Genomic DNA, 115,343 nt, shown 5'->3' on the forward strand with positions numbered 1-115,343 from the left:
GGTAAGAATGTCCATGAACGGGATTTCGCTCGGCGTGCGCCCGTCACTGGTGAAGCTCATGGCCATGAAGTAGGGGTAATCCCAGACGCCTTCCTTCTCCAACACCACGCCAACGACGTGCACGCAGCACCAGTAAGGCGGCTCGTCTTCGTCCATGTACAGCTCCATCAGCACGGACTCGCCGATGTAGGCCATGGCGGCTTGAGTATCCAGGGTGATGCCGGGCTTACGCATGGCTGTAGTCTCCTTCCTTGAACACCTTTTTGCCTTTCTTCAGGTCAGCCCGCAGGCGGGCCAGGTTGACCATGCGAAAGTCCGCGAGGCGCATCGTCGGGATGGTGCCGGTAGCAGCCCAATCGGCGGCCTCTTCGACGGAGACCCCGCTCATTTCGGCGAAGGTCTTGAGGCTGCACAGGTCGAGGCTGTCGTCTGCCTTGCTCATAGCGTCCACTCCTGTTCGAGGAGCTGCTGCTGTAGCAGGGCCACGTTCACCATAGTGCGTTTGCCTACCTTCTTCGAAGGCAGGTAGCCCCTGTCCAACCAGGTGCGCACCACGATGGGTTCGTCGCCCATGCCGATCCACTCGGCGAACTTCGGCCACGGCATCAGGGGCGGGGCGCCGTGCAGCTTCTGGGAGTCGATCCCTTCCGGTGGTAGCATTCCGTATCTCCGCTTTGTTCTGCTTTATCCAGCATTAGATGCATTACAAATAGTGCAAGGCACGAACAAGAATATAGGCTAGCCTTCACATAGAAACCACCACTATGTGCAAGCTTTTTAGACGTTTTCGGAATGATAAGAGAGAGATTGATATCCGTTTGGGACTGCCAAGGGCTCTCGGCGCCTAAGCTCGAAAAGCTGACGGGTATCGACCGAAGCAGCTGGTATCACCTGCGAAACGGCAAGAGGCGTGCAAACGAAGAAGACATAGAGGCCATCGTAAAGATGTTTCCTCAATACGCTTTTTGGATTGCAAGCGGGCAGATTGCCCCGGAGATCGGCCAGACCAGCCCCGACTACGACGAAGCCAACCGAAACTTGAGCCAACCCAACGCGGGATAGCAATCACACGGAAAGTAGCTAGGCGATGGTATGCCCAAGCGTAACAGGCAGGTTTATGGAGATAGAGAAAGTAGAGGGAGAAGACCTGCTTTCGTTGTACAGGTCTTATCAGCGGGAGCTAGCCAGATAATTTGACTTCGTCACGCGACGTGGTGGGTTCTGAGCATCCATCCAGAATTTCAGGAAACTGGACTATACCCACAGAACTCAGCAAAGCATTTCTACATCTTTTTGCGAAGCGGCTATCACGTTTATCCGACAGGTATTTGGCAGCTTTGAACAACTCAGGCGTGGGTACTAAAGCAGTGGAGCTAGTAACCGCAGCTGAAATACACTTCGTAGTAAAAGGTACTTCCCTTTCAGATAGTGGCTGCAGTCTATAGGAGTTCCCAAACAATACACCTTTGGCTGGCGCATCAATCTCATCACGCGCCAGGTCCTCATGTATATTGAGAGCCAACTGTCTAAGTTTTTCCACATTCACAGCCTTATTATCTTTACCTTCAACCTCACCAATCAACCTGCCTTCTTTGCAAGTAAATACAGCATCGAATTCTGAGTTCCCATCATTAAATTGCTCTACTTTAAAGCCAAGAATTTCTAGAGCATCCAATATGGCATATTCTAAAGGTTTACCCTTTTCGAAAAGGAGCTTTCGAAGTCTCCCATGCTTTTTTAACCGTTCTAATGCCGCGTCCTTCTCAGTTTGAATCGCTTCCATTTTTTTCTCAATCAGAAGCAACTCCTGAGTGGCTGCTAATTCAGAAGTCAATTTGAAGCAGTCATCTTTCACCCAATCAGGCTCGGGAGTCAATTCGCCCTCATTTCTAAGCGCCTTATCCATTGCAACAACAGCACTAACCAGCTTAGCGGCTATAGCCCTTCCCGCAGCGTTCCATTCGCCATCTTCGCCAAAGTACTCATCTGCATAGAAATCCACATCCGGGAGCAATACTAGAGCCCCATTAGAGTCTTTGGATTTTGCTACGGCACCAACAGGCTTATCACCATGCTTGGTTACTACGCATGCTGTTAACTGATCACCCAAAACCACTTTGTAGCTTGAAATATCACCAAATTCTCGCCAGTAAGACGCAATTATCTCGCCACCTTTAGGCGAAAGTTTAACCTCCTTTCCTTTGGTCTTTATTGCATTTAACTGAGCTGGAATCGCCTGATAGTTACTGTAATTCTCAACGATCCTAGTGACTTTTTGATTCTTGCCCGTGCCAGAAAACTCTTTCTTGCCTGTTGCAACAGAAACTTCACATAATTCCGTCAAATAAACTAAGACAAGCTTGCCATGCTCAACCGCAGCCTTGATTTCGCGCCGCCAGTGCTCTACCTGCTCTTTTAGGCGAAATGAATGGTCGTCGGTTAAACAAGGTCTTCCCTGAAAAAGAGAAGACCCTCTTAAAAAATCGTTGATTTCCGGCTTGAATATAATTATGTCCCAGTCAAGAAGTGACTGCTCAGAATCAAAATCACTAAATTCAACATCATCATCACAAATTGAAAATCCGACGGTCAGTATATTCTTTTTGCTCATTTTTCTACCGATAGGCTTGTTCAACATGACAGCAATGTGCCATGAATCGTATGAAAGTGGAAAGATAGCAGCTGTCGAAAAACTGTCGAAATCACAGCTGATAAATGCAGTACAAAGCGGGCTGTAGGGGACGGCGAGGCCGATAATGCGGTGCTTTGCAGGCAAAAGCCGAGCAAAAAGTGGGGTTCAAATCCCCCGGCGCATAGAGCCCGTACCCAGGGCTTTGTGCTGTCCGAGCCTGCCGTATCTAAGAGAAATGTCCGCCTGCGCGCAGCAACTCACTCATACCAAGCGCTCCAGAAGCCATCGGAGGCCTTCTATGCTTTCCGGCTATTGGATCCAACAAAAGACAACCATTGCCGTAAAGCTGGATGAAGATCAGAGCCGCCATTCGCATCGATCATTGCGTTAGCGAGAACCTCGAAGACCAACGGCTTCTGCTTGGCCTGCAGCATTACACCATGTCGCCAGCGTCACTCCCTCTATCAGAATCCTCAGCGACGCCGAGCAAGGCTCGCGCAATCATCCTCAGGAGAATGATCCGTTCGTTTACCGAACAAATGTCGTCTTCGGTTATTGCTCAATGGATCCATTAGTGGAAAGTTAGCCTCGCACTACAAAAATAATTACGAGGACTGACCGTGATGCCGCGTCTTGCGCTTTGTTTCGCCTACCCGCCTTTCCAGATGGTTTCCCCGCATCGCCTTTTCGGCTCGGCCCTTTGACGGAGAAACCCCCTATGAACAACCAACTGCGTCAAGCCGTGGATGCCGGTGCGATGAACCGCTTCCAGTGGACTGCCATTGGCATCTGCATCGTGCTGAACATGATTGATGGCTTCGATGTGCTGGTGATGGCCTTTACGGCGGCATCGGTATCCGCCGAGTGGGGCCTGAGCGGCTCTGAGATTGGCATGCTGCTCAGTGCCGGACTGTTCGGCATGGCAGGTGGCTCGCTGTTCATCGCTCCCTGGGCCGACCGCTTCGGACGCCGCCCGTTGATCCTGCTGTGTCTGGCCATCTCCGGCGTCAGCATGATCCTGGCCGCGTACAGCCAGAGCCCAACCCAGCTGGGCCTGCTGCGGATGATCACCGGCCTGGGAATCGGCGGGATCCTGGCCAGCAGCAACGTCATCGCCAGCGAATACTCGAACAAGCGTTGGCGCGGTCTGGCAGTGAGCCTGCAGTCGACCGGTTACGCATTGGGCGCAACCTGTGGCGGCATGATCGCGATCTATCTGCTCGGCCAGTTCGGCTGGCGGTCGGTGTTCATGTTCGGAGGCGCAGCGACGCTGGTGGCCATTCCGCTGACGATCCTCTGCCTGCCGGAGTCCATCGATTACCTGATCTCCCGTCGCCCCGCCGGCGCACTGGAGCGCCTGAATAAGCTGGCCGTGCGCCTCGGGCAGGCGCCACTCGGCTCGATGCCGGTAGCCAGCGAACCCCCCACCACCGCCGGCGGCACCTTCAAGCGGTTGTTCGCACCAGATCTGCTGAGCAGCACGTTGCTGCTGTGGGTCGCTTTTTTTCTGGTGATGTTCGGTTTCTACTTCGTCATGAGCTGGACGCCGAAACTGCTTGTCTCGGCAGGTCTCTCCGCAGAGCAGGGTGTGACCGGCGGTGTGCTGTTGAGCGTAGGCGGCATATTCGGGTCAACCCTGCTCGGCCTCGCCTCGGCTCGCTTCAGGCTGCACCACATTCTTGCGCTGTTCATGATCGTGACCGCGATTCTGCTGGCCGTCTTCGTGGGCACGACATCTCATCTGACCGCCGCTTTCGTCATTGGCGCATTGATTGGCCTGTTCGCCAACGGTTGTGTTGCCGGGTTGTATGCCACCTCGCCGCTGGTTTATGACGCGCCAGTGAGGGCTACCGGTGTGGGCTGGGGCATCGGTATCGGTCGTATCGGTGCAATCCTTTCGCCGCTAGTCGCTGGCCATTTGATCGACGCCAACTGGACCCCGAACCAGCTATATATGGCTTACGCCGTGGTATTCGTTGCGGCTGCCTGCGTCGTTCTGATGTTCCGGCTGCCTAGCGCCCGCCCCGCCGTAGCGCTCGGTTGATCACAGGTCCTCCCCCCTTCTGCGATTCATTTACCGGAACGTCCGCTGCCAATCGGCAGCGGAAGCCCCGCCGCAACGAATCGGCCCCGCTGGCGTGTCGACGTCTTTTCCATTCACCCAGACCGGGCCCCGACTCCGCCACAATCGCGAGAAGTCGACCTCGAACTGTGGCAAAACATCGAGGAGCTACTGGCGTCGACGAGATCACAACCTGCATAGGTGTCTGGCGACGGCAGCTGAAACGTCGGCTCTTCCGTTTCATCTGTGCACCCCCGACGCGCTACTATCTTGAGCAAAGGCTGACACGAGCCCGTCAGCTGGTACTACAAAAGCAACAGGTCGCTGACTGAGGTTGCCCCTGGCTACTGGATTCAAAAGCTATCCGCATTCGATCGTCGATTCCGCAAGTTCTTCGGCACTGCGCCCCTGCACCATCGGATCACTTTCGAGCGAAGCCGCCCAATCCGTATGCAGCCTGGCTCGGGCCATGCCAGCGGTCAGCCCCTGGGTTCTTAGGGTAAAGGTTCACCATGACGTCCACGCGCACGTTCAGTGACAGTTTGCAGGGCCGAAACATTAAGCCTGCACGACACGACGAAGGTCTCGAAGGCACCACGTCGAGAGTCGGTTTCCTGCTGCTCAGCAACTTCTCGCTACCCTCCTTCACCCAATCGCTCGACACGCTGGTCACCGCCAACCTTATCCAAGCCCACGCTTTCGAGTTCGTCATCTTCGGCCTGACGGAGGAGGATGTTCTGAGTGATCTGGGGATACCGATTGGTGTCAACCAAGTCATAGATGCTGCCAACACGGCGCAGCTCGATGCGCTGATCGTCTGCGGCGGCCTGCGAACCCCATGCAACATGACGCGGCAGCTGGGCGAAATCCTGAAGAAGACTGCGGCCCAGGGCGTGGCGCTGGGAGGACTATGGAACGGCGCCTGGTTCCTCGCCGAAGCCGGCTTACTTGACGGATACCGCTGCGCGATCCATCCGGAACAGCGTCTGGCGCTGACTGAAATAGCGCCCACTACCCAGGTCACCAATGTCACCCACATGGTTGATCGAGACCGGTTGACGGCCGCCAGCCCCAACGGCGCCTTCTACATGCTTTTGGAGTGGATCAGGGGGCTGTACGGCTGCGGGCTGGTGAACGGAGTCGTCGATATCCTGGCGTTCGACATGACCCGTGTGCGTGCGGTCACCGGTGCGCGCTACCGAAACCTTTCGCCCTCCCTCCAGGAAGTGATCAGCCTGATGGAAGCCAATCTGGAAGACCCGTTGCAGGTTGATCAGCTTGCCCACTACGCAGGTAAGTCTCGTCGGCAGATCGAGCGGCTCTTCAGCGAGCAGCTCGGCACCACGCCTCAGCGCCACTATCTCGAGCTTCGTATAACGGAGGCTCGACGGTTGCTGCAGCACTCTTCGCTTTCAGTCATTGAGGTAGGCCTGGCATGCGGCTTCGTGACATCGAGCCACTTCAGCAAATGCTACACCGAGTACTTCGGGCACCGACCTTCGAAGGAAATCAGGCTGGATCGACGGATGGACCCTCTCTATCGGAAAACCCCGTGACCGACGTCGCTCAGTCGGCGTTAGCAGCGACTTGAAGCAGCCATAACCCCGTCGCACGCTACGGGATCACCTGCGATGCGGTGGCGGCTGTTCCGCATTATTTGCCGCGCATGGACCTCGAAACAGGGGCCTTAACGCCCGGCACGCAACCGCTGGATGGCCTGCCGCGTGGCCAGTCACGCGGCAGCTGGGTTTGCTTGGCAGCGCGCCAAGCATTCCGCACATCGTCGGGCTTAGGTCCGGAAACGTCCAACCAGCCCTTGCAGCTCACCGGAAAGATGGGCGAGGCGTTGCGAGTCGCTCATGGAAGACCCGGCCAGTTGCTCCACCAGCAGAGCGTCTTCGTGAATCTGGACGATATGGCGGTTAATTTCCTCGGCGACATGATGCTGTTCTTCCGCTGCGGTCGCGATCTGGGTGTTCTGGTCCCGGATATGGTCGACCGATCCACGAATGCGCTCAAAGCTTTCCCGTGCCTTATGGATTCGCTCGACGCTGGACTTGGATATTTCAACGCTGCTTTGCATTTCGCTGCTCACGCCTTGCGTCCGGCGAGCAAGTCCGCCGAGCAGCGAGTCGATTTCGCCGGTGGAATCCGCCGTGCGTTTAGCCAGCGCACGCACCTCGTCCGCCACGACGGCAAATCCTCGACCCTGCTCGCCTGCGCGCGCGGCTTCGATAGCCGCATTGAGTGCCAGCAGGTTGGTCTGATCAGCAATCGACCGAATGGTATCCAGGATGGCGTTGATGTTCTGGCTGTCTTGCTCCAGCTCTTTCATCGCATGCATCGACCGCAGAAGGCTTTCGCTCAGTTGGGTAACGCTTCCGCTCGCATCGTCGATCTGCAGCTGACCTTCGTAGACCTGATGTTGCCCCTCATCCGCAGACGTTGCCGCCTGGCTGCAAGAGCGCGCCACTTCGTTCGACGTAGCGACCATTTCGTTGAATGCCGTCGAAACAAGCTCCACGGCTTCGCGTTGCCGACCTGCTGCGTCGTTCATATCGTCGGCGACACGCGTGGCAGTCTCGGAAGCGGTTTGCAGCGACGCCGAGGCACTGCCGATGCGCTGTACCAGCTCTCGGATCGCGCCGAGGAATTGGTTGAACCAGCGGGCAAGCAGGGCTGTTTCATCCTTCCCTCGCACCTCCAGGGTACGCGTGAGGTCACCCTCACCCTGGGCGATACCTTCGAGCCCACCGGCGACGCTGCGGATCGGCCGCGCGATTAGGCCGGCAAACGCCGCGCCGAGCAATGCGAACACGACGGCCAGTACAATCGCCACGCCAGCGGTCAGCCAGGTCAGCCGGTTCGCGGTGGACATGACTTCATCGCGTTGAATGAGGCCGATGAACTGCCAACCCAGCGTCTCGGACGACCACACGTTAGCCATGTAGACGCTACCGTTGAGTTCTACCTCGGCGGTGCCGTTTGCCTTGGCGAGCTCAGCGTAGCCGGCACCGAGCTCGGAGAGTTGCTTGAAGTTGTGCTCCGCGTTGCTCGGGTCGACGAGCACGTTGCCGCCTTTCTCCACGAGCATGAGATAACCGCTTTTGCCAAGCTTGATTTGCTTGATCAAGTCAGTCAGCTGCTTAAGGGAAACGTCAAGCCCCACCACACCGACCGGCTGGCCGCTACGTTGAACGGTCCGCACCGTGCCGATGAGCACGGCGTCGTCCGGAGCCCAGTAATACGCACTCGAACGAACCGTCTTGCCTGGCTCGGCCATCGCCGCCTTGTACCAAGGGCGAACGCGCGGGTCGTAGCTGTGCAGCTTCGAATCGTCCGGCCAGATCGCATAGCCCCCGTCAACGAGCCCAAGCGAAAGGTAAGCCGTTGTGGGATGAGTCTCGGCGAAGTGCGTGAATATATCCAGCACGCGCTGGTTGATCTCTGGCAACGGAAGACTGGCCGCGTCTGCCGCGATATAACTCTTCAGGCCTTGAGCCTGGACGATCTCAGGGTGCTTCGCCAAGTAGTCGACGTTTTGTGAAATTCCTTCAAAGAACAGCTTCATCGCCGTTTCGATCTGCCGAATCTCGCGCGTGCTGTTATCGGCGAATCCCTCCATCGCCTGGCTGCGAAGATGCGTGATCACCACCGCCGCAACCAGAACCATGGGCACGCAGGCAATTGCTGCGAAGGCCCATGTCAATTTTTGTTTTATGTTCATTCAACGCACCTGCAAGGAGGTCTGTCAGATCGGGCTTTCCGGACGTAGAACCGCACCAACTGCGGGTTGAGCCCGTAACACAGCTATCGGCTGTATCCAGGGCGCCTTGAGGTGCGCTTGACGAACGGATCGGATCAGCTGACCGCGGCATGACCTGAAGGCGGCACGCCGGCTTCGCAAGCCAAAGCCGACAACGAAATCGCCATATCACCCGGCTGCTACGCTGAGACCCGAGCCCGGAACCCGACCCCTCGTTTCTGTCAGCGACGCTTGTCCAAACCGCTCATCCAGGTTGGTGGCTTTTGCCATTGTTGCGTGCGGGACGCGGAGCCAATATCCGAGGCACCCCAATAACAAGAAGCCAGGAGCCAGCCATGCGCGACTACGCCACCGCGGCCAGCGAGTTCGATTATCACCAGACCGTCTCGGCGATCCTGTCCGGCGATCTATCGGCCATGAATGCCTGCGTCGAGTGCTGCGACCGCCACGCCGATTCGGACAAAATCGCGCTCATCTGGGAGGGGCGCGATGGCCAGCGAGCCATTTGGACCTTCGCGCAGCTCAAGGAAGCGGCCGCACGCTTCGCCAATCTCCTGAACAGCCATGGCATCGGGCCGGGCGATACGGTTGCCGGTCTGCTGCCACGTACACCTGAGCTGCTGATCACCATCCTCGGCACCTGGCGTGTAGGCGCCATTTATCAGCCGCTGTTTACCGCCTTCGGCCCTAAAGCGGTCGAGCATCGAATCACGGAATCCGGCGCGAAGATGGTCGTCACCGATGCCGGTAACAACGAGAAGCTGGACGCCATCGCGGCGGCACCGCGCCGGCTGGTGGTCGGCCACGGTGCCGAAGACTTCTGGACCCAGGTGAATCGCCAGTCGCCCGAATTCGAGCCGGTACTGCTGAGTGGCGAGGCGCCCTTTCTGGCGATGTTCACCTCCGGCACCACCGGGCCGGCGAAGCAACTGTATGTGCCGCTCAAGGCCATCGTCGCCTTCGTCACCTACATGCGCGATGCGGTCGACCTGCGTCCCGATGACAACTTCTGGAACATCGCTGATCCAGGCTGGGCCTATGGCCTGTACTACGCCGTCACCGGACCGCTCGCCATGGGGCACGCCACACTGTTCTACGAAGGCGGCTTCACGGTCGATAGCACCTGCCGTGTGGTAAGCGAATACGGCATCACCAACATGGCGGGCTCACCTACCGCATTCCGCTTGTTGCTGGCGGCCCGCGACGAAGTGGAAGGCAGGATCAAGGGCCGCCTGCGTGCCGTAAGCAGCGCCGGTGAACCGCTCACGCCCGAGGTGATCCGCTGGTTCAGCAGCGGTCTCGGCTGCACCATCCACGATCACTACGGCCAGACCGAGCTGGGCATGGTGCTGTGCAATCACCACGCCCTGAGCCACGCGGTCAGCATCGGCACCGCCGGATATGCCATGCCCGGGCATCGCGTCGTGGTGTTGGACGACCAACAGCGTGAGTTGGAACCTGGCACGCCGGGAATACTGGCGCTGGACCGCCGCCGTTCGCCGCTGCTCTGGTTCTCAGGCTATGCGGGCACTCCGACCAAAGCATTCGTCGGCGACTACTACCTGAGCGGCGACACCGTCGAGTTGAATGCCAATGGCAGCATCAGCTTCGTCGGCCGCGCCGACGATGTGATCACCACCTCTGGATACCGCGTCGGTCCATTCGATGTCGAGAGCGCACTGGTCGAGCACCCAGCCGTGATCGAAGCGGCGGTCATCGGCAAGCCCGACCCGGAACGCACCGAACTGGTAAAGGCCTTCGTCGTGCTGCATGCCAGCCACCAGGGCGACGCCGTGCTGGCTGAACAGCTGCAGCAACATGTGCGGCAGCGGCTGTCCGCCCACGCTTACCCGCGCGAGATCGAGTTCGTCCCCGAGCTTCCGAAAACCCCGAGCGGCAAGATCCAGCGCTTCCTGCTGCGCGATCGGGAAAAGGCTGCACAGCAGTCTTCCGCAGCCGTGCAGGCCTAAAGCGCCCGCCGTACGAAGCCCTTTTACTGGAATCAGGCGACACCCATCGAATTTGCTGCACGGCCTGCAACCCACCAAGTGAGTTACAGGCCGTGCAACAGAAAGCATCGACCTTGTTCCTTTGGCCAGCTAGGTTCGGGATCGTTATCAGTCAGCACTAAATAGCTAGATGAGCACGCAGCCCCAGCGGCTCTACAGTGCCGTACGGCAAAGGCGAGGAACTTCCTTTCTTAGCTTTTTACGGATGAGCTAAAAACAGCCACCTGCAGCGCCGCCCGGCGAACGGCAAATTACGACCCGAAAACTCCAAGCGCCATATGCCGCATTACGGAAATCGGAAACTGGCCAGAACCGGCCTGTCGGTGCGAAACTGATTAGGTTTATTAATCAGTACCCTATATTCCATTTCTAGCGAGTACCCGGTCCCAGCCAATGGCCAAGAAAGCCCCTCCCGCTCAGGAACAGAGCAGTACGACTCCGGTGCAAAATGCGCCGCTGCTGGATCAACTGATCGGCTATGCCCTGCGGCGCGCCCAGCTGAAAGTCGCGCAGGAGCTGGTCGAGCAACTGGCCCCCTTCGACCTGCGTCCCGCGCAGTTTTCCGCCCTGCTGATCATTGAGACCAACCCAGGACTGATGCAGACCGACCTTGCGGGGATTCTTGCCATCGAGCCGCCGCAGGTAGTCACCCTGCTGAACAAACTGGAAAAGCTTGGCCTGGCGTTACGAGTGCGTTGCAAACCGGATAAACGCTCTTATGGCATTTTCCTGAGCAAGGCCGGAGAAACCCTGCTCAAGCAACTCAAGGAGGTAGCCGCACAAAGCGACCGCGAGGCAACCGCCGCCCTCGACGACGCCGAACGCCAGCAACTGTTGCAGCTACTGCACAAGATCTATCGGTAAGACGAGCCAGCCGCCGCCTGAGCGCGTGGGGCGCGAGCACGACCTACCACCGATCGCGGCCAAGCCACGCTTACAATGGGAGCGCGCTTGTAGCGCGAAGGCAATCCGGGGGTGTGCGTCTACGGTCGCTACTCATGTCGGCGAACCCGACAACCCCACCCGCTGGCTCGCCCAGCACTTAGGCACCCCGCTCCGCCGTGACCCGCTGTGGATCGTCGCCACGGTACAACGCCTCGATATGCGCAGCGCGGCAGTCGAGGATCACCCGCTGATTGAGCGATCCCTTGTCGGTGACTTCACCCTTGTCCAGCGACGGCGGCTCGCTCATCAGACAGGCCCAGGCCAAGTGCGAGGCGCTGCCGGTGGCATGCTGATTGAGGCGCGCGAGCAGTTCGGCCATCCAGTCCCGGACCCGCGGCGCGGCCAATACCTGCTCAACCGTGGCCTCGGACGACAAACCGGCCAGCTCGCGACAGGCCGGCAGGTGTGGGAATACCAGCAAACCGATGCACTCGCGGTCCGGTGCGGTCACCACCACATCCTGGATATAGGGCGCGCCGGCCATGATCACCCGCGTACGCAACGGGCCGACACTGACGAACACCCCGGTGTTGAGCTTGAAGTCTTCAGCGATGCGGCCGTCGAACATCAAGCCCAACTCCGGGCGCCTGGGATCAGCCAGCTTCAAGGCATCGCCAGAGCAGTAGAAGCCCTCCTCATCGAAGACCGCTGCACTCTGCTCAGGCGAACGCCAGTAGCCGGGCATCACGTGCGGACCGCGGAAACGCCCTTCGAGCTTGCCGTCGACCGGCACCAGTTTGACCTCGCAGCCCGGCGCCGGCAGGCCAACATAGCCGGCCATGGACAGCGGCCCGGTGGTAAAAGTGCAGGATGGCGAGGTCTCGGTCATGCCGATCCCGGCCATCATGCGGATCCGTTCGCCGCAATGCGCCTCGGCCACTTCGTCGAGGCGATCCCAGACTGCCTGCGACAGCCCGGCGCCGGCGAAGAAGAACAGTTTCATCTGCGAAAAAAACATCTCGCGCAGCTCGGCATCCATCTCCAGGGCGGCAACCAGCTCTTCCCAGCCCTTGGGCACGGTGAGGTAGGCGGTCGGGGATATCTCGCGCAAGTTGCGCAAGGTCTCGGCGAAATGCTGCGGAGTCGGCTTGCCATCATCGATATACAGGGTGCCGCCGTTGTACAGGACGATGCCGACGTTGTGGCTGCCACCAAAGGTGTGATTCCACGGCAACCAGTCGACCAGTACCGGTGGCGCCTCGCCGAACACCGGGAAGGTCTGCAGGAGCATCTGCTGGTTGGCGCAGAGCATGCGTTGGGTGGTGATCACCGCCTTGGGCAGCTTGGTCGAACCGCTGGTAAAGAGGAGCTTGGCGATGCTATCGGGGCCGGTTGCCGCAAAGGCCGCATCAGCCTCATTGCAGTCCGGTGCGTTCAGCAGACTGGCGAACGACCGACAGTCGCGCCCCGCCAGTTCGCCCGCGGTCAGCACCAGCGGCGTGTCGGCCGGCACCACCGCCTCAATGGCGCGAGCGAAGGCTCGCCCGTCAGCGGCAAACACCAGCCCCGGCTGCAGCAGCGAGCAGATGTGCTGCAGCTTGGCGTAATCCTGGGCCACCAGCGAATAGGCCGGCGACACCGGGCAATAGGGCACGCCGGCGTACAAGGCGGCGCAGGCCAGTTGCAGATGCTCCAGATCGTTACCTGAGAGAATCATCAGCGGCCGCTCGACCGACAGCTCGAAGCCCAACAGCCGCTGGGCGATGCTGCGTACTCGCCCGAGCATTTCGGCATAACCGATACGCTGCCATTCGCCATCTGCACCGCGGCGGGCGGCAAACGTCTGCTCGGGACGCTCATTGGCCCACCGCAACAGACGGTCGAGCAGGCGCGGCGGATGGTCCTGCAACGGTTCGGAAGACTGCATATAAAGCGTCTGCCCGGCCTGACGCAGCTGCACGGCCGGCATGCCGATCGATACCTGACGGTAGGCCGCACCACCTGAGGTGCTGGATTGACTGTTCACCAGTGAAACTCCTCCGCAAAGCGCCCCCGGGTTGCCGGGTCGATTGTTCTTATGGTGCTGCTTCTGGATCGCGCTGCTGATCCCGCATGGAAGCTCGCATCGAATGCTCCTGAGATCAGATGCTTCAGATCGAACGCCCTTAAATCGGGTAGTGGCGCGGCCCGTTCTGAACGGTGACCCAACGCAACTGGGTAAAGAAATCGATCGACGCCTTGCTGCCGAAGCTGCCGTAGCCGCTGGCCTTGACCCCGCCGAACGGCATTTGCGCCTCGTCGTGCACCGTCGGTCCGTTGATATGGCAGATACCTGACTCGACCCGCTGCGCCAAGGTCAGCGCCCGAGACACGTCGCGACTGAAGATCGCCGCCGACAGGCCGAACTCGGAATCGTTTGCCAGGCGCAACAACTCCTCGTCGCCGTCGCCGCGCAGCACCACCGCCACCGGACCGAAGGATTCTTCATGGTATAGGCGCATTTCAGTCGTGACGCCGTCGAGCAGCGTCGCCTGCATGATGCTGCCCTCCAGCTGACCACCCGCTACCAGGCGCGCGCCCTTGGACAGGGCATCGTCGACCAAGGCCTTGATCCGCTGCCCGGCCGAAGCGTCGATCAACGAGCCGAGCACAGAAGTCGCATCCTGCGGATCGCCGGCATGCAGGCTAGCGATCTTGTTCGCCAGTTTCTCGACGAAAGCATCGGCGACCTTGGCGTCGACGACCAACCGTTCGGTGGACATGCAGATCTGTCCCTGGTTGAAGTAGGCACCGAAAGCCGCGGCCTCCACCGCCGCATCCAGATCGGCATCGTCCAGCACCAGCAAGGGCGCCTTGCCGCCCAGCTCCAGCAGCGCCGGCTTCAGATGCCGCGCGGCCTGCTCACCAACAATGCGCCCGACATGGGTGGAGCCGGTGAAATTCACGCGGCGTACCAGCGGGTTGGCGATCAGCCGGGCGACGATCGCCGGCGCATCTTCTGGTGCGTTGCTGATCACATTGACCACGCCATCGCCGAGCCCGGCATCCTGCAGCACCTGCCCGATCAGCCGATGAACCGCCGGGCTCAGCTCGGAAGCCTTGAGCACCACGGTATTGCCGCAGGCTAAGGGCATCGCCAATGCGCGCGTACCGAGAATTACCGGCGCGTTCCACGGCGCGATGCCGAGCACCACACCGCAAGGCTGGCGCAGGGCCATGGCGAAACTGCCGGGCACGTCGGAGGGGATCACCTCGCCGTTAATTTGCGTGGTCATTGCCGCCGCCTCCCGCAGCATGCCCGCGGCCAAATGCACGTTGAAGCCGTACCAGTTGGCCATGGCCCCGGTCTCACCTGCCACCGCGAGGAATTCCGCCGCACGCTCCTCGAGCAGCTCGGCAGCTCTGGACAGGCGTGCGCGCCGTTCATTGGGTGCCAGCGCGGCCCAGGCTGGAAACGCCGCCTGCGCCGCGGCCACCGCCGCATCGGCATCTTCCAGAGTGGCGGCGGCGACCCGAGAGACCACTTCACCGGTCACAGGATTGCAGCGCTCGAACATACGACCATCGGCAGCCGGTCGCGACTGACCACCAATCAGCAGGGGCACCTCGAACATGGGGAAATTCCTCTTATTGTGGTTGTTCAAATCGATCGCCGTAGCGAGAGCGTTTCCAAGCGTTCCCGGCAAGGCGCGCCAAGGCAAAAATGGAGTCGAGAGAGCTAATGACCCCGTCTTTTGCGTAGCGCCACGTCAGCAGCAGCGGCCTGAAAGCGGTCGCAACAGGCGCATTAGCGCTTGTAGGCCTGCAACCCCGGCTTGATGCTCTTCTCGTCGAGGAACTGCTTCATGCCCTGCTCGCGACCACCTTCTTTGTCGAGCAGGCGTGACTGGTCGAGCTTGGCATAGAGGTAATCCTCGTTCTGCTCCCAGGTCAGCTCGCGACAGCGCTTGAAGCCGATCTTCGCCGCGCGCATCACTACCGGGTTCTTCTCCAGCAGGTTGCGCGCCAGCTCGATGGTGGTTTCGCGCAGCTGCGCCAATGGCACGCTCTCGTTGACCAGCCCCATCTCGGCGGCTTTCGGTCCACCGAAGGTCTTGCCGGTCATGATGTAGTACAGCGACTGGCGATGGCCCACGGTATCGGCCATGGCCTTGCTCACCAGGTTGCCTGGCGGGATACCCCAGTTGATTTCCGACAGGCCGAAAGTCGCCTCATCCGCGCAGATCGCCAGGTCGCAAGCCACCAGCGGGCTGAAGCCACCACCGAAGCACCAGCCGTTGACCATGGCGATGGTCGGCTTGCTGTACATGCGCAGCAGCCGCCACTGCCATTGCGAGGCTTCGCGACGAATCTTCTCTTGAAGAATCTCCGGGCCGGCGTCAACTTCGCGAAAGTATTCCTTCAGGTCCATGCCGGCAGTCCAGGACTCGCCGGCACCGGTCAGCACCAGCACGCCGACGTCTGCATCCTGCTCCAAGGTCTCCAGCACTTCGACCATCTCACGGTTCAGCGTCGGGCTCATGGCATTGCGCTTTTCCGGCCGGTTGAGGACCACCCAGCCGATGCCCTCCTCGACCTCGACTTTCACGGTCTGCCAGCGATTCTCGTAGTTGCTCATCACGCACCTCTTGTTGGGGTTGTCAGCTCGTGAGGCAAAGCTAGCGTGCAAATATAGTTATGTCAATTAACTATATTTTCAAAAAACAGCTTTCGTGAAACGTAGCCAACCCAACAGATGCTGCTATAACAGCGCTAAAAGCTCCCATCGCTGACTGCAGAAGTCTAATTATTCCAGCGGGTTACGTTAACAACCATAACTTTAATCAAGAGTGACGGCCCACTATTCGCCGAAGCGCGATCGCAGTGAACTAACGCCCCAGCGGCACGATCCTCTCTTATGCACATTCCGAGCGAACATGGCGGGCCAGCGCATCTACGACAGCCCGCCAAGTCGCCCAGCGATGAGGACGCCTTCGTGACCGTTGTTACCCATAGCACTCACCACACGACACACAGCATCTCCCGCCACCTACCCAATCCGTTGCACGCAACGCTGCTAGCCGGGACCATTCCCCTGTTTCTTGGCGGCATGCTGAGTGATATCGCCTACTACCGCACGTACGAGATTCAGTGGAGCAACTTCTCTTCGTGGCTGATCGTCGGAGGCTTGGTTTTCTGTGGGCTGGCGATCCTGTTCGCGCTGGTCAATCTAGTTCGAGCGCAGCACAAAAAAGGCCGGCCGCTGGTTTATTTCGCTCTCCTGCTAGTGACCTGGGTGCTGGGCTTCATCAATGCACTCGAGCATGCCAAGGACGCCTGGGCAACGATGCCCGCAGGCCTGGTCCTATCGGTCATCGTGACCCTGCTGGCCTGCGTTGCGACATGGATCGGTTTCACCAACCTGCGTGATGGAGGTGAAGCATGAAACATGTAAGCCCATTAAGCGCCCTGACTGTCGCACTGTTGCTGAGTGCTTGCGGTGGCCAGGATGATGACATCGCCCAGGTTACCGGTCCCGATCCCAAGCTCGGGGAGCCCCAGCGCGGCTTGCTGCCCAGCATGACGATTGCCGACCCGGTCAACTGGGGCGAAGAGAAGCCGACTGTGCCGCAGGGTTACACCATCACCGCCATCGCGACCGACTTGAAAGTGCCACGTCAGACCCTGGTGCTGCCCAATGGGGACATTCTTGTTGCAGAAGGCAAAGGCGGCAATGCACCGAAGCTCAAACCGAAAGATGTGATTGCCGGCTATATCAAGTCGAAAGGTACGACGTCGGTCAAAGGCGGCGATCGCCTGACGTTACTGCGCGATGGCGATGGTGACGGTACGTACGAAACGCAGAACGTGTTCGCGGACAACCTCAACGCCCCCTACGGGCTGGCCTTTTACGACGGCAATCTATACGTGGCGAACCAGGATGCGCTTGTGCGATTCGATTACAAGGAAGGCCAGACCCAAGCCAGTGGCGAACCGGTCAAGGTCACCGACCTGCCTTCAGAGATCAATCACCACTGGACCAAGGCACTGACGGTCAGCCCCGACGGTCGTTTTCTGTACGTAGGCATCGGGTCGAACAGCAACATTACCGAGCGCGGCATGGAGGCCGAGGTCGACCGAGCCATGATCTGGCAGATAAACGCCGAGACGGGAGCCCACAAACCTTACGCAACCGGTCTACGTAACCCGACGGCGCTGACGATACAGCCTGGCTCCGACCAGCTTTGGGCGGTGGTTAACGAGCGTGACGAGCTCGGACCGAACCTGGTTCCGGACTATCTCACATCGGTACGCGAAGGTGGCTTCTACGGCTGGCCGTATAGCTACTGGGGCCAGAATGTCGACGATCGTGTTCGGCCGCAGAAGCCCGATCTGGTCGCTTCTGCCATCAAGCCGGACTATGCGCTAGGCCCTCATGTCGCCGCCCTCGGCGTGGACTTCTCCTCTGCGGTTATGGGCGAAAAGTTCGCTGAGGGTGCGTTCGTAGGCATGCACGGCAGTTGGAACCGAGAGGTCCCGTCCGGCTACAAGGTCGTTTTCGTGCCGTTCAGCAACGGCCGTCCAGCGGGTGAGGCAGTGGATTTTGTCACCGGTTTTCAGACCGCCGATGGGAAAACGCGCGGCCGGCCAGTCGGCGTGACGGTTGACCCGAGCGGAGCACTGATCGTCGCTGACGATCTGGCTAATACCCTGTGGCGCGTGACCCGAGCGCAGTAATACGACAAAACCAACCGCGCCAGCTGATATGCCCGACCGAGGTTCGGCCTTGATCGCTTTTGCAATCATTACGCCCGCAAGCGGCTCGCCGAGCCGCTTGCGGCGTAACGTGAGGATAGTCGGCGGTATCTGTTGGCATTGGAGCTATAGGTTGGAGGATTGAGCGTCGAGCTCGATGTCGCCGCCGCGGATGCCGTACCCAACCGATGCGGTCAAATCCCGGCCTGTTCCTGGTGCTGTCCTCGCCATTCTGTAGTTCGCGCAGCAGGGGCTAAGCATTCAAACGATCACCGAGATCATCTTTGTTAGATGACCTTGCTCTGCTGCAGGACTCGCTCATTCCGACAGTCTCGCTTCTCACCAGAACCACCAGAAACCGTTCACTTCATTTTGTTTTTCGGACGATGAGGATCACCCAGCCGGTGCCATCTGAGCAAAGCTCACCGGCCTCGATCCTTATTGATAATAATTATCAACATCTATAGCATTTGCCGCTTTTCCGCCCGAAGCCTCTTCTTGTAGGGAAGTCAGCAATGCGTCGCTTTATCGTACCGGTCTTGTCGCTCCAGGCCCTTGTTTGCACGGCCCACGCGGCTGAACAGCCAGCTCCCTCCAGCGACCCCATCGCGCTCGGCCAAATGGATATCACCGCCTCGAAAGTCGAGCGCGCCGACGGGCCGGTAGAGGGCTATCGCGCCACCCGCTCGGTCAGTGCCACGCGGACCGACACGCCCATCCATGAAATTCCGCAGTCGATTAGTGTTGTGCCTGCACAGGTGGCGCAGGATATCGGCGCGACGCGGCTCGAGGATGCGCTGGACTATGCGGGTGGTGTCGAGCGGGGCAATAACTTCGGCGGTCAGGGGCTGACCGAGTTTCTAGTGCGAGGCTTCAGCTCCCAAGAGTTCTACCGCAATGGCTTTGCCATCAATCGCGGCTATCCCAACATGCCGGACGCCGCCACGCTGGAGCGCATCGAGGTGCTGCGCGGACCGGCTTCGATGCTTTACGGCCGTGGCGACCCAGGCGGCACCTTCAACATCGTCAGCAAACAGCCTCAGGTCGAGCGACGCACCGTGCTGGGCACCCAGTTCAACAGCGAGGGGCTGCGCCGCGGCACGCTGGATACAACCGGCGCGGTCGACGAGCAGGCCGAGTTCACCTATCGCCTGAATCTGGTGGCCGAGGGCAACGACAGTTTCCGCGACCATGTCGAAAGTGAGCGCTACAACGTCGCTCCGGTGCTGCGCTGGGACCTGAGCGACGCCACCGCCATCATCCTCGAAGGTGATTATCTGCATAACCGCCACCCGCTCGACCGGGGCGTGACGCGCTACGCCAACCAGCAAGGCCAGCTGCCACGGGACCGTTTCCTCGGCGAAGAAAGCGCCGGCAAGTTCGCGAACGAGAACGCCACGACCCAGCTGCGCATCGAGCATCTGCTGGATGACCAGTGGACCCTGCGCGGTGGTGTGCAATACCTCGACGGTTCTCTGGAAGGTGGCGCCGTGGAGAACAACGGCCTGGCCGCTGACGGCCGTACTGTCGGCCGCAACTACAGCGAGCGATGGCTGGAGTGGAACGACGTCGCCACCCAGTTCAACCTCGAGGGCCGATTCCAGGCGCTGGGCTTCGCCCACACCCTGCTGACCGGCGTCGAGTACGACGACTTCAACTACCAGTCGCGCATCGACCGCTCCGCCGGAGGCGTCAACGATTTTCCGATCGACATCTACGAGCCGGTCTACGGCCAGCCTCTGCCCGCCCTGACCCGCACCACCACCTTTGACGACGAAGACCTGAAGTCCTATGCGCTGTACGTACAGGATCAAGTCGAACTCACCGAGCGTCTCACGCTTCAGCTGGGCGCCCGACTGGAGCGCTTCGAGCAGAGCTACACCAACAAGCTGACAGAGGCAGGCAGCTGGGACCAGGCGCATAACGCGGTATCGCCCCGACTCGGCGTCATCTACGACCTCACCGAATCGCTGGCGGTGTACGCCAATGCGGCCCGCTCGTTCAAGCCCAACCGCGGAGCGGACCGCAGCAGCCAAGCGTTCGACCCGGAGGAAGGTGTCGCTTACGAAACCGGCATCAAATACGACTTGCCCGAACACAACCTGAGCGTGACCGCTGCCGTTTTCCATATCACCAAGGAAAACGTGCTGACTGCTGATCCGGTGGACAGCAACTTCCAAGTCGCTGCCGGTGAAGTCCGCAGCCGTGGCTTCGACCTCAGCGTTGCCGGCAACATCACGCCGCAATGGCGCGTAATCGGCGGTTATGCCTACGTTGACGCTGAAGTGACCGAAAGCAACAGCGCCACCATGCCGGTGGGCAGCCGCCTGGCCAACGTGCCAGAGCACAGCTTCAACCTGCTCGACACCTATGAGTTCGACAACGGCGCTCTGGATGGACTGGGGCTCGGGGTTGGCGTGAAGTACGTCAGTTCGCGCAAGGGCAGCACTTCGGACACCGCTTTCGATATGGGCGCCTACACCGTGGTCGACCTGTTGGCATACTACCCGCTCACCGACCGCGTTCGCCTCAACCTCAACCTCGACAACGTCTTCGACGAGGAGTACGACGAGCGCGCCTGGGGCAACATCTGGGCCTATCCGGGTGCGCCGCGCACCCTGCAGGCGGGTATTTCCATCGAGCTGTAACGGCGATTGTGGCGAACGTGCCGCCAAACCGGCGCGTTCGCCCTCTCCATGCGTCCCCATTCCAGCCCGCGCACTTCGACAGGCCCGTCAGCGACGGGCAGCTGAACGCCAGCGCTTGCAATACGTCGAAGCAGATAGCCCAGCCGCTGCCCGCACGCCCGACCTGGGACCATCCTGGGTGACCTGAACGATAGGCGATGCAGTCAACGGACCTGGTCATGTGCCAAGTGCAGCGCCTGAGGCCGCATAGACAGGCTCGATTCTGCTGGAGTAGTGTTCAAGCGGTTTAGTCAGGCGTTGACCTTGGTGGCCAAAGGGGAGCACCGATCATGTTGAGACAGATCGAGGCAGGCGTTTTGCGGGTTGCCTATTTCGATAGCGGCCCGTCGGACGGCACGCCCGTACTGCTCCTCCACGGCTTCCCCTACGATGTGCACGCTTATGACCAGGTGGCGCCTATCCTGGTCTCGCAAGGCTGCCGAGTACTCGTTCCCTACCTGCGTGGATATGGGCCTACGCAGTTTCTCTATCCAGACACGCCACGCTCCGGCCAGCAGGCAGTGCTTGCGCATGATCTGCTTGCCTTCCTGGACTCGCTGAAGATTTCCACAGCTGTGCTTGCCGGATATGACTGGGGAGGCCGTGCGGCTTGCATCGTGGCTGCCCTCTGGCCTGAGCGTGTACGTGCCCTCGTGTCGGCAGGTGGCTATAACATTCAGGACATTCCGGGCTCGGTGAAACCGCAGATTCCAGAGAACGAGTGCCGGTACTGGTATCAGTACTATTTCCACTCCGAACGGGGCCGGGCAGGGCTCATCGACAATCGCCGCGAGCTTTGCAGGTTGCTTTGGCGGCAGTGGTCGCCGACCTGGACTTTTACCGACGAGGATTTCAACCAGACGGCTGATTCCTTTGAAAACCCCGACTTTGCAGACGTGGTCATTCATTCGTACCGACATCGCTATGGTCTGGTACCTGGCGATCCTACAGTCGAAGAAACCGAGCGACGCCTTACGACACTACCCAGAATCTCGGTGCCATCCATCACTTTGGATGGACTCGACGATGGCGTTGCCCCTTTAGGTGGCTCGGCCAGCCACCTTCATTTCTTCACCGGTCACTACGAACATCGGGCGATTCCCGGCGTTGGCCACAATCTCCCACAAGAAGCTCCACATGAGTTCGCGCAAGCCGTGCTGTCGTTGATAAACGAGCACGATGGAAAGGGTTCAAAACCGTAAACGTCCTGCGCAAAAGCACTTATGTCGTCCCGGCATAAAACGCATATCACCGAGACCGGGCTAAAACCCTCCCCTCAACCGAACGCAAGGCTCCGAGGAATAGATGCCGAGACTCATCGTCCACAGCGTCGCGATAGCATCGCTTGGCTTGCTCCTTAGCTGGCTTGTCCTTGGCGAAAATTCACCAGCGGCCGATTGGGTGCTCAGCCACCCGCTGCCTACGAATCTCGCATCGGCTGCGAACTTGCCAACCATGCTTTTTGCACTCGGTGCGTTTGGCGGGCAGGCCCCAACGGCAGCGCTGGTAGTGGCGGCAATGGTGCTGCAGTGGCTTCTGTACGGGCTTGCGTTTGCCTGGTTGTGGAGCAAGTTACCGCCCGGACCGTTCATTCATATCGACGTCGCTTCGTGTCGCAGCTAGATTCAAGCGCTAGGCGCTGAGGATCAACCCGAGCGTCAGTCCGTTCACGTTGGGCCCAAAGGAACCAGAGCCCCATGGTCGCATTGAAGGCAGCGTTAATTGCAGGACTGCGAAATATAGACGGCGTCGAAGACAGGCCATCCCCGGTATCAGGCGGCTCAGCGATTTTTTTTCACGGGAGGGAGTTTGCGCACTTCCATGACGAGAATGAGCTGGACCTGAGGCTTACCAAGAAAGTCATCCAGGCGCTTGGCTTGTCACACCCGCCCGGCTCTGTTCATCACCCCAACAGGTCGCCTAGCTCACCATGGATTGAATTGCGGTACAGCAATGCTGATGACATAGAGAACATTTTGAAGCTTGTAAGGCTTGCGGTCGCTCGGCTATGAGGCTCGTTCACTGGCTGGCTTGGTCGGACAGCCCAGCACCGGCGTTTTTCCACTCCATGCGATCGGTCAAAGCGAGGCGTTAGGTCATTGCGGGAGCTAACAACATATGGATTGAGATCAAAAGGATGAGCATGGCTTAACACATATCGAAAGTTTCTATCCATAAAAAATAAAAACCGAACTTTGATTAGCAAAACAGGCAATAGAGATGACACTGATCGCCGATTTAGTAGTTTTATTAGTCGCCTTGCTCCATGGGTATTTCATGGTTTTGGAAATGTTCCTTTGGGAAAAGCCGATAGGCCTTAAAGTCTTCGGTAATTCCAGGGAGAAAGCCGCTAATACAAAGGTATTGGCAGCCAACCAAGGCCTCTACAACGGCTTTATTGCGGCGGGTCTTCTGGTAGGCCTGATACAAGGAGCGGCTGGCTATGACTTCAAGTTGTATTTCTTGGCATGCGTCGTGGTGGCCGGTATTTATGGCGCAGTTACAGCCAGCCGAAAAATTCTGTTTGTGCAGGCGCTGCCAGGCGCAATAGGCTTGCTTTTGGTTCTAATCACCCACTAATAAATGCAGGACCAGTACAGGGCGTCTAAGCTGACGCCGCTTCGCGGCGCGGCTTAAGTCCAGCCTAGACAGCAAACAAGACCGAGGCAGAACATGATCACCTGCTATCTCCGATACGTTATTGATCCGTTCAAGTCGAAGGAATTTGAGCACTATGGGAGGCTGTGGATTCCTCTGGTGGAGAAATTCGGAGGTAGCCACCATGGCTATTTCATGCCATCGGAGGGTGCCAATAACGTGGCTCTGGCTCTGTTTACCTTCCCGAGTCTCGCGCGCTATGAGGAATACCGAGAGAAGTCCTTGCACGATCCGGAGTGCCAAGCAGCCTTCAGGTACGCCGAAGAAACGCGCTGCATTCTTAGTTACGAGCGCAGCTTCTTCCGGCCGGTGTTTGAGTAAGGTAGAAAACGCTCCAAGGCTACGGCTTGGCCCGCCCGGCTTCTTCGCTTACGCCCTGGCGTCGGCTACAACGCTTCACGCGAGGTACTCAGCTTGTTCTCCCATATCTTCGTTGGCGTCTCGGATTTCGATCGCGCATTGGCCTTCTACCGGGCCTTTATGCCAGTGCTAGGCGTCCAGGAGCGCTTCTGCGACAAAGGCAAACCCTGGGCTGGCTGGCAGTCCCATCCGGAACCCCGGCCGCTATTCGTAATCGGCAAGCCCTACGACAAACAGCCGCATGATGTCGGTAACGGGCAGATGGTTGCCTTTCTGGCCAGCAGCAAAGCCGTCGTCGATCAAGCCTTTACCGTCGCACTGGCGAACGGAGGCATATCCGAAGGCGCGCCGGGGCTGCGGCCCGAATATCACGCCAACTACTACGGGGCGTACCTTCGGGACACCGAAGGCAACAAGCTGTGCGTCGCATGCCACTCGGCTCCGGGCTGAAAAAAGCCTCAGAACGAGAAACAGTGCCGAGCCTGCCGGCGCGCTCAAATGGATCTTTGCGCTGATCAGAGCGACATCGGTCCGCGATTCTGCCGAACCGGCACTGCGCAGTGGTCGCGTATGAGCACTTCGACCTTGCACAACAGTCGTTCGTCATTTCCTCAAGCCAACGCGCAAGTGGCGTCTATATTCAAGCGAGTCGCTCGCTGCCGGACCGAGAAAACGCCTTGCGACAAGCTGTTCGAAAGCCCTGAGAACGGACGACTCGTCCTCATGCATTTGTCCGTACGCGGCTCAGCGTGAGCAGCAGCACCTAGCCATTCCCATCGGGCGGGCGCTGTTCACCCCGCTTCGCTCACGTCAGCCGCAGCCCTTGTCATGATCAGCCGCACCGGGAGATCACATGCCACTCGTCACGCTCACCGTTCGTAAGCCCAAGTCCAGCGCCTTCAAATCCGGCGTGCTCGACGCAGTCCACGCTGCGCTGGTCTCGTCAGGGGTGCCACCGACCGATAAATTCCAGCGCGTATTGGAGCTGTCCGAAGAAGACTTCCGCTTCGACGCCAGCTACCCCGATCTCACCTCGGAAAGGACCGCTGACTTCGTTCTTATTGAAGTTCTGTGGTCCGCCGGCCGCAGCGTAAAGGTCAAGAAGAAGCTCCTTGATGACCTTATGCCCAGGCTCTCCGAGCAGGGGCTGAACCCCGAAAACGTGATGGTCTGTTTCAAGGAAACTACCTGGGAAAACTGGTCGTTCGGGGGCGGTCGCCTCATTCACACCTGAGAGAATTCGCCGCTTGCGCGCCTGCTTTTCATCGAAGGGTCTTCTCGATTGATCAGGCGAACGCTGCGCCTGCCAGTGCCATACGTTTAAAGCCATACGCCTAAAGAAAATATCAAGGAGCTCTTTATGGACAGGTTCGCGAGCCGTCGCGCGACATTTGCGCAACTCCACGAATCAGGTTGTTTTGTCATCCCCAATCCCTGGGATGTCGGCTCGGCGCGCTTTCTGGCGCACTGCGGCTTTCGAGCGCTGGCGACCACCAGCGCGGGGTTCCAGTTCACACTGGGTCAACCGGACACGGTATGGGGGTTGCCCCTGACGACGGTCCTGGAGCACATCGCCGGCCTCGTCGAGGCGACGGAGCTGCCCATCAACGCGGATTTTCAGTCTGGCTACGCTCATGAGCCCGATAGTGTCGCGACCAATGTCTCGCTATGCGTCGATACGGGCGTTGCCGGCCTGTCCATTGAAGATGCAACCGGGGAGCCTGGCGAGTTGTATGAACTGCCGCTTGCGGTCGAGCGCATCAGAGCAGCCCGCGAGGCTATCGATGCAAAGGGCGTGCAGGTGCTTCTGACGGCGCGGGCCGAAAGCTATCTGGTGGGCCGCCCCGAACCACTCGACGACGTACTGCGGCGGCTGACCGCCTATGCGGAGGCGGGTGCAGACGTTCTGTTCGCTCCCGGTCCACGGACATCGGAAGAGATTCGCGCGATCGTGAACGCCGTTTCGCCGAAACCGGTAAACGCGATCGTGATGGGTGATATGGGCATGACGGTAGCGGATCTGGCAGCGCTTGGCGTCCGCCGCATCAGTGTCGGATCTGCCCTCGCGCGAACGGCGTGGGGCAGCTTCATCCGCGCGGCGCGGGCGATCGCTGAAGAAGGCAGCTTTAGCGGGCTTGCAGACGCAGCCCCCTTCTCCGAACTGAACCGCATCTTCGAAGAGGCCGGCGCAGCGGCGGCGCAACCGGGCGCGGCAGCCGACGCGCCAAAGCCTCGCGGTTGAGGTACTGCGTTTGAATGACAGGCGGCTTCGGCCGATGGCACCGCTGGCTATTTTGGCCGGGGCATTTGCGGGACGCTCCTGCCGTCTCGGTGTGCCCTGACCTATTGAGGCGAAACAAGCACAACCTCGTCACCGTCCGGTAACAAACCCGGCCTAGCGTGTTTTGGCTAACCCCAATCACCGAACGCCGAGGCCCGCATGAACAGATCGACCTGCCTGACCCGCACTGCGCTTTCGACCGCGCTCATAGCGGCCTTGCTGCCGCTGACCTCGCAGGCCACCGTTTCGCGGGCCGCGGAATACTTCGAGCGGATCGCGACCTTTCCGGTGTACCGCAACCTCGGCTCGGATGAGGACGTCGCGCGCCAGACCGTCGCCGAGATCACCGCTGTGAGCCGCGACGGCCGCACGCTGATCTACACCGACAGTCCTGGCGAGCGGATTGGCCTGGTGGACATTGGCGACCCGAAATTGCCGAAACCTGCTGGCTTCGTGCAGCTCGAAGGCGAGCCGACCTCGGTCGCCGTGCATCAGCACTTCGCTCTGGTCGCCATCAACACGTCCCTCAGCTTCGCCCAGCCCGACGGTGTGCTGGCGGTGTTCGACATCCGCAATCCCGCCCAGCCCAAGCGTGTCGCCACGCTGCCAATGGGCGGTCAACCGGACTCCATCGCCATCAGCCCGAAGGGCCGTTATGCCGCGGTGGCGATCGAAAACGAGCGGGATGAGGATCTGAACGACGGGTTGCTTCCACAACTGCCGGCCGGCTTTCTGCGCATCGTCGACCTCAAGGGCCAGCCCTCGCGCTGGCGGACACGGGACGTCGATCTGACCGGCCTGGCGGACGTCGCACCGGGCGATCCGGAGCCCGAATACGTCAGCATCAACGATCAGGACGTCGCAGCCGTCACGCTGCAGGAAAACAATCACATCGTGCTGGTCGATCTACGTCGCGGCCGCATCATGCGCCATTTCAGCGCGGGCCAGGTCGACCTGGAAGGTGTCGACGTTAAAGAGAACGACCGCATCGAGCCGGTCGGCGTGCTCAAAGGCAAGCGCCGCGAACCGGATGCAATCGCCTGGGTCGGCCCGCTGATAGCGACGGCGAACGAAGGTGATTACGAAGACGCCAATGGCGAAGAAGGCGGCAGCCGAAGCTTCACCCTGTTTGATTACAATGGACGCGTCTGGCACGAAGCCGGCACCTCGATGGAGCACGCCTTCATCCGTGCCGGTCACTACCCGGAAAGCCGCTCGGAGAACAAGGGCATCGAGCCAGAAGGCATCGCCGCGGCGAGCTACCGCAAGCATGACCTTCTATTTGTGGGCAGCGAGCGCGGCAATGCGGTAGCCGTGTATGACGTCGCACGCCCATGGGCGCCGGTGATGCATCAACTGCTACCGGCAGGCATGGGACCGGAAGGCATTCTGCCGATCCCGTCGCGCAATCTGCTGGTGGTCAGTAGCGAAGAGGATTCGGCCGAGGATGGCTATCGTTCGACGATCTCGATCTACCAGTACGGCGCGAAAACGGCCTCGTATCCGGAGATCCGCTCGACCGAGAGCCAGTTGATCCCCTGGGGCGCACTGAGCGGCCTGGTCGCCGACCGCACGCAGAACGACCGCCTCTACGCCGTCCCGGACAGCTACTACAAGGCTCGCGCATCTTCAGCATCGATACGAGCAAGACGCCCGCCGTCATCGACGGGCAGATCGAATTGCGCAAGGCTGGCAAAACGGTCGACTACGATCTGGAAGGCATCGCCCAGGCCAGCAATGGCGATTTCTGGCTGGCTTCCGAAGGCAACGGCAAAGCCAAGCCGAACCTGCTGATCCGCACAAACGCAAAGGGCGAGGTACTCGAGGAGAATGCGCTGCCGGCGAACGTGGCGGCTCAGCAGACCAGCAACGGTTTCGAGGGCGTTGCGGTGGTCGGGGAAGGCGCCAGCACCCGCGTGTATGTCGCCTTCCAGCGCGAATGGAAGAACGACCCAGCCGGCAAGGTGCGCATCGGCGTGTTCAATCCGAACAGCGGCGAATGGGGCTTCTACCACTACCCGCTCGACCCGGCTGTCGAAGGCGGCTGGGTCGGATTGTCCGAGCTCACCTCGATCGGCAATGGCCAGTTTTTGGTTATCGAACGCGACAACCAGCAAGGCCCTGCCGCCGAAGTCAAACGGCTGTACCGCATCGATCTGAGCGGCATGCAGCCCGCCGCGGAAGGCCAGGGTTTCCCGGTGGTGAGCAAACGTCTGGAACGTGACCTTCTGCCCGACCTGAAGAGCACCGGCGGCTGGGTGCTGGATAAGGTCGAAGGCGCTGCGGTCGATAAGCAGGGCCGGTTGTTCGTGGTAACCGACAACGACGGCGTGGAGGACGCCAGCGGCGAGACGCGTTTCATGCGGTTGGGGATGGTCGAACGCTAAGGTAGATCAAGCCCCTCGCCCACCCTTCCTGGGCGGGCGAGGGGCAATCGAGCTTAGCCCTCCCGGGTTCGCTCTAGGCGTAAGCGATAGCAGCGCGGCTTCAAGGATGGAACAGATGAATGAAACGAGGATGGATAAGACAGCGAATGCTATCAGGAGGTCATGTAGAGGAATTTCGTTGCCAAAGGCAGTGTAAATTACCGCAAAGACCACACATGGCTGGAAGCGCATGCAACATTTCATTTCCTGATTGCAGATCGGATGGCCTGAAGATTTCATCGTCAGCTCGTGCTGCTGACCGATTTTGCTGCGCGGGTTGGAACGGCCGAGTTTGATCCATTACCCGCTTGTTCCGGCCGCGCTCGTCGGCTAGGGTGCCGCCCTCGACAGCAGGGTTCACTCCGGAGTACTACAGATGATCAAAACAGGGATGTTGGCGCTTGGCCTACTGATGGCGTTATCGGCTCAGGCAGACGAGCAGCGCATCTATCTAGTGGCGACGATGCAGCTGGATGGGTCCACCCTGGCTCAGACCATATTCCTGCATGAGCCGGACATTACCGAGCTGGAAGGCTGTCTCGAAGCGGTCCGTGAGGGCCAGCGCTCACGCGACTGGCAAAAATACCGGCACATCTTTCGGAGCGACCGGTTCAAAGGTTTTTCCGGCCATATGCAGTACCGCTGTGCCTTCAGCGAGCAACGGTTCAGCAGTTGGGGGGACGGCCCGCGCTACAACCGGGCGTACCTGATCAGCGTCGACGACAAGGCAGTGCTCAGTGTGTCGCGAATCCCTAGCCAGGCCCAATGCATGGCACAACTGCGCGCGCTTTCCCTGGCCAGGCAGGCGCAGAGCTTATGCGCCATGAGCAATCAGGACCTCAAGTCTTGAGCGGCGAACGCCCCGGGAGCCAAGCCAGGGGCGTCGCACGAGGTCAACCGAATCGCGCTTACGCCGGCTGGTAACTGCCCGGCACCGGCGCGAAGGAAACTCCGAATCGATTCCACGCGTTGATGGTCGCGATGGCCAGTGTGAGATTGGTCAGCTGCGCTTCGGAGAAGTGTTGGCGCACTTCATCGAACAAGGATTGCTCGACACCGTTTGGCAACAGCGTATTGGCCTCGGCCCAAGCCAGCGCGGCGCGCTCGCGATCAGTGAAGAAGGGCGTTTCGCGCCAGGCGCTCAGTGCATAGATGCGCTGCTCGGTTTCGCCGTGGGCGCGGGCATCCTTGGTATGCATATCGATGCAAAAGGCGCAGCGGTTGATCTGCGAAACGCGGATCTTCACCAGTTCCATCAATGGTTTGTCGACGCCGTCTTCGCTGCGGCTCTGGCGTGCCAGGTAGGTTTCCAGCCCGATCATCGCCTTGACGGCTTCGGGAGCGGCTGCTTGGTAGTTCATACGCATGATGTTTCTCCTCGGATTGAATATGGGCGTAGCCTACGCAGCCGCGGAGGCGCGCTATTGTAGAATTTCGACATCTTCGAATGCGGGATTGCCATGTCCTCACTGCACGAGCGCCTGCCACGCATCCAGGGCTTCATCACCCGACCGCCGAGCCCGGCGTTGGCCGCGTATGTGCAGCGTTTCTGGTGGCTGAAGGACAATGCCGCAACCGTTTACGACGCACAGTTGCTGCATCCGGATGGCGGCAGCGGCGTGATCTTCAACTTCGCCGAGCCGCTGAGCGTCAACGGCGTCGCTCACTTGCCTGCCGCATTGATCGCCGGTCCGCAGCTGGCCAGCAGCCGATTGCAGTTGGCCGCTCGGGTAAACCTGATGGGCGTGCGTTTTCGTCCCGGGATGGGCACCGCTTTCTTCCGCGTGGGACTAGACGAACTCTCCGGCTTTCATGGCGATGACTGGCCCGATCTGCGGCTGAGCAGCCTGGTCGATGCATTGGCCGAGCTGGATCTGGACGCCCAGCAGGCATTGGTCGAACGCGAGCTGCTTGCGCGCCTGAAAGATGCGCAGGACCCACGAGCGCCGGTACAACAGCTGCTCACCCGGATCGCCGACAGCCAGGGCCGCGCGCGCCTGAACGAGTTGATGCAGGCGGTACCGCTCGGCCAGCGACAACTGGAGCGCCTGTTCCGTCATCAGGTCGGGCTGACGCCGAAACAGTTCAGCCGCATCCAGCGCGTGGCGCTGGTCCGCCGCGAACTTCGGGCCGGTGAGTCGCTACTGGAGACGGCACTGGCCTGCGGCTACGCCGACCAGGCCCACTTCATCCACGATTTCAAAGCCGTGGTCGGCATGACACCCGGCCAGTACCGTCTCCGCGCGCAGCCCACCGAGACGTAATAGCGCCGCGTATAGAGCATGCCGAGCCGGCTCGCCGTCACAATCCAGGCCATTGAAATTATTGCAATGGCAAGATCCGTGTGAACCTTGTCATTGCGACATACACGCCGCCATCGCAGACTGCCAGCACCTTCCCTGTAGAGCTGCCGCGATGAACACCACTCGCACCGTCGCCTGCCTGGTTTACCCGGATGTGATGAGCCTCGATGTCACCGGCCCGATGCAGGTGTTCGCCTCGGCCAATGTCGAGCGCCAGCGCCAGGGCTTGCCGGCTCATTACCAATTGCTGCTGATCGGCGAGCAGCCCGGCCCCTTCCCGACCTCTGCAGGATTGAAGCTGGTCGCCGACATGGATTGGTCCAGCATAGATCCGGCCACGCTGGACACGCTGCTGATTCCGGGAGGCAATGGCGTGAAAGCGCAGCTGCGCAATCGCCCATTGCTCGACTGGCTGCGACGCGCCGAACCGCATGTGCGACGACTGGGATCGGTGTGCTCCGGGGCCTTGGTCCTGGCCGAAGCCGGGCTTTTCGATGGGCGCAAGGCGACCACCCACTGGGCCGACTTGCAGGCGCTCGGCGAGTACTCAGCCGTGGACGTACAAGGCGACCGTCTGCACACCTATGACCCGAAGGATCCGGCGACCGCCCACCTGTTCAGTTCGGCCGGGGTCACCGCGGGTATCGACCTCGCGCTGGCCCTGGTCGAGGCCGATCTGGGGCGCGCCTTGGCCCTCTCGGTCGCTCAGCGGCTGGTGATGTTTTTGCGAAGGCCAGGCGGGCAGACGCAGTTCAGCCCCATGCTGGCCACGCCAACCGGCGCCGTGGCACGGCTCGCCGCGCTGCTCGAATGGATTCCTGGTCACCTGGGTGACGATCTTTCCATCGAAGCCTTGGCCGAACAGGCGCACATGACCCCGCGCACCCTGTGCCGCCTGTTCAGCCAGGAAGTGGGCATGGGGCCAGGGCAATATATCGAGCGCGTACGGCTGGAGGCCGCGCGGAGCCTGTTGCTGAGCGCGGAAACATCGATCGCGACGGTGTCGCGGCTGACCGGCTTCGGCCATCCGGAAAACCTCAGGCGCACCTTCCAGAAACATTTGTCGGTGAGCCCTCGAGACTTTTTCCAGCGTTTCGGCTGATCGGCAACCCCAGCCGAGCATCACCCGCTTCGAACACATGTTTGCTCACGCACGCGGCGCCAAGCCAGGCGTGGCTGTGCCCGCTTATCTCCAGACAAAGGACGAACCCCGTGCCCCTCTTATTCAGCAACGCCCAGATTTTTCGCTTGTTCGTCGCCCAGGCGCTGTACTGGTCCTGCTCGATGATTGGCATCATCCTCACGTCCATCGTCGGCCTGCGACTTGCCCCTTTTGCCGGTCTGGCGACTCTGCCACTCGCCCTGCTGATGCTGGGCGGCCTGCTCGCCTTGCAACCCATCGCCGGGCTCATGCAGCACCGTGGTAGCAGGGTCGGCTTCCTGTTCGGCGCGCTGGCCGGCGTACTGGGTGGTCTGCTGAGCGCACTTTCGCTCTGGCTCGACAGCTTCACCCTGCTCTGCCTCGGTGCGCTGCCCATCGGGGCCTATCAGGCCTCGGCCATGTATTACCGCTTTGCCGCCCTGGAATCGGTGGCGGAAGCGTTCAAGGGTCGGGCCACCGCCTGCGTAATCGGCGGTGGCGTGGTTGCCGCCCTGATTGCGGCGGCACTTGGTACTGCGGCAAGCGGGCTGGTCACGACGCCCTTCGCCGGCGCCTACTTGCTGATCGCCGCATTGGCCGCAATTGGATTCGTCATCCTGGCTGGCTTGAAGCCTGGTAGCGGAACGACTGCTTCGCCCGTCGCCTCGGCGGCCGTCTCATGGCGCGAGTTGCTCACACGGCCCACCGTCAGAGCTGCCGTACTGACTACCGCAGCCGGCCATGGTCTGATGATCCTGGTCATGAACGCGACCCCATTGGCGATGCACGCTGAAGGCTTGGATATTCAGGCCAGCAGCCAGGTAATCCAGTCGCACATGCTCGGGATGTTCCTGCCCGCATTCATCGCCGGTCCGCTGGTAGACAGACTGGGCAGTCGGCTGGTGGCGTGCGTCGGTGGCGGTTTGCTGATATCCAGTGCAGTCGTCGCCCTGCTCGGCCTCAGCCACTGGCACTTCATGATCAGCAGCTGCCTGCTCGGTATCGGCTGGAACCTCATGCTGGTCGCCGGTACCACCCAACTGGGCCAGGGCCACAGGCCGGAAGAGCGGGCCCGGGCGCAGGGCCTGATGGAGTTGAGCAACGGCAGCGTGGCGGCCGTGATGTCCTTCGCCTCTGGCGCGCTTATCGCAGGAGCGGGCTGGTCCGCTGTTAACGTCGGGCTTCTGCCGATCGTGACCTTGGTTGTGCTGGTGCAGATCGGCGAGGCTTATCGGAAGCGGCAGGTGGCGTAAGGCATTGGGAGGAGGCTTCCACCTCGCGGGCGCGCGCCGCCTCGGAGCGGAGTCAGTCCTTGCGCGCCAAGAGCAGTCCAACTCCCGCACCAGCAAGCAACCCCGCACATCCTCTGTTGAAAACCCGCCGCATGGACGGGCGGGAAAACCAGTGTCTCAGCGCGCTACCGAAATATGCATAGCCGGCAATGGCCACCCATTCGAGTATCAGAAAGCAAACGCCGAGCACGAGGAACTGAAAGCCCATGTCACCCGAAGGATCGACGAACTGAGGCAGGAACGCGGTGAAGATCAATATCGCTTTAGGGTTGCCGGCCGCCAGCAGGAACTCCTGCTTTGCGAGACCAAAGAGCCCCCTGCGCGCCACCGGCCCACTGTCGCTATCCGAAGGATCGGCGTTCCATAGCTGATACGCCAGCCAGAGCAGATAAAGGCCGCCTACCAGCTTGACGGCAAAGAACAGCTTCTCCGATGCATAAAGAATCGACGCGAGCCCTGTCGCCGCGAGCGTGATCATGCCGGCGAATGCAATGAGCCGACCGATGCCCGCATAGCAGGCAACGCGAACCCCGTAGCGCTTCGCATTGGCCATGGAAAGCAAATTGTTCGGCCCGGGCGCCATGTTCAATACAAAGCACGCAGGCAGAAAAAACAGCAGTGTCGTCAAGCTCATGGTTCTCTCCAGTGGCACCCGCATAAATCCTACAGGCCTCGCTGACGCCCGATGCATAGCAACGCGACGGGATGCAGTGTAGCGGCGGTCTCAAGATTCGGCTGACACACCTTAGTATTTGTTATGTTATAACTATTGCATAACTTCCATCTGCACGTGCCACCCATGACCGAAGCCGAACTCCTCGCCCAACCCGCTGACGCCTATATGAACGAGGCCCAGCAAGCTTTTTTTCGTGAATTACTGCTGCGCCAGCGCGCCGAGCTGCAGGCACGTATCGCCGAGGAATTCCAGACGCTACGCGAGCAGGAGCCGAGCAGCGATCCGTCCGATATCGGCACCGCCGAAGAGCAGCGCCAATGGCAGCTGCGCTTGCTGGAACGGGAGAAGAAGCTGCTCGACAAGATCGATGATTCGCTGGACAGCCTCGCCCGCGGCGAATACGGCTGGTGCGCCGAAACCGGCGAGCCCATCGGGCTGAAACGGCTGTTGCTACGCCCCACCACCACGCTCTGCATTGAAGCGAAAGAGCGCCAGGAACAGCGCGAAAAACACCAACGAACCGCCTGAGAAGTCACCATGAATCGCCTCCCTGTCACCGTGCTGTCCGGCTTTCTGGGTGCCGGCAAGAGCACCCTGCTCAACCACATCCTGAAGAATCGCGAAGGCCGCCGGGTGGCGGTCATCGTCAATGACATGAGCGAAATCAACATTGACGGCAGCGAGGTCCAGCGCGACGTCAGCCTCAACCGCGCCGAGGAAAAACTCGTGGAGATGAGCAACGGCTGCATCTGCTGCACGTTGCGCGAAGACCTGCTCGAGGAAGTCGGCAAGCTGGCTCGCGAAGGCCGTTTCGACTATCTGCTGATCGAGTCCACCGGCATATCCGAACCCTTGCCGGTGGCTGAAACCTTCACCTTCCGGGACGACGAGGGACAGAGTCTCGCGGATCTGGCGCGGTTGGACACCATGGTGACGGTAGTCGACGGCGTGAATTTCCTACAGGACTTTCATGCAGCCGAGAGCCTGGCAAGCCGTGGCGAAACCCTCGGCGAAGAGGACGAACGTTCGATTACCGACCTGCTGATCGAACAGGTCGAATTCGCCGACGTCATCCTCATCAGCAAGATCGACCTGATATCCAGCGCCGAGCGCGCAGAGCTGACGGCGATCCTCAGTCGTCTCAATACCCACGCCGAGATTCTGCCGATGAGCATGGGCCGCGTACCGCTGGCGCACATCCTCGATACCGGCCGTTTCGACTTCGAGCGTGCCGCCCTTGCTCCCGGCTGGCTCAAGGAAATGCGCGGCGAGCACGTGCCGGAAACCGAGGAGTACGGCATCGCGTCGACCGCCTACCTCGCGCGGCGGCCCTTCCATCCGCAGCGGTTTCACGACTTCCTCAATCGCGAATGGACCAATGGCCGCCTGCTGCGCTCCAAGGGCTACTTCTGGCTGGCCAGTCGTCCGCAGGACGCCGGTGCCTGGTCTCAGGCTGGCGGGCTGATGCGTTACGAATATGCCGGACGCTGGTGGCGCTTCACACCAGAAGCGCAGTGGCCCACCGACAATGATGCGCGCGCCGCCATTCGCCTGAAATGGGACGAGGACAGCGGGGACTGCCGCCAGGAACTGGTCTTCATAGGCCAGAACATCGACTTCGACCGGCTGCGCGCCGAGCTCGATGGGTGCCTGCTAAGCGAACTCGAATGGAACCTCGGCCCGGAGCGCTGGATGCGCATGCCGGATCCGTTCGGCCCGTGGCAGCAGGAAGTCGCCTGATGCTAGCGCCCTCTCTCGCCCGGCCGTACCCGCAGCAAGTGTTCGGCAGCACGCCTGCGGTGCTGGGCGACGCGTTGCGCGATGGCGTCAACCTGGCGGTGTGGCAGCGCCCGTTGCCGCAGCCCATCGCCGACTTCGCCCAGGCCCTGTTGGCGCAGGGCCAGCCACTGGCCGAATCACTGACGCTCGAACCCGATGCAGACAACCTGCAGACTCTTCCCCTGGCGGAGGCCTATCGGGACATCGCCGGACACGCCGGGTTTGTCGCCGATGTCGCCTGGCTGACGAGCGCGTTCGCCTGCCTGATAGATGCACGCCGCGTCGGGCTGCGCCTACGCGTGCTGGATAAGGCGATGTGTCCGCGTTTTCACGTGGATCACGTACCGCTACGTCTGATCACGACCTATGCGGGGATCGGCAGCGAGTGGCTCCGCGAAGAGGCCATGCTCCGCCAGCGCTTGGGCGAACCGAGCGCCGAGCCCGCCGACATAGGGGACATCGAGCGACTGCAGGCGGGTGAGGTCGCATTGTTCAAAGGCGAGAAATGGCAGGGTAACGAGGGCGCCGGAATCATTCACCGTTCACCGCAGGTTGGATCCGGGGAGCGCAGGCTGATCCTGACACTTGACTGGCTAGCCTGAAATAAAAGGGCCGGCAGCCATAGCTGCACGGCCCCACGGTACAGCGTGGTTTCGATCAGGCGGCCATCTTTTCACATTCACCAGCGCACTTGCGACACGCCTCGGCGCAGGCCTGGCAATGATCCATCTGATGTTTGCCGCACTCCTCGGCGCACTCACGACAGGCTTGTGCGCAGATGCGGCACATTTCCTTGGCCAGGCCGCTGTCACGGGTCATCAGCACCGCGGCGAGCGCGCAGAGATCGGCACAGTCGCGGTCCAGCTGGATGCAGCGCGCCATCATCTTCACGTCGTCCTCGCGCAGACAGGATGCGGCGCATATCTCGCAGGCAACGGCGCAATTGGAGCAGGCCTGGATGCAGGATTGGTAGGTGGAATTGAGCATGAAATGATCCTCCCGTAAGTGGCAGATAACGCAGGCCTTGATCGCCTCTGGTATCCGATCTTTTTTCGTTAGCAGGAATGCGCAACGCCGACCATCTGCGGCCGCCTCCGCTGATAGAAGGTTGGCCACTTGACCGGGCGGATGGGCCTGACGCACGCTACCGAGCCACGAAATCCGTCGCGTCTGGTCTCGAACCGACAGTCAGACGCATACAGTTGTGTGTCGCATCATCCGCGGAAGTTCACGTCAGTGGCTGGGCGGTATCGGGAGCGGCACACCGGGCCGGGTGACCCGTTACAATGCACGCTTTTGCTGCTGTCCTAGCGCCTATGCCTTTTACCCTCGCCATGCCCTGCGACTACCAGGAAGTGATTCGCAAGAGTCGCTTCCTTGCCAGGGCTGCCCCGATCGCTCAACCGGAGGACGCGCAGGCGTTCATCCAGACAGTCAGCGACAGCACCGCCACGCACAATTGCTGGGCCTGGAAAATCGGCAATCAGTACCGTTTCAGTGACGATGGCGAACCCGGCGGCACGGCCGGCAGGCCCATGCTGACGGCCATCGAAGGCCAGGGCTGCGATCAGGTAGTCGTCGTGGTGACGCGCTGGTTCGGCGGGATTCAGCTCGGCACCGGCGGGCTGGCACGCGCCTATGGCGGCTCCGCGGCGAAATGCCTGCAAGCAGGCGAGCGATTGGCGTTGGTGGTGAGGGTTCGCTGCCGCTGCCATTGCCGCTTTGCTGAACTGGCGCTGCTCAAAGCCCGCCTGGGCGATCACGAGGCACTGATCGAAAGCGAAACCTTCGATGCCCAAGGCGCTGAGCTGGTCCTCGCACTACCGAGTGCACAACGCGATGGGCTGCAGCAACTGCTCGCCGATATCAGCCGCGGACGGAGCCGTCTGTCGGATGCTGAATGCTGACAACGCCGCGTTTATTGCCCACATTTCTTGTGGAGCGCGCTGTGGATAACCTTTTGATGAGTGGCTGCATCACCGAAACGGCGCGGCTTACGGAAACTTGCTCACTTATTGAACAAAGCTGCCTTATCGCCTGAGACGCAACTCTCAAGCGCATGAATATCAAGCTTTTTTTGACTTTTTCGACCGCGCAATCGTTTTGCTATCAATCATGGCGAAACGGTTCGATAGTTATGCCCGAAAGAGGTGGAGAAGTCTGTGGATAACCCTGGTAATAACCCGCCGAGCCCTGATGGTTGCTGCGCTTGGCGATACTGATCAAAATTCCGCCAATGTCATCGCTTATTCATCTTGCCGCCATGCCCCGGCAATCTTGCCCTGCTCAACTATCGAAGCAGGCCGCACACCGGCATATCGGTTGCAGGCACTCATGACTAGAATGCCTCGCAAACCAGATGACGAGAACCCGACCATGTACGACTGGCTCAATGCCTTGCCCAAAGCCGAATTGCACCTTCACCTGGAAGGCTCGCTGGAACCTGAACTGCTGTTCCGCCTGGCCGAACGCAACAAGATCGCCCTCCCCTGGAACGACGTCGAGGCGCTACGCAGCGCCTACAACTTTGGCAACCTGCAAGAGTTCCTCGACCTCTACTATGCCGGCGCCGACGTGTTGCGCACCGAACAGGATTTCTACGACCTGACCTGGGCCTACCTGCAGAAGTGCGAAGAGCAGAACGTGGTGCACACCGAGCCTTTCTTCGATCCGCAGACGCACACCGATCGCGGCATTCCGTTCGAAGTCGCCATGAGCGGCATCAGCGGCGCCCTCGCCGATGGGCGCGAGATATTGGGCATCAGCAGCGGTCTGATCCTGAGTTTTCTGCGTCACCTGCCCGAGGAAGAGGCCTTCAAGACGCTGGAACAGGCGATGCCGTTTCGCGATGCCTTCTTCGCGGTCGGCCTCGACAGCTCGGAAATGGGGCATCCACCCAGCAAATTCGAGCGGGTCTTCGCCAAGGCGCGCGCCGAAGGTTTTCTCGCGGTTGCACACGCCGGCGAGGAAGGCCCACCCGACTATATCTGGCAGGCACTGGACCTGCTCAAGGTCAGCCGCATCGACCATGGCGTGCGTGCCGCCGAGGATCCGAAGCTGATTGCACGGCTAATCGACGAGCAGATTCCGCTCACGGTGTGCCCGCTATCGAACACCAAGCTCTGCGTGTTCGACGACATGAGCCAGCACAACATCCTGAATCTCCTGGAACAGGGCGTGAAAGTCACGGTGAATTCGGACGACCCGGCCTATTTCGGCGGTTACGTCACCGAGAATTTCATGGCCCTGCACGATAGCCTGGGCATGACCGAGAGCCAGGCGCGGCGCCTGGCGCAGAACAGCCTGGACGCCCGCCTGGCCAAGTAGTCAACAGCGGGTAGCCAGGCGCGACCTGCATCAACTGGTGAACGGTGCTTGCTCAAGCAGCACCTGGCACCGTTCGACCAGATGCTCACGCAGCAACCGCACCATTTCGCCCAGATGCGCGCGGTGGGCGCAGATCAGATTCAGCGGCGCCGGCTCGCCCAGCAATTCCGGCAACAGCACAACCAAACGCCCCGCCTGCACATCCTGGGCAACGTCCAACCAGGACTTGTACACCAGCCCCTGCCCCGCCAACGCCCAGCGTCGCACCACATCGGCGTCGTCACTGACTCGATCACCGCTCACGACCTGCTCCAGCTCATGCCGACCGTCGTAAAAGCACCAGCGCTCATGCGCCCGCCCCGCCAGCATGAAGCGCAGGCAATTATGGTCGGAGAGTGCAGCCAGCGAGCGCGGCGATCCATGGTTCGCGAGATAGCTCGGCGCGGCGCAGAGCACTCGTCGATTAGCGGCCGCCACGGGCAGCGCCACTAGACTGGAATCCTCCGGTTGGCCGTAGCGCAGCGCGATATCGACCGGCTGTCGAAACAGATCCGCATTGCGATCAGCCAACAACAATCGAAGCGTCAGCAGCGGATGGCGCAACTGGAATTCGTCCATCCAGGGCAAAAGCACATTGCGCCCGAAGTCCGACGGCGCCGATAACTGCAGCGTGCCGCTGATGACCGCTTTTCCCCCGGCCAGCAGTTGCTGACCTTCTACCAGACTCTGCAAGGCCGAGCGCGCATGAGGCAGATACAGCTCGCCTTCGCCCGTCAGCCTCAGGCTGCGAGTCGAGCGCACCAGCAAACGGCAACCCAGCTCAGCCTCAAGCCGTTTGAGAGCCGCGCTTGCAACGGCGGGTGACAATTCCAACTGGCGAGCGGCAGCAGAAAGGCTCCCCAACTCAGCGGTCAATACGAACACTTGCAAGTCATTACTGCGCAGCATTTTCAATATTCCGTTGAAAGAGCCTCTGCAGAATATGCTGTTTTTCTTCCCGGCGCGAAAGCCGAACATGGCACGTATCCCCTTCCAACTTGAGGAACTGCCATGAAAGCCATCGGCTACCAGCAATCGCTACCCATTGATGATCCACGCTCACTGCTCGATATCGACCTACCCGAGCCGACACCCGGCCCCCGCGACCTGCTGGTCGAGGTGCGCGCCATCTCGGTGAACCCGGTCGATACCAAAATCCGTATGCGCGTGCAGCCGGACCAGGGCCAGCATCAGGTACTCGGCTGGGACGTGGCGGGTGTGGTGCGTGCGGTTGGCAGCGATGTCAGCCTGTTCCAGCCCGGCGACGAGGTGTTCTACGCCGGCGCGTTGGACCGCCCCGGCGCGAACAGCGAGCTGCACCTGGTGGACGAACGCATCGTTGGCCGCAAGCCGGCCCGTCTCGATTTCGCCGCCGCTGCGGCGCTGCCGCTGACCTCGATCACTGCCTGGGAATTGCTGTTCGAACGCCTGCAGATCAGCGAAGGGAAGGAAAATCGCGATCAGCGCCTGCTGATTGTCGGCGCGGCCGGTGGCGTAGGCTCCATCCTCACCCAACTGGCACGGCAGCTGACCGGACTCCAGGTGATCGGCAGCGCCTCACGCGGCGATACCCAGGCCTGGGTGCGTGAGCTCGGCGCCCACGAAGTGATCGATCACAGCCAGCCGCTCGCCGCCGAACTGCAACGCCTGGGCATCGCTGGCGTCACCCATGTGGCCAGCCTGACCCACACCGACCTGCATCTGCCGCAAATCGTCGAGGCCTTGCAGCCTCAGGGCCGTCTGGCGTTGATCGACGATCCGGCGAGCCTCGACATCAGCCTGCTCAAGCGCAAGAGCCTGTCGCTGCACTGGGAGTTCATGTACACCCGTTCGCTGTACCAGACGCCGGACATGATCGCGCAACACGAACTGCTCAACCGCGTCGCCGAGCTGATCGACAGCGGCGTGCTCAAAACCACTCTGGGCGAGCATTACGGGACGATCAACGCACAGAATCTGCGCCGCGCCCATGCCTTCATCGAAAGCGGCAAGGCCAAGGGGAAGATTGTCCTCGAGGGATTCTGACCACTCAGCGAGTGCCGCCTCAGGACGAGGCGGCATCCTGACTGCGCGACGCAGCGGCGATTTGCCCTGTGTACCAGGCCAGACACGCCGCCAGTAGTGCGCACACCGTGATCACCAGCGCCATCGGTACGGCCGTGCCGTTGTGCAGCCAACCGACCGCAGCCGACGAAACGGCGGCGATGCAGAATTGCAGGCTACCCATCAGCGCCGACGCCAATCCGGCCTGCTGGCCCTGCTTCGCCATGGCGCAGGCCGTGGCGTTCGGCAGGATACTGCCGAGGCTCGCCATGCCCGCGAATAACGGAATCAGCAGCGGCCAGAGCACATCCGGTCTGCTCAATGCGACGGCGAGCAGTGCCACCCCACAAGCGAAGTAGAACCAGACGAAACGCCGCAGCCATAAGCCCGGCCCCCGCAGACGCAACAGCCGAGCGTTGATCTGTGAGACGAGGATGAAACCCGCGGCGTTGCTGCCGAACAGCCAGCCGTAGTGCTCAGCCGGAACGCCGTACAGTTCGATGAAGACGAACGGCGAACCGGCGATATAGGCGAACATACCCGCCATCGCGACGCCCCCGGCGAGCGCGAAAGCGATGAACTCGCGGTCGCCGAACAGGGCGATATAACGGCCGAAGGTGCCGCGCAACGGATGCTTCGGGGCATCGGCTGGCAGCGTTTCCGGCAGCCGCAGCGCGACCGCAACACCGCAGAGTGCACTGAAGAGCGTCAGCGAAACGAAGATCGCCTGCCAGCCAAAGGCATTCATCAAAACCCCACCTGCCAACGGCGCAAGGATCGGCGCCAGCCCCATCACCAGCATCAGCTGCGAAAAGACCTTGGCGCTCTGTACCGGATCGCAGCTGTCACGCACCACGGCACGTGTTACCACAATGCCCGCACAGCCGCCCAGCGCCTGGACGAAACGGGCCGCTATCAGCCAGTCCAACGAGGGCGCGAAAGCACAGGCGAGCGAGGCCAGGGTGAACAATGCGACACCAACCAACAGTGGCCAGCGACGGCCATACCGATCCGCCAGAGGTCCATAAATCAGCTGACCAATGGCCAGGCCGATGAAGTACGCCGCCAGCGACAGCTGAACATGCTCCACGTCAGTGGCGAAAGCCCGCGCCATCGCTGGGAATGCGGGCAGATAGAAATCGATGGCCAACGGGCCAAAGGCGCTAAGCGCGCCCAGAATGAGCAGAATAGGAAGAGGCATTGGCAACTCGCAGGAAGAAAAAGCGTCTCGCCAGCGCACGACCGGGTCGTGGCTGATATCGAACATTTACAGAGATGGTGAGATGCTGTTACATACAAAGACGATTGTAAACAGCCAAAGTTGCAGAGTCTGAAGGACAACTCCGCATCATCCGCCCTTCAAGGGCCCCAACGCAGCCCGATGCTGCCGTAGCTCAGACATGCGAAGAACCAAAGAAGACGCCGAAAAGACCCGTATTGCTCTGCTCGCATCAGCCGAGCGGTTGTTTCTGGACAAGGGTGTGGCGCACACCAGCCTCGATCAGATCGCCCGTGATGCCGGGGTGACCCGCGGCGCCGTCTATTGGCACTTTCAAAACAAGGCTCACCTGTTTCACGAGATGCTCAATCAGGTACGGCTACCGCCGGAGCAGATGACCGAACGACTTTGCAGCTGCACCCAGCAGCAGCCCTTGCGGACCTTGCGCGACCTCTGCATCGAAGGGATCAGCGCGCTGGGCCGTGATGAACAGAAGCGCCGCGTAATGACCATTCTGCTGCACCGCTGCGAGTTCACTGAGGAGCTACGCGAAGCCGAAGAGCGCCATCATGCGTTCATCAATATGTTCATCGACCTTTGTGAAAAGCTGCTCGAGCGCGCCGCCGACAGTCTGTACCCGGGCATCTCACCACGCCTGGCCGCTCGTACCCTGCACGCACTGATCGTCGGGTTGTTCAGCGACTGGACCCGTGACCCGACCTTGTTCGATCCGGAAAGGGACTGCGCCGCCCTGATCGACCCCGTGTTCCGTGGCCTGGTCAGAGACTGGGACAGTTTCGCCGCTCACTGACACAGACGCGGCAGCCTCCTGCTGCCGCCCGTTCCGTCCGTCATTGAACCTCATAGCCTTCTTCCTCGATTGCCTCACGGATGCTGGCTTCCTCCAGTTTTCCATCCACTCGCACGATGCCCGCCTCAAGATCGACGTCGACCTTGGCAGCGGCATCACGGGACTGGATCGCCTGGGCCACTGCGCGCTGGCAGTGTGCGCAGGTCATGCCTCTCACATTGAACGTCTGCATCGGATGCTCCTTTCGCTTATTGACGAGATCAGCATGCTCAACCTTGCCATACCGGGAAGGTCAAACACTTGCCTGCGACACCCCGACCCTCGACTTGACCTTGCCATTAGGTGAAGGTTGACCATCGATGCATCAGATCACCCCCGGGAGCGAAAAATGACCAGCGCAACCTACACCTTGCCGATCGCAGGCATGACCTGCGCCAGCTGTGCCGGACGGGTCGAGCGCGCTCTACTGAAAGTGCCAGGCGTTGCTACCGCCGCAGTGAACCTCGCCGCCGAGCAGGTGCGAGTGGAAGCCAAGGACGCCGATCTCGCCGGACTGGTGCAGGCGGTGGAAAGGGCCGGCTATGGCGTGCCGGTGCAGACCTTGGAACTGACCATCGAGGGCATGACCTGCGCCAGCTGCGTCGGCCGCGTTGAACGCGCCCTGCTTAAGGTCCCAGGCGTGCGCAGTGCGTCGGTAAACCTTGCGAACGAACGCGCACGGGTCGAGGTACTTGGCGCTGTCGATGCCGCGGTCCTGATCCAGGCCGTCGAAGCGGCCGGCTATCAGGCACAGGCGAGCGCCGATATCCCACCCGGTGCGGACCGCAGCGAAAGCCGCCTACGCCAAGAGCGCTGGGCCGTAATCATTGCCTTGGCACTGGCTGCACCGCTGGTAATTCCAATGTTTGGCGACCTGCTGGGTCTGCACTGGATGCTGCCACCCTGGGTGCAGTTCGCGCTCGCCACCCCGGTGCAGTTCATTCTCGGTGCGCGTTTTTATATCGCTGGCTGGAAGGCCGTACGCGCCGGTGCCGGCAACATGGATCTGCTGGTCGCCATCGGCACCAGCGCCGGCTACGGTCTGAGCCTCTATCAATGGTGGGCGGCGTCGGCCGGGCAGATGCCGCACCTGTATTTCGAGGCCTCGGCGGTGGTCATCGCCCTGGTCTTGCTGGGCAAATACCTGGAGAGCCGCGCCAAACGTCAGACCAGCGCCGCCATCCGCGCTCTAGAAGCGTTGCGTCCGGATCGCGCGGTGCGCGTCGTTGATGGCCGCGAGGAGAACGTCGCCATCGCCGCGCTGCGGCTGGACGATCTGGTGCTGGTCAAGCCCGGGGAACGCTTCCCTGTCGATGGCGAGGTGGTAGAAGGCGAGAGCCAGGCCGACGAGGCGCTGATCAGCGGCGAAAGTCTGCCCGTGGCCAAGGTGCCCGGCGATCGGATTACCGGCGGGGCGATCAACGGCGAAGGCCGATTGCTGGTCCGCACCACTGCATTAGGCGGCGAGACGGTGCTGGCGCGCATCATTCGCCTGGTCGAGGATGCCCAGGCGGCAAAGGCGCCGATCCAGAAGCTGGTGGACAAGGTCAGCCAGGTGTTCGTCCCGGCGGTGCTGGTCATTGCCCTATTCACGCTGATCGGCTGGATACTCGCTGGCGCGCCGGCGGAGGTCGCGCTGATCAACGCCGTTGCCGTCCTGGTAATCGCCTGCCCCTGCGCCCTTGGCCTGGCCACCCCGGCGGCGATCATGGCGGGCACGGGTGTGGCGGCACGCCACGGCATTCTGATCAAGGACGCCGAGGCATTAGAGGTCGCACATGCGGTTAGTGCCGTGGCCTTCGACAAGACCGGCACCCTGACATCCGGCAAGCCGCGCATCGTTCATCTGCACGCAATAGATGGCAACGAGGCCGCCCTGCTGCAACAAGCGGGTGCGCTGCAACGCGGCAGCGAACATCCGCTGGCACAGGCGGTGCTCGACCGCTGTGCGGAACAGGGTTTGACCATCGCTGACGTGGACAGGAGCCAGTCGCTAACCGGTCGTGGCATCGCTGGCAAGCTCGACGGGCGATCACTGGCGTTGGGCAACCGACGGCTGCTGGACGACAGCGGTCTGCAACCAGGCGAGCTGGCTACCCAGGCCGAGGCCTGGGAAGCCGAAGGACGTACACTGTCCTGGCTGATCGAGACGGCCCCGCAGCCGCAGATACTCGGTCTGTTCGCCTTTGGTGACAGCCTCAAAGCGGGAGCAGCCGAGGCCATCGCCAGCCTCAACGCGCGGCATATCCGCAGCCATCTGATCACCGGGGACAACCGCGGCAGCGCGCGGGTGGTGGCCGACGCATTGCACATCGACAGTGTGCACGCCGAGGTATTACCGGCAGATAAAGCCGCTACGGTTTCCGAGCTGAAACAAGGCGGCGCGGTGGTGGCCATGGTTGGCGACGGTATCAATGATGCGCCGGCACTGGCAGCCGCCGATGTGGGCATCGCTATGGGCGGCGGCACCGATGTGGCCATGCACGCCGCGGGCATTACCCTGATGCGCGGTGATCCCCGGCTGGTACCGGCGGCGCTGGAGATCAGCCGTCGCACCTATCGCAAGATCCAGCAGAACCTCTTCTGGGCCTTTATCTACAACCTGGTGGGCATCCCGCTGGCGGCCTTGGGCTTTCTCAGCCCGGTGGTCGCCGGGGCTGCGATGGCGTTGTCCAGCGTCAGCGTGGTCAGCAATGCGCTGCTGCTCAAGCGTTGGAAGCCCGAAGAATAGAACGATGACGCTGTGCTTGGCCACTGGCTCACCACCAGGCCCGCAGTATGCGTTCCGGCGCAGCGACGCCTTTCCAGCACAACCCTGACACGCCTGGGGATATCATCATGAACATTGGCCAAGCCGCAAAGAAGACCGGACTCTCAGCGAAGATGATTCGCTATTACGAATCCATCGACCTGATCAGTCCTGCGGGACGGAGCGCCAACGGCTATCGCTATTACGGTCAGGAAGACCTGCACCGCCTCGCATTCATCAAGCGCTCGCGCGATCTTGGGTTTTCCCTGGAGGAAGTGGGCAAGCTGTTGACGTTATGGCAGGACCGTCAGCGCGCCAGTGCCGATGTAAAGGCCTTGGCCGGCGCGCATATCGACGCGCTGAACCAGAAGATTGCCGAACTGGTGGGCCTGCGCGATACGCTGCAACAGCTGATCGAGCATTGCCACGGTGACGACCGCCCGGATTGCCCGATCCTCGAGGATCTGGAATCGGGAGGATGCTGCTGAACGGTGAGCGGCCGTTCTAAGCCTGCGACTGCAAATAGTTCTGCAGGCCGATCCGATCGATCAGCCCGAGCTGCTGCTCAAGCCAGTAGGCATGATCTTCTTCGGTATCCATCAGCTGCGCCGCGAGGATGTCGCGCGTAGGGTAGTCGCCATGCTGTTCAGCCAGCTCGATGCCCTTGGCCAGCGCTTCGCGCACTTTGTACTCCAATGCCAGATCGGCGCGTAGCATCTCCGGCACAGTGTGGCCTGGATGCATCGTCTCCGGCGTCATATCAGGCGTTCCTTCGAGGAACAGGATGCGTTTGAGCAGCGCATCGGCGTGCTGGGTTTCTTCTTCCATCTCGTGGTTGATGCGCTCGTAGAGTTTGCTGAAGCCCCAGTCGGCATACATCCGAGAATGCAGGAAATACTGATCGCGCGCGGCCAGCTCTCCACGCAACAGTTCTTTCAGGTATTCAACGACCTGTGGCTTACCTTGCATCACGACTCTCCCGCTCGAAATTGGAACGCCGGCCATGATACGCCCATCGGCGGCCGGCGAGCTGCTGTGCATTGCCGCAGACGGATCAGTGGCCGTTCACTTGAGCATAGGCGAACTCCCGGACCAGAGCGGAAACGCGAAATTTCGCCGAGCGAAGCAGCCGTCCTGTGCAGCAGCCCGTCCCATACGCAAGCGTGGCACGACAACGAGCGAGCCCTTTCGGGGCTCAGAGTCAGTTACGCATCCAGGGCGGCGTGGGCGGCTCGTCGCTGGGTTCGTCCGTTGCGTTGCGCAGGGCTTCCTTGCGCGCCTGATCGGCCAGGGTCGCCTTGATCTCCCGCATCACGGCATCCAGATCCGCCGCGTCTTCCGGCTCGGCGAATTCCCCGGTCAGCTCGGAATCCGGTGTCAGCTTGCCGTCTTCGTAGAGCGCCCACATCTCCTTGGCGTAACGGGTGAATTTTAGCTCCGGCGCAAACTGCCCGAAGTAGGCCGACATGTTGCCAACATCCCGTTCAAGCATTTCGAACGCATGGTTGTTGCCTGCCGCGTCCACCGCCTGCGGCAGGTCGATGATGACCGGACCGTGTTCGTCGAGCAGCACATTGAATTCGGACAGATCGCCATGCACCAGACCGGCACAGAGCATCTTCACCACTTCGCCAATCATGAACGCGTGAAATTCGCGCGCATCGTCAGGATGCAAGTCGACGTCATTGAGACGAGGTGCGGCATCGCCGTCCTCGCCTGAAATCATCTCCATCAGCAGCACGCCGTCGAGGAAGTCGTAAGGCTTGGGGACGCGGACACCGGCGTCCGCCAGTCGGAACAAGGCGGCCACTTCGGCGTTCTGCCAGTTCTCTTCCTTTTCCTTACGCCCGTGCTTGGAGCCCTTGGCCATGGCCCTGGCATCTCGGCTGCTACGGACCTTGCGGCCTTCCTGATACTTCACGGCCTGACGGAAACTGCGGTTATTGGCTTCCTTGTATACCTTCGCGCAACGCAGCTCATCACCGCAGCGCACCACATAGACCGCTGCTTCCTTGCCGCTCATCAGCGGCCGCAGCACTTCGTCGATCAGCCCATCCTCGACCAGCGGCTCGAGTCGTTTTGGCGTTTTCATCAGCAGCTTACAGACCCTTTTCGACTATGCAGGTCTGCAGGTTACGGTAATCGTCAGCGGGCTTCCATGCTCGCTAGCAAGTTTAAAAGCGCGTTGTGGATTGGCATCCAGGGCGAGCTGGACGGACAATCGCAATCAACCACTCAGGGAGCACCGCAATGCTCGATTTCGACCGCTGCTGGCAAGCACTCTGCGAACGCGACGCCGGTTACGACGATCGCTTCGTGTTCGCCGTTCGCTCGACCCGAATCTTCTGCCGCCCCAGCTGTCCGGCACGTCGTCCGCGGCGTGACGGCGTCAGCTTCTTCAGCACGGCCACGGATGCCGAAGCCGCCGGTTACCGCGCATGCAGGCGCTGCTCCCCGCAGGGGCAGAGCCCGGCCGAGCAACTGGACGCGCTGGTCATCGCCGCCTGTCGCTTGCTGGATGAAAGCCCCGAGCCGATGACACTGGAGCAACTGGCCGCGCGTATCGGTCTGTCCTCGTCGCACCTAGCTCGTGCGTTCAAAACCCGCACCGGCCTCACGCCACGCGCCTGGGCCGCCGCCCGACGCCGCGAACGGCTGGAGACGCGCCTGCCCGCAGCCGACTCGGTGCTGGGCGCCGCCCTGGATGCAGGCTATGGCAGTACGCGCGGCGCCTATCAGAACGTCACGGCATTGAGCCCGGCGCAGCGTCGCCGCAAAGGCGCCGGCGAGTCGCTGCGCTATGCCGTCAGCGCCTGTCCGTTGGGGCTGTTACTGATCGCCGCCAGCGACCAAGGAATCTGTGCGCTGCTGTTTGGCGACGACGAACAGGCGCTGCTGAACGAATTGCAGTCGCGCTTTGCCGCGGCCGAGTTGCTCCGGGATCAGGAAGGACTGGGTGAGTGGCTACGCTCGATCCTGGCCCAGCTGGAAGAGCCCTCGCGCGCCGCCCGACTGCCACTCGACCTGCGTGGCAGCGCGTTTCAGCAACGGGTCTGGCAAGCGCTGCAAGACATCCCCAGGGGCCAGACTCGGCGCTACGGCGAGCTGGCCGAACATCTTGGCAGCCACGCCCGGGCCGTCGCCAGGGCCTGCGCCAGCAATCCGGTCGGGCTGTTGGTGCCCTGTCATCGAGTCGTCGGCGCCAATCAATCGCTGACCGGCTATCGCTGGGGACTCGAACGCAAGGCCGCGCTACTCGAATCGGAGCGCGAGGATTCGGGAGCCTGAAGGCAATTTGGCGGTCCGATACTCCACACACTGGAGTCGAGAGCCGCCATGACCGAACTGAAACGCTATCGCATCCACTACCTGATCAATGGCAAACCGTCGTCGCTGACGCTCAGCTCCTTTGAAGAACCGGACATGGAGCAAGCCGAACTGGAGATTCTGCTGCATCATGTCCGTGAGCCACGCGCGGCGATCGATGCCCCCTGGGAAATTCCGGTGCGCCCCAGCGAGGACAGCCGTATGGCCGAACTCGGTGTCAGCGACATCCAGATCGAGGAAGAACCGAATCGCTGAACGACGCCCGTATCCGCACCAGACCAGGAGAACCCGTGCGCCTGATCGACACCCACACCCATCTCGACTTCGACCCGTTCGACGCAGACCGCGGTGAGGTGCTCACGCGTTGCCGCGAGGCAGGTGTGGAACGGCTACTCGTGCTCGGCGTACACCAGGCGAACTGGGCGCGCGTCTGGCAGTTGGCGATGGACGAACCAGCCGTCTACGCCGCATTGGGCATGCATCCGGTGTTTCTCCAGGACCATCAAGCGGAACACATCGATGATCTGCGCGATTGGCTGGGCCGTCTTCGCGGACAGGACAAGCTCTGCGCCATCGGCGAGATCGGTCTGGATTACTACATCGAGGCCCCCGACAAAGCCCGTCAGCAACAATTGCTCGAAGCCCAGCTGGAACTGGCTGAGGAGTTCGAACTACCGGTTTTACTACATGTGCGCCGCGCCCACGCGCAGATGATTGCCACCCTGAAACAGCGCAAGCTCAAGCGCGCCGGTATCGCCCATGCCTTCAGCGGCAGTTGGGAGGAGGCGCGGGAGTACATCAAGCTGGGATACAAGCTCGGCCTGGGTGGCGCGGGCACCTGGCCGCAGGCGCATCGCATGCACCGGGTGCTTCAGCAGCTACCGCTGGACAGCATCGTGCTGGAAACCGACGCGCCCGACATCGCGCCCTACAGCCACGCCGGCCAGCGCAACAGCCCGGAGTTTCTGCCGGACATCTGCCGCGAGCTGGCCGACATCAAACGCATCAGCCCTGAGCAACTGGCCGAGGCGAGCTACCGAAACAGCTGCGAGTTGTTTGCCTGGCGCTGACCTTCTTAAAGCGGTCCTAGACCCGGAACGCCCCTATCAGCTGTTGCAAGCGCCCAACCAGTTCGGTGAGTTCACGGCTGGCCTGTTCGGTATGGCCTGCGCCTTCGGCAGTGCGTTGGCCCGCCTCGTTGATGGCGACGATGTTGCGATCGATGTCATGCGCGACGGCGGTTTGTTCTTCAGCTGCCGCGGCGATCTGCTGGTTCTGATCGACGATCACGCCGACGGCACCGAGAATGTTCTCCAAAGCCTGCTGGACCTGAGCCGACTGACTGACGGTTTCCTCGGCCATCGAATGGCTGGAATGCATCGTCTTGACCGCAGCGCCGACGCCGCCTTGCAGCCGCCCGATCATCTGCTCGATTTCCTCGGTGGACTGCTGGGTGCGCTTGGCCAGACTGCGCACCTCGTCGGCTACCACAGCGAATCCGCGCCCTTGCTCACCAGCACGCGCCGCCTCGATGGCCGCGTTGAGCGCCAGCAAGTTGGTCTGTTCGGCCACGCCCTTGATGACGTCCAGCACCTGGCTGATGGCCTTGCTGTCGCTGGCCAACTGATTGATGACCTTGACCGACTGATCGATCTCCGCGGCCAATCGCCCGATCCCATCGACCTGGGCCGCCACCAGACCGCGACCGCTGACGGTTTCGTCATTGACGCTTTGCGCACTGCCAACCGCGGCTTCGGCGCTGGTCGCCACCTCCTGCGCGGTCGCCGACATCTCGTTCATGGCGGTGGCGACTTGCTCGATCTGCCCGCGCTGTTCGGAAACGGTCTGGTTGCTCTCGCCGGAAACGGTCTCGACCCGCGACGCCTGGCGCTCCACCTCGCCCACCGTCTGACCGACACGCTCGATCAGTTCGCGGATCCGCGCCACAGTCTCGTTGAAGACCTGACCCAGCTCGCCCAGCTCGTCGCGGCTCTGCACCTTGAAGCGGGCGGTCATGTCCCCGGCAGCCACACGGTCCATGGTCGCGCCGAGGCTACGCAGCGACGCGCGAGTGGACATGTAAAAGGCGCTGTAGAGATAAACCACGAGGAGGAACACCATTGCCAGGGCGACAAGCAGGAGGGTCATCAGCCGGCGCTTTTGCTCCAGTCGCTGTTCGAGCTCATCATCGAGAAAAGCGAGAATGGCGTCATTGAGCGCGTAGGTCTTCGCCATCTCGGTGCTGATCTGGTCGTAAAAGCTCTCCCAGGGGCGATCCATGGCCTCGGCCATGATCACCTGATCTTGAAAGATATCACTGCTGTTCTGCAGGGAGGCGCGGCTGGCTTCGGTATAGCGTTCGAGCTGGCGCAATGCTGCAGCGCTGCTGCCAAGCACGTCCTGCAACTGGGCATTGTACTGCGCCTGCTGCTTCTCAAGCTCAAGGAGCAGGTTGTCCAGCTTGTTGCTCGCGTCGGAGTTCAGGTAGCCCTGGCCGAACGTGTAGGAGCCCACGGCCCTGCCTTCGCCGAGCGCCGCAGTAATGGTGGGCGTGACCGAAGTCAGCAATTCGGCGAGCATTCGCACATCGCGCTGGCCGTCCTGGCTCAGGCCCGATTGGCTGGCGATCAGCTTGATCATCACTTGAGCCTTGCCCAGCAGTGCGCGCGCCATCGCTACCTTGGCCTGCAACGACTGCTGCGCCTTTGCCTCGCGCAACGCCGCATCGAGCTCATCTCGGCGCGTGCTGAACTCGGCGACCTGCTCAGGGTTTTCGCTGACTGGCGCCAGGCTCTGCATCAGCGTCGAGAGCTCACCTTCGGCATTGGTCAGCCGGGTCACCAGCGCTTGTACTTCGCCGGCCTGACCGATGATGCTTTCGATTTCCACCAGGTCTTTCCAGCTTTCCATCTCGCGACGCATCTGCAACGCCGTCCCAAGCAGTTCCAGGCTTTGCAATTCGGTGCGGGTACCAACGAACTCCCGGTACGAGTCGCGCACCAGATAGAAATTGGTTAACAGCATGGGGACGAAGAAGAGGACACTGATCAGGCTGAACTTCATCCCGAAGCTCAAGCGATTCATGAACGCGATCGCGGGATACAACAAACGTTTCAAAAGACGTCTCCCAATTATTGTTGTATTGCCGGCAGCATCGAGGCCGCAGCAGGGCTCGTCAGAGAAGTGGCGCGAGAAACTTATACGGGATATCGGTCGCGGTTTATGTAACTTAAGGTAATGGCAGGATGATGGCCCAGCAACTGGCAGAAAGCGCGCCGATTCCGGCATATCCACCCGGCTTATCCGACGTCCGGTAGCCGCGCCAGATGAAGCCAGATGCGTTCCGCAGCGGGGCTCTGAATAGGGCTATAGAAGAAGAACCCAAAGCGCGATGGCGGCGTACCAGAGCATGCGGGCACGCACCAGCAGCGCGGCCAGGCTGTCGAGCCGGGCGATGCCCGCCTCGCCTTCACAGCGCTCGCCCAGGTCGGCCGCAACCGGACCAACCTCGGCCAACAGCCGCTGAGCGGGAATCTCCCAGTGCAGCAGGTCGTGCAACAAGGCGCGATTGACCGCGACGAAGTTTCCGACCAGGCCGAAGCTGGCAAGCAGGACGCGCACCGGCAACCAATCGAAGGCGTGCCGGATTTGCCCGGCGCGTTCGCGCATGGCCTCGCTGCTGGCATGCTCGATCGTCAATGCAAGCAGCCGGTAGGCCAGCGCAGCTATCGGACCCAGCAGCACGTACCAGAAAATCACCGCAAAAAAGCCCTGGTGACTGCGCCAGAGCAGTTGCGCTTCGACGGCGTGCAGCAGGCTCGGAGCATCCGACGCAGTAAGCCCCAGGTCGCGCTCGGCCACCAGCACGGCGGCCTCGTCATCGCCTCGACGCCAGGCGTCGCGAAAGGCCCCGAACTCGAGCTTCCCTTGCCCACGACCCAAGCTGTAGAGCAACACCAGCAGATGCAATGGCAGGCTGAGCCAACCGTACGCCAGCGGCTTGAGTGCCATCAGCAGCAGCCCCAATAACAGCACGGGCAGGAGCACCGACAGCGATAGGCCCAGCCATGGCCTGGACGCCACTTCCGAATGGCCTTCGACTCGCCGCAGCAGGCTCAGCCAGGGGCCGTCGTGCTGCACATCACGCCGCCAATCGGTGAGTTTGTCGATGAGCAGAACCAGCAGCAGCACCAGAAAAATCATGTTCGTATCCTATGAAGGCCTTCTCAGGCAACGATCGAGGCCGCGCGCAGGCGCTGCCAGTCGAATGCCGGGCCCGGGTCGGTCTTGCGCCCAGGTGCGATGTCGCTATGGCCGCAGACTCGCTCCGGGCTGATGGCCGGGTACGCTTGCTGCAACAACTGGCAGAGGCGGATCAGGCTGTCGTACTGGGCCTCGCTGAATGGCGCTTCATCAGTGCCTTCCAGTTCGATGCCGAGGGAGAAGTCGTTGCAGCTTTCACGCCCGCCGAAGCGCGACACGCCAGCGTGCCAGGCACGATCCAGACAGGAGACGAACTGGGTGATCGCGCCATCACGTTCGATCAGAAAATGCGCCGAGACCTGCAGGCTAGCGATCTCCTCGAAGAAGGGATGCTCGTCGCGGGCCAGACAGTTCTGAAAGAACTGCTGGACCTTACCGGTACCAAAGCACCCCGGTGGCAAGCTGATGTTATGGATGACTAGCAGCGAAATCTCACCATCGGGGCGCTGGTTGAAATTGGGCGAGGGGCAATGGTGAATGCCTCGGCACCAGCCTGTCGCGTGATCCAGCTGCATCGTGGCGAGACCTGGGTAACCTGCGGGTCTGCAGGCTAGCGCCTGCGAGTGTCAGCCTGCAAGCGGCCTAGGCTATTCGATATCCATGGCCTGCTGAGGGCCGACACGCTTCTCATCGCGACGCGAGGCCAAGCGGTCGGCCAGTCGTGTCGGTTCCGGCAATCGATAGCGGGTGACATAGCGCATCACCAGTTCCGGCGCGGTGGCGAGACTGACGCGGTTGCCCGGCGAGATGATCAGCGGGCGTACTTTGTCCTTGCTCCGCAACACGGTGCCGATCGCCTTGCCGCCCTTGTCCAGCAGATCGACCTGATCGCCGCGCCGCTCGCCAAGCGGCGCATGGTGGCCCGTGAGAATCTTCTTCGCCACGCCAATGGTTGGTAAACCCGTGATTACGCCAAGATGGGCGGCAATGCCGAGGCCACGAGGATGGGCAATGCCGTGCCCATCGGAAAGGATCAGATCGGGCGTCTGCCCGAGCGATTCGAGTGCCTGCAGCACCGCCGGCAGCTCGCGAAAGGAAAGCAAACCAGGGATGTAAGGCATGCGGGTCGGAATTCGCGCCAATGCCTGCGCCACCGGCGCGAGGGACTCTGCATCGAGCAGAACCACCGCGGCGCGGGTGATGTTGCCACCCTCCTCGAAGCCGACGTCGACGCCCGCAATCAGCCGCAGCAAACCAAAATCATCTTCCAATACGACCTTGCCGGCCAGCTGCTTCTGCATCTCCCGGGCGGCGGCAGGGCTGCCGTCCCAGCCGTCGAATGCATCGGGGCGAACCAACGGTATGTTGACTGTCATGAAAAGCCCTCCTGCCTGTCAGATCAGCAACACTCAGAGCGGTTCCCCGACTTAGACTGAAGAGCGACTGGACAGTCACGCAAAAAAATAAGACGCTCCCGCCGAACTGCGGCAGTTACACCCTGCTTTGCCCGTACAAAAAAATAATCCGAATAGTCAGAAGACACGGCATGCACACAGCCCCACCATTGAAACGTATCAGTATTCTGGCCACCGACGGGGTATTTGCATCGACCCTGCTGCATGCCAAGGATTTCTTTCACATGGCCAGCCTGCGATATGGCAAGCAACTGGGCCTGGATCTCACACCCGCCTTCGAAACGGTGCTGGTAAGCCCCGATGGGCTGCCTGTCAGTACCTTCAGCGGCCCCCGCATCGAAGTCGACGGAATGCTGGACGACGCCGATGCGGTGATCCTGCCAGCGTTCTGGGGCGATTTCGACGCACTCAGCCGCCAATATCCGCAGGTAGCACCCTGGCTACAGGCGCGGCACCTGGCCGGCAGCGCCATCTGCGGTGAAGCCTCGGGAGCATTCTGGATGGCTGCCGCAGGACTGCTCGACGACCGCGAAGGCACTACACACTGGCGCTTCGCCCGCGAGTTTGCCGAGCGCTTTCCGCGCGTGCTCTTTACGCAGGAAAAGCATCTGACCGACAGCGACAATCTGTACTGTGCAGGCGGCACCACCTCGGCGTGCGATCTCTACATGCATCTGGTCGAGCGCTTCTGCGGTGCGCATATTGCGCAGGGCATGGCGCGCGACATCCTGTTCGAGGTAAGACGCAACTACAGTCCTGGCCGCATCGGTTTTGGTGGTCAAAAGCTCCACCTGGATACCCGGGTCCTGCAGATTCAGGAATGGCTCGAAGAGCATTTCGCGGAGAAGTTCCGCTTCGAGGACGTCGCGCGCGATCATGGCATGAGCATTCGCAACTTCATGCGGCGGTTTCAGACGGCGACCGGCGACAAGCCGCTGCACTACTTGCAGCGACTGCGCATCGAGACGGCCAAGACCTTGCTCTCCACCACCCGCAAGAGCATCAAAACCATCAGCTATGAAGTCGGCTATGACGATGCGAGTTTCTTCGCACGGCTGTTCCGCCAGCATACCGAGCTATCGCCGAATCAGTACCGGCAGCAGTATCGGTATAAGAGCAGTTAGTGGAAAGAAGGTCGCAGCCGCAACGCTGTCAACCTTTTCGCGCTTACTTCAAGCCTCTAGCTTCAGGCTTACCGCTGGTTCTCTACGGCTTATGTGGACGCGCCAGATATTCGTGCGATTGCATTTCCAGCAGGCGGCTCAGCGTGCGCTGGAATTCGAACTCCAAGCGGCCGCCAGCATATAGGTCCTTGAGTTCGACCTCGGCGGAGAGGATCAGCTTCACGTTGCGGTCGTAGAACTCGTCGACCATGTTGATGAAGCGCCGCGCCATGTCGTCCTTGGAAACGTCCATCCGCTCGATATTGGAAACCAGCACCGCATCGAAGATCTTGCCCAGCTCGATATAGTCGTTCTGACTGCGCGGACCGTCGCAGAGCTCGCGGAACTCGAACCAGGCGACGCCGCCCGCCGTCTTGCGCGCGACGATTTCGCGGTTCTCGATCATCAGCGCTTCGTTCTCCTGAACGCGGCACTGTTCCGACAGCAGGCTACGAAAGCTCTTTTCCAGACTCTGCTCCGCCTCGGCATCCAACGGGAAGTGGTAGAGCTCGGCTTGTTCGAGTGCGCGCAGACGATAGTCGATGCCGCTGTCGACGTTGACGATCTCTGTGTGCTTCTTCAGCAGTTCGATCGCCGGCAGGAAGCGAGCGCGCTGCAGTCCATCCTTGTACAGGCCATCCGGAACGATGTTGGAGGTCGCCACCAGACTCACACCGTTCTTGAACAGTTCTTCGAGCAGAGTGGCGAGGATCATCGCGTCGGTGATGTCGGATACGAAGAACTCATCGAAACAGATCACCCGCGATTCGTCGGCGAAGCGCTTGCCGATGATGGTCAGCGGATTCTTCTCGCCCTTGAGGGTACGCATTTCCTCGTGCACGCGCTTCATGAAGCGGTGGAAGTGGGTGCGCGTCTTCTGCTCGAACGGCAGAGCGTCGAAAAACGTATCGACCAGATAGGTTTTGCCGCGACCGACGCCGCCCCAGAAATACAGGCCCTTGAGCGGTTCCTGCTGTTTCTTGCCGAATAGCTTGCCGAACAGCCCGGACTTGTTGCGGTCATCGGCAATCAGGTCGTCGTACAGACGCTGCAGATGTCGCACAGCAGTTTCCTGGGCGGCATCGTGAAAGAAATCGGGACGTTTCAGGTCTTCCTGATAGCGCTCAAGAGGGGTCATGGCGGGGTCTGGGTAGTGAAACGGGGCCGACACTTTAGCCGTGCCCTCGGTGGTTGGCAATTTACGCAGGTCGTTCAAGCGCTCGAGCCTCGAGTGGTAACAGGATTTCGGCAGAAATGCGCCGGCCAAGCCGCGACCGGCGAACCCGTGTGGGATTACACGGAAAGCGTGGCCAACGCCTGGCGCAGGCGCTGCATGGCGGCATCCAGTGCCTGTTCATCGCCGTAGACCGGGCTTTTCGCGATGCATTCGTGATCCAGCCACACGGTGAATTGATTGTCTTCGTCGGCACGGAGTTCCAACGCGTCCACGCCCTGGGCAATCAGGCGCTGACTGATCACGCCTGTCGCCTTGGGATCGCTGAATGGGAGCGACAGCAACAGCTCTTCACCGTCAGCGGCGAAAAAGCGAAAGCGAAAGCTGCCGTCGCTCTCGCGGAAGCTGGCGAATCGAGCGGCCTTGCCGCCCTTCTTCTTGACCGGCGCGGCGCTCGTCACTTCGCTACGGAAACTGCGCAACCCGACCGCCTCACGCAACTCGCCGAGGAACGGCTTAGCGATCTTCCGCGCCTTGGCGGCGCCCGCTTGCAGGATGTCTTCCAGCTCGCCGGGGCGCTGCATCAGCCCGTGATAGCGTTCGCGCGCCTCGCCCAGCTCATTGTCGAGCAACTGGAAAAGACGTTCCTTGGCCTCGCCCCACGCCAAGCCGCCGACCAGATCAGCGCGGAACTCGGTCAGTTGCGCCGGTGTTGCGAACGCTTGGTAGATCGTGAACAGGTGGGAATCGTCCGGATCTTTCGGCTCCCCGGGCAACTTCGAGTCGGTGACGATGCGGGCGATAGTGCCTTTGAGTGCCTTGGCGCTGGAGAACAGCGGGATGGTGTTGTCGTAGCTCTTGGACATCTTGCGCCCGTCGAGCCCCGGCAGTGTCGCCACGCCCTCTTCGATCACGGCGGCTGGCAGGGTAAACAGCTCCTTGCCTTTGCCGAACAGGTGATTGAAGCGCTGACCGATGTCACGAGCCATTTCCACGTGCTGAATCTGGTCGCGACCGACCGGCACCTTGTGTGCGTTGAACATCAGAATGTCCGCGGCCATCAATACCGGGTAGCTGAACAATCCCATGGTGACCCCGGCATCCGGGTCTTCGCCCAGTTCGAGGTTCTTGTCCACCGAGGCCTTGTAGGCGTGCGCGCGGTTCAGTAGCCCTTTGCCAGCAACGCAGGTCAGAAGCCAGGTCAGCTCTGGAATCTCCGGAATGTCGGATTGGCGATAGAAGGTCACCCGATCCGCATCCAATCCACAGGCCAGCCACGTGGCGGCGATTTCCAGGCGCGACTGTTGGATACGCAACGGATCGTCGCATTTGATCAATGCGTGGTAATCAGCGAGGAAATAGAAGGAGTCGGCATCAGCCTCCCGGCTGGCCACGATAGCCGGTCGGATGGCACCGGCGTAGTTGCCCAGGTGGGGCGTGCCGGTGGTGGTGATACCGGTAAGGATTCGGGTTTTCATACGATCATCTCGATTCAGTCAGCGCAAACGGCCAGTGGACCGTTGAGCGGGCGTGCACGCGGGGCTAGGCGAGATCGCCCGCACACCGTCAGCGCGCTACGCCATCCGCGATGCCACCAGCTCTTTCAGGTCCACCAGCTTGCCGTGGAAAAAGTGGCCGCATTCTGCCACTTTCAGCAGCTCGTGGGGACGTTGAAGCTCGGCGGAGAAGGCATGCACCGAGGTCGGGTCGATCACTTCGTCATCGTCCGGCTGGATAATGGTGAGCGCACAGCGCTCGGCCAGCGGCTGATCTGCAAGTCGCGACACCGCCGGCGCGACCATGAACAGTTTTTCCAGCGGCTCGGCTCTCGCTTCGACTCTCCCGGCCAGCGCCGCCGCAACGAACCCTCCGAATGAAAACCCGAGCAATGTCAGAGGCAACTCGGGGTGCTGCGCCCGCAACCACTGCAGCGCCGCTTCTGCATCGTCGATTTCTCCCGTGTCCATGTCATGGCTGCCCGCGCTGCCGCCGACCCCGCGAAAGTTGAAGCGAAGCGTGACATAGCCCGCATCGCGGGCCGTGCGCTGCAGCGTCGACACCACTTTGTTCAGCATGGTCCCGCCCTTGACGGGATTGGGGTGACAGATCAATGCCAGCCCACGTGCATCCGGCTGATCGAAATACAAGCCTTCGAGCACGCCGGCCGGACCGTCGATCGATATAGGGTTTTCACGTTTCAAGAAAGTAACTCCGTGACCTTGGGGCAAGTCGACTCGTCTTGCATAGACGTCGCCTGTGGCCGCTCGCATGGCATCGCGGTATACAGGGCAGGTACGAGACGTTAACGTATCAGGCCGTGGGAAAACCACTGCACAAGGCGCTGCAGAACCCGGCTATCAGTTGTGTCCTGGCCTGATAGCCGCCCCATTTGAGCGCCGCCACACGGTTTTTCGCGGCCTGAAGGCAAGCCGTTTATATAGAGGAAGTACTCGTGGAACAGACCCTCGCGACCTGGTTGCTCCCAATTGTCGGCGTGATTGTCGGCATCGCTATTGGTTTTTTGATCGCGCGCAACAGCGCGCCGACCAGCACACAGCGTCAGGTAGATGAGCTGCAGGAGCGCTTCGACACCTATCAAAGCGAAGTGGTGACTCATTTCAACACGACCGCAAGCCTGCTGCGCAAGCTGACCAACAGCTATCAGGACATGCAGGATCATCTGTCCGAGGGCGCCGATAAGCTCGCGTTGGACGAACAGACCCGGCAGCGCCTGCTCGCCGCATTGCACAGCGAGGAAAGCCACAGCCACCGGGAGCGTCTTACCTCACCGACGTTCACCGAGCCACCGAAGGATTACGCGCCCAAGGACACCGATGTTCCCGGCACGCTACACGAGAACTTCGGACTGAAAAGCAAGCATTGAGTCGAATCGGCGGCACGTTGGTGCCGCTTTCGTGCATTCCTTATTGGGTCAGACGCATGGACAGGTCGATTGCTCTGACATGCTTGGTCAGAGCACCGATCGAAATGTAATCCACGCCGGTTTCGGCAATCGTGCGCAGCGATTCATCATCGATCCCCCCCGACGCCTCCAGCTTCGCCCTCCCCGCCGCAATGCCAACCGCGGCACGCATGTCGACCAGACTCAACTCATCGAGCATCACGACATCGACACCGGCCCCGAGCGCCTGCTCCAGCTCATCAAGATTCTCCACCTCGACTTCGACCGGCTTGCCGGGCGCGATACGATGAGCCGTCGCAACGGCCTCGGCGATTCCGCCGCAGGCGGCGATATGGTTTTCCTTGATCAGGAAGGCGTCGTAAAGACCTATTCGATGGTTATGACAGCCCCCACAGGTAACCGCGTACTTCTGCGCCAGACGCAAGCCGGGAATGGTTTTTCGGGTGTCGAGCAACTGCACACCAGTGCCTGCGACGAGATCGGCATAGTGTCGACAACGGGTTGCGACGCCTGACAGCATCTGCAGGAAATTCAGCGCCGCGCGCTCACCACTGAGCAACGCACGCGCAGGACCCTCAAGGTGAAACAGCACACGGTCGGCCGCCACCTGCTCGCCATCCGTCACCTGCCAATGCACCGCAACCCGCGGGTCCAACTGCCGAAACACCGCGTCGACCCAGGCCGTACCGCTGATCACGGCCGGTTCACGGGTAATGACCGAGGCATGAGCGAGTCGCTCTGCCGGAATCAGCTGCGCGGTGATATCGCCGTTGCCGACATCCTCGGCCAGCGCCTTGCGTACATTGGTTTCGATTTCCGCGGACAAGTCCGCAAGGGTGATATTGGTCACGACGGGCTCCCATATAATTCGGCGAGAGTATAAAGCTTCGGCCGATCATGCAGCATGGGACTGGAGACGGGGATGAATGACGTCAGGCCAATGCCACCGTCTCATGACTTTTCCGACCGCCTGTAGGAATTTGGCGAGTATGTGTGAGCTGCATCATGTCCATAACAAATCCGCGCTAGGCTTATTAACAAGGTGCATATAATGGACCCGTAAATTGGCGCCACGGAAATGGCGAACCCTTGCCGAATTGACAAGCCGTTGCCCCTGCCCGTGATCAGCGGCATGCTACGCGGTGTTGAGCGCCTGAATCACAGGCGACCGGAGAGTCTCGATGCGAACCGATGCGAAAGTGGTGCACCTCAAGGCCGCCCCTGAGCAAAAGCCGACCTCGCCGGCAGGTAGACTACCTGTCGCGCTCATCAGCGTGCGCGACAAAGCGGCACAGCAGCTGCGCCTGGCCTTGCAAACCCTGTTCGATAACGCCGACGACTCACTTTTTGAAATCGCCGATCGCGCCACCAGCAATGCCGAACAGAATGCGTTCTTCGAGGCCATGCGCGACCTGCGCATGAAGCGCCGCGGTATCGAGCGCGGCTTCCTGCAGCAGGTTTTCGAGTCGTTCGCCAAGCTCAACCAGTACGAAATCGGCAAACCGGCACAGCCGGAAACATCCTTTGAAAGCCTGGCACTGGTGCAGAACGACGAGCTGGAAGAGTCGGTCGCGATCGACACCATGGTCGCCAAGGTCATGAGCCGCGCCAGCCAGTCACTCAGCCACCTCACCACTCGCATGAATGTGCTGGTCAGCAGAAAGCTGGACGACAAGAACAACCCGCTCGGCCCCCAGCAACTCTGTGAATACTTCCTCGAGGCCTGCCGCAGCCTGGGCGTTGAGATCAAGGTCAAGCTGATCATTCTCAAGTTGTTCGAGCGCTACGTGCTGACGGACCTTGACCAGCTCTACGCTGAATCGAACCAGACACTGGTCGCAGCCGGCATCCTTCCAGAGTTGCAATCCGCCCAGCCGCGCCGCTCGCATGGCCGCCCCGGTGCCTCGAGCGGCAGCGCACCGCGCTCAGGCACAGGATTCAGCGAGGCCCCGGCATTCGCCGATGAAGGCGCCCAGGAAGCATTCGGCACCCTGCAGGCGCTGCTTTCAGAGCTGCGTGGAAGCGCGCTGCCAGCTCGCAACATGCCCAGCGACGCCGTACCGATTTCCAGCAATGACCTGATGCGCCTGCTGTCGCATCTTCAGTCACGCGCACCTCAGCAGATCGATGAATACGATCTGCAGAGCCAGCTCGAGCAGCTCCTGCATCGTGTCAGCGCCAAGAGCGGCAAATCACGCGTGGTCGGCGAGGTCGACGAAGACGTCATAAATCTGGTGTCGATGCTGTTCGAATTCATTCTCGACGACCGCACCCTGCCCGACTCACTCAAGGCCCTGATCGGACGCCTGCAGATCCCTGTACTGAAGGTTGCCGTTCTCGACAAGACCTTCTTCAGCCGTGGCAGTCATCCGGCACGCCGTCTGCTCAACGAGATCGCCTCAGCCGCCATGGGTTGGGTCGATCAGGACGCAGCCCAACGCGACAGCCTGTACCAGAAGATCGAGCAGGTCGTGTCTCGCTTGCTGAACGATTTCGTCGACGACCCTGCCATCTTTTCCGAGCTGCTTGCCGATTTCCTTGCCTTCACAGGTGACGAGCGCCGACGCAGCGAGCTTCTCGAACAGCGCACACGCGACGCTGAGGAAGGACGCGCCAAGGCCGAAATGGCCCGTCAGGAAGTGGAGCACGCGCTCAACCAGCGCTTGCTTGGCAAAACCCTCCCCGAGGTGGTCGTCCGCCTGCTGCAGGAAGCCTGGAGCAAAGTGTTGCTGCTGACCTGCCTGAAACATGGCACCCAATCCGAGCAGTGGCAGGCCGCTCTTGCCACCATGGACGATCTAATCTGGAGCGTTACACCGCATGATGATCCCGAGTCCCGGGAACAGCTGCTTGAGCTGGTTCCAAGCCTGCTAAAGAACCTTCGTGAAGGACTGGTCAGCGCGGCGTTCGACCCCTTCTCCACCAGCGACTTCTTCACCCGACTCGAAGCGCTGCACGTACAGACACTGCAGCAACTCAACCCGCCGGCGCAGCAGGCTCAATCAAATCCGCTCGCTCGCGACAAGATCCTCACCGGAGACAAGCTGGAGCTACCTCCGCGTGAAGATCACGCCGATGAGACCGCTGTTCCCGCAATGGTCGAGGTAAACGAGGAGATCGTCCTGCTGGCTCCCGGCGAAAGTCGTGAGCAGGAGCCCGAAATCAACCTGGCTGATAATGACGAAGCGCTGATCCAGGTTGACAATCTGCGCGTCGGCAGCTGGGTCGAATTTCAGGAAGACGAGGACCACAAGCTTCGTTGCAAGCTGGCCGCCGTGATCAAACCCACGGGCAAATACATTTTCGTCAATCGCACCGGCATGAAGGTCCTGGAAAAGACCCGGATGGGACTCGCCATCGAGTTCCGTCGCAACGCCATACGCCTGCTCAACGATGCCTTGCTCTTCGACCGCGCACTGGAATCCGTGATCGGCAACCTTCGAAACCTGAAAAATAACGGTCGATAGCCCCCACACGGCATGCAGGAAAAAGCCTGCATGCCGTGCAATTTTTGAAACCGCACCACCGCCCCACACCGTCCCGCCATTCCACCGAAGCCTCAGGCGTTCTGCCATCGCGCTTGGCTTTTACCGTCGCACCGCTAGAATGCCTGCATTCCCTTTCGAGGTGCGTATGCCCAGCCGCCTGAATCCCGAAGACCAGAAACGCGTTGATCAGTACCTCAGCGCGCCGCAGCATCAAGTCGAGCGCCGGCCCTTTCGGCCCTGGCTGCTTCTTGTGCTGGTACTGGTCGTGGTCGCCGGCTTAGGCCTGCTGAGCCGCTTCCTGAGCCATCTGGTGTTATGAGCAAGCCGTTCCTCGCCCAGATGACGACCGAATTCCGCAAAGCCTTATGAGTTCATTTCATGACACATCGCATCGTAATCGTCGGCGGCGGCGCCGGCGGCCTGGAGCTTGCCACCCGCCTGGGTAGAACGTTGGGCAAGCGCGGCAAGGCCCGCATCACGCTGATCGACGCCAACCTGACGCATATCTGGAAACCTTTATTGCATGAGGTGGCCGCCGGCTCGCTGAACTCATCCGCCGATGAGCTCAATTACGTCGCCCAGGCGAAGTGGAACCACTTCGAGTTTCAGATGGGCCGTATGAGTGGCCTGGACCGGGAACGCAAGTGCGTACATCTCGCCGCCTCGTTCGACGAGCATGGCGTCGAACTGGTGCCGGCTCGCACGCTCAGCTACGACACCCTGGTGATCGCAGTCGGCAGTACTACCAACGACTTCGGCACCAAGGGCGCGGTCGAGCACTGCATTTTCCTCGACACCCGCGAGCAGGCCGAACGCTTCCACCGCCAACTGCTCAGCCGTTACATGCGCGCCCACGCCAGCGAAGGTCACCACAGCACCATCGACATGGCCATCGTCGGTGCTGGCGCTACCGGTGTCGAGCTGGCCGCGGAACTGCACCACGCCGCGCGCGAACTCGCCGCCTACGGGTTGGACGGCATCAAGCCGGAAAACGTCCATATCACGCTTATAGAAGCTGGCCCGCGTGTTCTGCCAGCGTTACCGGAGCGCATCAGCCAACCGGTACACCAGACTCTTCGCGACCTGGGCGTGAGCGTGCTCACCGACGCCGCAGTCAGTGAAGTGACGGATGAAGGATTGCACACCAAGAATGGCGACTTCGTACCAGCTACGCTGAAGGTCTGGGCGGCCGGCATCAGAGCACCGCACTTCCTGCGCGAAATAGATGGCCTGGAAACCAATCGAATCAATCAATTGCAGGTACTGCCAACCCTGCAGACCACGCGAGACGAAAACATATTCGCCTTCGGCGACTGCGCGGCCTGCCCGCAACCGGACAGCGACCGCAACGTACCACCGCGTGCACAGGCCGCACATCAGCAGGCCTCCATGCTCGCTAAATCGCTCGCCCGACGACTCCAAGGGCAGAGCCTGCCCAGTTATCGCTACCGCGATTATGGCTCCCTGATTTCCCTGTCGAGCTTTTCCGCCGTCGGCAATTTGATGGGCAACCTCACCGGCAATGTCATGCTCGAGGGCTGGCTGGCCCGGATGTTCTATGTTTCGTTGTACCGAATGCACCAGATCGCGCTGTACGGAGTCGCGCGCACAGGGCTGATGATGATCGGTGACAAGCTCACGACCAGCACGGTACCCCGCCTCAAGCTGCACTGACCGAACGCACAGAGCCAGCACCGCCCTACACGAGGACGGTGCCGGCAGAACATGGCGCAACCATGACCGGGTGACCGCGAAATAATTGGCAGGCAATAAAAAAACCGGAAGATTCGCTCGGAATCTTCCGGTTCTCATGCCTTTCTGCAAGGCAGTTTGGTGGGTCGTGTAGGATTCGAACCTACGACCAATTGGTTAAAAGCCAACTGCTCTACCAACTGAGCTAACGACCCAAAATTGGTCGGGGTAGGGGGATTCGAACTCCCGACATCCTGCTCCCAAAGCAGGCGCGCTACCGGACTGCGCTATACCCCGATTGGAAATTGGCTCCGCGACCAGGACTCGAACCTGGGACCCAATGATTAACAGTCATTTGCTCTACCGACTGAGCTATCGCGGAACTATCACTTCCAGCTCGTTGGATGGTTTGCTGTGCCGCCTTGCAAACCCCCCTCAGAGGCGCGCCATTTTACGGTTCTCGACGCGCCTGTCAACAGAAAAAATGCGATTTACTACAATGCTTTGCGAGTTACCTCAGCCCTCCCGTCGAGCGACGGCAACGAGCCCGTCGCAATGACCTCAGCGCCGCCCGCATGGGCGGCTCTTTGCCAGGCTCACGCTTTGGCGAAGCGGATCTCGTCGCCCTCCACTTTGCCGACGATGGAAGAACCCTGCTCGAACGCGCCAGACAGTATGTTCTGCGCGAGCGGGTTCTCGATCCAGCGCTGGATGGCGCGTTTCAGGGGTCGCGCACCATAGACCGGGTCGTAGCCAACGGCAACCAGCTTGTCCATGGCCTCGTTGCTGAGCTCCAGGCTGAGCTCGCGCTCTGCCAGGCGTTGCCGCAGACGACCGAGCTGGATCTGCGCGATACCTGCGATCTGCTCGCGGGCCAGCGGGTCGAACACCACCACCTCGTCGATACGGTTGATGAACTCGGGGCGAAAGTGATTGCTTACCGCATCCATCACGGCTGCGCGTTGAGCATCAGGATCACCCACCAACTCCTGAATCTGGGTCGACCCCAGATTCGACGTCATCACGATCACGGTGTTGCGGAAGTCCACCGTACGCCCATGGCTATCCGTCAGGCGGCCGTCCTCAAGCACTTGCAGCAGAATATTGAACACATCGGGATGCGCCTTCTCGACCTCATCGAGCAGCACTACCGAATAAGGCTTACGGCGCACTGCCTCGGTCAGGTAACCGCCTTCCTCGTAGCCGACGTACCCCGGCGGCGCGCCGATCAGACGTGCGACCGAATGCTTTTCCATGAACTCCGACATGTCGATGCGGATCATCGCCTCCTCGGTATCGAAGAGGAATTCGGCCAGCGCCTTGCACAACTCGGTCTTGCCCACGCCGGTCGGGCCAAGGAACAGGAAGGAACCGCTGGGACGATTCGGATCTGCCAGTCCGGCGCGCGAACGACGCACCGCGTTGGCGACCGAGACAACTGCCTCGTGCTGCCCGATTACGCGCTGATGCAGCAGGTCTTCCATCTTGAGCAACTTCTCGCGCTCGCCTTCGAGCATCTTCGACACTGGAATGCCGGTCCACTTGGAAACGACTTCGGCGATTTCCTCGTCGGTGACCTTGTTGCGCAACAACTGATTCTCGGTCTTACCGTGCTGGTCGACCATCTGCAGGCTGCGCTCCAGATCGGGAATGATGCCGTACTGCAGTTCGGCCATACGCGACAGGTCGCCCTTGCGCCGCGCAGCCTCCAGATCGGCCTTGGCCTGCTCGATCTTCTGCTGCATCTGAGCCGAGCCCTGCACTTCAGCCTTTTCCGACTTCCAGATTTCCTCCAGGTCGGCGTATTCACGCTCCAGCTTGACGATTTCATCATCGAGCTTGGCCAGACGCTTCTTGGTTGCTTCGTCGTCCTCGTTCTTCAGCGCCTCACGCTCGATCTTCAATTGGATCAGGCGGCGATCGAGGCGATCCAGCTCCTCCGGTTTGGAGTCGATTTCCATGCGAATGCGGCTGGCCGCCTCGTCGATCAAATCGATGGCCTTGTCAGGCAGCTGCCGGTCGGTGATGTAGCGATGCGACAGTTTCGCCGCAGCGATGATCGCGCCGTCGGTGATGGAAACGCCGTGGTGCACTTCGTAGCGCTCTTTCAGGCCTCGCAGAATGGCAATGGTGTCCTCCTCGCTCGGCTCATCGACCTGCACGCGCTGGAAACGCCGCTCCAGCGCCGCATCCTTTTCGATGTACTGGCGATACTCATCGAGCGTGGTCGCACCAACACAATGCAGCTCGCCTCTGGCCAGCGCCGGCTTGAGCATGTTGCCCGCATCCATGGCGCCCTCGGCCTTGCCGGCACCGACCATGGTGTGCAGCTCGTCGATGAACAGGATGACCCGCCCTTCCTGCTTGCTCAGCTCGTTGAGCACCGCCTTCAGACGCTCCTCAAACTCACCGCGAAACTTGGCGCCAGCGATCAAAGAGCCCATGTCCAGTGCCAGCAGACGCTTGTCCTTGAGCCCGTCCGGCACCTCGCCGTTGACGATGCGCTGGGCCAGACCTTCGACGATCGCGGTCTTGCCGACGCCAGGCTCGCCAATGAGCACGGGGTTGTTCTTGGTACGCCGTTGCAGCACCTGAATGGTTCGGCGGATCTCATCATCGCGACCGATCACCGGATCGAGCTTGCCGTCCTCGGCGCGCTTGGTCATATCGACGGTGTATTTGTCCAGCGCCTGACGCGACTCCTCGGCGTTGGGATCGTTGACCGCATCGCCACCGCGCAGATTGCTGATGGCGTTTTCCAGTGCTTTCTTACTCACTCCCTGGGCCAGCAAGAGCTTGCCCAGTCGGGTATTGCCATCCAGCGCGGCGAGCAGCACCAGTTCGCTGGAGATGTACTGGTCACCCTTCTGCTGCGCCAGTCGGTCAGCCTGGTTCAACAGGCGCGCCAGATCCTGCGACATGTTCATGTCGCCCGTAGGGTTCTGGAGCTTGGGTAACTGATCCAGCTCCTTAGTCAGCGCCTGGCGCAAGCCGTTGATATCGAAGCCCACCTGCATCAACAGCGGCCGGATCGAACCACCCTGCTGATCGAGCAGCGCCTGCATCAAGTGCAACGGTTCGATAGACGGATGGTCGAGGCCGACGGCGATGGATTGGGCATCGGAGAGCGCAAGCTGCAGCTTGCTGGTCAATCGATCGATACGCATGTAATCACCCTTTCTGGTTTGGCAGGCCGGCGCACTCAATCGCACCTCGACAAAAGCCTGCGAGATGGAACTTAGATGAGGTTGATTGTTGGAGATTCAAGCCGAATGGCATTGACGCAGGTCATCTCGGCGACGCACCGCGCGACCTGGCCGCCTCAGCGGAGGCACCGAAACAGAACCGGCGCTCAGTCGAGCCAGATCAGGCTGGCGAAGCGACCGGTGCGGGCAGAACGGCGATAGGAATAAAAACGCGGGTCGTTGACCGTACAGAAGCCGCCACCGAACACCGCCGTGACGCCGCAAGCGGCCAGACGGATGCGGGCGAGCTGGTAGATGTCAGCCATGTAGCGGCCGGCGTTGCGGCTGAGGGAAAAGGCTTCGGCTGTGACGGCATGCTGTGACACGAACGCCTCGCGCACCTCCGCACCGACCTCGAAGGCCTCGGGTCCGATCGCTGGGCCGAGCCAGGCTATCAGCTGTGTGCCAGGAATGCTCATGGATGCAACGGTAGCCTCGAGTATGCCCGCGGCCAGCCCGCGCCAACCCGCATGCGCGGCCGCGACCCGGGCCCCGACGAGGTCACAAAACAGCACCGGCAGACAGTCGGCGGTCAATACGGCGCAGGCGATGCCCGGCGCGCCCGTCCAGCTGGCATCGGCGGTAGGACAGCCGCGCGGATCGGCTTCGACTGCGATATTCGAATGAACCTGACTCATCCAGGCCGGCTCGCAACCGAGCACGCGGCGCAAATTCAGACGATTGGCAGCCACTGCATCCGCGGCATCGCCAACATGGTCGCCCAGATTGAAACTATCGAAAGGCGCCGGGCTCATCCCACCGCCACGGGTCGTGACGCACGCCCGCACGCGGGCAGGCGCCGGCCACTCGGGACGGATCCAGTCCGCTGGCCAGTCGCTCACCCGACGAACGCCTCACGGTCCTGCTGCAGCAGGGTGAGTAACCAGACGAAATCGTCCGGCAATGGCGACTCCCATTTCAGCCGTTTCCCCGTGACCGGGTGATCGAGTTCGAGGAAGCGCGCGTGCAGGGCCTGGCGCGGGAAATCGCGCAGCGTTTGCACCATGGTCGGATTTGCCGCCGGCGGAATGCGGAAGCGCCCGCTGTACAGCGGATCGCCCACCAGCGGATAGCCGATATGCGTCATGTGCACACGGATCTGGTGCGTGCGGCCGGTCTCCAGCTTGACCCTGACATGCGTATGCGAACGGAAGCGTTCGAGCACGCGGTAATGGCTGACGGCGGGCTTGCCGCCTTCGACCACAGCCATGCGTTGACGCTGCTGACCGTGGCGCCCGATCGGCGCATCGACCGTGCCACCAGTGATGATCACGCCAATGACGATGGCCTCGTAGATGCGACTGACGCTGCGCGCCTGCAGCTGCTCGACCAGACGCGTCTGCGCCTGCAGCGTCTTGGCCACGACCATCAGCCCGGTAGTATCCTTGTCCAGGCGATGCACAATACCGGCGCGCGGCACATTGATAATGTCCGGCACATGATGCAGCAGGGCATTGAGCAGGGTGCCATCGGCATGACCGGCGGCGGGATGCACCACCAAGCCAGACGGCTTGTTCAATACGAGGATGTGCTCGTCCTCGAAGACGATATCCAGCGGAATGTCCTGGGCCACCCATTCACCCTGTGCCTGCTGTTCGGCAGACAATTCCAGAACCGCGCCGGCATGCACCGTGTCACGCGGGCGCAGCGCGGCGCCATCGACCGTAAGTAGCCCATCCTTGATCCATGCGGCGAGGCGTGACCGGGAATGCTCAGAAAACAGCTGAGCCGCGACCTGATCGAGGCGCTGTCCACCGAGGGCGAACGGCACCTCGGCGCGGAGATGAATGGCCTGGGTGGAGATCGTGGACATAATTAAGGGCGCTTCATAAATAGGGAGAGGCAATAATGCGGTTCGACGAGACAGGCGATCGGCAACTGCGCGCGACAATGGTCGCGATGTTCGGGTCGACTGGCATGCCGCATGGTTGGGCAACCCGCCAAGGAACCTCTTCGACGGAGACACAGGTGGGGCTTTGGTTTCGACAACACGCTTGTGTTTAAATACGGCGTCTTTGTCCCGGCCAGCCGGGGCGCCCATCATAACAGGACGGCTCCGCGCGAGACAGCCAGCCGTCACAGGGACGCAAGCCGCCATGCGAGTGAAACACCTGCTGCTGATCGCCATTTTCGCCCTTACCGCTGCCTGTTCGTCCAACGAAACTATTAGCGAAAACCTCGGCGAAGCGGAACTCTACCGTCAGGCGCAGGCCGACCTGGACAGCAAGAGCTACACCAGCGCTATCAACAAACTGAAGGCTTTGGAATCCCGCTACCCCTTCGGCCGTTTCGCCGAACAGGCGCAGCTGGAACTGATCTACGCCTACTATCGCAACACAGAGCCAGAAGCCGCTCGCTCTTCCGCAGACCGTTTTATCCGCCTGCACCCGCAGCACCCTAGTGTCGACTATGCCTATTACCTCAAAGGGTTGGCCTCCTTCGACCAGGATCGCGGCCTGCTTGCACGCTTTCTGCCGCTGGACATGACCAAGCGTGACCCGGGCGCCGCGCGCGACTCGTTCAATGAATTCGCTCAACTGACCACACGTTTTCCGAACAGTCGCTACGCGCCGGACGCCAAGGCGCGGATGGTCTACCTGCGCAACCTGCTGGCCGCAAACGAGATCCATGTCGCCGACTATTATCTGCGCCGCCAGGCTTATGTCGCCGCTGCCAATCGCGGGCGTTACATCGTAGAAAACTTCCAGGGTCCCCCCGCCGTTGGCGATGGCCTGGCGGTCATGACCGAAGCCTACCAGCGCCTGGGGCTGGACGACCTCGCGAACACCAGCCTGGAAACGCTCAAGCTCAACTACCCGGAACATCCAAGCCTGGAAGACGGCAAGTTCGTGCCTCGCCAGCAGGAAGCCGACAATCGGAGCTGGTTGTCCCGCGCCACCCTCGGCCTGATCGAAACGGAAAATAAGGCCCCGGACAGTTCGCAATCCAACCGCGACGTGGTACGTCAGTATGAGAACGCCGCCCAGGATCTTCCGGATGAGCTGCGTCCGGTATTGAGGGATGCTGGAGCGGAAAATGAACAACAAGACGAAGGCCGCTCTTGGTGGAGCTATCTGACCTTCGGCCTGTTCGACTGAGACGCCCACGATACCGGCAACATCGACCAGAGTGCACCACCACGCACGGAGCCTGCCAGATCGGCAGGCCCGCATGGCTTAGCCAGGAAGTAGAAATATGGGTCTGTTTCGCCTGTTGTTCTGGATCGTTCTGATTGCCGCAGCGTTCTGGCTCTGGCGTCGACTGACGAGCAAGCCCACTACGGCCCGTAAACCGCAAGAAACCACCGTGATGACGGTTCGCTGCGCGCAGTGCGGCGTGCACCTGCCGCGTGAACAGGCGCTGCAGAGCCAAGAGCGCTGGTATTGCAGTCAGGCCCACCTGGAACAGGACCGTCAATCGGGTGGGAACTGAGCGCCTGACGTTTCTCGGCCTCCAGGGCCGGCGAATCCTTCGGCTCTACCATCTTTATCGCGTCGCGATCGGCCTCGTGCTGGTCCTGCTCATCAGTAGCGACCTGCACAACGACCTGATGCGCATGATCAACCCGGCGGCGTTTTACCACGGCGCCTGGCTCTATCTGATTCTCAACATCCTCATCGCCGTGCTGCTGCAGAACCCGAAGCGGGAGCTGCCGGTGCTGGCGCTCGCGCTGCTGGACGTCACCCTGCTCGCGGCACTGTTCTATTTCGCCGGCGGCACACCCAGCGGGATCGGCAACCTGCTGATTGTCGCAGTCGCCATCGCCAACATTCTGCTGCACGGGCGCATCGGCTTTTTCATCGCCGCGGTGGCCGCGACCGGCCTCATCTACCTGACCTTCTACCTCAGCCTCAGCGACACCGCGGCCAGCAGTCAGTACGTCCAGGCCGCGGCGCTGGGCACGCTATGCTTTGCCGCCGCGCTGCTGGTGCAAGGCCTGACTCGACGGCTGCAGGTCAGCGAAACACTCGCCCGCCAACGTGCCGAGGAAGTCGCCAATCTCGAAGCGCTGAATGCCCAGATCCTGCAGCGTATGCGCACCGGGATCATCGTGCTCGACCCGCAGGAGCGCGTGCTGCTGGCCAACCAAGGCGCACTTGAGCTGCTCGGCCAGCAATCATTGACCGGCGAGCGTCTGGCCCCTCGCTGCCCCGAGCTGATCAGAGCGCTTCAGCAATGGCGCGACAATCCAACCCTGCGCCCGCGCAACTTCAAGGCAACGCCGGACGGCGCCACGCTGCAACCAAGCTTCGCCGCGCTGCAGCATGGGGTAAAGCAGGACACCCTGATTTTTCTTGAAGACACCTCGCAAATCGCGCAGAAGGCCCAGCAGCTCAAGCTCGCCTCGCTCGGCCGACTAACCGCCAGCATCGCCCACGAGATCCGCAATCCGCTCGGCGCAATCAGTCATGCGGCGCAGCTGCTACAGGAATCCGACGCGCTGGATGCAGGCGATTTGCGTCTGACGCAGATCATTCAGGATCATTCTCGACGCATGAATCTGGTCATCGAGAACGTGCTTCAGCTGTCACGCCGCCGGCAAGCCGAACCGCAGTTGCTGGACCTAAAGTATTGGGTACACCGGTTCGCCAGCGAATTTCGCGAGTCGCTGCCGCCTGACCAGCGCATACACGTGGAAACCCGCGGCAGCTCGCTGCAGACTCGCATGGATCCGAACCAGCTGATCCAGGTGCTGACCAACCTGGTGCAGAACGGCCTGCGCTACAGTGCTCAGAAAAATGGCCAGGCGCAGGTATGGCTGCAGGTATTCCGCGATGAGACCAGCGATTTGCCGGTGCTCGAGGTCCTCGACGACGGGCCCGGTGTGCCGTCCGAGCAACTGCAGAATATCTTCGAGCCCTTCTTCACGACAGAGAACAAGGGCACGGGCCTGGGGCTCTATATTTCACGAGAACTCTGTGAAAGCAATCAAGCACGCCTGGACTATCGTGAACGAGATGAGGGTGGCAGCTGTTTTCGCATCGTTTTCGCGCATCCGCGTAAGCTGAGCTGAGGCGTGCCAAGCAGGCACAGGTCACAATCAGCCACGGTCGCGGTACAAAGCACGCACTGTAGCGTTAACATTGCGGCCCCGCGCCACCCGTCAGCTAAAAGACCGAGACCATGACCGCCCGCCAGAAAGCGCTGATCATCGATGACGAACCCGATATCCGGGAACTCCTGGAGATCACCCTTGGACGCATGAAGCTGGACACCCGCAGCGCCCGCAATCTCAAGGAAGCTCGCGAGTGCCTGGCGCGCGAGCACTATGATTTATGCCTGACTGACATGCGTCTGCCGGACGGCTGCGGACTGGAGTTGGTGCAGTTCATTCAGCAGCAGTATCCGCACCTGCCCGTGGCAATGATCACCGCCTATGGCAGCCTCGACACCGCCATCGGTGCGCTCAAGGCCGGAGCTTTCGATTTTCTGACCAAGCCGGTGGATCTCGGGCGGCTACGCGAACTGGTCAACACCGCGCTGCGGCTGCGTAATCCGAACCCCAACGAGCTGACGGTCGATAGTCGCTTGCTCGGCGCCTCGCCCCCTATGAACGTGCTGCGCAAGCAGATCGGCAAACTGGCGCGCAGCCAGGCGCCGGTCTATATCAGCGGTGAGTCGGGCAGCGGCAAGGAACTGGTGGCACGGCTGATCCATGAGCAGGGCCCACGTCATGAACGTCCATTCGTTCCGGTCAACTGTGGTGCGATCCCGTCGGAATTGATGGAAAGCGAGTTCTTCGGGCATAAGAAAGGCAGTTTCACCGGTGCCATGGAAGACAAACCGGGTCTGTTCCAGGCAGCCAATGGTGGCACGCTGTTTCTCGATGAGGTGGCCGACCTTCCCTTGCCAATGCAAGTGAAGCTGCTGCGCGCCATTCAGGAAAAAGCCGTGCGTTCGGTTGGCGGGTCCAAGGAAGTCGTGGTCGATGTACGGATTCTCTGCGCTACGCATAAGGATCTGGCCAACGAAGTCACCGCTGGGCGTTTTCGCCAGGATTTGTACTATCGCCTGAATGTCATCGAGCTACGTGTGCCGCCGCTGCGCGAGCGCCGCGAAGACATTGCCCAGTTGGCCGAGGTCATGCTCCGTCGCCTCGCCCAGGAATGTGGCGATACGGCCGCCCGCCTGCATCCCGATGCGCTGGCGAAACTGCAGAGCTATCGATTCCCGGGCAACGTACGCGAGCTGGAAAACATGCTGGAGCGCGCCTACACACTCTGTGAAGGTGAGGAAATCAAACCCAGCGATCTGCGCCTGTCCGACGCGCCGGGCATAGCCGAAAACGGCGAGGCAAGCCTTGCGCAGATCGACAATCTCGAAGACCACCTCGAGGAAATCGAGCGCAAGCTGATCATGCAGGCACTGGAGGAAACCCGCTGGAATCGCACCGCGGCGGCCCAGCGTCTGGGCCTGTCGTTCCGCTCCATGCGCTACCGTTTGAAGAAGCTCGGACTGGATTGAACCGCAAGCGGCGGCGGCCCCTAAGAGCCGCCTGAGCTTTACCCCTGCGACAGCAGATTGCGCAGATCGATGATCGCCGCATTGGCCCGCGAGATATAGTTCGCCATCACCAGCGAATGGTTGGCCAGCACACCATAACCGCTGCCGTTGAGCACCATCGGACTCCAGAGCGGCTCCTGTGCCGCCTCGAGTTCACGAATGATCTGCCTGACGCTGATCGCCGCGTTCTTCTTGGCCAACACGTCAGCGAAGTCCACTTCGATGGCACGCAGAAGATGCGACAAGGCCCAAGCTTGCCCTCGCGCTTCGTAAAACACGTTGTCGATCTGCAGCCAGGACGTCTCGACGCGTTGCTCCTCGACCACCTGCTGTACCCCTTCACGTTCCAACTCAGGTGCCACGCGGGCATCCAGGCGTACCCGGCCGACGCTGGCCGACAGTCGCTGCGACAGCGACCCCAGCCGGGTCCCTACATCCCCCAGCCAGTTATTGAGATTGTCGGCGCGCGAATAGAATTGCGCCTTGGGCGCGGGATCGCTCAGGCGTGCCAAATAGCGATCCAGGAAGCGGATGCCGTTACGGTATTCCGATTCGCTAGCCGGCAGCGCCCAGCTGCGATTGTCGAAATTGAACAAGGGTTCGGCCTTGGACAGGTCGGCATCCTCAGTAGACTGGGACTGGGAACGCGCGAAATCCTTGCGTAGCGCACGGCTGAGGTCACGAACCTGAACCAGCACGCCGTATTCCCAGCTGGGCATGTTATCCAGCCACAGGCCGGGAGGCGCGATGTCGTTGGTCAGGTAGCCACCCGGCTTGTCCAGCAGGGTGCTGGCAACCTGCCTGAGCGTTTCGACCGTGGTGTAGCCGTTGACGATCTGCCGTTGTGACGTTTCGGCTGCTTGCCGCACATGCTGTTGCACTGGGAAACGGTCGGGCTCAGAGCTCCAGTACCAGCCCACCAGCAGCGCAACCAGCAAGTAGAGTCCGATCGCCACGGCGAGAGCCAGCACTAGCGGGTTACGTGTCGCCCCTTCCGCTCTGGCGGTATTTCCCGATGAGCCGAGGCGGCCAAAGCGGTTCTTCCAGTCCAACATGGGCGTCTGTCCTTCTTTCGGAGTTCAAGATTCGACCACCGGTAACGGGGAGCGTTACGGCGTGTGAACCACTATAACGCAGCTCATCCACAGCAAGCCCCATAATGAGAACCAGACCGCTTATACAGCGCCTTTGCAACGCCCATACAGTGGTAGCATCACGCCACCATAGCGACCTCTGAAAGCACTGCGCCAGCGGGCCAGGGAACCGGACATGTCGGACCAGGAAGAACTAAAACAGCACTTCGCGCAACGAGTCATCCATCAGGCACGCGAGGTGCTCGAAGTTTGGCAACAGCTGCAGCGCGGCGAATGGAACGACAACTACCGGACCGCGCTCGCTGACGCAAATCAGCGCTTGCGTCGATTTGCCGAGCGCTTCGAGCAGACCGAGCATCGCCAACTGGCACTCGGCATCGATAGCTGCCTGGCTGATATCAAGGACAACCGCGGACGTTTATCGAGCGACACCATCGCCACGCTCAGTCAATTGGTCTATCGCCTCGCGCGTACCGGTCTTCGTCACGGCGACCCGCGTGGGCAATCGGGCTACGTTCCGCCGTTGAGCAAGCCCGTCTACATCGCGCTGGACGACCATGAGCGCGCCAAGCATGTGGTCCGGCAACTCGAATTCTTCAGCATGGCCGCTCGGGCTTTCACCAGCGACAGCGAATTTCTGGCCGCCATGCATGAGCGCCATCCCGCGGCGCTGGTCATGGATGTCGACTTCAACGGCTCCGGTGAAGGCCTGAAGCTCGCCGAACGCGTGCAGCAAGGTCTGGAGGAGAAGCTGCCATTGATCTTCTTCAGCCATCAGGAAACGGATACCCCGATGCGGCTGGCCGCCGTACGTGCCGGTGGGCTGGAATTCTTTACCGGCACCATTGACGCTTCGAACCTGCTGGAAAAGATCGAAATTTTCACCCGTACCGCCCACTACGAGCCTTTCCGGGTGCTCATCATCGATGATTCACGTGCACAGGCGACGCACACCGAGCGGGTTCTGAACAATGCCGGGATAATCACCCAGACGCTCAACGAGCCGATTCAGGCCATCAACTATTTGGCCGAGTTTCAACCCGACCTGATCATCCTCGACATGTACATGCCTGAATGCATGGGTACCGAGTTGGCCAAGGTGATTCGTCAGCACGAACGCTACGTGAGCGTACCGATCATCTACCTGTCGGCAGAAGACGACCTCGAAAAACAGCTCGATGCGATGAATGAAGGGGGCGATGATTTCCTGACCAAACCGATCAAGCCCAGCCATCTGATCGCCACAGTGCGCACCCGTGCCGAGCGAGCACGCAACCTTAAGGCCAGAATCGTTCGTGATAGCCTCACCGGGCTCTACAACCATACACACAGCCTGCAATTGCTCGAGGATGCCAGCTCACGCGCACGCCGCGACGGCCAGCCACTGTGCTTCGCCATGATCGATATCGACCATTTCAAGAAGGTCAACGACACCTATGGACACCCCATGGGCGACCGGGTCATCAAGAGCCTGGCCCTGTTCCTCAAGCAGCGTCTGCGCAAGACCGACCATATCGGTCGCTATGGCGGCGAGGAGTTCGCTGTGGTGCTGCCAGATACCCAGGCGGAAGACGCGGTGAAAGTGCTCGACGATATCCGTCAGCGTTTTGCCGAGATACGCTATCCGGCGCAACAGGCGGATCTCTGCTGCACCTTCAGTTGTGGTATCGCCGAACTGACGCCAGACGCCGACATCAAGTCGCTGACCCAACAAGCAGATGAAGCGCTTTATCGTGCGAAAAACGCCGGTCGTAACCGAGTAGAGCGGTTCCTCCTGTCACGCGAGTGACATCAAATAGCCATACATTGCTGACCTCCCCAACGACCGGAGGTCAGGATGCGTCTGAAGTCGATCACCACCCTCAACACATGCCTGCTCGTTGCAATCTGCCTCGCATTAGGCATCACGCTCTGGTGGTCGGAGCGGGCGCTACAGCGTCCCTATCAGCTGATGGATCGCTACCTGGGCCTTTCGCAACGCTTCGAACATGAAGTTGCCAGTAACATCCACGGTTATCTAGCTGACGGCAACGCGGTACGCCACAACGCCGCGATGCAGGCGCTGGACAGTCTGGCAGACGATGTAGCGGTCTTGCCGAGCCAGTTCGCCGACCGTCTACGGCCCAGCCTTGCGCAGCTCAATCAGTTCACTGCCACTGAGCTTCTGGCTGCTGGCAAACTCGCCGGAGATCCACAGGGTCTGCTCTTGCAGGCCGAACGGGAGATGGCCGGCGCGCTGGCGCAGTTGCAGCGTTATACGACGCAAAGCACTCAGCCGACTGCAAGCCGATACCAGATGCCCCTGTTCGAGTCCGTCCGCCAGCTGCTGCGCCTCAGCCATGCACGCGGCAAGCTGGTGAGCAGCGGGCGGGACGAATTGGCGACGGAAGTGGAGCAGGCTCTGCAGGCGCTGGGCGAAGAAGCCAGCAAACTTGATTCGCTGCCCCTGCTTGGCATCGCAACCGAACAACGCTCCGGCGCCAGCGCTTTCGCCGCATTGCTTGATCTGGATGACCAACCACAGGGGCCGACCAGCGAAGACCAGGGCATCTCGCTCAAGCGCGACTTGCTCGCTCTGATCAAACGCTATCCCGGCGAGCTTCAGCGGACCCGCGAACTGATCCTCCAGCGCAGCGAACTGTTGGCCAGCAGCGAACAGAAAATCGCCGCTCTGCAACGTGCGCTTGCCGAGCTGGAGCCGGTGATACGCGCCGAGCATGGACGGATCCAATCGGAAGTACGCATTATCCAGGGCACGATCATCGCCCTGATATTGCTGATTGCCTTTGCGATCGATCGCTTGCAGCGCCAGCTGACGCGCGCACTGGGGCAGCTTGTACCCGTCCTTTCAGCCTGGGCGGGAGGTAATTTCGAGAAGCCCATCGGGCTTCGTTTCCGAACGCCGGAAATGAACGAGATCGGTGCCTCGCTCAACCAGCTGCGCAGCTATTTACTCACCCTCGTCGGCACGCTGCGCCAGCATGCCCAGGCGGTAACTGGCAATAGCCGCAGCCTCGCGGAACTGAGCGGTGATCTGCATCAGAGCGCCAGCCGCCAGAACAGCGATACCGCTCAGATTCGAGACTCTCTGGAGGAACTGGAAGCAACCATCCAGGCCGTGGCCAACGGTGCCGGGCAGACGGCCGAAGCCGGTCGCGCCGCAAGCCAGGCGGTCAACCACGGCCAGACCGTCATCAGCAAGAGTCTGACGGGGTTGCATAGTCTGGTTAGCGAAGTGCAAAACAACGCACGCGCGATTGAGCATCTGGCCGACGAAACCGGCACCATCGGCAAAGTGCTGACCGTGATTCGCTCGATCGCCGAGCAGACCAATCTGCTGGCGTTGAATGCCGCGATCGAGGCCGCCAGAGCTGGCGAGCAAGGTCGCGGTTTCGCCGTAGTCGCCGACGAGGTGCGCACACTGGCGCAGCGCACCAGTGGCGCCACCGATGAAATTCAGCAGTTGATCGGCAACCTGCAGCTGGCCGCCCACCAATCCGTCGAGGCCATGCGAACGCAGGTCAATCATGCCGAAGCGACCGCCCAACTGGCCGAAACCGCCGACTCCGCACTCAATCAGATCGTCGTCACTATCGGCTCAATCGAACATATGGCCGTGCAGATTGCCGATGCCACCGCACAGCAGAGCGAGGCGGTAAGCGAGATCCGCGATCACAGCGAACGCATCCATCAGCTCGGTGACAGCAATCTGGCGCACATCAATCGCGGCCGCGAGCAGAGCGAACGGATGCTGCACCTGGCCAGCGAACTGAACCAGGCGACGCTTGCCTTCAAGGACTAAGCGCGCCCTGCCCAGTCGTGAAGTGGCCAGAGCCGCTGATAGCGGCTATCAACGTGGCGCGACGGGACGCTGGGAAGGCTTGCGCCCCTTGCCGGATGGCTTGCCGCCACCGGCAGCTGCCTTGCGCCGGGCCTCGGCCGCGGCCTTGGCCTGCTCGCGCTTGTCCCAAGCATTACCATCATGGCTGCGCGGTGGCAGGCCATTGTGCTGGGTGAGGATCTTGCCGCCCTGCCCGGCCTTCTTGCTACCGACCGGGGTGGAGTTCTTGCGCCGCGCGCTCTGGTAACCCTCGGTGGCTGGCTGGTGCGCCGGGATCAGCTGATGCTTGCCATTGCCGATCAGGTCGGCGCGGCCCATGCGGATCAGCGCCTCACGCAGCATCGGCCAACCTTTGGGATCGTGATAACGCAGAAATGCCTTGTGCAGACGGCGCTGCTCCTCGCTCTTGACCACGGTGACGCCTTCGCTCTTGTAGGTCACCTTGCGCAGCGGATTCTTGCCGGTGTGGTACATCGCAGTAGCCGAGGCCATCGGCGACGGATAGAACGCCTGCACCTGGTCAGCGCGGAAGCCGTTACCCTTCAGCCACAGCGCGAGATTCATCATGTCCTCGTCGGTGGTGCCGGGGTGCGCGGCGATGAAGTACGGGATCAGGTACTGCTCCTTGCCCGCCTCCTTCGAATACTTCTCGAACATCCGCTTGAACTTGTCGTAGCTGCCGATCCCCGGCTTCATCATCTTGTCCAGCGGGCCCCGCTCGGTGTGCTCCGGCGCGATCTTCAGATAGCCACCAACATGATGGGTGACCAGCTCCTTGACGTACTCCGGCGACTCGACGGCGAGATCGTAGCGCAGCCCGGAGGCGATCAGGATCTTCTTCACGCCAGGCAGCGCCCGCGCCTTGCGGTACAGCTCGATCAGCGAACTATGGTCGGTATCGAGATTCTCGCAGATACCGGGGAATACGCAGGACGGTTTGCGGCAGTGCTTCTCGATTTCGTGGCTCTTGCAGGCCAGACGATACATGTTGGCGGTCGGGCCGCCGAGGTCGGAGACCACGCCCGTAAAGCCCGGCACGTTCTTCATCTCCTCGATCTCATGCAGGATCGACTCGTGGGAACGGCTCTGGATGATTCGGCCCTCGTGCTCGGTGATCGAGCAGAAGGTGCAGCCACCGAAGCAGCCACGCATGATGTTCACCGAGAAACGGATCATTTCGTAGGCCGGGATCTTCGCCCCGTTATAAGCCGGGTGCGGAACGCGCGCATAGGGCGCGGCGAACACGTAGTCCATCTCCTCGGTGGTCAGCGGAATCGGCGGTGGGTTGAGCCACAGCTCGTGATCATCGTGACGCTGCACCAGTGCGCGGGCGTTGCCGGGGTTGGTCTCCAGGTGCAGCACACGGTTTGCGTGGGCGTATAGCGCCGGGTCGTTGCGCACCTTCTCGAACGACGGCAGGCGGATCACCGTGCGGTCACGCTCGAGTTTCGGGTGCGGCAGCAGCTCGACCGGCTTGGCCTCGTTGGGATCGTCCTGCGGGCCCTTGTCCTTCTCGATGGCGCAGGCAGAAAGGTCCTGGGTATTGACGTAGGGGTTGATGATCTTGTCGATCTTGCCCGGCCGGTCGATACGGGTCGAGTCGATCTCGAACCAGCCGTCCGGTGAATCCTTGCGGATGAACGCGGTGCCGCGCACGTCGGTGATGGCTTCGATCGACTCACCCCGGGCCAGGCGCTGCGCCACTTCGACGATGGCGCGCTCGGCGTTGCCGTAGAGCAGGATGTCGGCCGTGGCGTCCATCAGGATCGAACGACGTACCTTGTCCGACCAGTAATCGTAATGGGCGATGCGGCGCAGCGAGGCCTCGATACCGCCGAGTATCACAGGCACATGTTTGTAGGCCTCCTTGCAGCGTTGGCTGTAGACCAAGCTGGCGCGGTCCGGTCGCTTGCCGGCCAAGCCGCCCGCGGTATAAGCGTCGTCAGAGCGCACCTTGCGATCGGCAGTGTAGCGATTGATCATCGAATCCATGTTGCCGGCAGCAACCCCGAAGAACAGATTCGGCTCGCCGAGCTTCATGAAGTCATCTTTGCTCTGCCAGTCGGGCTGACTGATGATGCCAACGCGAAATCCCTGCGCTTCCAGCAGACGACCGATAATGGCCATGCCAAACGATGGATGGTCGACGTAGGCGTCCCCGGTGACGACAATGATGTCGCACGAATCCCAGCCTAGCTGATCCATCTCCTCCCTGCTCATCGGCAGGAACGGTGCCGGGCCGAAACACTCGGCCCAGTACTTGGGATAGTCGAAAAGGGGCTTGGCTGCGTGCATGGCGAGGAACCGGGGCAACGAAAACGGGCGCGGAATATAGCACAAAAAATGACCAAATCCGACTGCTACGCGGGGTCTTATCGGCCTTCGCGACGGGCGCGCGCCTTGTCACTTTCGCCCGCTATAATCGCGCGACAATATTGCCTCAAGCCCGGGAGTATTCGGTGCGCACCGTCCTTTTCGCCTTGCTCCTGAGCCTTTGCAACCAGGGCTCAGCCCATGCCGAAACCGCCGTCCTCAGCGCCAGCGACAGTGGTCGCAGCTTGAACGAGCAGGTTGCGTTGCTGGCGGACCCAGGTGCGCAACTGAGCGTGGCCGACCTGCAACGCCCAGAGGTTCAGGCGCGCTTTCAGCCAGCCGAGGGCAAAGCCAGTGTCGGGCAAAGCCCGCACCCCTGGTGGATCCGCGTCAGCCTGCAACGAAATAGCGACGCGCCATCGCAGTGGTGGCTGGAGGTCGGATCGGTCACCCTTAAGGACCTCCGCATCTATTTGCCGGACGGCAACGGCGGCTGGATTGAGCGGCAATCCGGAGAGCTGGTGAGTTTTGACGAAGGACGTGACCATGCCTATCGGCGCATGCTGTTCCGCCTTCCGCAGCTCAGCGACCAACAGCCATCAACCTTCTATCTGCGCAGCTACGACCCGGCCGGCAATTCCTTTCCACTCAAGGTCTGGCAGCTCGACGCGTTGCAGGAACAGGCGGTAGGCGAGAACCTGTTTCTCGGCCTGATTTATGGCGTCATCCTGGCGATGCTGTTGTACAACCTGTTCATCTTTCTCAGCCTGCACGACAACGCCTACTTCTGGTATGTGGTAACGACCAGCGGCGCGTTACTGATGATCCTGGCGATGACCGGCCATGGCTTTCAGTACCTCTGGCCGGACGGCCCGGTACCCTTCTGGCTCGACCGCATCAGCATCCCGGCGCTATGGGGTTTCAGTGCCTGCCGCTTCACCCAGACGCTTTTGCAGACGCGCCAGTTCGTGCCCTGGGCGCACCGCCTACTGACCTTTGCCTTGACCCTTTATGTCACCGCCGTGCTGCTCAATGCCTTTGGCTGGCGCGCGTTCGGCGCCTGGGTATTCGTGGCGCTGGCGCTCACCGCCATCCCTGCCTCGCTGTGGGCGTCGTTCCGTCGCTGGCGTCAGGGTTACTTCCCAGCATTGCTTTATCTGCTCGGTTTCGGCGTGATCCTAGGTAGCGTCAATCTGCTTTTGCTACGTGCCACCGGTGTGGTTCAGCCCGCGGCCTGGAACGCCTACCTCTTCCCACTGGCGGTGACCGCGGAATCCATCCTGTTCTCCTTCGCGCTGGCCTACCGCATCCAGATCCTCAAGCAGGAGCGGGCAGCAGCTCTGGAACATGCCGATAAGGAAAAGACCGCACGACTGAAACAGGTTCAAGCCAGCGCCGAGCAGCTCAGCCTCGCCGTGGAAACCCGCACCGCCGAGCTCGCCGAAGCCAACCGACATCTCAGCGAACGGGAGGTCGAATTGAAGCAGGTCGCCTTCCACGACCCGCTGACCGAGCTGCCCAACCGCCGCTATCTCATCGAGCGTGTCGAGATGGCGTTGAGCGACGCTCGACGCCGCCACGAATCCGTCGCCCTGCTGCTGATCGACCTGGACCATTTCAAACCTATCAACGACAAGCACGGCCACGATGCCGGCGACCTGCTGCTGCGCACGTTAGGCCAGCGCCTTGCCAGCCAGCTTCGCGACAACGACATGGCAGCCCGCCTCGGCGGCGATGAGTTCGCCGTGCTGTTGACTGGTCCAAATGTAGAGCAGGTAGCCGGACGCATCGCCGAGCGATTGCTGCAGGAGCTGTCGCAACCCGTACCCCATGGCGAGATTAGCCTGGCGGTCACGATCAGCGTTGGCGCTGCGTTCTTTCCCCATCACGCGGAGGACTTCGCTCAGCTCTACAAGGCAGCGGACCAGGCGCTCTACCGCGCCAAGCATCAAGGCCGCGGGAAGTGGATGCAGCAGGATGGGCAACGAGCGTCGGAGAATCAGCCAACGTAGCGGCGCGGCACCCGGCCGGTGACTTTGGTCAGCAGCTCGTAGCCGATAGTCCCGCAGGCCTGCGCCAGTTCGTCGATCGGCATTTGCGCACCCCACAACTCCACCCCATCACCGAGCTGCGCCTGCGGCACGTCGGTTAGATCGACGGCCAGCATATCCATCGACACCCGACCGGTCAGCGGCACGCGCTGGCCATGGATCACCACCGAGGTGCCGGAAGGGGCGGTGCGCGGATAGCCATCGGCGTACCCACAGCTGACGGTGCCAATCCGCGAGGCGCGCTGTGCCACCCAACCGGCACCGTAGCCCACACTTTCACCAGGCTGCAGCTCACGAATCGCGATCAGCGCGCCTGTCAGCGTCATCGCGGGCTTGAGCCCTAGCGTCTGCGCGCTCAGCTCTGAGAAAGGCGTGGCGCCGTACAGCATGATACCGGGACGAATCCAGGCCATGTGCGCCTGGGGCAGCGTCAGCACAGCGGCTGAGTTGGCCAGCGAACAATTGTCGAACGCCAATTCCAGCAGCTCGCCACAGCGCTCCAACTGAAGCCCGGTCAGCGGATGGCCGCGCTCGTCGGCGCAGGCAAAGTGGCTGATCAGATTCAGCTCGGCAACCTGTCCCAATCCTTTGAGCTGCGCATGGCACAGCCGCAGGCCTTCCAGGGTGAAGCCCAGCCTGTGCATGCCCGAGTCGAGCTTCAGCCAGACGTTCAGTGGACGGGACAGATCAGCGGCTAGCAACCATTCGGCCTGGCGCTGGTCCTGTATGGCGACATCCAGCCCCAACTCGGCGGCTCGCAAATACTCGGCGGGCTCGAAACAGCCTTCGAGCAGCAGAATCCGCGCGCCCGGCGCGCTGGCGCGAATATCTTCGGCCTCTTCCAGGCAAGCCACGGCAAAACCGTCGGCAATCTCACGCAACGCTGTCACCGTCTCGCGCGCGCCATGCCCATAGGCGTTGGCCTTGACCACCGCAAATGCCTGGCGACCGGGAGCGCAACGTTTGGCCAAGAGATAATTGTGACGAAGCGCGGACAGATCTATGGTTGCAACTAGGGGGCGCATGGAGCGGGCTCTGCGGGGGTACTGGAGCCAATCATCTTAACTCTCGCCCCTCAAGCTGCAAACGTCTGGCGATCAACAACACTTACCGGGCGCCACGAAACTGCTCACTCAGCAGTGTGTGCTGTTAAGCCGACCTAAGCGCACCAACCTTCCAGCACGCACCAGCCGCCAGACGAAGCCCGCTGAGGCTACTGACAGTAAGCTGTCAGTAGCCCTGACTTAGAGTGGTCTACGCAGGCCAAAGCACGCCATCCACGGCACTCGCCTGCTGACATTGCCATTCCAAGGAGAGAGAGATGAATGCAATCAACTGGTTCGAACTGTTCGTCAGTGACTTCGAGCGCGCCCGTCGGTTCTATGAGCAGGCCCTGGCAACCTCGCTGGAGACAATGGAGGGCATGGGCGGACGCATGGCCCTGTTTCCCCACGGCCCGGACAACGGCGTCGGTGGGTGCCTGAGCCACGCGCCTGAACAGCAAAGCGGTATCGGCGGCACTCGGATCTATCTGAATGTCGAAGGGCAACTGGCTGACGTGGTGAACCGGGTACCGGCGGCCGGGGGCGTGATCATTCAGGGCAAGATGTCCATCGCTCCCCATGGTTACATCGCTGTGATAAAAGACAGCGAAGGCAATGAAGTAGGCCTGCACAGCATGTCCTGACCCGCCACCCGGGCGGGCGAGCAATCGCTCGCCCGATCATCGCGACCGCCAAGGAAGAGCATGAGACGCGCCGACCGCCTGTTCCAGATCGTCCAGTTCCTGCGCAGCCGTCGCCTGACCACGGCGCAGTGGCTGGCCGAGCGCCTGCAGGTCTCGGTGCGCACCATCTACCGCGACATTCAGGATCTGTCACTCTCCGGAGTGCCGCTGGAGGGCGAAGCTGGGGTCGGTTATGTGCTGCGCCAGCCCATGGATCTGCCGCCGCTGATGTTCGAACGTGAAGAGATCGAAGCGCTAGTGGTCGGTGCGCGCATGGTCAACGCCTGGGCTGACCCCGACCTGCAGCGGGCCGCTGAGTCGGCACTGGCGAAAATCCACGGTGTGCTACCCGCTGCCCTGCGTGAAGAGCTCAATGGCAACCGCCTATTCGCCCCGGAGGTGAACGTCTATCCGGTGCATTGGCTCGGTCAGCTGCGCCAGGCGATCCGTCAACGACGCAAGCTGCAACTGAGCTACCGCGACGAAAGCGGGCAAGCCAGCCTGCGGCGTATCTGGCCGCTGGGCCTGTTCTTCTGGGGGCAGACCTGGACGCTGTGTAGCTGGTGCGAGTTGCGCAATGGCTTTCGCAACTTCCGCATAGACCGGGTGGACAGCCTGGACGACCTCGACGAGACCTACCATCCGGCCCCTGGGCAGCGACTGGAGGACTATCTCGCCCCGTATCTGTGTGGCGAGGCCATGACACCGGTCTACAGATCCTGAATCATTCGTCGTCGAACTGATAACTGCCAGGTGCCAGGTTCTCGAAGCGCGAGTACTTGCCGAGGAATGCCAGGCGTGTCGTGCCGATTGGACCGTTCCGCTGTTTGCCGATGATGATTTCGGCGACGCCCTTGTACTCGGTTTCCGGATGATAGACCTCATCCCGATAGACGAACATGATGATGTCGGCGTCCTGCTCGATGGCTCCGGATTCACGGAGGTCGGAGTTGACCGGACGCTTGTTGGGTCGCTGCTCAAGCGAGCGGTTGAGCTGCGACAGCGCGATCACCGGGCAATTGAACTCCTTCGCCAGACCTTTCAGCGAGCGAGAAATCTCGGAAATCTCGTTGGTCCGGTTATCGCCGCTGGAACCAGGGATCTGCATCAGCTGCAGGTAGTCGACCATGATCATGCCGATCTCCCCGTGCTCGCGTGCCAGACGCCGCGTTCGGGCGCGCATTTCCGACGGGCTGATGCCGGCGGTATCGTCGATGAACAACTTGCGGTCGTTGAGCAGGTTGACCGCCGAGGTCAACCGCGGCCAGTCGTCGTCGCTGAGTTTGCCGGTCCGCACCTTGGTCTGGTCGATACGGCCCAGCGAGGCCAGCATACGAATCACGATGGAATCGGCTGGCATTTCCAGCGAAAACACCAGAATCGCCTTATCGGAACGCAGCACGGCGTTTTCCACCAGGTTCATCGCGAAGGTCGTCTTACCCATCGAGGGGCGACCAGCAACGATGATCAGGTCAGCTGCTTGCAAGCCACTGGTGGCCTCGTCCAGGTCGGTGAAGCCGGTCGATAGGCCGGTAATCGCCTCACCGGCATTGAACAGCGAGTCGATCCGGTCGATCGCCTTGACCAGGATGTCGTTGATGCCCATCGGCCCACCCGTCTTGGGGCGCGCTTCGGCGATCTGAAAGATCAGTCGCTCGGCTTCGTCGAGGATCTCTTCACCGGTACGGCCCTGCGGCGCATAGGCGCTGTCGGCGATCTCGTTGCTGATGCCGATCAGTTGGCGCAGCGTTGCGCGTTCGCGGATGATCTGCGCGTACGCCTTGATGTTCGCCACGGACGGGGTGTTTTTCGCCAGCTCACCGAGATAGGCGAGCCCGCCCACCTGAGGCAGATGACCTTCCTTGTCCAGCTGTTCGGACAGCGTTACCACATCGAATGGCGAGTTGCGCTCGGCCAGGGTGAAAATGGCGCGAAAGATGAGCCGATGGTCATGGCGATAGAAATCGCCATCGGAGACCTGGTCGAGCACACGCTCCCAGGCATTATTGTCCAGCATCAGGCCGCCAAGAACGGCCTGTTCGGCCTCGATGGAATGCGGCGGCACCTTGAGTGCGGCGGTTTCCAGATCGTACTGTTGGGGGACGCTGATGTCGTTCATGGCACTCGGTATTCTCGGAGCCTGTCATCGTCTCAGTGCGGCTCGACGAAACGGCAACAGACTTCTTATGTTCAGAAAAGACAAAGGGCACGTTCCACTCGCGTGGAAACGTGCCCGATGTTACGCGTCAGGCACCAGGGGTGCCAGACGCAGGCCGGTCTCAGCCAGCAACCACGATCAGCTTCACGGTCGCTTCGACGTCGGTGTGCAGATGCACGGCTACGTCGTACTCACCAACCTGACGGATGGTGCCGTTTGGCAAGCGGATTTCGCTCTTGGCCACTTCAACGCCAGAAGCGGTCAGCGCATCGGCGATGTCGTGAGTACCGATGGACCCGAACAGCTTGCCCTCATCGCCCGCGGTAGCGGTGATGGTGACTTCCAACTCGGACAGCTGAGCAGCGCGAGTTTCGGCAGAGGCCTTACGCTCGGCAGCCGCTTTTTCCAGCTCGGCACGACGAGCTTCGAACTCGGCGATGTTAGCCGCGGTAGCGGCAGTAGCCTTGCGCTGCGGCAGCAGGTAGTTGCGACCGTAACCAGACTTGACGTTTACCTTGTCGCCCAGGTTGCCCAGGTTTGCGACTTTTTCCAGCAGGATGACTTCCATTTGAGTCTTACCTCTTTAACTTAACCTTCACCGTTCGCAGGTCCCGCATCGTCATCACGAGATGCCCGACCGCGAAAATCAAACAAGCTGTCGACAATGGCCAAGATGGCCAGTAACGGATAAATCAATTGCATGAACAGCACCAGCGTGACGTAAAGCCCCACCAGCCAGAACCGTGACATCCGGCTCTTCGCCACCAGCCCGTGCACCAGCGCAATACCGGCAAACACCAGCGGAACACTGCACAGCGGGGCCAGCATCGCCATCTGCACACCGAGACTCGGTCCAAGCAACATGCCCGCGAGGAGCACCATTGCCGGCGCTGGCGAAAAACGCAGCGTCCGAAACTCGAGACCGAAGCCACCTGGGTTGTACAGCAGCGCCTGCCAATACCGTCCCAGCATCAAACTGAGCAGCGTAGTGATCTGCAGCAGCGCCGCCAACAAGCCGGTTAGAACCGGTGTCAGCAAAGCCCCCAAACGCGCCTGCTCTTCCACCGAAAGTTGCTGATAGGCGTCCGACAGCATGTCGGGCAACATTTTCTGCAACTCGGCAGCGAGCGCCGCGATCGGCTCGCCAAAAACCACTCCAAGCGCCCAGGCATACAACAACCCGAGCCCTACGCTACACAGCATCACACGGGGCCAGGAGCGCTGGTTGCGCAACAGCAGCGCTAACCCGAACGATCCCAGCAATACCAGCAACGTGCGCGGATCGCCGAAGTACCACCAGACCAGTGCGGGCAATACAGCCCAGACCAATACGCCCAGCGCGTCATTCAGCCCGCGGCGCAACAACACCAGGCTTCCTGCAGCAGCACACAGCCAGAACAACATCGGCAGCGCCGCAGAGCCAGCCACTACAACAATCGCCTGCATGCGGCCGCGCATGATGAAGTCAGCCAGGGCGCGCATGCGATTTATCCTTTACGTCTGCCGAACAGTTCGATCAACGGCCGTGGCTGTCGGTGTAGGGTAGCAGGGCCAGGAAGCGGGCGCGCTTGATAGCGGTAGCCAGCTGGCGCTGATAGCGTGCTTTGGTTCCGGTGATACGGCTAGGAACGATCTTGCCGGTTTCGGAAATGTAGGCCTTCAGCGTGTTGAGATCCTTGTAGTCGATCTCTTTCACGTTTTCTGCAGTGAAACGGCAGAACTTACGACGACGGAAAAAACGTGCCATGAAATAGGCTCCTCAATAGGTCCGTGGATTACTCGTCAGCGTTGTTGTCGCTGCTGTCGCTGTCACTGTCGTTATCGTTGACAGAGTCAGATTCAGGGCGATCACGACGCTCACGGCGCTCGCTACGGTTTTCCTCGGCCTTCAGCATCTCGGACTGTTCAGTCTCGGCTTCATCGCGACGAATGACCAGGTTACGGATGACGGCGTCGTTGTAGCGGAAGTTGTCTTCCAGCTCAGCCAGTGCCTTGCCGCTGCACTCAACGTTCAGCATCACGTAATGAGCCTTGTGCACGTTGTTGATGGCGTAAGCCAGCTGACGACGACCCCAGTCTTCCAGCCGATGGATCTTGCCACCGTCCTCTTCGATCAGCTTGGTGTAACGCTCCACCATGCCGCCAACCTGCTCGCTCTGGTCGGGGTGGACCAGAAAGATGATTTCGTAATGACGCATTGTTGCTCCTTACGGGTTGCAGCCTGCCGCACAACACGGGTCAGGCAAGGAGTGAATGAGTATGTTGTCTTGCCTGCCAGAGAGGCGCGCAAACACCTGCCATCCGGGCAAGGGGCGCAATTCTAGAGAAGCCCGGCCCACCACGCAAGGCGCTTTGGTGATTATTTAACCAGCCCTCCTCAGCCGTGCCCCGCGGCGGACCGCTCGGCCCGAATGCTTTCGAGCAAGGTCCTGACCTGATGAATGTCGTAAGGCTTGAGCATGGTGCGCAGATCTTCCAGACCTTCGTCTCGGGCATTGATGGCATAACCGGAAGCGATGACCACGCTCAGCGCCGCATCCTGCGACTTGGCCTGACGCACCAGCTCAATGCCACTCATACCCGCCAGCCCGACATCCGTCAGGAGAACATCGAAACGACGCTGCCCCAGCATCTCCAGTGCAGCCTCCGCCGACTCGCAGAGGCTGACTTCGTGTCCGAGCTCCTCGATCACTTCGCCGGTCAACATCCGCAACGTCGGATCGTCTTCTACGAAGAGAATACTCAAGCCATCGGACGCCTTCGGCGTCACCTCGACCGCACTGACACTTGTCGCGATCGCTGGCTCCGGATTGCCGGCAATCGACGGCCCGGGAGTCTCTTGTGCACCCTCAGCAGCGGTGGCCGGCAGATAAACCCGGACGGACGTGCCACGGCCTTCTTCGCTCTCCAACACGACGAAGCCACCGCTCTGTCTGACAAAGCCATAAACCATGCTCAAGCCGAGACCAGAACCATTGGCATCCTTGCGGGTCGTGAAAAACGGCTCGAATGCTCGCTCCAGGACCTCCGGACGCATCCCTTCACCCTCGTCGATGACGCTTAGCTCCACGTAGGGACCCGCAGCGGCATCCGGTTGCGCCGCCAACTGCTCAGTGTTCAGCGAGCGGTTGCACAGACGCACATGCAACGCACCGCCATCTGCCATCGCGTCGCGCGAATTGACCGCAAGGTTGAGAATCGCGGCCTGCAGGTTGCCCACGTCGACAAAAACCGGCCACAGATCCGGCTGGACGTCGACATTCACCCGGACAGCCCGCCCCAACGCGCCGTCCAGCAACTCGCTCATCTGCCCCAGCAGATCCCCCAGATCGACCGACTGCGGCTGAAGCGGTTGCCGGCTGGCGAACGCAAGCAACTGTGATGCCAGTCGTGCACCTTTTTCCACGCCACCGACCGCCGACTCCAGACGTCGCTGCGCGGTCTCGTCGGCACCCAGGTTACGGCGCAGCAATTGGAGGTTGCCACCAATGATCTGCAGCATGTTATTGAAGTCGTGGGCAATGCCACCGGTCAGCTTACCCACCGCCTCGAGCTTCTGCGATTGGATCAGCGCAGCCTCCGCCACTCGCCGCTCGGATTCGCTATGCATCAGCTCGCGCGTCCGGTCGCGAACCAGCTCCTCGAGATGTTCACGATGCTCCTGCAGTTCCCGCTGACTGCGCTGCTGCTCGGTCACGTCGCTGCCCTGGACAAAAATGCCCGAGACCTGCCCATCACGCTCGATGATCGGCTGGAAGACGAAATCGACGAATACCTCTTCAGGTGCCGTGTCGGGTTGGCGCTGTAGCAGCGCCCGCATACTTCTGCCGATGAAGGGCTCGCCGGACCGATAAACCTGATCCAGCAGATCGATGAACGCCTGCCCTCGGAGCTCGGGCAAGGCATCGACCACCCTTTTCCCAATGAGCTCGCGGTGACCTGTCAGCTGTTGATAAGCCTCGTTGACCAACTCGAACACGTGCCCCGGACCGCGCAGAAAACAGACGAAACCCGGCGCCTGAGCGAACAACTGGCGCAGCTGTGTGCCTTCAGCCTGTATCGATTTGGCGCGCGACATGATTGCGGCCTCGATCTGCTGCAAGGGCTGGCCTCTTAGTTCAGTCGAACGCAGCGATGCCTTCAGCGACTGCAACTCAGTGATATCCACGGTGTGCTGCAGAATAGCGCTCACTTCGCCCTGTTCATCGAACAGCGGTGTATGAGTCGCGCTCCAGTAACGGTCCTCGTAGGACGCCCCGCGATCGGAGCTCACCGCGATCGAGTAGCGGATGACCGGCAGCGTATCCAGAGCCTTGTTGCGCAGCACCCGGGCAAAGGAGTCCAGTAGTTGTTCGACGTGAGTGGTTTCAGGCGCCTGCGGATCAGCGGCGAACGCGTCGTCTATGCGCCGCCCGACGATGTCTTCGAGCGTCCGCGCCGTAAGCCTCAGGTATGCCTCGTTGGCATCCAGGATGACGAGCTCCCGATCAAGCAGCAGATAGGCGTTCGGAGAAGACCTGAACAATGCCTCGAAAGGCGGGCGTTGCGGCATACAACCTCCATGATGCGAGCCTGTCGCCGGCCGCGATCAAACGCTGGTGCCCGTGACCCAGGCCCCAACCAAACATTAACTCAGAGACCGCCAGTCAGCCTCAGAACAGGTAATTGACCGCACAAGGAACAATCCGTTTCGAGAGGAGCGGCTTTCAAGAGCGGATCGGCGCAGGAAGGGCGCCGTCACTGGTCCTCAGCGAGTCGCCGAACGACGCTGGCGCAGCGCTTCGAACAAGCAGACGCCAGTGGCGACAGAGACATTGAGGCTACTGACGCTCCCAGCCATTGGCAGCCGGACCAGGAAATCACAGTGTTCACGGGTCAGGCGCCGCATGCCCTTTCCTTCGGCACCCATCACCAGAACGATGGGGCCACTGAGATCCTGATCGTAGACTTCCTGCTCGGCTTCGCCGGCCGTACCCACGACCCACAAGCCGCGCTGCTGCAGTTTCTCCAGCGTTCGGGCGAGGTTGGTGACTGCAACCAGTGGAATAACCTCCGCCGCTCCGCAGGCAACTTTGCGCACCGTGGCGTTCAAGGTGGCGGACTTGTCCTTGGGAACGATTACAGCCAGCGCACCGGCCGCATCGGCCGTCCGCAGGCAGGCCCCCAGATTGTGGGGATCGGTGACACCATCGAGCACGAGCAGCAGCGGCGCGCGCTCCGTCCGATCCAGCAACTCTTCAAGCATCGCATCGCCCCACACCTGACTGGGGCTGACGTCGGCGATCACCCCCTGGTGCACACCTTCGACCCAGGCATCCATCTCGCGACGCTCGCATTGACCGACACGCACCTTGAACTGTGCGGCCAATTGGACTAACGCCTGCACTCGCGGATCGTCACGCCCCTCAGCCAGCCAGATCTGCTTGACCCGCTTCGGATGATGACGCAGCAAGGCCTCTACGGCATGCAGGCCGTAGATTTTTTCCAGATCGCTCATGACTTGGCCTTACGCTTGCGCGGTGCGCCGCCATCCGGCTTGGAGGAGGGCTTGCCCGACGTCTTGGGCTTCGCTGAACTGCGCTTGGGCTTGCTCTTCGCCGTACCACTCTTGGCATCTGACAATAATGCCTTCTTCACTTCGCGACTTTTGCGTACATCGGCACTGACCGGCTCACGCCCTTTCGAAGTTTCGGCGCTTTTTTTGCTGCGAGTATCTTTACGGGCGCCGCGGTTATCCGCCGAGCCGGATTCGCGACTCCCGGTCTTGCTGCCACCACTGATCAACTCGAAGTCGATCTTGCGCTCGTCTAGATCGACGCGCATTACCCGCACCTCGACGCTATCGCCGAGACGGAAGCTTCGGCCACTGCGCTCACCGGAGAGACGATGGTGCAGCGGATCGAAGTGATAGTAATCGCCAGGCATGGCAGTTACGTGCACCAGGCCTTCGACATAGATATCGGTCAACTCGACGAACAGGCCGAACCCGGTTACCGCCGTGATCACACCAGGAAAGCTTTCGCCAACCCGATCCTTCATGAACTCGCACTTGAGCCAGTTCACCACGTCACGAGTTGCCTCGTCGGCGCGGCGCTCGGTCATCGAGCACTGCTCACCCAACTGTTCCAGCGCCGCCTCGTCGTACGGATAGATGCGGGCCTTGGGCATGCTGGTCGCCCCCTCGCGCCGCACATGTGAGGTGTCGCGGCGTGACCGAATCACACTGCGGATCGCGCGATGGATCAGCAGATCCGGATAGCGGCGGATCGGCGAAGTGAAATGCGCATAGGCGTCGTAGTTCAGACCGAAATGACCATTGTTGTCCGGACTGTAGACAGCCTGGCTGAGCGACCGCAGCATCACCGTCTGGATCACATGGAAATCGGGACGCCCCTGAATGCGCTCCAACAACGCCTGATAGTCTTTGGGCGTCGGCCCTTCCTTACCCTTGTGCAAGCTCAGTCCCAGTTCACCTAGGAAGGCCCGTAGTTTCTCCTGGCGCTCCAGTGGCGGGCCATCATGAACGCGATATAAGCCTGGAATATCGTGATCCTGAAGGAAGCGTGCTGTGGCCACGTTGGCGCATAGCATGCATTCCTCGATCAGCTTGTGAGCATCGTTGCGTTCGGTAGGTTTGATCGCCGCAATCTTACGTTCGGCACCGAACACGATCCGCGTTTCCTGGGTTTCGAAGTCGATCGCACCGCGTGTGTGACGCGCCTTGAGCAATACCTTGTACAGCGCATACAGTTGCTTGAGGTGCGGCAGTACTTCGCCGTACTCACCGATCAGACGCTTGCCCTCCGCCGAAGTCGGCTGTTCCAGCATGCTGCTGACCTTGTTGTAGGTCAGTCGGGCGTGGGAGTGGATGACCGCTTCGTAAAACTGATAGTCGGTCATCTTCCCCGATTTGCTCAGGGTGATTTCGCAGACCATGGCCAACCGATCGACGTGAGGATTCAGCGAGCAGAGCCCGTTGGACAGCTCTTCGGGCAGCATCGGCACCACCCGCTCGGGGAAGTACACAGAGGTGCCACGCACTTCGGCTTCCTGATCGAGCGCGGAGCCCACCTTCACATAGTGCGACACGTCGGCGATGGCGACATACAGGCGGAACCCACCGGAAAACAGTTTCCAGCCGCTGAGTTTTTCGCAGTAGACGGCGTCGTCGAAGTCACGCGCATCCTCGCCGTCAATGGTGACGAACGGCAGGTGGCGCAGGTCCACGCGTTTCTGCTTGTCCTTTTCCTCGACTTCCGGTTTGAGTTTGGCCGCTTCGCGCTTTACGGCGTCCGGCCAGATATGCGGAATGTCGAAGCTACGCAAGGCGACGTCGATTTCCATGCCCGGCGCCATGTAGTTGCCGATCACTTCGACCACATCGCCCTGCGGCTGGAAGCGCTGAGTTGGCCAATGCGTGATCTTGATTTCGACGAACTGACCCGGCTTGGCTTCCATGGAGCGGCCAGGCGTCACCAGAACTTCCTGCTGAATCTTGGGGTTATCAGCCATGACGAAGCCGATGCCGCTCTCTTCCTGATAACGACCTACGATCGTCTCGTGAGCACGGCTGATGACCTCGACGATGGCGCCTTCGCGGCGGCCACGACGATCGAGCCCGGCAACTCGCGCCAGGCAGCGATCGCCATCGAAGACCAGACGCATCTGCGCTGGACTCAGAAACAGATCATCACTGCCATCGTCGGGAATCAAAAAACCGAAGCCGTCACGATGACCGCTGACGCGGCCACAAACCAGGTCCAGCTTATCCACCGGGGCATAGGTGCCACGCCGGGTATAGATCAGCTGCCCGTCTCGCTCCATCGCACGCAAACGGCGGCGTAGAGCCTCGATATCATCTTCGGAGGATAATCCGAACTCTTCCACCAGTTCCTCACGCGCCGCTGGCGAGCCGCGCTCACTCAGGTGCTGGAGAATCAGCTCGCGACTTGGAATGGGGTTTTCGTACTTTTCCGCTTCACGTGCGGCCTCGGGGTCGAGGGATTGCCAATCGGACATTAAGAGATGTCACCTTTCATTCATTTATAGAGGCAGAACGCCCTATATCTATTGAAGCGCGAAACGCATGCCGGCGGCACGTTTCGAGCGAATTATTTTTCCTGTGCGGGGCTTTACAAGGCATAACCTCGCCCGTATAGTTCGCGCCCACAATGTCTGGTAGACGTTGTAACACGGAAACGATGAAGTATCATCGTTTGCAGTGCCCAGGTGGCGGAATTGGTAGACGCACTAGGTTCAGGTCCTAGCGGTGGCAACACCGTGGAAGTTCGAGTCTTCTCCTGGGCACCATTTATTTGATGAAATTCTTGCGTTTCGCAAGCATCTCATAGACACGAGGCTGTCGACCTCGACCAGCAACCGACAAACAAAGTCGATGAGCAATTGTCGCAATGTGCCCAGGTGGCGGAATTGGTAGACGCACTAGGTTCAGGTCCTAGCGATGGCAACATCGTGGAAGTTCGAGTCTTCTCCTGGGCACCACTCTTCAGAAAAACCGAGCCACTGGCTCGGTTTTTTCGTTTCTGCCTGTCAATCGCTCAACCTTCCATAGCGAGCCTCAGGCCGGGCGCCAACCTAACGAAAAAGGCCGCCCGAAGGCGGCCTCCTCTGCTGTAGTCGATCAGGCGTATGGGTGGCGCAGCACAATCGTCTCGTTACGATCCGGACCGGTCGAAATGATATCGATCGGCGCCTCGACCAGCTCTTCTATACGTTTGATATAAGCACGAGCATTGGCCGGCAGCTCTTCCAGCGACTTCAAGCCAACCGTGGATTCAGACCAGCCCGGCAGCTCTTCATAGACTGGCTGCAGGCCTTGGTAGCTATCCGCATCAGTCGGCGCATCCACCAGCAGTTCACCGTTGCGATCCTTGTATGCGACGCAGATCCGAATGGTTTCCAACCCATCGAGCACATCTAGCTTGGTCAAGCAGATGCCCGACACACTGTTGATCTCGATGGCACGACGCAGAATCACCGCGTCAAACCAGCCGCAACGCCGTGCACGCCCGGTTGTAGAGCCGAACTCGTGACCACGCTCCGCCAGACGCGCTCCCACGTCATCGAACAGCTCAGTCGGAAACGGACCGGAGCCGACACGGGTCGTGTAGGCCTTGGTAATGCCGAGCACGTAGTCCAGGTACAGCGGACCGAAGCCAGAGCCTGTCGAGGCTCCACCGGCCGTGGTGCTGGAGCTGGTCACGTACGGATAGGTACCGTGGTCGATGTCGAGCAACGAACCCTGGGCGCCCTCGAACATGATACGCGCGCCCTGCTTGCGCAGCTCATGCAGACGAGCCGACACGTCGGTCATCATCGGCTTGAGTATTTCGGCGTAGCCCAGTGCCTCATCCAGCGTCTTCTGGAAATCGACGGGCTCGACCTTGTAGAAGTTCTGCAGGATGAAGTTGTGATATTCGAGCAGCTCACGCAGCTTCACTGCAAAGCGCTCGGGGTTGAATAGATCACCGATACGCAACCCGCGACGAGCCACCTTGTCCTCGTACGCAGGACCGATGCCACGGCCCGTGGTGCCGATCTTGCCTTCGGAACGCGAGGCTTCGCGCGCCTGATCCAGCGCCACGTGATACGGCAGGATCAGCGTACAGGCAGGACTGATACGCAGACGCTCACGCACCGGTACGCCCTTTTCTTCCAGCTTGGTAATCTCACGCATCAACGCATCCGGCGCGACGACCACACCGTTGCCGATCAGACATTGAACGTTTTCACGCAAGATGCCCGAAGGAATAAGATGCAAAACGGTTTTTTCACCATCGATGACCAGGGTATGACCGGCATTGTGGCCGCCCTGGAAACGAACCACGGCTGCTGCCTGGTCGGTCAGCAGATCGACGATCTTGCCCTTGCCCTCATCACCCCACTGGGTGCCCAGGACCACGACATTCTTACCCATAAACCTTGTCCTCTTGGCGAAGCATGCCGGTTACGACCGGCGAAAAAATCTGGAAACCTGCCTGGCGCATTTGCGCAGCCCACATCAGCGAGCCAGCGGCGTTATCGTCCAGGAACCTTCTTGCAACAGTAGCTGCCGGTCGCAACCAACGCTTATGGCCGCGTCACCCTGCTGACCATCGAGGGCCTGCACCACGCGCTCACCCTGCTCGCGCAGACGGCAGATTGTCTGCCATAACGCAGGGTCGGCGCTGTGGGGTGCCCATATACCCACGACGGGAGTCATGAGCTCGGCGTTACCTAGACTGACCAAGGTCTTCAAATCCGTCGAAAAGCCAGTCGCAGGACGTGCCCGCCCGAAGTCCGCGCCAATATCATCATAACGACCGCCCTGAGCGATCGACTGTCCGACACCCGGTACGAACACCGCAAACACCACTCCGGTGTGATAGTGATAGCCCCGAAGCTCACCCAGATCGAAATACAGCGGGAGAGCCGGATACCGCAACGCAAGCTGGTCGGCGATCTGAACGAGACCCTCGAGCGCTTCGCGCACCACGGCTGGCGCACCAGCCAGAGCAGCACGCGCAGCATCCAATGTCTCACGCCCGCCACAGAGTCGCGCAAGCGCGCGCAGCATGCTCGCGAGCGCCGGCTCTACATCGGCCGTCAGCGCCGCGATCTCGTCCATCGCCTTGCGCTGTAGCGCATCGAACAGGCGCTGCTCGACATCCCCAGACAAGCCCGCCGCACGCGCCAGCCCGCGATAGATGCCTACGTGCCCCAGGTCCATATGCACATCAGGCACATCGGCGAGCCCAAGGGTTTCCAGCATCAAGCTGATCACCTCGAGATCACTGGAGGTGCTGCTGTCACCGTAAAGCTCGGCGCCCAGCTGGATCGGGCTACGGGAAGTAGCGAGCGCTTGCGGCTTGGCGTGCAGCACGCTGCCGGCGTAGCACAGGCGGCTGGGACCTTCGCGGCGCAAAGTGTGCGCATCCACACGCGCCACCTGCGGTGTGATGTCGGCGCGCAAACCCATTTGTCGGCCCGACAACGGATCGATGACCTTGAACGTCTTGAGATCAAGATCCTGCCCCGCGCCGGTAAGCAGTGACTCGAGAAACTCCACATGTGGAGTGATGACCAACTCGTAGCCCCAGCGCTGGAACAGATCCAGCACGCGACGTCGCGCGGTTTCGATACGCGCCGCCTCGGGCGGCAGCACCTCTTCGATGCCATCTGGCAGGAGCCAGCGGTCTACCGTTGCCATTTCGCCAATCACCTCTCGATACGGCAAGCCTAGTCAAGCAGACGAACACCGGGGCTACAGCCTGAGCCGCCCATCGGTCGCGTGCGATTGTGTTCGAACCATGGCGACAGCGCCACGCCCCGCAAGGGGATTAGCATGGCTAACCATGCAAGGGTCCGTCTGCCTTCCACTGGGGCGCAGACGCAAAAAAGCCGGGTTCTCCCCGGCTCGCGGATCATAACAATGTTTCGCCAACGGGTCACCCGGTGGACGATATCGTCCTACCGGGGACCTCAGGATCACTGGGCCGTCGAGGATTCCAGGTAGCGGAAAAAATCACTCTGTGGATCCAGTACCAGCACGTCTTCCTTGTTGGCGAAGCTTTCGCGATAGGCCTGCAGACTGCGATGGAAGGAGTAGAACTCCCGATCCTGGCCATACGCCGCGGCATAAATGGCTGCCGCCTGCGCATCACCATCACCGCGCAGCTCCTCGGCCTCGCGGAACGCCTCGGCCAGCAGAACGCGACGCTGACGATCAGCATCAGCGCGAATGCCTTCAGCCAGCTCCTTACCTTTGGCCCGATGCTCGCGCGCTTCACGCTCACGCTCGGAGCTCATGCGCTCGAACACGCTGCGATTCACTTCGCGAGGAAGATCGATGCCCTTGACGCGAACATCCACCACTTCGATACCAAGCTCTTGCTGAGCCGCACGATTCAAGCTGTTGGTCACCAGACTCATCAGCTCATCGCGCTGCCCCGACACCGACTCGTGCAGGGTTCGCTTACCGAACTGGTCTCGCAACGCAGCCTCTAGTCGCCGCGCCAGTCGCTCATCGGCGATCTGCTTCATACCGGACGTTGCGGTATAGAAGCGCTCGGCATCATCCACACGCCACTTGGCGTAGGAGTCGACCATCAACGCTTTCTTTTCCAGCGTCAGGAAGCGCGCCGTACTGGTATCGAGCGTCATCAGGCGCGCGTCGAACTTGCGCACGCTGTTCACGTACGGGATCTTCAAGTGCAGCCCTGGCTTAACATCGGGCTCGACGATACGACCGAAGCGCAACATCACCGCACGCTCAGTTTGGGAGACGATGTAAAAGCTGTTCCACAGCACGATCGCCAGCACCACACCCACAATCAGGGCGGTCAGGGATTTATTGCTCATTAGCGGACCTCCCTTGTACGCACTTCACGCGGATCCAGCTCCGGAGGCAGTCGTGTGGTTTGAGTCGAAGCGCCCGAAGAGGATGTCGCAGCAGAACGCTCGGAAGAAGCGCCACGGCTGTTGATCATCTTATCCAGCGGCAGATAGAGCAGATTGTTCTGGCCCTTCTCACCAGTTACGAGAACCTTGCTGGTATTGCTCATGAGCTCTTGCATGGTTTCCAAGTAGAGGCGTTCACGCGTGACGTCCGGGGCCTTGCGGTATTCGGCAACCAGTTTGGAGAAGCGATCCGCCTCACCCTGAGCACGTGAGATCACCGCATCGCGGTAGCCACTGGCCTCTTCCAGCATGCGCTGAGCCTGGCCGCGCGCTTCAGGGATGACGCCGTTGGCATAGGACTCGGCCTGATTCTTCTCGCGCTGCTCGTCTTCACGCGCACGGATCACATCATCGAATGCTTCCTGCACTTCACGCGGTGCCGCCGCGCTTTGGAGGTTGACCTGCGTGACGATGATGCCGGTGCCGTAGTTATCGAGGAAGCGCTGCAGGCGTTCCTTCACCTCACCCGCCATGGCCTCACGACCCTCGGTCAGCACCTGATCCATGGCCGTCGAGCCCACCACGTGGCGCACGGCACTGTCGGTCGCGTGCTGCAAAGAGGCCTCCGGATCTTCAACGTTGAGCACAAAGGCCTGCAGGTCGCTGATCTTGTACTGCACGGTCAGTGGCACTTCGATGATGTTCTCATCTTCGGTGAGCATCTGCCCCTGCTTGCTGTAGGAGCGCTCACGGGTGACATTGGCCTGGAACTTACGATCGAACGGCGGGAAATAGATGTTCAAACCCGGCCCTACGGTTTCGTGATACTTACCGAAGCGCAATACCACAGCTTGCTCCTGCTCATCGACGATATAGATCGCGTTGAACAGCCAGACGGCGAGCAGCAGCACCAGACCGACCCAGACCAGCCCGAACCCGCCACGCCGCCCGGCACCGCCACCTGAGGAACCGCCGCTACGCTTCTTGCCACCGAACATGCCATTGAGGCTGTCCTGTAATTTACGGAAAGCTTCATCCAGGTCCGGCGGACCTTTCTGATCGCCACCGCCGCGACGACCACCGCCACCGCTACCCCAGGGATCCTGGTTGTTCGAGTTGCCACCCGGCTCATTCCAAGCCATAGCGCTCTCCATTCAAATAAAGCTAAAGACGCGCCAAACGGCACGCCCGCCAATGCTACCGAAAGCCCGGAACGAACGGCTCAAAAGCCCCCCGAGCTTTATTGCAAAGTGTGTTGTTCGAAGAACTGCTCCACCTCGAGGCCTGCTCGGCTTATCAGGCGGTGCAGCTCGACTCGCTGTAGTCGTACGTCAAGCAGGCTGCCACCCTCGTCGTCATGGGACTCGGACTGCACCGCTCCCAAGTCGAACAATTGCGCTCGCAGCCGCCCAAGGTGCTGCGGAAGTCGAAGCGTGCCCACGAATAAATCATTGCCGAGCAATTCGGCGACGGCTTGCTTCAGCAGATCGAGGCCCAGCCCCTTCTGTGCCGACACCCAGACCCGCTGCGGCACACCGTCAGCGTTGCGTTGGATCTGCGGCTCGATACCTTCCAGCAGATCCACCTTGTTGTAGACCTCCAAAATCGGCAGCTCATTTGCGCCGATCTCGGTCAGCACCGCCAGCACCTGCTCGATCTGCTGATCGCGCTCGGGCTCATGCGCATCGATGACATGCAGCAGCAGATCAGCATTGCTCGACTCTTCGAGTGTGGCCCGGAAGGATTCGACCAGTTTGTGCGGCAGGTGGCGAATGAAGCCCACCGTATCGGCAAGCACTACCGGCCCCAGGTCGCCCAGCTCCAGACGACGCAAGGTCGGATCGAGCGTGGCGAACAACTGGTTGGCAGCGTAGACGTCGGATTCGGTCAACGCATTGAACAACGTAGACTTGCCGGCGTTGGTATAGCCCACCAGGGATATCAGCGGAATATCCGCACGGCGGCGCCCCCGGCGAGCCTGCTCACGCTGGCCACGTACCTTTTCCAGGCGCTGTTTGATCTGACGGATACGCACGCGCAACAGGCGACGGTCTGTTTCCAACTGGGTCTCGCCCGGGCCACGCAGACCGATACCACCCTTCTGCCGTTCAAGGTGAGTCCAACCACGTACCAGGCGCGTGCTCATATGTTCCAGCTGAGCCAACTCGACCTGCAGCTTACCTTCGTGCGTCCGTGCACGCTGGGCAAAGATATCCAGAATCAAACCGGTTCGATCGAGCACGCGGCACTCGAGCGCACGTTCGAGATTGCGCTCCTGACTGGGTGTCAGAATGTGATTAAAGATGACCAACTCGACCTCGCCATCCTTGACGAGATCGTGCAACTCCTCGACCTTGCCGCTACCGATCAAAAACTTGGCGGAAGGTTGATGCCTGGCCACATTGACGAAACCGACAGTTTCGGCGCCCGCTGAGCGTGCCAGCTCCCGAAACTCCTGAGGGTCTTCACGCGCCGCTGGATCCTGACCATCCAGATGAACCAGGATAGCCCGCTCACCACCATCGGGACGTTCGAAGAACAATGAAGGCCCCCTTTAGTCGTTACCCGACTCTGACTGCTCCGCATCGCCGGCTGCAGGCAGGCGCACCGGACGGCCAGGAACGACGGTCGAGATAGCGTGCTTGTAGACCATCTGACTAACGGTGTTCTTCAAGAGGATAACGAATTGGTCGAATGACTCGATCTGACCCTGGAGCTTGATGCCATTGACCAGGTAGATGGAAACCGGAACGCGTTCCTTACGCAAAGTGTTCAGGTAAGGGTCTTGTAGCGAATGCCCTTTTGACATGTGCCGCACTCCTTAAAGGATCTTTTCATTAATTTTTAGAATCAAACACGGCCGATCAGTGATTTGAGAATAGCCGGTCGAATTGCAGTGTCAGCTCAATATGGTGAGCGTCTTCAAGTATTTCAATGCTCGCGGCAGATTGTCGCAGGCCGAACTTTCCAACCAGTGAACCCCCTCCCACCCCCGCAACCAAGTCAATTGACGCTTAGCCAGTTGCCGGGTGGCGATGACGCCGCGCTGAACCATTTCCTCTCGCGAATAGGCACCGTCCAGATAACTCCAGACCTGACGATAGCCTACGGCGCGCATGGAAGGCAGTTCGGGATGCAGATCGCCACGCCTACGAAGGGTTTCGACCTCCTCGACAAAGCCCTGTTCAACCATCGCCACGAAGCGTTGTTCGATACGCTCGTGCAAGACCTGTCGCTGCGCGGGCGCAACGGACAACTGCGCGACAGTATAAGGCAAGACGCAGCCGTCTGGCGTGCCTGCTCCAGCTTTTTGCAACCTTTGTCGGGCACGGTGCTCACTCATGTTGATACCGCTGACTCGGTAGACCTCAAGCGCCCTGATCAGACGCTGAGGGTCGTTGGGATGAATCCGCGCCGCAGACTCCGGGTCGACTTCTGCCAACTGCCGATGAAGCGCCGCCAGCCCCTCGGCCTCCGCCTGCGCTTCCAGCTCGGCGCGCACCGATGCGTCGGCAGCGGGCATATCGGCGAGGCCTTCGCTCAACGCCTTGAAATACAGCATGGTGCCGCCAACCAGCAGCGGGATACGCCCTGCCGCGGTACTTTCCGCCATCGCGGCCAGTGCGTCACCGACAAAATCGGCCGCCGAGTAGCTCTGCGCCGGATCACGAATGTCGATCAACCGGTGGGGAAACGCCTGCAGCAGCTCTGTCGAGGGCTTGGCGGTGCCGATATCCATGCCCCTATATACCAGCGCCGAATCCACACTGATCAGATCACAGGGCAACTGTCTAGCAAGCTCCATTGCGAGATCGGTCTTGCCTGCGGCAGTGGGACCCATGAGGAAAATGGCGGGAGGCAGTTGGGACATCGAGAGCTCGAGAGGAAGGTGATTTGGCTACGCAACGCGCAACCGATGTAACCGCGAGGCTGGCGAATAGAACTTACCGCCCCCTGAGGAACAGCTTGTCCAGCTCACTCATACCCATCTGGGTCCAAGTCGGGCGACCATGATTGCACTGACCGCTGCGCTCGGTCTGCTCCATATCGCGCAACAGACCATTCATCTCCGGCAGGGTAAGGCGCCGGTTGGCTCGAACCGCCCCGTGGCAGGCCATGGTGCCCAGCAACTCGTTGAGATGCGCCTGAATGCGGTCACTGGTGCCGTATTCCAGCAGATCAGCGAGCACATCCTGAACCAGTCGCGTCGCTTCGGCTTGCTTGAGCAACGAAGGGATCTGGCGAATCGCCAGGCTTTCCGGCCCCAGTCGCTGCAGCTCGAAACCGAGCATCTTAAACCAGTGAGCGTGCTCCTCGGCACAGTCAGCCTCTCGCTGGGCAACTGCGATCGACTCGGGCACCAATAATGGTTGCCCTCGCAAACCCTCACTGGCCATCGCGGTTTTCAGCCGCTCATACATGATCCGCTCGTGAGCGGCGTGCATATCCACCAGCACCAGCCCCTGCGCATTCTCCGCCAGAATGTAGATGCCCTTGAGCTGGGCCAGCGCATAGCCCAACGGCGGAATATCGTGCTGACTCTCCGGCAACGCCGCCGGACCGACTTCGGCCAGTGGCGAAAAGAACTCCCGATAGGCGCCCTGAGCTTCGGCAACATTCCCCACCGGCATTGGCCGGGGTGACTGATAGCCGGCACCGGCCCCTCGCCAAGCTGGCTGTTCGCCCTGCGGCTGCTCGAGCACGCTGGCGGCGAGACTCATTTCGTTCTGCCCGGCGAATTCCCCGGCGGCCAGACCGCTGACCTGGGCGACCGGCGCAGCGCTGGTCGGCGCAGCGAGCTGATCTTCCGGACGCACATCACCGAGCGCGCGGTGCAAAGTGCCGTACAGGAAGTCGTGCACCATGCGGTTATCGCGGAAACGCACCTCGTGTTTAGTCGGGTGGACATTGACATCCACCACTGCCGGATCGACATCGAGAAACAGCACGAAGGTTGGATGACGACCATTGAACAACACGTCGCGGTACGCCTGCCGCACGGCATGGGCGACCAGCTTGTCACGGACCATGCGTCCGTTGACGTAGAAATACTGCAGATCCGCCTGGCTGCGCGAAAATGTCGGCAAACCGACCCAGCCCCAAAGATGCAAGCCGTTGCGCTCGATTTCCACGGGCAGCGCCTGCTCGAGAAAGGCTGGACCGCACACCGACGCCACACGCCGTGCCCGCGATGCGGCATCGCAGGCCTGATGCAGCGCAAGCACCACCTTGCCGTTGTGGCGCAAATGGAAGGCCACGTCGAAGCGCGCCAAAGCCAGTCGCTTGATCACTTCCTGCAAATGGTCGAACTCGGTCTTCTCGGTGCGCAGGAACTTGCGGCGGGCCGGCGTATTGAAGAACAGGTCGCGCACTTCGACGGACGTACCAACCGGATGCGCCGCTGGCTGGACACGAGCTTCCATGTCGCGACCTTCGGTTTCGACCTGCCAGGCCTCGGCGGCGTCAGCGGTACGAGACGTGAGCGTCAAACGCGACACCGAACTGATCGACGCCAGCGCCTCGCCCCGGAAGCCCAGGCTCATCACCCGCTCCAAGTCTTCAAGATCGCGAATCTTGCTGGTCGCATGCCGGGCCAGCGCCAGCGGCAAGTCGTCGGCGGGAATCCCACAGCCATCGTCACGCACGCGAAGCAATTTCACCCCGCCTTGTTCGACATCCACCTCGATACGTGAGGCGCCCGAATCGAGGCTGTTTTCCAGCAGTTCCTTGATAACCGAAGCGGGTCGCTCAACCACTTCCCCCGCCGCAATCTGATTCGCCAGCCGCGGATTGAGCAACTGGATACGCGCCGCCTCGGTCATGGCTGGGCCGCCAGGGTGGTGGCTGGAATCGTCAGAGTCTGACCGATTTTGATCACGTCGCTCTTCAGGCTGTTGGCACTGCGCAGCGCCGACAGGCTGATCTGATAGCGCTCGGCAAGCAGCGCCAGGCTTTCACCGGAGCGAACCACGTGTTCGCGAGGCGCACTGGCGATCTTGCCTGAGTCCCGCATCCAGGCGATGTAGGTTCCGGGGGGCGGGTTTTCCTGGAAGAACTGCCGCACACCACTGCGAATCGAGCGTGCCAGCGATTGTTGATGGGCGGAGGTTTGCAGTTTGCGCGCTTCGGACGGGTTGGAGATGAAGCCGGTTTCCACCAGGATTGAAGGAATGTCCGGAGATTTCAGCACCATGAATCCAGCCTGCTCCACTCGGCTTTTGTGCAACGGCGTGATACGTCCCATATTGCTCAAGACCTTTTGCCCAATGTTGAGGCTGGATGAGAGCGAGGCCGTCATCGATAGATCCAGCAGCACGCCAGCGAGCATCTGATCCTTGTCTCCCAAGCTGACATTACCGGCGCCGCCAATCAGATCCGAACGGTTTTCGCTGTCAGCTAGCCAACGTGCGGTTTCCGAGGTAGCGCCTCGATCCGACAGGGCGAACACCGAGGCACCATAGGCGGACGAACGAGGCGCCGCATCGGCGTGTATCGAGACGAACAGATCGGCGCCCTTCTTGCGGGCAATCTCGGTGCGTTTGCGCAGCGGAATGAAGTAGTCCCCCGTGCGTACCAGTTCGGCGCGGAAGCCCTTTTCGGCGTTGATCTGGCGTTGCAACTCCTTGGAAATCTGCAGCACCACGTTCTTCTCGTAGATCTTACCCGGGCCGATCGCCCCTGGATCCTCGCCGCCATGGCCGGCATCGATAGCGATCACGATGTCACGCTTGCTGCTTGGCAGCGACGGCAAACTGAGCGACGGCAAGGTTGGTGATACGGGCGCGGCGGGTGTGCTCGGCGTGGTCGTCGCCGGCACGTCTGCGGTTGCGGACGGGTCGGCGCCCTCATCGTACAGATCGACTACGAGCCGATGACCGTACTGCTGATTCGGGGTCAGGGTAAAACTCTTGGGCGTCACCTGAGCAGAGAGGTCGATAACCACCCGCAACGTATCGGCATCGTACTTGGCCGCACGCAGCCCGGAGATGGGCGTTTTTTCCAGTGGCAACTGCTCGAACGGCTTGGGCAGATTACCGCCATCGACGTCGATCACAATGCGATCCGGCGCCGTCAGGGTGAACACGCTGTGCTTTACCGGACCGGAGAGATCGAATACCAGACGCGTATTATCCGGCGCCCGCCACAAACGCACGCTCTGCACGTCGGAAGCAGCCAGGGCCTGCACGGCCGCGAGCATCAATGCCAAACCACTTACCAGCGCGCGCATGCGCATACCCAACCCCATGTTATTCATTGATTACCGATGGTCAGGACAGAACACCAGCCAACTCCACGTTCGCCTCGCGGCGTCAGACGCAGCGAGCGGCCAGCGCCTTGGGGCGTAATGGTAATGTCCAGGTCGGCCTTTGGCAAAATGCCGGCGCCACGTTCTGGCCACTCTACCAGGCACAATGCGTCCCCTTCGAAATAGTCGCGAATGCCCAGAAACTCCAGTTCTTCCGGATCGACGAGCCGGTACAGGTCGAAGTGAAAGACGCGTGCGGCCGGCGTTTCGTAAGGTTCGACCAAGGTAAAGGTCGGGCTTTTGACCTTGCCCTCATGTCCGAAACCGCGAATCAGCCCGCGCGACAACGTCGTCTTGCCTGCGCCGAGATCACCATGCAGATAGATCACGCCCCGACCATCGGTCGCCCGGGCGATGGTCGCACCCAGCGCCAGCATCTCCGCTTCGTCGGCTGCAAATAGCGTCACATCCGGCATGGCGATTGTTCCTCGAGCAGCTGGCGAATGGCTGGGATCATATCGACGGCGGCCAATCCACGGCCTTGCTCGCCGGCGCGCTCACCGGCCACGGCATGCAGCCACACGGCCAGACAGGCTGCATCGAACGGCCTAAGGCCTTGCGCCAGTAGGGCGCCCGCGACGCCCGCCAGAACGTCGCCCAGCCCCGCACTGGCCATGGCCGGATGGCCGCGATCACATAGCGCCAAACGTCCATCAGGTCCTGCGATCAGCGTACCTGCGCCTTTGAGCAGTACGCTACAACTGTAGCGCTTTGCCAGTGCTTGGGTTGCCGCGGGACGATCGGCCTGGACCTGTGCGACCGTCATGCCCAACAACCGTGCGGCCTCGCCTGGGTGCGGCGTCAGCAGGCAATCACTCGGCAACTCGACCGCGCCGGTCGCCAGCAGGTTCAGCGCATCGGCGTCCCACACTTGAGGCATGCGGCACTGCGGAGCCAGCGACAGCAAACTGCGCCCCCACGGCGCTTGCCCCAGGCCTGGCCCGATGACCAGCACATCGGCGCGTCCGGTCAGCCCCGTCAGCGCATAGGTGGATTCGACACCACTGCACATGATCTCCGGGCGCCGCACCAGCGAGGCGGTGACATGCTCCGGCCGCGTTGCCAGGGTCACCATGCCGGCCCCGCAGCGCAGTGCCGCTTCGGCTGTCAGCAAGGCAGCACCGCCCGTGCCAAGGTCACCGCCAATGACCAGTACCTGACCGAAGCTCCCTTTATGAGCGGTCGGGGAACGGGGCGCGAGCTTGGGCAGGACCGCTTCGGACAAACGCACGGCGGCGTACGCACTCTGCTCGACCACCTGCGCGTCGCCTTGTAGGTCATCGAAGACCAGCGCGCCGATCCGATCCGGCCCCTCTCCAGTGAACAGCCCGAGCTTGAGCCCGATGAATGTCACAGTCAGCTCGGCACGCACCACCTCGCCGAGCAGGCGCCCGGTGTCGGCACACAGCCCCGATGGCAAATCGACTGCAAGGATCGCTAGCTCACTTTCGTTCATGGCGCGAATGGCGCTGGCGTACGGTTCGCGCACCTCGCCGGTAATCCCTGTGCCGAGCAGCGCATCGACCAGCACACCGCGCAGCTCGGCGCCAGACGACCAGGGGGTCACCCGCACGCCGGCTGCCTGTGCTTCATTGAAGGCGCTGGCAGCATCGCCCTGCAGCTGGAGGGGATCACCCACTGCGATGACCTGAACCTCACGACCGGCGCGCTGCGCCAGCGCTGCGATCAGGTACCCGTCTCCAGCGTTATTGCCGCGCCCAGCCAGCACGGTGATTTCGGCGCTATCCGGCCAACGCCAGCGCAAGGCACGCCAGGCTGCGTGGGCGGCGCGCTGCATCAGTTCGAAACCGGGCGTCCCGGCGGCGATCAGCCGAGCGTCGAGTTCGCGTACCTGCGCGACCGAGTAAAGACGGTTGGGGAGTGTATCGGTGGTCTGGGACATGAATCACCCGAGCGAATATCTGGCAGAATTATACGCATGCGCCTGCCTGGCCGCCCGCAGCGCGTCGACGGCGGACAACAATGGATGTCACCACCTCAGAGCGCACAGCGCGGCAGCTGTAACAGCCACCGCACCGAAACGAACATCAGTTGCCCATCACACGCCGTAACGCCCGACAACCGAAGCCATGTCCAGCACCACTCTCGACCCCGTCGCACTTGCCGACTCCATCAAGGAGTGGGGACGCGAGCTCGGCTTTCAGCAGGTTGGCATCACCGGTGTCGACCTGGGCGAGCATGAAGCGCACCTGGAGCGCTGGCTGGCAGCCGGCTACCACGGCGAGATGGATTATATGGCTGCCCACGGCAGCAAACGTTCCCACCCGGAGCAGCTGGTGCCGGGCACGCTGCGAGTCGTGTCGTTACGCATGGATTACCTGCCGGGCGACACGCGCATGGCCGCGCAACTGGCGCATCCCGAGAAGGCCTACGTCTCGCGTTACGCATTAGGGCGCGACTACCACAAGCTGATCCGCAAGCGCCTGCAGCAGCTGGCCGAGCGCATTCAGCAAGTCATAGGTCCCTTCGGCTTCCGCGCCTTCGTCGACAGCGCGCCAGTGCTGGAAAAAGCCGTGGCGCAGCAGGCCGGCCTCGGCTGGATCGGCAAGAACACCCTGGTGCTCAACCGCAAGGCTGGAAGCTGGTTCTTCCTCGGCGAACTCTTCGTAGACATCGATTTGCCGGTTGACGAGCCCAGTGCGCGCGACCACTGCGGCAGCTGCCACGCCTGCTTGGACATTTGCCCGACCGAGGCCTTCGTCGGGGAACGTATGCTGGACGCGCGACGCTGCATTTCCTACCTCACCATCGAGCTGAAAGGCCCGATACCGGTCGAGCTGCGGCCGAAGATCGGCAACCGGGTGTTCGGCTGCGACGACTGCCAGATCGTCTGCCCCTGGAATCGCTTCGCCAAACCAACTGAGCAGACCGACTTCCAGCCCCGCCACAGCCTCGACAATGCCGAACTGGCGGCGCTGTTTCGCTGGACCGAAGCGGAATTTCTCAGCCGTACCGAAGGCTCGCCGCTGCGGCGGACGGGTTACCAGAACTGGTTGCGCAATCTGGCCGTCGGGTTGGGCAACGCCCCCTCGAGCATTCCCGTGCTTGAAGCGCTGCAGGCTCGCCGCGAGGACCCATCTGAACTGGTGCGCGAACACGTCGAGTGGGCACTGGCGCAACACGGAGCCCGCCAGCACAGCTGATCAGATCATGTCTCAGAACTTGAAGATATATCGGTTTGCATATCGAAGACACCGTAATTGGTATTGGGAGGGAATAACTCCACTGTCTAGGCTTTAGCCGACGCAACGTCGCCCAACATCCAAACAGCCCTGGCGGCGTGCGCTCACGCAAAAAACAACAACAATGTCAGGTGAAGCCATGCAACCCAGATTGCTACTCAACGGAATTGCCCTGTCACTCATGATCAGTACATTCGGCGCCCAAGCGGCAGGTCTGTCCAACCAGCACGGCAGCTTCGGCAAGATGCCGGACGGCACGCCCATCGAAAAATACACCCTGAAAAACAGCCAAGGGGTGGAAGCGGTGGTGATCACCTACGGCGGCGTGCTGCAGTCATTGCTGATACCGGACAAGAACGGCAAGACCGACGACATCGTGCTCGGCTTCGATGATGTCGATGGCTACATCAAGAACGGCAACGTTTACTTCGGCGCGACTATCGGGCGCTTTGGCAACCGCATCGCGGATGGCCGCTTCGAACTCGACGGCAAGACCTACCAGATCCCGCAGAACGACGGCAGCAACGCCCTGCATGGCGGGCCGGAGGGTTTCGACAAACGGGTCTGGAAGGCCAGGCCCGCCGACGAGGACGGCTGGGTCGGTGTCGAGCTGAGCTACGTGTCGCCCGATGGCGAGATGGGCTTTCCAGGCACAATGACCACCCATGTGACCTACAGCCTCAACGAAGACAACGAGCTGCGCATTCAGTACCGCGCCACCACCGACAAACCCACCGTGCTCAACCTGACCAACCACAGCTACTTCAACCTCGCCGGCGCTGGCAGCCCGAGCGTGCTGGATCAGGTCGCGACGCTGCACGCCTCGCGCTATACACCGGTCACCGAGAAACTCATCCCCACCGGCGAGCTGGCCGAGGTGAAGGGCACACCGATGGATTTCCTCCAGCCGACCCGCTTTGGCGAACACATAAAGGATGATCACGAGCAATTGAAGTTCGCCGAGGCCAAGGCCGGCGGCTTCGATTTCAACTGGGTGCTGGATACCGATGGCGACCTCAGCAAGCTGGCTACCGAAGTGCACGACCCCGAGTCCGGACGGCGGCTGTTGATGTACACCACCGAGCCCGGTGTGCAGCTCTATACCGGCAATTTCCTCGACGGCAGCATCAAGGGCAAAGGCGGCAAGACCTACTCGCACTGGAGCGCTTTCACACTGGAAACGCAGCACTACCCGGACTCGCCCAATCAACCAGACTTCCCGAGCACTCGCCTCGACCCGGGCGAGACCTACACCCAGACCACGATCTACAAATTTCCCAAGCCCTGATGCAGAAGGCCCCGCAAGGGGCCTTCAGGCTGTAACGAGCCTCGCGGTTGGCGAGGTCGCTTTTTTAGCAGCCGCTTTGCTTGCAGCACGGTTGGTTTCATAGACCGTTGTGGATCCGAACCAGCGTTCGCCGCGGGGCGCGCCTCCTACAGCGGTTCGGTGCGCGCTGGCCGCTTTTGTGGGAGGCCCGCCTCGGGGCGAAGCTTTTGGCTCTTGCTGCAGCTACGGGCCGTGAGGCCTGCCGTGCGCCTGACTACAACCATGTCGCCGCCCTACCACTCGGCCACACTGCCATCGGCGTGACGCCAGATCGGGTTGCGCCAACGATGGCCGATACGCGCCTGTTCCCGCACGTAATCCTCATTGATCTCGATGCCCAGCCCCGGCCCATTCGGTATCGCGACGAAGCCATCCTCGTACTCGAACACCTCCCGGTTGCTGATGTAGTCGAGCAGGTCGTTGCCCTGGTTGTAATGGATGCCCAGGCTCTGCTCCTGAATGAAGGCGTTGTAGCAGACGCCGTCCAACTGCAGGCACGCCGCCAGCGCAATCGGTCCGAGCGGGCAATGCAGCGCCAGCGCGACGTCGTAGGCCTCGGCCATGCTGGCGATCTTGCGCGTCTCGGTGATGCCGCCGGCATGAGAGGTGTCCGGCTGAATGATGTCGACGTAACCGTCGGCGAGGATGCGTTTGAAATCCCAGCGCGAATACAACCGTTCTCCCAGCGCGATGGGCGCACAGGACAGCGGCGCCAGCTCTTTGAGCGCCTCATAGTTATCGCTGAGCACCGGCTCCTCGATGAACATCGGCCGATACGCCTCGAGCTCCTTGATCAGGATCTTCGCCATGGGCTTGTGCACGCGGCCGTGAAAATCCACGCCAATACCGATATTTCTGCCCACCGCATCCCGTACGGCAGCCATGTTCGCCAACACCGCATCGACCTTGGCATGGCTGTCGACGAACTGCAGCTCCTCGCTGGCGTTCATCTTCACTGCACTGAAGCCACGCGCCACTGCAGCGCGGGCGGCGTTGGCGGTATCCGCCGGGCGATCACCGCCAATCCAGGAGTACACCCGGATACGCTCGCGCACCCGCCCACCGAGCAAGTCGCTGACCGAGACACCCAACGCCTTGCCCTTGATGTCCCACAGCGCCTGATCGATACCGGCAATGGCGCTCATCAGAATGGGCCCGCCCCGGTAGAAGCCGCCACGGTACATCACCGTCCAGAGGTCTTCGACGTTGCGCGGATCGCGCCCCACCAGGTAGTCGGCCAGCTCATCCACTGCCGCGGCGACGCTGTGCGCGCGGCCTTCGACGACAGGCTCGCCCCAGCCGGTGACGCCTTCATCGGTTTCGATCTTGAGGAACAGCCAGCGTGGCGGCACAACCAGCGTGGTAAGGCGGGTAATTTTCATCGCAGCTCTCTCGCAGAAAGTGGTCAGGCCATCGCCGCGTGGCGGGCCAGCATGAAGGCGTGCGCCCGGCGACCCACCTCGTCGGCGGACAATCCCGGCGAATAAAGTGCCGAGCCAAGACCGAAGCCGGCCGCCCCGGCCCGCAGGTAAGGCGCCATGTTCTCCGGCGTGATGCCGCCCACCGGCAGCAGCGCCGTACCGGTCGGCAGCACGGCCAGCCAGGCTTTCATCGCGCCGATACCGACCTGCTCGGCGGGGAACAATTTGAGCGCGTCGGCACCCGCCGCCAGTGCCGCGAAGGCTTCGCTGGGCGTGGCAACGCCAGGTGCGAGATAAAGACCCGCGGCCTTAGCAGCGTGCAGCACCTGGGCGTCGCAATGCGGCATGACGATCAGCTGCCCGCCGGCTTCCTTCACCGCTTGCACCTGCTGCGTTGAAAGCACCGTACCGGCGCCAACCAGGCAATCGTCGGGCAAGGTCCGGCGCAGGATTTCGATGCTGCGCAGCGGCTGCGGCGAATTGAGCGGTACCTCGATGATCCTTATACCGACGGCATAGAGCGCGCTGCCGACCGACTCGGCCTCCTCGGGGCGCAGGCCACGGAGGATCGCGACCAGCCCGTTAATGGCAAGCGTGCGGTGGAACATCTGACTCTCCTGCAGTATCGGTGGCGACCAGGCCGGCGCCTGCGGCAATCTTCCAGAGCCCGGCGGCCGTGGCCTCGGGCGCGAAGCGCAACGACTCGAAGCCGCAATGCTCGAGCGCCCAAAGGTAGCGAGCACACAGGGTCGAATTGCCGATCAGGACGATGGACTGCGATGGCGGCACCTGCAGCATCGCGCTCATGGCGGCCAGCTCGTGCCCTATCAACAGCCCGGACAGGTAATCGGCCTGGGCTGCGCCGCTGAGCTCGCCGGTCAGCACCAGCGTGCGGCTGCTGAAAATCGTCGAAAGCGGGCCGGCCTGCCCTTCGCTCGACCTTGCGACGCGAAGGCCACGCTCGAAAGCCGCGGCATTGAAGCTGTCGCTGGTCACCGCGGTGCGCCCGAGAATCGTATGGCCCAGCAACGCCTGATAGACCTCGCCGGTCATGAAGGTCTGGAATCGGCTGAGCTGCCCACCTTCCACCGTGACCCATTTGCTGTGGCTACCCGGTAGGCCGATCAGCAATGGCGCAAGCTGACTGTCATCGCCATCGAGCAGGCCGAACACCTGGGTTTCTTCGCCACGCATCACGTTCGGCACGCCGCCGCGCTGAATCACGCCGGGCACCAACCATAGCGGCATTCCGTGCGAGCGCTCGATGGGCAGCAATGTCAGTTCATCGGCACGCAGCGGCGCTTCGATATAGCGGGCTTCACGCCAGCCCTGGGCGCTGCCAACCATGCCGCAGGCAATCATCGGGGCTTGGGGCGCGGCGCTCTGCCAGTCACCACACGCCTGCTCCAGTGCGCGCTCGAAGTCGGCCTCGCAGCCATCGAGCTGCATGA

At 61.1% G+C, this 115,343-nt stretch carries 98 protein-coding genes, 5 tRNA genes and 1 pseudogene (1 of these 104 only partly in view); 49 read left to right on the top strand and 55 right to left on the bottom strand.

What is annotated here, in order from left to right; genetic code table 11:
* From MCB86_RS11430 to MCB86_RS11450, 4 genes and pseudogenes are all read right to left on the bottom strand, one after another.
* Positions 1-234: pseudogene (locus MCB86_RS11430) on the bottom strand (hypothetical protein); the annotation flags it as partial.
* Positions 227-442 carry a hypothetical protein gene (locus MCB86_RS11435; RefSeq protein ID WP_239610986.1) on the bottom strand — a complete coding sequence of 72 codons (216 nt, stop codon included), beginning with the start codon at positions 440-442 and terminating at the stop codon, positions 227-229. The pseudogene MCB86_RS11430 and the gene MCB86_RS11435, both read right to left, overlap by 8 nt.
* Positions 439-660, bottom strand: a complete 222-nt coding sequence (locus MCB86_RS11440) for a DNA-binding protein (protein ID WP_239610988.1) — start codon at positions 658-660, stop codon at positions 439-441. Before MCB86_RS11440 ends, MCB86_RS11435 begins: the two co-directional genes overlap by 4 nt.
* Positions 661-1,180: 520 nt before the next feature.
* The gene (locus MCB86_RS11450) at positions 1,181-2,611 is read right to left on the bottom strand and encodes a hypothetical protein (RefSeq protein WP_239610992.1); all 1,431 of its coding nucleotides are present in this window, start codon (positions 2,609-2,611) and stop codon (positions 1,181-1,183) included.
* A gap of 739 nt (positions 2,612-3,350) precedes the next feature.
* Between MCB86_RS11450 and MCB86_RS11455 the strand changes: the two genes are divergently transcribed.
* A complete protein-coding gene (locus MCB86_RS11455) occupies positions 3,351-4,676 on the top strand; it encodes an MFS transporter (RefSeq protein ID WP_239610994.1) in 1,326 nt (441 codons plus the stop codon).
* A gap of 530 nt (positions 4,677-5,206) precedes the next feature.
* Positions 5,207-6,250 carry a GlxA family transcriptional regulator gene (locus MCB86_RS11460; RefSeq protein ID WP_045160824.1) on the top strand — a complete coding sequence of 348 codons (1,044 nt, stop codon included), beginning with the start codon at positions 5,207-5,209 and terminating at the stop codon, positions 6,248-6,250.
* A gap of 233 nt (positions 6,251-6,483) precedes the next feature.
* Here MCB86_RS11460 and MCB86_RS11465 read toward each other — a convergent pair whose 3' ends face one another.
* Positions 6,484-8,421 carry a methyl-accepting chemotaxis protein gene (locus tag MCB86_RS11465; protein WP_239610996.1) on the bottom strand — a complete coding sequence of 646 codons (1,938 nt, stop codon included), beginning with the start codon at positions 8,419-8,421 and terminating at the stop codon, positions 6,484-6,486.
* Between the two features lie 374 nt (positions 8,422-8,795).
* Here MCB86_RS11465 and MCB86_RS11470 point away from each other — a divergent pair, with 374 nt between their 5' ends.
* Complete coding sequence (locus tag MCB86_RS11470; protein ID WP_239610999.1) at positions 8,796-10,430, top strand: AMP-binding protein; 1,635 nt, start codon at positions 8,796-8,798, stop codon at positions 10,428-10,430.
* Positions 10,431-10,862: 432 nt separating this feature from the next.
* Positions 10,863-11,333 (top strand): MarR family transcriptional regulator, encoded by a 471-nt coding sequence (locus MCB86_RS11475; RefSeq protein WP_239611001.1) that lies wholly within the window; start codon positions 10,863-10,865, stop codon positions 11,331-11,333.
* Positions 11,334-11,511: 178 nt separating this feature from the next.
* Here MCB86_RS11475 and MCB86_RS11480 read toward each other — a convergent pair whose 3' ends face one another.
* From MCB86_RS11480 to MCB86_RS11490, 3 genes are all read right to left on the bottom strand, one after another.
* On the bottom strand, positions 11,512-13,323 hold the full coding sequence (locus tag MCB86_RS11480; RefSeq protein WP_239611582.1) for a feruloyl-CoA synthase: 1,812 nt from the start codon (positions 13,321-13,323) through the stop codon (positions 11,512-11,514).
* Positions 13,324-13,519: 196 nt separating this feature from the next.
* Complete coding sequence (locus tag MCB86_RS11485; RefSeq protein ID WP_239611002.1) at positions 13,520-14,968, bottom strand: aldehyde dehydrogenase; 1,449 nt, start codon at positions 14,966-14,968, stop codon at positions 13,520-13,522.
* A 173-nt stretch (positions 14,969-15,141) separates the two neighbouring features.
* Entirely contained in the window at positions 15,142-15,972 is an 831-nt protein-coding gene (locus tag MCB86_RS11490) for a p-hydroxycinnamoyl CoA hydratase/lyase (RefSeq protein WP_045160818.1), read from the bottom strand.
* A gap of 357 nt (positions 15,973-16,329) precedes the next feature.
* Here MCB86_RS11490 and MCB86_RS11495 point away from each other — a divergent pair, with 357 nt between their 5' ends.
* The 12 genes from MCB86_RS11495 (at position 16,330) to MCB86_RS11550 (ending at position 29,351) form a co-directional block, all read left to right on the top strand.
* Complete coding sequence (locus MCB86_RS11495) at positions 16,330-16,779, top strand: DUF2231 domain-containing protein (protein WP_239611583.1); 450 nt, start codon at positions 16,330-16,332, stop codon at positions 16,777-16,779.
* Positions 16,776-18,071, top strand: a complete 1,296-nt coding sequence (locus MCB86_RS11500; protein WP_239611004.1) for a sorbosone dehydrogenase family protein — start codon at positions 16,776-16,778, stop codon at positions 18,069-18,071. The genes MCB86_RS11495 and MCB86_RS11500 overlap by 4 nt, the downstream gene beginning before the upstream one ends.
* Before the next feature lie 533 nt (positions 18,072-18,604).
* Positions 18,605-20,737 carry a TonB-dependent siderophore receptor gene (locus tag MCB86_RS11505; RefSeq protein ID WP_239611006.1) on the top strand — a complete coding sequence of 711 codons (2,133 nt, stop codon included), beginning with the start codon at positions 18,605-18,607 and terminating at the stop codon, positions 20,735-20,737.
* 329 nt (positions 20,738-21,066) lie between these two features.
* Positions 21,067-21,978, top strand: a complete 912-nt coding sequence (locus MCB86_RS11510) for an alpha/beta hydrolase (protein WP_239611008.1) — start codon at positions 21,067-21,069, stop codon at positions 21,976-21,978.
* 1,018 nt (positions 21,979-22,996) lie between these two features.
* Positions 22,997-23,356, top strand: coding sequence for a DUF1304 domain-containing protein (locus tag MCB86_RS11515; RefSeq protein WP_045160812.1), 360 nt, complete (start codon positions 22,997-22,999; stop codon positions 23,354-23,356).
* A gap of 93 nt (positions 23,357-23,449) precedes the next feature.
* Positions 23,450-23,755: an NIPSNAP family protein gene (locus MCB86_RS11520; RefSeq protein ID WP_045160811.1), complete on the top strand. Its 306-nt coding sequence runs from the start codon at positions 23,450-23,452 to the stop codon at positions 23,753-23,755.
* A 93-nt stretch (positions 23,756-23,848) separates the two neighbouring features.
* On the top strand, positions 23,849-24,244 hold the full coding sequence (locus tag MCB86_RS11525; RefSeq protein ID WP_239611010.1) for a VOC family protein: 396 nt from the start codon (positions 23,849-23,851) through the stop codon (positions 24,242-24,244).
* 403 nt (positions 24,245-24,647) lie between these two features.
* Complete coding sequence (locus MCB86_RS11530; RefSeq protein WP_239611013.1) at positions 24,648-25,028, top strand: tautomerase family protein; 381 nt, start codon at positions 24,648-24,650, stop codon at positions 25,026-25,028.
* A 126-nt stretch (positions 25,029-25,154) separates the two neighbouring features.
* A complete protein-coding gene (locus tag MCB86_RS11535) occupies positions 25,155-26,036 on the top strand; it encodes an isocitrate lyase/phosphoenolpyruvate mutase family protein (protein ID WP_045160808.1) in 882 nt (293 codons plus the stop codon).
* A 198-nt stretch (positions 26,037-26,234) separates the two neighbouring features.
* Complete coding sequence (locus MCB86_RS11540; RefSeq protein ID WP_239611015.1) at positions 26,235-27,869, top strand: hypothetical protein; 1,635 nt, start codon at positions 26,235-26,237, stop codon at positions 27,867-27,869.
* Positions 27,755-28,462, top strand: coding sequence for an esterase-like activity of phytase family protein (locus tag MCB86_RS11545; RefSeq protein ID WP_239611018.1), 708 nt, complete (start codon positions 27,755-27,757; stop codon positions 28,460-28,462). The genes MCB86_RS11540 and MCB86_RS11545 overlap by 115 nt, the downstream gene beginning before the upstream one ends.
* Before the next feature lie 430 nt (positions 28,463-28,892).
* A complete protein-coding gene (locus MCB86_RS11550) occupies positions 28,893-29,351 on the top strand; it encodes a hypothetical protein (RefSeq protein WP_045161091.1) in 459 nt (152 codons plus the stop codon).
* A gap of 58 nt (positions 29,352-29,409) precedes the next feature.
* Here MCB86_RS11550 and MCB86_RS11555 read toward each other — a convergent pair whose 3' ends face one another.
* Complete coding sequence (locus MCB86_RS11555; protein WP_045160805.1) at positions 29,410-29,868, bottom strand: carboxymuconolactone decarboxylase family protein; 459 nt, start codon at positions 29,866-29,868, stop codon at positions 29,410-29,412.
* A gap of 93 nt (positions 29,869-29,961) precedes the next feature.
* Here MCB86_RS11555 and MCB86_RS11560 point away from each other — a divergent pair, with 93 nt between their 5' ends.
* The 3 genes from MCB86_RS11560 (at position 29,962) to MCB86_RS11570 (ending at position 33,198) form a co-directional block, all read left to right on the top strand.
* Complete coding sequence (locus tag MCB86_RS11560; protein WP_239611020.1) at positions 29,962-30,765, top strand: helix-turn-helix transcriptional regulator; 804 nt, start codon at positions 29,962-29,964, stop codon at positions 30,763-30,765.
* A 151-nt stretch (positions 30,766-30,916) separates the two neighbouring features.
* Positions 30,917-31,906: a helix-turn-helix domain-containing protein gene (locus MCB86_RS11565; protein WP_239611023.1), complete on the top strand. Its 990-nt coding sequence runs from the start codon at positions 30,917-30,919 to the stop codon at positions 31,904-31,906.
* A 110-nt stretch (positions 31,907-32,016) separates the two neighbouring features.
* On the top strand, positions 32,017-33,198 hold the full coding sequence (locus MCB86_RS11570; protein ID WP_239611026.1) for an MFS transporter: 1,182 nt from the start codon (positions 32,017-32,019) through the stop codon (positions 33,196-33,198).
* A gap of 52 nt (positions 33,199-33,250) precedes the next feature.
* On the opposite strand, the gene MCB86_RS11575 is transcribed toward MCB86_RS11570, so the two are convergent.
* Positions 33,251-33,871: a LysE family translocator gene (locus tag MCB86_RS11575; RefSeq protein WP_239611584.1), complete on the bottom strand. Its 621-nt coding sequence runs from the start codon at positions 33,869-33,871 to the stop codon at positions 33,251-33,253.
* Positions 33,872-34,036: 165 nt separating this feature from the next.
* Here MCB86_RS11575 and dksA point away from each other — a divergent pair, with 165 nt between their 5' ends.
* Genes dksA through MCB86_RS11590 form a run of 3 tightly spaced genes read left to right on the top strand, consistent with a single transcriptional unit; the run spans position 34,037 to position 36,294 of the window.
* A complete protein-coding gene (dksA, locus tag MCB86_RS11580; protein ID WP_239611028.1) occupies positions 34,037-34,441 on the top strand; it encodes an RNA polymerase-binding protein DksA in 405 nt (134 codons plus the stop codon).
* A gap of 9 nt (positions 34,442-34,450) precedes the next feature.
* Positions 34,451-35,653, top strand: coding sequence for a zinc metallochaperone GTPase ZigA (gene zigA / locus MCB86_RS11585; protein ID WP_045160799.1), 1,203 nt, complete (start codon positions 34,451-34,453; stop codon positions 35,651-35,653).
* The gene (locus MCB86_RS11590; RefSeq protein WP_239611030.1) at positions 35,653-36,294 is read left to right on the top strand and encodes a DUF1826 domain-containing protein; all 642 of its coding nucleotides are present in this window, start codon (positions 35,653-35,655) and stop codon (positions 36,292-36,294) included. Before zigA ends, MCB86_RS11590 begins: the two co-directional genes overlap by 1 nt.
* Before the next feature lie 55 nt (positions 36,295-36,349).
* Here the strand turns inward: MCB86_RS11590 and MCB86_RS11595 are convergent, their stop codons facing one another.
* A complete protein-coding gene (locus MCB86_RS11595; RefSeq protein ID WP_239611032.1) occupies positions 36,350-36,679 on the bottom strand; it encodes a four-helix bundle copper-binding protein in 330 nt (109 codons plus the stop codon).
* A 329-nt stretch (positions 36,680-37,008) separates the two neighbouring features.
* Between MCB86_RS11595 and MCB86_RS11600 the strand changes: the two genes are divergently transcribed.
* Together MCB86_RS11600 and MCB86_RS11605 are read left to right on the top strand one after the other, a co-directional pair.
* Positions 37,009-37,599 (top strand): YigZ family protein, encoded by a 591-nt coding sequence (locus MCB86_RS11600; protein WP_045160796.1) that lies wholly within the window; start codon positions 37,009-37,011, stop codon positions 37,597-37,599.
* Between the two features lie 469 nt (positions 37,600-38,068).
* Complete coding sequence (locus tag MCB86_RS11605; protein ID WP_045160795.1) at positions 38,069-39,019, top strand: adenosine deaminase; 951 nt, start codon at positions 38,069-38,071, stop codon at positions 39,017-39,019.
* Positions 39,020-39,049: 30 nt separating this feature from the next.
* On the opposite strand, the gene MCB86_RS11610 is transcribed toward MCB86_RS11605, so the two are convergent.
* Positions 39,050-39,967, bottom strand: a complete 918-nt coding sequence (locus MCB86_RS11610) for a LysR family transcriptional regulator (protein ID WP_045160794.1) — start codon at positions 39,965-39,967, stop codon at positions 39,050-39,052.
* A gap of 102 nt (positions 39,968-40,069) precedes the next feature.
* Between MCB86_RS11610 and MCB86_RS11615 the strand changes: the two genes are divergently transcribed.
* Positions 40,070-41,083, top strand: coding sequence for a zinc-binding alcohol dehydrogenase family protein (locus MCB86_RS11615; RefSeq protein ID WP_045160793.1), 1,014 nt, complete (start codon positions 40,070-40,072; stop codon positions 41,081-41,083).
* A 19-nt stretch (positions 41,084-41,102) separates the two neighbouring features.
* Here MCB86_RS11615 and MCB86_RS11620 read toward each other — a convergent pair whose 3' ends face one another.
* The gene (locus tag MCB86_RS11620; RefSeq protein ID WP_045160792.1) at positions 41,103-42,302 is read right to left on the bottom strand and encodes a Bcr/CflA family multidrug efflux MFS transporter; all 1,200 of its coding nucleotides are present in this window, start codon (positions 42,300-42,302) and stop codon (positions 41,103-41,105) included.
* Between the two features lie 199 nt (positions 42,303-42,501).
* On the opposite strand from MCB86_RS11620, the gene MCB86_RS11625 reads away from it, so the two are divergent.
* A complete protein-coding gene (locus tag MCB86_RS11625) occupies positions 42,502-43,131 on the top strand; it encodes a TetR family transcriptional regulator (protein ID WP_045160791.1) in 630 nt (209 codons plus the stop codon).
* A gap of 40 nt (positions 43,132-43,171) precedes the next feature.
* Here the strand turns inward: MCB86_RS11625 and MCB86_RS11630 are convergent, their stop codons facing one another.
* Positions 43,172-43,363 (bottom strand): cation transporter, encoded by a 192-nt coding sequence (locus tag MCB86_RS11630; RefSeq protein ID WP_045160790.1) that lies wholly within the window; start codon positions 43,361-43,363, stop codon positions 43,172-43,174.
* A gap of 156 nt (positions 43,364-43,519) precedes the next feature.
* Here MCB86_RS11630 and MCB86_RS11635 point away from each other — a divergent pair, with 156 nt between their 5' ends.
* Together MCB86_RS11635 and cueR are read left to right on the top strand one after the other, a co-directional pair.
* Positions 43,520-45,901 (top strand): heavy metal translocating P-type ATPase, encoded by a 2,382-nt coding sequence (locus tag MCB86_RS11635; RefSeq protein ID WP_239611034.1) that lies wholly within the window; start codon positions 43,520-43,522, stop codon positions 45,899-45,901.
* Positions 45,902-46,008: 107 nt separating this feature from the next.
* Positions 46,009-46,407, top strand: a complete 399-nt coding sequence (gene cueR, locus MCB86_RS11640; RefSeq protein WP_045160788.1) for a Cu(I)-responsive transcriptional regulator — start codon at positions 46,009-46,011, stop codon at positions 46,405-46,407.
* Between the two features lie 16 nt (positions 46,408-46,423).
* Here cueR and bfr read toward each other — a convergent pair whose 3' ends face one another.
* Positions 46,424-46,888: a bacterioferritin gene (gene bfr / locus MCB86_RS11645; protein WP_045160787.1), complete on the bottom strand. Its 465-nt coding sequence runs from the start codon at positions 46,886-46,888 to the stop codon at positions 46,424-46,426.
* 232 nt (positions 46,889-47,120) lie between these two features.
* Positions 47,121-48,011, bottom strand: coding sequence for a PA4780 family RIO1-like protein kinase (locus MCB86_RS11650; protein WP_045160786.1), 891 nt, complete (start codon positions 48,009-48,011; stop codon positions 47,121-47,123).
* 158 nt (positions 48,012-48,169) lie between these two features.
* Here MCB86_RS11650 and ada point away from each other — a divergent pair, with 158 nt between their 5' ends.
* The 3 genes from ada to MCB86_RS11665 are packed head-to-tail and all read left to right on the top strand — an operon-like array spanning position 48,170 to position 50,316.
* Positions 48,170-49,207 (top strand): bifunctional DNA-binding transcriptional regulator/O6-methylguanine-DNA methyltransferase Ada, encoded by a 1,038-nt coding sequence (gene ada / locus MCB86_RS11655; RefSeq protein ID WP_045160785.1) that lies wholly within the window; start codon positions 48,170-48,172, stop codon positions 49,205-49,207.
* Between the two features lie 48 nt (positions 49,208-49,255).
* Positions 49,256-49,501 (top strand): hypothetical protein, encoded by a 246-nt coding sequence (locus MCB86_RS11660; protein ID WP_045160784.1) that lies wholly within the window; start codon positions 49,256-49,258, stop codon positions 49,499-49,501.
* 35 nt (positions 49,502-49,536) lie between these two features.
* Positions 49,537-50,316 (top strand): TatD family hydrolase, encoded by a 780-nt coding sequence (locus MCB86_RS11665; protein WP_239611037.1) that lies wholly within the window; start codon positions 49,537-49,539, stop codon positions 50,314-50,316.
* Positions 50,317-50,332: 16 nt separating this feature from the next.
* Here MCB86_RS11665 and MCB86_RS11670 read toward each other — a convergent pair whose 3' ends face one another.
* From MCB86_RS11670 to nfi, 4 genes are all read right to left on the bottom strand, one after another.
* The gene (locus tag MCB86_RS11670) at positions 50,333-52,363 is read right to left on the bottom strand and encodes a methyl-accepting chemotaxis protein (RefSeq protein ID WP_239611039.1); all 2,031 of its coding nucleotides are present in this window, start codon (positions 52,361-52,363) and stop codon (positions 50,333-50,335) included.
* A 249-nt stretch (positions 52,364-52,612) separates the two neighbouring features.
* Positions 52,613-53,449, bottom strand: a complete 837-nt coding sequence (gene ampE, locus MCB86_RS11675; protein WP_239611041.1) for a regulatory signaling modulator protein AmpE — start codon at positions 53,447-53,449, stop codon at positions 52,613-52,615.
* A 23-nt stretch (positions 53,450-53,472) separates the two neighbouring features.
* Positions 53,473-54,024: a 1,6-anhydro-N-acetylmuramyl-L-alanine amidase AmpD gene (gene ampD / locus MCB86_RS11680; protein ID WP_045160780.1), complete on the bottom strand. Its 552-nt coding sequence runs from the start codon at positions 54,022-54,024 to the stop codon at positions 53,473-53,475.
* Positions 54,025-54,096: 72 nt separating this feature from the next.
* A complete protein-coding gene (nfi, locus tag MCB86_RS11685; protein WP_239611043.1) occupies positions 54,097-54,825 on the bottom strand; it encodes a deoxyribonuclease V in 729 nt (242 codons plus the stop codon).
* A 170-nt stretch (positions 54,826-54,995) separates the two neighbouring features.
* Between nfi and MCB86_RS11690 the strand changes: the two genes are divergently transcribed.
* Positions 54,996-55,988, top strand: a complete 993-nt coding sequence (locus tag MCB86_RS11690; protein ID WP_045160778.1) for a GlxA family transcriptional regulator — start codon at positions 54,996-54,998, stop codon at positions 55,986-55,988.
* A gap of 82 nt (positions 55,989-56,070) precedes the next feature.
* On the opposite strand, the gene zapE is transcribed toward MCB86_RS11690, so the two are convergent.
* The 3 genes from zapE to MCB86_RS11705 form a co-directional block, all read right to left on the bottom strand.
* Positions 56,071-57,165, bottom strand: a complete 1,095-nt coding sequence (gene zapE / locus MCB86_RS11695; RefSeq protein WP_239611045.1) for a cell division protein ZapE — start codon at positions 57,163-57,165, stop codon at positions 56,071-56,073.
* Between the two features lie 155 nt (positions 57,166-57,320).
* The gene (locus tag MCB86_RS11700) at positions 57,321-58,679 is read right to left on the bottom strand and encodes a tryptophan--tRNA ligase (protein ID WP_239611048.1); all 1,359 of its coding nucleotides are present in this window, start codon (positions 58,677-58,679) and stop codon (positions 57,321-57,323) included.
* A gap of 96 nt (positions 58,680-58,775) precedes the next feature.
* Entirely contained in the window at positions 58,776-59,402 is a 627-nt protein-coding gene (locus MCB86_RS11705) for an alpha/beta fold hydrolase (protein ID WP_239611050.1), read from the bottom strand.
* A gap of 251 nt (positions 59,403-59,653) precedes the next feature.
* On the opposite strand from MCB86_RS11705, the gene MCB86_RS11710 reads away from it, so the two are divergent.
* Positions 59,654-60,085, top strand: a complete 432-nt coding sequence (locus MCB86_RS11710; RefSeq protein WP_045160775.1) for a DUF1043 family protein — start codon at positions 59,654-59,656, stop codon at positions 60,083-60,085.
* Positions 60,086-60,125: 40 nt separating this feature from the next.
* On the opposite strand, the gene nadC is transcribed toward MCB86_RS11710, so the two are convergent.
* Positions 60,126-60,974, bottom strand: coding sequence for a carboxylating nicotinate-nucleotide diphosphorylase (gene nadC, locus MCB86_RS11715; RefSeq protein WP_045160774.1), 849 nt, complete (start codon positions 60,972-60,974; stop codon positions 60,126-60,128).
* A gap of 331 nt (positions 60,975-61,305) precedes the next feature.
* Here nadC and MCB86_RS11720 point away from each other — a divergent pair, with 331 nt between their 5' ends.
* The 3 genes from MCB86_RS11720 (at position 61,306) to MCB86_RS11730 (ending at position 65,286) form a co-directional block, all read left to right on the top strand.
* Positions 61,306-63,591 carry a DUF1631 domain-containing protein gene (locus MCB86_RS11720; RefSeq protein WP_045160773.1) on the top strand — a complete coding sequence of 762 codons (2,286 nt, stop codon included), beginning with the start codon at positions 61,306-61,308 and terminating at the stop codon, positions 63,589-63,591.
* Between the two features lie 166 nt (positions 63,592-63,757).
* Positions 63,758-63,931, top strand: coding sequence for a DUF3094 family protein (locus tag MCB86_RS11725; protein ID WP_045160772.1), 174 nt, complete (start codon positions 63,758-63,760; stop codon positions 63,929-63,931).
* Between the two features lie 59 nt (positions 63,932-63,990).
* The gene (locus MCB86_RS11730) at positions 63,991-65,286 is read left to right on the top strand and encodes an NAD(P)/FAD-dependent oxidoreductase (protein WP_239611052.1); all 1,296 of its coding nucleotides are present in this window, start codon (positions 63,991-63,993) and stop codon (positions 65,284-65,286) included.
* A gap of 157 nt (positions 65,287-65,443) precedes the next feature.
* Here MCB86_RS11730 and MCB86_RS11735 read toward each other — a convergent pair.
* The 6 genes from MCB86_RS11735 to rluD form a co-directional block, all read right to left on the bottom strand.
* Positions 65,444-65,519, bottom strand: a tRNA-Lys gene (locus MCB86_RS11735).
* 5 nt (positions 65,520-65,524) lie between these two features.
* Positions 65,525-65,601, bottom strand: a tRNA-Pro gene (locus MCB86_RS11740).
* A gap of 9 nt (positions 65,602-65,610) precedes the next feature.
* A tRNA-Asn gene (locus MCB86_RS11745) sits at positions 65,611-65,686 on the bottom strand.
* Positions 65,687-65,900: 214 nt separating this feature from the next.
* Positions 65,901-68,471 carry an ATP-dependent chaperone ClpB gene (gene clpB / locus MCB86_RS11750; protein ID WP_239611054.1) on the bottom strand — a complete coding sequence of 857 codons (2,571 nt, stop codon included), beginning with the start codon at positions 68,469-68,471 and terminating at the stop codon, positions 65,901-65,903.
* Positions 68,472-68,656: 185 nt separating this feature from the next.
* Positions 68,657-69,391, bottom strand: coding sequence for a peptidoglycan editing factor PgeF (gene pgeF, locus MCB86_RS11755; protein WP_239611056.1), 735 nt, complete (start codon positions 69,389-69,391; stop codon positions 68,657-68,659).
* Positions 69,388-70,362, bottom strand: a complete 975-nt coding sequence (gene rluD, locus MCB86_RS11760) for a 23S rRNA pseudouridine(1911/1915/1917) synthase RluD (protein ID WP_045160768.1) — start codon at positions 70,360-70,362, stop codon at positions 69,388-69,390. The genes pgeF and rluD overlap by 4 nt, the downstream gene beginning before the upstream one ends.
* 283 nt (positions 70,363-70,645) lie before the next feature.
* On the opposite strand from rluD, the gene MCB86_RS11765 reads away from it, so the two are divergent.
* From MCB86_RS11765 to MCB86_RS11780, 4 genes are all read left to right on the top strand, one after another.
* Positions 70,646-71,647, top strand: coding sequence for an outer membrane protein assembly factor BamD (locus tag MCB86_RS11765; RefSeq protein WP_239611058.1), 1,002 nt, complete (start codon positions 70,646-70,648; stop codon positions 71,645-71,647).
* Between the two features lie 97 nt (positions 71,648-71,744).
* Positions 71,745-71,981 (top strand): PP0621 family protein, encoded by a 237-nt coding sequence (locus MCB86_RS11770; RefSeq protein ID WP_045160766.1) that lies wholly within the window; start codon positions 71,745-71,747, stop codon positions 71,979-71,981.
* A complete protein-coding gene (locus MCB86_RS11775; protein WP_045160765.1) occupies positions 71,971-73,563 on the top strand; it encodes an ATP-binding protein in 1,593 nt (530 codons plus the stop codon). The genes MCB86_RS11770 and MCB86_RS11775 overlap by 11 nt, the downstream gene beginning before the upstream one ends.
* Positions 73,564-73,673: 110 nt before the next feature.
* Positions 73,674-75,014: a sigma-54 dependent transcriptional regulator gene (locus MCB86_RS11780; RefSeq protein ID WP_045160764.1), complete on the top strand. Its 1,341-nt coding sequence runs from the start codon at positions 73,674-73,676 to the stop codon at positions 75,012-75,014.
* 38 nt (positions 75,015-75,052) lie between these two features.
* Here MCB86_RS11780 and MCB86_RS11785 read toward each other — a convergent pair whose 3' ends face one another.
* Complete coding sequence (locus MCB86_RS11785) at positions 75,053-76,108, bottom strand: DUF2333 family protein (protein WP_045160763.1); 1,056 nt, start codon at positions 76,106-76,108, stop codon at positions 75,053-75,055.
* A gap of 214 nt (positions 76,109-76,322) precedes the next feature.
* Between MCB86_RS11785 and MCB86_RS11790 the strand changes: the two genes are divergently transcribed.
* On the top strand, positions 76,323-77,936 hold the full coding sequence (locus MCB86_RS11790; RefSeq protein ID WP_045160762.1) for a PleD family two-component system response regulator: 1,614 nt from the start codon (positions 76,323-76,325) through the stop codon (positions 77,934-77,936).
* Between the two features lie 48 nt (positions 77,937-77,984).
* Positions 77,985-79,949, top strand: coding sequence for a methyl-accepting chemotaxis protein (locus MCB86_RS11795; protein ID WP_239611060.1), 1,965 nt, complete (start codon positions 77,985-77,987; stop codon positions 79,947-79,949).
* Between the two features lie 48 nt (positions 79,950-79,997).
* On the opposite strand, the gene MCB86_RS11800 is transcribed toward MCB86_RS11795, so the two are convergent.
* Positions 79,998-82,283 carry a YgiQ family radical SAM protein gene (locus tag MCB86_RS11800; protein WP_045160759.1) on the bottom strand — a complete coding sequence of 762 codons (2,286 nt, stop codon included), beginning with the start codon at positions 82,281-82,283 and terminating at the stop codon, positions 79,998-80,000.
* Positions 82,284-82,447: 164 nt separating this feature from the next.
* On the opposite strand from MCB86_RS11800, the gene MCB86_RS11805 reads away from it, so the two are divergent.
* Positions 82,448-84,313, top strand: a complete 1,866-nt coding sequence (locus tag MCB86_RS11805) for a diguanylate cyclase (protein ID WP_239611062.1) — start codon at positions 82,448-82,450, stop codon at positions 84,311-84,313.
* Here the strand turns inward: MCB86_RS11805 and alr are convergent.
* Entirely contained in the window at positions 84,301-85,377 is a 1,077-nt protein-coding gene (gene alr, locus MCB86_RS11810) for an alanine racemase (protein ID WP_239611065.1), read from the bottom strand. The two genes, MCB86_RS11805 and alr, sit on opposite strands and share 13 nt — an antisense overlap.
* 296 nt (positions 85,378-85,673) lie before the next feature.
* Between alr and MCB86_RS11815 the strand changes: the two genes are divergently transcribed.
* Together MCB86_RS11815 and MCB86_RS11820 are read left to right on the top strand one after the other, a co-directional pair.
* The gene (locus MCB86_RS11815) at positions 85,674-86,039 is read left to right on the top strand and encodes a VOC family protein (RefSeq protein WP_239611067.1); all 366 of its coding nucleotides are present in this window, start codon (positions 85,674-85,676) and stop codon (positions 86,037-86,039) included.
* 60 nt (positions 86,040-86,099) lie between these two features.
* Positions 86,100-86,801, top strand: coding sequence for a YafY family protein (locus MCB86_RS11820; RefSeq protein ID WP_239611069.1), 702 nt, complete (start codon positions 86,100-86,102; stop codon positions 86,799-86,801).
* A 1-nt stretch (position 86,802) separates the two neighbouring features.
* Here the strand turns inward: MCB86_RS11820 and dnaB are convergent, their stop codons facing one another.
* From dnaB to rnr, 8 genes are all read right to left on the bottom strand, one after another.
* The gene (gene dnaB / locus MCB86_RS11825) at positions 86,803-88,197 is read right to left on the bottom strand and encodes a replicative DNA helicase (protein WP_045160754.1); all 1,395 of its coding nucleotides are present in this window, start codon (positions 88,195-88,197) and stop codon (positions 86,803-86,805) included.
* 160 nt (positions 88,198-88,357) lie between these two features.
* The gene (rplI, locus tag MCB86_RS11830; RefSeq protein ID WP_045160753.1) at positions 88,358-88,804 is read right to left on the bottom strand and encodes a 50S ribosomal protein L9; all 447 of its coding nucleotides are present in this window, start codon (positions 88,802-88,804) and stop codon (positions 88,358-88,360) included.
* A gap of 20 nt (positions 88,805-88,824) precedes the next feature.
* On the bottom strand, positions 88,825-89,718 hold the full coding sequence (locus MCB86_RS11835; RefSeq protein ID WP_239611071.1) for a hypothetical protein: 894 nt from the start codon (positions 89,716-89,718) through the stop codon (positions 88,825-88,827).
* Between the two features lie 34 nt (positions 89,719-89,752).
* Positions 89,753-89,983 carry a 30S ribosomal protein S18 gene (gene rpsR, locus MCB86_RS11840; protein ID WP_019340128.1) on the bottom strand — a complete coding sequence of 77 codons (231 nt, stop codon included), beginning with the start codon at positions 89,981-89,983 and terminating at the stop codon, positions 89,753-89,755.
* Positions 89,984-90,011: 28 nt separating this feature from the next.
* Positions 90,012-90,434 (bottom strand): 30S ribosomal protein S6, encoded by a 423-nt coding sequence (rpsF, locus tag MCB86_RS11845; protein WP_045160751.1) that lies wholly within the window; start codon positions 90,432-90,434, stop codon positions 90,012-90,014.
* Between the two features lie 179 nt (positions 90,435-90,613).
* Positions 90,614-92,788 (bottom strand): PAS domain-containing protein, encoded by a 2,175-nt coding sequence (locus MCB86_RS11850; protein WP_045160750.1) that lies wholly within the window; start codon positions 92,786-92,788, stop codon positions 90,614-90,616.
* 195 nt (positions 92,789-92,983) lie between these two features.
* Positions 92,984-93,733, bottom strand: coding sequence for a 23S rRNA (guanosine(2251)-2'-O)-methyltransferase RlmB (rlmB, locus tag MCB86_RS11855; protein ID WP_045160749.1), 750 nt, complete (start codon positions 93,731-93,733; stop codon positions 92,984-92,986).
* On the bottom strand, positions 93,730-96,255 hold the full coding sequence (gene rnr, locus MCB86_RS11860) for a ribonuclease R (RefSeq protein WP_045160748.1): 2,526 nt from the start codon (positions 96,253-96,255) through the stop codon (positions 93,730-93,732). Before rnr ends, rlmB begins: the two co-directional genes overlap by 4 nt.
* A 204-nt stretch (positions 96,256-96,459) precedes the next feature.
* On the opposite strand from rnr, the gene MCB86_RS11865 reads away from it, so the two are divergent.
* Positions 96,460-96,546, top strand: a tRNA-Leu gene (locus MCB86_RS11865).
* A 105-nt stretch (positions 96,547-96,651) separates the two neighbouring features.
* Positions 96,652-96,738: transfer RNA gene (locus MCB86_RS11870), tRNA-Leu, on the top strand.
* A gap of 139 nt (positions 96,739-96,877) precedes the next feature.
* Here MCB86_RS11870 and MCB86_RS11875 read toward each other — a convergent pair.
* The 11 genes from MCB86_RS11875 to MCB86_RS11925 all read right to left on the bottom strand — a co-directional run bounded on the left by MCB86_RS11875 (position 96,878) and on the right by MCB86_RS11925 (position 109,844).
* Entirely contained in the window at positions 96,878-98,173 is a 1,296-nt protein-coding gene (locus MCB86_RS11875; protein WP_239611072.1) for an adenylosuccinate synthase, read from the bottom strand.
* 84 nt (positions 98,174-98,257) lie between these two features.
* On the bottom strand, positions 98,258-99,445 hold the full coding sequence (locus MCB86_RS11880; protein WP_239611073.1) for an ATP phosphoribosyltransferase regulatory subunit: 1,188 nt from the start codon (positions 99,443-99,445) through the stop codon (positions 98,258-98,260).
* Between the two features lie 278 nt (positions 99,446-99,723).
* Positions 99,724-100,596 (bottom strand): protease modulator HflC, encoded by an 873-nt coding sequence (gene hflC / locus MCB86_RS11885; RefSeq protein WP_045160745.1) that lies wholly within the window; start codon positions 100,594-100,596, stop codon positions 99,724-99,726.
* Positions 100,596-101,777: an FtsH protease activity modulator HflK gene (gene hflK, locus MCB86_RS11890; RefSeq protein WP_045160744.1), complete on the bottom strand. Its 1,182-nt coding sequence runs from the start codon at positions 101,775-101,777 to the stop codon at positions 100,596-100,598. The genes hflC and hflK overlap by 1 nt, the downstream gene beginning before the upstream one ends.
* Positions 101,778-101,875: 98 nt before the next feature.
* Positions 101,876-103,177: a ribosome rescue GTPase HflX gene (gene hflX, locus MCB86_RS11895; RefSeq protein WP_239611074.1), complete on the bottom strand. Its 1,302-nt coding sequence runs from the start codon at positions 103,175-103,177 to the stop codon at positions 101,876-101,878.
* A gap of 12 nt (positions 103,178-103,189) precedes the next feature.
* Positions 103,190-103,444, bottom strand: a complete 255-nt coding sequence (hfq, locus tag MCB86_RS11900; protein ID WP_021206763.1) for an RNA chaperone Hfq — start codon at positions 103,442-103,444, stop codon at positions 103,190-103,192.
* A gap of 90 nt (positions 103,445-103,534) precedes the next feature.
* The gene (gene miaA / locus MCB86_RS11905) at positions 103,535-104,506 is read right to left on the bottom strand and encodes a tRNA (adenosine(37)-N6)-dimethylallyltransferase MiaA (protein WP_045160741.1); all 972 of its coding nucleotides are present in this window, start codon (positions 104,504-104,506) and stop codon (positions 103,535-103,537) included.
* Positions 104,507-104,579: 73 nt separating this feature from the next.
* Complete coding sequence (gene mutL / locus MCB86_RS11910) at positions 104,580-106,457, bottom strand: DNA mismatch repair endonuclease MutL (RefSeq protein ID WP_239611075.1); 1,878 nt, start codon at positions 106,455-106,457, stop codon at positions 104,580-104,582.
* Positions 106,454-107,881, bottom strand: coding sequence for an N-acetylmuramoyl-L-alanine amidase (locus MCB86_RS11915; RefSeq protein ID WP_230623571.1), 1,428 nt, complete (start codon positions 107,879-107,881; stop codon positions 106,454-106,456). The genes mutL and MCB86_RS11915 overlap by 4 nt, the downstream gene beginning before the upstream one ends.
* A gap of 5 nt (positions 107,882-107,886) precedes the next feature.
* Positions 107,887-108,357 (bottom strand): tRNA (adenosine(37)-N6)-threonylcarbamoyltransferase complex ATPase subunit type 1 TsaE, encoded by a 471-nt coding sequence (gene tsaE, locus MCB86_RS11920; protein ID WP_045160739.1) that lies wholly within the window; start codon positions 108,355-108,357, stop codon positions 107,887-107,889.
* Positions 108,345-109,844, bottom strand: a complete 1,500-nt coding sequence (locus MCB86_RS11925) for an NAD(P)H-hydrate dehydratase (protein WP_239611076.1) — start codon at positions 109,842-109,844, stop codon at positions 108,345-108,347. The genes tsaE and MCB86_RS11925 overlap by 13 nt, the downstream gene beginning before the upstream one ends.
* 187 nt (positions 109,845-110,031) lie before the next feature.
* Between MCB86_RS11925 and queG the strand changes: the two genes are divergently transcribed.
* Both queG and MCB86_RS11935 read left to right on the top strand, forming a co-directional pair.
* Positions 110,032-111,105, top strand: a complete 1,074-nt coding sequence (gene queG, locus MCB86_RS11930; protein WP_239611077.1) for a tRNA epoxyqueuosine(34) reductase QueG — start codon at positions 110,032-110,034, stop codon at positions 111,103-111,105.
* Between the two features lie 178 nt (positions 111,106-111,283).
* Complete coding sequence (locus MCB86_RS11935; protein ID WP_239611078.1) at positions 111,284-112,432, top strand: aldose epimerase family protein; 1,149 nt, start codon at positions 111,284-111,286, stop codon at positions 112,430-112,432.
* Positions 112,433-112,704: 272 nt separating this feature from the next.
* Here the strand turns inward: MCB86_RS11935 and dgoD are convergent, their stop codons facing one another.
* The 3 genes in view from dgoD to MCB86_RS11950 are tightly spaced (at most 23 nt apart) and all read right to left on the bottom strand, a layout consistent with a single transcriptional unit that may run on beyond the window.
* Positions 112,705-113,853, bottom strand: a complete 1,149-nt coding sequence (dgoD, locus tag MCB86_RS11940) for a galactonate dehydratase (RefSeq protein WP_045160734.1) — start codon at positions 113,851-113,853, stop codon at positions 112,705-112,707.
* A gap of 23 nt (positions 113,854-113,876) precedes the next feature.
* A complete protein-coding gene (locus MCB86_RS11945; RefSeq protein WP_239611079.1) occupies positions 113,877-114,500 on the bottom strand; it encodes a 2-dehydro-3-deoxy-6-phosphogalactonate aldolase in 624 nt (207 codons plus the stop codon).
* Positions 114,475-115,343, bottom strand: partial view of a 2-dehydro-3-deoxygalactonokinase gene (locus MCB86_RS11950; protein ID WP_239611080.1) — the 3' portion only. 106 nt of this gene lie beyond the right edge of the window; the window shows 869 of its 975 coding nt (coding positions 107-975); its start codon lies off the right edge, out of view; its stop codon occupies positions 114,475-114,477. The genes MCB86_RS11945 and MCB86_RS11950 overlap by 26 nt, the downstream gene beginning before the upstream one ends.

Origin of the sequence: Pseudomonas sp. KSR10 (assembly GCF_022355455.1) — a bacterium.
Classification (GTDB): domain Bacteria; phylum Pseudomonadota; class Gammaproteobacteria; order Pseudomonadales; family Pseudomonadaceae; genus Stutzerimonas; species Stutzerimonas stutzeri_E.

What these genes read in the sequence shown, in the direction of transcription:
- MCB86_RS11435 (WP_239610986.1), bottom strand. Translation starts at nt 442, where the DNA reads ATGAGCAAGGCAGACGACAGCCTCGACCTGTGCAGCCTCAAGACCTTC.
- MCB86_RS11440 (WP_239610988.1), bottom strand. Translation starts at nt 660, where the DNA reads ATGCTACCACCGGAAGGGATCGACTCCCAGAAGCTGCACGGCGCCCCG.
- MCB86_RS11450 (WP_239610992.1), bottom strand. Translation starts at nt 2,611, where the DNA reads ATGAGCAAAAAGAATATACTGACCGTCGGATTTTCAATTTGTGATGAT.
- MCB86_RS11455 (WP_239610994.1), top strand. Translation starts at nt 3,351, where the DNA reads ATGAACAACCAACTGCGTCAAGCCGTGGATGCCGGTGCGATGAACCGC.
- MCB86_RS11460 (WP_045160824.1), top strand. Translation starts at nt 5,207, where the DNA reads ATGACGTCCACGCGCACGTTCAGTGACAGTTTGCAGGGCCGAAACATT.
- MCB86_RS11465 (WP_239610996.1), bottom strand. Translation starts at nt 8,421, where the DNA reads ATGAACATAAAACAAAAATTGACATGGGCCTTCGCAGCAATTGCCTGC.
- MCB86_RS11470 (WP_239610999.1), top strand. Translation starts at nt 8,796, where the DNA reads ATGCGCGACTACGCCACCGCGGCCAGCGAGTTCGATTATCACCAGACC.
- MCB86_RS11475 (WP_239611001.1), top strand. Translation starts at nt 10,863, where the DNA reads ATGGCCAAGAAAGCCCCTCCCGCTCAGGAACAGAGCAGTACGACTCCG.
- MCB86_RS11480 (WP_239611582.1), bottom strand. Translation starts at nt 13,323, where the DNA reads ATGCCGGCCGTGCAGCTGCGTCAGGCCGGGCAGACGCTTTATATGCAG.
- MCB86_RS11485 (WP_239611002.1), bottom strand. Translation starts at nt 14,968, where the DNA reads ATGTTCGAGGTGCCCCTGCTGATTGGTGGTCAGTCGCGACCGGCTGCC.
- MCB86_RS11490 (WP_045160818.1), bottom strand. Translation starts at nt 15,972, where the DNA reads ATGAGCAACTACGAGAATCGCTGGCAGACCGTGAAAGTCGAGGTCGAG.
- MCB86_RS11500 (WP_239611004.1), top strand. Translation starts at nt 16,776, where the DNA reads ATGAAACATGTAAGCCCATTAAGCGCCCTGACTGTCGCACTGTTGCTG.
- MCB86_RS11505 (WP_239611006.1), top strand. Translation starts at nt 18,605, where the DNA reads ATGCGTCGCTTTATCGTACCGGTCTTGTCGCTCCAGGCCCTTGTTTGC.
- MCB86_RS11510 (WP_239611008.1), top strand. Translation starts at nt 21,067, where the DNA reads ATGTTGAGACAGATCGAGGCAGGCGTTTTGCGGGTTGCCTATTTCGAT.
- MCB86_RS11515 (WP_045160812.1), top strand. Translation starts at nt 22,997, where the DNA reads ATGACACTGATCGCCGATTTAGTAGTTTTATTAGTCGCCTTGCTCCAT.
- MCB86_RS11520 (WP_045160811.1), top strand. Translation starts at nt 23,450, where the DNA reads ATGATCACCTGCTATCTCCGATACGTTATTGATCCGTTCAAGTCGAAG.
- MCB86_RS11530 (WP_239611013.1), top strand. Translation starts at nt 24,648, where the DNA reads ATGCCACTCGTCACGCTCACCGTTCGTAAGCCCAAGTCCAGCGCCTTC.
- MCB86_RS11535 (WP_045160808.1), top strand. Translation starts at nt 25,155, where the DNA reads ATGGACAGGTTCGCGAGCCGTCGCGCGACATTTGCGCAACTCCACGAA.
- MCB86_RS11540 (WP_239611015.1), top strand. Translation starts at nt 26,235, where the DNA reads ATGAACAGATCGACCTGCCTGACCCGCACTGCGCTTTCGACCGCGCTC.
- MCB86_RS11550 (WP_045161091.1), top strand. Translation starts at nt 28,893, where the DNA reads ATGTTGGCGCTTGGCCTACTGATGGCGTTATCGGCTCAGGCAGACGAG.
- MCB86_RS11555 (WP_045160805.1), bottom strand. Translation starts at nt 29,868, where the DNA reads ATGCGTATGAACTACCAAGCAGCCGCTCCCGAAGCCGTCAAGGCGATG.
- MCB86_RS11560 (WP_239611020.1), top strand. Translation starts at nt 29,962, where the DNA reads ATGTCCTCACTGCACGAGCGCCTGCCACGCATCCAGGGCTTCATCACC.
- MCB86_RS11565 (WP_239611023.1), top strand. Translation starts at nt 30,917, where the DNA reads ATGAACACCACTCGCACCGTCGCCTGCCTGGTTTACCCGGATGTGATG.
- MCB86_RS11575 (WP_239611584.1), bottom strand. Translation starts at nt 33,871, where the DNA reads ATGAGCTTGACGACACTGCTGTTTTTTCTGCCTGCGTGCTTTGTATTG.
- dksA (WP_239611028.1), top strand. Translation starts at nt 34,037, where the DNA reads ATGACCGAAGCCGAACTCCTCGCCCAACCCGCTGACGCCTATATGAAC.
- zigA (WP_045160799.1), top strand. Translation starts at nt 34,451, where the DNA reads ATGAATCGCCTCCCTGTCACCGTGCTGTCCGGCTTTCTGGGTGCCGGC.
- MCB86_RS11590 (WP_239611030.1), top strand. Translation starts at nt 35,653, where the DNA reads ATGCTAGCGCCCTCTCTCGCCCGGCCGTACCCGCAGCAAGTGTTCGGC.
- MCB86_RS11595 (WP_239611032.1), bottom strand. Translation starts at nt 36,679, where the DNA reads ATGCTCAATTCCACCTACCAATCCTGCATCCAGGCCTGCTCCAATTGC.
- MCB86_RS11600 (WP_045160796.1), top strand. Translation starts at nt 37,009, where the DNA reads ATGCCTTTTACCCTCGCCATGCCCTGCGACTACCAGGAAGTGATTCGC.
- MCB86_RS11605 (WP_045160795.1), top strand. Translation starts at nt 38,069, where the DNA reads ATGTACGACTGGCTCAATGCCTTGCCCAAAGCCGAATTGCACCTTCAC.
- MCB86_RS11610 (WP_045160794.1), bottom strand. Translation starts at nt 39,967, where the DNA reads ATGCTGCGCAGTAATGACTTGCAAGTGTTCGTATTGACCGCTGAGTTG.
- MCB86_RS11615 (WP_045160793.1), top strand. Translation starts at nt 40,070, where the DNA reads ATGAAAGCCATCGGCTACCAGCAATCGCTACCCATTGATGATCCACGC.
- MCB86_RS11620 (WP_045160792.1), bottom strand. Translation starts at nt 42,302, where the DNA reads ATGCCTCTTCCTATTCTGCTCATTCTGGGCGCGCTTAGCGCCTTTGGC.
- MCB86_RS11625 (WP_045160791.1), top strand. Translation starts at nt 42,502, where the DNA reads ATGCGAAGAACCAAAGAAGACGCCGAAAAGACCCGTATTGCTCTGCTC.
- MCB86_RS11630 (WP_045160790.1), bottom strand. Translation starts at nt 43,363, where the DNA reads ATGCAGACGTTCAATGTGAGAGGCATGACCTGCGCACACTGCCAGCGC.
- MCB86_RS11635 (WP_239611034.1), top strand. Translation starts at nt 43,520, where the DNA reads ATGACCAGCGCAACCTACACCTTGCCGATCGCAGGCATGACCTGCGCC.
- cueR (WP_045160788.1), top strand. Translation starts at nt 46,009, where the DNA reads ATGAACATTGGCCAAGCCGCAAAGAAGACCGGACTCTCAGCGAAGATG.
- bfr (WP_045160787.1), bottom strand. Translation starts at nt 46,888, where the DNA reads ATGCAAGGTAAGCCACAGGTCGTTGAATACCTGAAAGAACTGTTGCGT.
- MCB86_RS11650 (WP_045160786.1), bottom strand. Translation starts at nt 48,011, where the DNA reads ATGAAAACGCCAAAACGACTCGAGCCGCTGGTCGAGGATGGGCTGATC.
- ada (WP_045160785.1), top strand. Translation starts at nt 48,170, where the DNA reads ATGCTCGATTTCGACCGCTGCTGGCAAGCACTCTGCGAACGCGACGCC.
- MCB86_RS11660 (WP_045160784.1), top strand. Translation starts at nt 49,256, where the DNA reads ATGACCGAACTGAAACGCTATCGCATCCACTACCTGATCAATGGCAAA.
- ampE (WP_239611041.1), bottom strand. Translation starts at nt 53,449, where the DNA reads ATGATTTTTCTGGTGCTGCTGCTGGTTCTGCTCATCGACAAACTCACC.
- ampD (WP_045160780.1), bottom strand. Translation starts at nt 54,024, where the DNA reads ATGCAGCTGGATCACGCGACAGGCTGGTGCCGAGGCATTCACCATTGC.
- nfi (WP_239611043.1), bottom strand. Translation starts at nt 54,825, where the DNA reads ATGACAGTCAACATACCGTTGGTTCGCCCCGATGCATTCGACGGCTGG.
- MCB86_RS11690 (WP_045160778.1), top strand. Translation starts at nt 54,996, where the DNA reads ATGCACACAGCCCCACCATTGAAACGTATCAGTATTCTGGCCACCGAC.
- zapE (WP_239611045.1), bottom strand. Translation starts at nt 57,165, where the DNA reads ATGACCCCTCTTGAGCGCTATCAGGAAGACCTGAAACGTCCCGATTTC.
- MCB86_RS11700 (WP_239611048.1), bottom strand. Translation starts at nt 58,679, where the DNA reads ATGAAAACCCGAATCCTTACCGGTATCACCACCACCGGCACGCCCCAC.
- MCB86_RS11720 (WP_045160773.1), top strand. Translation starts at nt 61,306, where the DNA reads ATGCGAACCGATGCGAAAGTGGTGCACCTCAAGGCCGCCCCTGAGCAA.
- MCB86_RS11725 (WP_045160772.1), top strand. Translation starts at nt 63,758, where the DNA reads ATGCCCAGCCGCCTGAATCCCGAAGACCAGAAACGCGTTGATCAGTAC.
- MCB86_RS11730 (WP_239611052.1), top strand. Translation starts at nt 63,991, where the DNA reads ATGACACATCGCATCGTAATCGTCGGCGGCGGCGCCGGCGGCCTGGAG.
- clpB (WP_239611054.1), bottom strand. Translation starts at nt 68,471, where the DNA reads ATGCGTATCGATCGATTGACCAGCAAGCTGCAGCTTGCGCTCTCCGAT.
- rluD (WP_045160768.1), bottom strand. Translation starts at nt 70,362, where the DNA reads ATGTCCACGATCTCCACCCAGGCCATTCATCTCCGCGCCGAGGTGCCG.
- MCB86_RS11765 (WP_239611058.1), top strand. Translation starts at nt 70,646, where the DNA reads ATGCGAGTGAAACACCTGCTGCTGATCGCCATTTTCGCCCTTACCGCT.
- MCB86_RS11770 (WP_045160766.1), top strand. Translation starts at nt 71,745, where the DNA reads ATGGGTCTGTTTCGCCTGTTGTTCTGGATCGTTCTGATTGCCGCAGCG.
- MCB86_RS11780 (WP_045160764.1), top strand. Translation starts at nt 73,674, where the DNA reads ATGACCGCCCGCCAGAAAGCGCTGATCATCGATGACGAACCCGATATC.
- MCB86_RS11785 (WP_045160763.1), bottom strand. Translation starts at nt 76,108, where the DNA reads ATGTTGGACTGGAAGAACCGCTTTGGCCGCCTCGGCTCATCGGGAAAT.
- MCB86_RS11790 (WP_045160762.1), top strand. Translation starts at nt 76,323, where the DNA reads ATGTCGGACCAGGAAGAACTAAAACAGCACTTCGCGCAACGAGTCATC.
- MCB86_RS11795 (WP_239611060.1), top strand. Translation starts at nt 77,985, where the DNA reads ATGCGTCTGAAGTCGATCACCACCCTCAACACATGCCTGCTCGTTGCA.
- MCB86_RS11800 (WP_045160759.1), bottom strand. Translation starts at nt 82,283, where the DNA reads ATGCACGCAGCCAAGCCCCTTTTCGACTATCCCAAGTACTGGGCCGAG.
- alr (WP_239611065.1), bottom strand. Translation starts at nt 85,377, where the DNA reads ATGCGCCCCCTAGTTGCAACCATAGATCTGTCCGCGCTTCGTCACAAT.
- MCB86_RS11815 (WP_239611067.1), top strand. Translation starts at nt 85,674, where the DNA reads ATGAATGCAATCAACTGGTTCGAACTGTTCGTCAGTGACTTCGAGCGC.
- MCB86_RS11820 (WP_239611069.1), top strand. Translation starts at nt 86,100, where the DNA reads ATGAGACGCGCCGACCGCCTGTTCCAGATCGTCCAGTTCCTGCGCAGC.
- dnaB (WP_045160754.1), bottom strand. Translation starts at nt 88,197, where the DNA reads ATGAACGACATCAGCGTCCCCCAACAGTACGATCTGGAAACCGCCGCA.
- rplI (WP_045160753.1), bottom strand. Translation starts at nt 88,804, where the DNA reads ATGGAAGTCATCCTGCTGGAAAAAGTCGCAAACCTGGGCAACCTGGGC.
- MCB86_RS11835 (WP_239611071.1), bottom strand. Translation starts at nt 89,718, where the DNA reads ATGCGCGCCCTGGCTGACTTCATCATGCGCGGCCGCATGCAGGCGATT.
- rpsR (WP_019340128.1), bottom strand. Translation starts at nt 89,983, where the DNA reads ATGGCACGTTTTTTCCGTCGTCGTAAGTTCTGCCGTTTCACTGCAGAA.
- rpsF (WP_045160751.1), bottom strand. Translation starts at nt 90,434, where the DNA reads ATGCGTCATTACGAAATCATCTTTCTGGTCCACCCCGACCAGAGCGAG.
- MCB86_RS11850 (WP_045160750.1), bottom strand. Translation starts at nt 92,788, where the DNA reads ATGCCGCAACGCCCGCCTTTCGAGGCATTGTTCAGGTCTTCTCCGAAC.
- rlmB (WP_045160749.1), bottom strand. Translation starts at nt 93,733, where the DNA reads ATGAGCGATCTGGAAAAAATCTACGGCCTGCATGCCGTAGAGGCCTTG.
- rnr (WP_045160748.1), bottom strand. Translation starts at nt 96,255, where the DNA reads ATGTCCGATTGGCAATCCCTCGACCCCGAGGCCGCACGTGAAGCGGAA.
- MCB86_RS11875 (WP_239611072.1), bottom strand. Translation starts at nt 98,173, where the DNA reads ATGGGTAAGAATGTCGTGGTCCTGGGCACCCAGTGGGGTGATGAGGGC.
- MCB86_RS11880 (WP_239611073.1), bottom strand. Translation starts at nt 99,445, where the DNA reads ATGGCAACGGTAGACCGCTGGCTCCTGCCAGATGGCATCGAAGAGGTG.
- hflC (WP_045160745.1), bottom strand. Translation starts at nt 100,596, where the DNA reads ATGAGCAATAAATCCCTGACCGCCCTGATTGTGGGTGTGGTGCTGGCG.
- hflK (WP_045160744.1), bottom strand. Translation starts at nt 101,777, where the DNA reads ATGGCTTGGAATGAGCCGGGTGGCAACTCGAACAACCAGGATCCCTGG.
- hfq (WP_021206763.1), bottom strand. Translation starts at nt 103,444, where the DNA reads ATGTCAAAAGGGCATTCGCTACAAGACCCTTACCTGAACACTTTGCGT.
- miaA (WP_045160741.1), bottom strand. Translation starts at nt 104,506, where the DNA reads ATGTCCCAACTGCCTCCCGCCATTTTCCTCATGGGTCCCACTGCCGCA.
- mutL (WP_239611075.1), bottom strand. Translation starts at nt 106,457, where the DNA reads ATGACCGAGGCGGCGCGTATCCAGTTGCTCAATCCGCGGCTGGCGAAT.
- MCB86_RS11915 (WP_230623571.1), bottom strand. Translation starts at nt 107,881, where the DNA reads ATGGGGTTGGGTATGCGCATGCGCGCGCTGGTAAGTGGTTTGGCATTG.
- tsaE (WP_045160739.1), bottom strand. Translation starts at nt 108,357, where the DNA reads ATGCCGGATGTGACGCTATTTGCAGCCGACGAAGCGGAGATGCTGGCG.
- MCB86_RS11925 (WP_239611076.1), bottom strand. Translation starts at nt 109,844, where the DNA reads ATGTCCCAGACCACCGATACACTCCCCAACCGTCTTTACTCGGTCGCG.
- queG (WP_239611077.1), top strand. Translation starts at nt 110,032, where the DNA reads ATGTCCAGCACCACTCTCGACCCCGTCGCACTTGCCGACTCCATCAAG.
- MCB86_RS11935 (WP_239611078.1), top strand. Translation starts at nt 111,284, where the DNA reads ATGCAACCCAGATTGCTACTCAACGGAATTGCCCTGTCACTCATGATC.
- dgoD (WP_045160734.1), bottom strand. Translation starts at nt 113,853, where the DNA reads ATGAAAATTACCCGCCTTACCACGCTGGTTGTGCCGCCACGCTGGCTG.
- MCB86_RS11945 (WP_239611079.1), bottom strand. Translation starts at nt 114,500, where the DNA reads ATGTTCCACCGCACGCTTGCCATTAACGGGCTGGTCGCGATCCTCCGT.